General features: G+C 71.3%; 105 protein-coding genes. 54 read left to right on the top strand and 51 right to left on the bottom strand.

Annotation, left to right across the window (positions count from 1 at the left end):
• Window positions 1–151: 151 nt before the first annotated feature.
• The 7 genes from ACSC1Q_RS22140 to ACSC1Q_RS22170 are packed head-to-tail and all read right to left on the bottom strand — an operon-like array spanning window position 152 to window position 5629.
• A complete protein-coding gene (locus ACSC1Q_RS22140) occupies window positions 152–829 on the bottom strand; it encodes a polysaccharide deacetylase family protein (RefSeq protein ID WP_350974641.1) in 678 nt (225 codons plus the stop codon).
• Window positions 826–1110 (bottom strand): hypothetical protein, encoded by a 285-nt coding sequence (locus ACSC1Q_RS22145; RefSeq protein WP_436760612.1) that lies wholly within the window; start codon window positions 1108–1110, stop codon window positions 826–828. The genes ACSC1Q_RS22140 and ACSC1Q_RS22145 overlap by 4 nt, the downstream gene beginning before the upstream one ends.
• A complete protein-coding gene (locus ACSC1Q_RS22150; protein ID WP_436760613.1) occupies window positions 1107–1961 on the bottom strand; it encodes a class II fructose-bisphosphate aldolase in 855 nt (284 codons plus the stop codon). Before ACSC1Q_RS22150 ends, ACSC1Q_RS22145 begins: the two co-directional genes overlap by 4 nt.
• Window positions 1952–3208, bottom strand: coding sequence for a 1-phosphofructokinase family hexose kinase (locus ACSC1Q_RS22155; RefSeq protein WP_436760614.1), 1257 nt, complete (start codon window positions 3206–3208; stop codon window positions 1952–1954). The genes ACSC1Q_RS22150 and ACSC1Q_RS22155 overlap by 10 nt, the downstream gene beginning before the upstream one ends.
• A complete protein-coding gene (locus ACSC1Q_RS22160) occupies window positions 3205–3588 on the bottom strand; it encodes a hypothetical protein (RefSeq protein ID WP_436760615.1) in 384 nt (127 codons plus the stop codon). The genes ACSC1Q_RS22155 and ACSC1Q_RS22160 overlap by 4 nt, the downstream gene beginning before the upstream one ends.
• A 44-nt stretch (window positions 3589–3632) precedes the next feature.
• Window positions 3633–4538 carry an SIS domain-containing protein gene (locus ACSC1Q_RS22165; protein ID WP_436760616.1) on the bottom strand — a complete coding sequence of 302 codons (906 nt, stop codon included), beginning with the start codon at window positions 4536–4538 and terminating at the stop codon, window positions 3633–3635.
• Window positions 4535–5629 (bottom strand): carbohydrate kinase family protein, encoded by a 1095-nt coding sequence (locus ACSC1Q_RS22170; protein ID WP_436760617.1) that lies wholly within the window; start codon window positions 5627–5629, stop codon window positions 4535–4537. Before ACSC1Q_RS22170 ends, ACSC1Q_RS22165 begins: the two co-directional genes overlap by 4 nt.
• On the opposite strand from ACSC1Q_RS22170, the gene ACSC1Q_RS22175 reads away from it, so the two are divergent.
• The 12 genes from ACSC1Q_RS22175 (at window position 5628) to ACSC1Q_RS22230 (ending at window position 19238) form a co-directional block, all read left to right on the top strand.
• Window positions 5628–6548 carry a Rossmann-fold NAD(P)-binding domain-containing protein gene (locus ACSC1Q_RS22175; RefSeq protein WP_436760618.1) on the top strand — a complete coding sequence of 307 codons (921 nt, stop codon included), beginning with the start codon at window positions 5628–5630 and terminating at the stop codon, window positions 6546–6548. The genes ACSC1Q_RS22170 and ACSC1Q_RS22175 overlap by 2 nt on opposite strands.
• A gap of 250 nt (window positions 6549–6798) precedes the next feature.
• Window positions 6799–8124, top strand: a complete 1326-nt coding sequence (locus ACSC1Q_RS22180) for an ABC transporter substrate-binding protein (RefSeq protein ID WP_436760619.1) — start codon at window positions 6799–6801, stop codon at window positions 8122–8124.
• A gap of 67 nt (window positions 8125–8191) precedes the next feature.
• Entirely contained in the window at window positions 8192–9157 is a 966-nt protein-coding gene (locus ACSC1Q_RS22185; RefSeq protein ID WP_436760620.1) for a carbohydrate ABC transporter permease, read from the top strand.
• A gap of 10 nt (window positions 9158–9167) precedes the next feature.
• A complete protein-coding gene (locus tag ACSC1Q_RS22190; RefSeq protein WP_436760621.1) occupies window positions 9168–10115 on the top strand; it encodes a carbohydrate ABC transporter permease in 948 nt (315 codons plus the stop codon).
• 5 nt (window positions 10116–10120) lie between these two features.
• Window positions 10121–11122, top strand: a complete 1002-nt coding sequence (locus tag ACSC1Q_RS22195) for a D-2-hydroxyacid dehydrogenase (RefSeq protein WP_436760622.1) — start codon at window positions 10121–10123, stop codon at window positions 11120–11122.
• Complete coding sequence (locus ACSC1Q_RS22200; RefSeq protein ID WP_436760623.1) at window positions 11122–11886, top strand: DeoR/GlpR family DNA-binding transcription regulator; 765 nt, start codon at window positions 11122–11124, stop codon at window positions 11884–11886. The genes ACSC1Q_RS22195 and ACSC1Q_RS22200 overlap by 1 nt, the downstream gene beginning before the upstream one ends.
• 28 nt (window positions 11887–11914) lie before the next feature.
• Window positions 11915–13276 (top strand): family 4 glycosyl hydrolase, encoded by a 1362-nt coding sequence (locus ACSC1Q_RS22205; RefSeq protein ID WP_436760624.1) that lies wholly within the window; start codon window positions 11915–11917, stop codon window positions 13274–13276.
• 82 nt (window positions 13277–13358) lie between these two features.
• Window positions 13359–14207, top strand: coding sequence for a fumarylacetoacetate hydrolase family protein (locus ACSC1Q_RS22210; protein ID WP_436760625.1), 849 nt, complete (start codon window positions 13359–13361; stop codon window positions 14205–14207).
• Window positions 14204–15196 carry an amidohydrolase family protein gene (locus ACSC1Q_RS22215; RefSeq protein WP_436760626.1) on the top strand — a complete coding sequence of 331 codons (993 nt, stop codon included), beginning with the start codon at window positions 14204–14206 and terminating at the stop codon, window positions 15194–15196. The genes ACSC1Q_RS22210 and ACSC1Q_RS22215 overlap by 4 nt, the downstream gene beginning before the upstream one ends.
• The gene (gene ilvD, locus ACSC1Q_RS22220; protein ID WP_436760627.1) at window positions 15193–17079 is read left to right on the top strand and encodes a dihydroxy-acid dehydratase; all 1887 of its coding nucleotides are present in this window, start codon (window positions 15193–15195) and stop codon (window positions 17077–17079) included. Before ACSC1Q_RS22215 ends, ilvD begins: the two co-directional genes overlap by 4 nt.
• A 40-nt stretch (window positions 17080–17119) precedes the next feature.
• The gene (locus ACSC1Q_RS22225) at window positions 17120–17365 is read left to right on the top strand and encodes a DUF2630 family protein (RefSeq protein ID WP_436760628.1); all 246 of its coding nucleotides are present in this window, start codon (window positions 17120–17122) and stop codon (window positions 17363–17365) included.
• A 457-nt stretch (window positions 17366–17822) separates the two neighbouring features.
• Window positions 17823–19238, top strand: coding sequence for a pyridoxal phosphate-dependent decarboxylase family protein (locus tag ACSC1Q_RS22230; protein WP_436760629.1), 1416 nt, complete (start codon window positions 17823–17825; stop codon window positions 19236–19238).
• Between the two features lie 111 nt (window positions 19239–19349).
• On the opposite strand, the gene ACSC1Q_RS22235 is transcribed toward ACSC1Q_RS22230, so the two are convergent.
• From ACSC1Q_RS22235 to urtA, 7 genes are all read right to left on the bottom strand, one after another.
• On the bottom strand, window positions 19350–20507 hold the full coding sequence (locus ACSC1Q_RS22235; protein ID WP_436760630.1) for a hypothetical protein: 1158 nt from the start codon (window positions 20505–20507) through the stop codon (window positions 19350–19352).
• On the bottom strand, window positions 20504–22111 hold the full coding sequence (locus tag ACSC1Q_RS22240; protein ID WP_436760631.1) for a transporter substrate-binding domain-containing protein: 1608 nt from the start codon (window positions 22109–22111) through the stop codon (window positions 20504–20506). Before ACSC1Q_RS22240 ends, ACSC1Q_RS22235 begins: the two co-directional genes overlap by 4 nt.
• Before the next feature lie 201 nt (window positions 22112–22312).
• Window positions 22313–23002 carry an urea ABC transporter ATP-binding subunit UrtE gene (urtE, locus tag ACSC1Q_RS22245; RefSeq protein ID WP_436760632.1) on the bottom strand — a complete coding sequence of 230 codons (690 nt, stop codon included), beginning with the start codon at window positions 23000–23002 and terminating at the stop codon, window positions 22313–22315.
• Window positions 22980–23738 (bottom strand): urea ABC transporter ATP-binding protein UrtD, encoded by a 759-nt coding sequence (urtD, locus tag ACSC1Q_RS22250; RefSeq protein WP_436760633.1) that lies wholly within the window; start codon window positions 23736–23738, stop codon window positions 22980–22982. Before urtD ends, urtE begins: the two co-directional genes overlap by 23 nt.
• Window positions 23735–24841 (bottom strand): urea ABC transporter permease subunit UrtC, encoded by a 1107-nt coding sequence (gene urtC, locus ACSC1Q_RS22255; protein ID WP_436760634.1) that lies wholly within the window; start codon window positions 24839–24841, stop codon window positions 23735–23737. Before urtC ends, urtD begins: the two co-directional genes overlap by 4 nt.
• Window positions 24838–25704, bottom strand: a complete 867-nt coding sequence (gene urtB / locus ACSC1Q_RS22260) for an urea ABC transporter permease subunit UrtB (RefSeq protein ID WP_436760635.1) — start codon at window positions 25702–25704, stop codon at window positions 24838–24840. Before urtB ends, urtC begins: the two co-directional genes overlap by 4 nt.
• 118 nt (window positions 25705–25822) lie before the next feature.
• The gene (urtA, locus tag ACSC1Q_RS22265; protein WP_436760636.1) at window positions 25823–27058 is read right to left on the bottom strand and encodes an urea ABC transporter substrate-binding protein; all 1236 of its coding nucleotides are present in this window, start codon (window positions 27056–27058) and stop codon (window positions 25823–25825) included.
• A gap of 331 nt (window positions 27059–27389) precedes the next feature.
• Between urtA and ACSC1Q_RS22270 the strand changes: the two genes are divergently transcribed.
• The 6 genes from ACSC1Q_RS22270 to ACSC1Q_RS22295 all read left to right on the top strand — a co-directional run bounded on the left by ACSC1Q_RS22270 (window position 27390) and on the right by ACSC1Q_RS22295 (window position 32269).
• Window positions 27390–27692 (top strand): urease subunit gamma, encoded by a 303-nt coding sequence (locus ACSC1Q_RS22270; RefSeq protein ID WP_329092030.1) that lies wholly within the window; start codon window positions 27390–27392, stop codon window positions 27690–27692.
• Window positions 27693–27770: 78 nt separating this feature from the next.
• Complete coding sequence (locus ACSC1Q_RS22275) at window positions 27771–28097, top strand: urease subunit beta (RefSeq protein ID WP_350974601.1); 327 nt, start codon at window positions 27771–27773, stop codon at window positions 28095–28097.
• Window positions 28087–29802: an urease subunit alpha gene (locus ACSC1Q_RS22280; RefSeq protein WP_436760637.1), complete on the top strand. Its 1716-nt coding sequence runs from the start codon at window positions 28087–28089 to the stop codon at window positions 29800–29802. The genes ACSC1Q_RS22275 and ACSC1Q_RS22280 overlap by 11 nt, the downstream gene beginning before the upstream one ends.
• A gap of 86 nt (window positions 29803–29888) precedes the next feature.
• Window positions 29889–30731 carry an urease accessory protein UreF gene (locus ACSC1Q_RS22285; protein ID WP_436760638.1) on the top strand — a complete coding sequence of 281 codons (843 nt, stop codon included), beginning with the start codon at window positions 29889–29891 and terminating at the stop codon, window positions 30729–30731.
• Between the two features lie 28 nt (window positions 30732–30759).
• Entirely contained in the window at window positions 30760–31428 is a 669-nt protein-coding gene (gene ureG, locus ACSC1Q_RS22290) for an urease accessory protein UreG (protein WP_436760639.1), read from the top strand.
• A 4-nt stretch (window positions 31429–31432) separates the two neighbouring features.
• Window positions 31433–32269 (top strand): urease accessory protein UreD, encoded by an 837-nt coding sequence (locus ACSC1Q_RS22295; protein WP_436760640.1) that lies wholly within the window; start codon window positions 31433–31435, stop codon window positions 32267–32269.
• A 102-nt stretch (window positions 32270–32371) separates the two neighbouring features.
• Here ACSC1Q_RS22295 and era read toward each other — a convergent pair whose 3' ends face one another.
• The 7 genes from era to ACSC1Q_RS22330 all read right to left on the bottom strand — a co-directional run bounded on the left by era (window position 32372) and on the right by ACSC1Q_RS22330 (window position 38274).
• Window positions 32372–33292, bottom strand: coding sequence for a GTPase Era (era, locus tag ACSC1Q_RS22300; RefSeq protein WP_436760641.1), 921 nt, complete (start codon window positions 33290–33292; stop codon window positions 32372–32374).
• A 17-nt stretch (window positions 33293–33309) separates the two neighbouring features.
• Window positions 33310–33642: a cytidine deaminase-like protein gene (locus tag ACSC1Q_RS22305; RefSeq protein ID WP_436760642.1), complete on the bottom strand. Its 333-nt coding sequence runs from the start codon at window positions 33640–33642 to the stop codon at window positions 33310–33312.
• A gap of 26 nt (window positions 33643–33668) precedes the next feature.
• The gene (locus ACSC1Q_RS22310; protein WP_436760643.1) at window positions 33669–34292 is read right to left on the bottom strand and encodes a hypothetical protein; all 624 of its coding nucleotides are present in this window, start codon (window positions 34290–34292) and stop codon (window positions 33669–33671) included.
• 558 nt (window positions 34293–34850) lie between these two features.
• Entirely contained in the window at window positions 34851–36152 is a 1302-nt protein-coding gene (locus ACSC1Q_RS22315) for a hemolysin family protein (RefSeq protein WP_436760644.1), read from the bottom strand.
• Window positions 36149–36631 (bottom strand): rRNA maturation RNase YbeY, encoded by a 483-nt coding sequence (gene ybeY / locus ACSC1Q_RS22320; protein WP_344742683.1) that lies wholly within the window; start codon window positions 36629–36631, stop codon window positions 36149–36151. Before ybeY ends, ACSC1Q_RS22315 begins: the two co-directional genes overlap by 4 nt.
• A 132-nt stretch (window positions 36632–36763) precedes the next feature.
• Complete coding sequence (locus tag ACSC1Q_RS22325) at window positions 36764–37831, bottom strand: PhoH family protein (protein ID WP_350974585.1); 1068 nt, start codon at window positions 37829–37831, stop codon at window positions 36764–36766.
• Window positions 37832–37923: 92 nt separating this feature from the next.
• The gene (locus ACSC1Q_RS22330; RefSeq protein WP_436760854.1) at window positions 37924–38274 is read right to left on the bottom strand and encodes a histidine triad nucleotide-binding protein; all 351 of its coding nucleotides are present in this window, start codon (window positions 38272–38274) and stop codon (window positions 37924–37926) included.
• A gap of 283 nt (window positions 38275–38557) precedes the next feature.
• On the opposite strand from ACSC1Q_RS22330, the gene ACSC1Q_RS22335 reads away from it, so the two are divergent.
• The gene (locus tag ACSC1Q_RS22335) at window positions 38558–39037 is read left to right on the top strand and encodes a SigE family RNA polymerase sigma factor (RefSeq protein WP_043655278.1); all 480 of its coding nucleotides are present in this window, start codon (window positions 38558–38560) and stop codon (window positions 39035–39037) included.
• Window positions 39038–39263: 226 nt separating this feature from the next.
• Here ACSC1Q_RS22335 and ACSC1Q_RS22340 read toward each other — a convergent pair whose 3' ends face one another.
• The 4 genes from ACSC1Q_RS22340 to hrcA all read right to left on the bottom strand — a co-directional run bounded on the left by ACSC1Q_RS22340 (window position 39264) and on the right by hrcA (window position 43038).
• Window positions 39264–39716 carry a hypothetical protein gene (locus tag ACSC1Q_RS22340; RefSeq protein WP_436760645.1) on the bottom strand — a complete coding sequence of 151 codons (453 nt, stop codon included), beginning with the start codon at window positions 39714–39716 and terminating at the stop codon, window positions 39264–39266.
• A gap of 203 nt (window positions 39717–39919) precedes the next feature.
• The gene (locus ACSC1Q_RS22345; protein WP_436760646.1) at window positions 39920–40651 is read right to left on the bottom strand and encodes a 16S rRNA (uracil(1498)-N(3))-methyltransferase; all 732 of its coding nucleotides are present in this window, start codon (window positions 40649–40651) and stop codon (window positions 39920–39922) included.
• A gap of 216 nt (window positions 40652–40867) precedes the next feature.
• Window positions 40868–42010 (bottom strand): molecular chaperone DnaJ, encoded by a 1143-nt coding sequence (gene dnaJ, locus ACSC1Q_RS22350; protein WP_329092004.1) that lies wholly within the window; start codon window positions 42008–42010, stop codon window positions 40868–40870.
• A 14-nt stretch (window positions 42011–42024) separates the two neighbouring features.
• Window positions 42025–43038, bottom strand: coding sequence for a heat-inducible transcriptional repressor HrcA (hrcA, locus tag ACSC1Q_RS22355; protein ID WP_350974576.1), 1014 nt, complete (start codon window positions 43036–43038; stop codon window positions 42025–42027).
• Between the two features lie 182 nt (window positions 43039–43220).
• Here hrcA and ACSC1Q_RS22360 point away from each other — a divergent pair, with 182 nt between their 5' ends.
• The 3 genes from ACSC1Q_RS22360 to ACSC1Q_RS22370 are packed head-to-tail and all read left to right on the top strand — an operon-like array spanning window position 43221 to window position 45634.
• Complete coding sequence (locus ACSC1Q_RS22360) at window positions 43221–43985, top strand: hypothetical protein (protein ID WP_436760647.1); 765 nt, start codon at window positions 43221–43223, stop codon at window positions 43983–43985.
• A 58-nt stretch (window positions 43986–44043) separates the two neighbouring features.
• Window positions 44044–44859: a DUF3097 domain-containing protein gene (locus ACSC1Q_RS22365; protein WP_436760648.1), complete on the top strand. Its 816-nt coding sequence runs from the start codon at window positions 44044–44046 to the stop codon at window positions 44857–44859.
• 40 nt (window positions 44860–44899) lie between these two features.
• Window positions 44900–45634, top strand: a complete 735-nt coding sequence (locus ACSC1Q_RS22370; protein ID WP_436760649.1) for a DUF4870 domain-containing protein — start codon at window positions 44900–44902, stop codon at window positions 45632–45634.
• Window positions 45635–45707: 73 nt separating this feature from the next.
• Here ACSC1Q_RS22370 and hemW read toward each other — a convergent pair whose 3' ends face one another.
• Both hemW and ACSC1Q_RS22380 read right to left on the bottom strand, forming a co-directional pair.
• Complete coding sequence (hemW, locus tag ACSC1Q_RS22375; RefSeq protein WP_436760650.1) at window positions 45708–46919, bottom strand: radical SAM family heme chaperone HemW; 1212 nt, start codon at window positions 46917–46919, stop codon at window positions 45708–45710.
• Window positions 46920–47016: 97 nt separating this feature from the next.
• Window positions 47017–47655 (bottom strand): hypothetical protein, encoded by a 639-nt coding sequence (locus ACSC1Q_RS22380; RefSeq protein ID WP_436760651.1) that lies wholly within the window; start codon window positions 47653–47655, stop codon window positions 47017–47019.
• A 475-nt stretch (window positions 47656–48130) separates the two neighbouring features.
• Here ACSC1Q_RS22380 and ACSC1Q_RS22385 point away from each other — a divergent pair, with 475 nt between their 5' ends.
• Complete coding sequence (locus ACSC1Q_RS22385; RefSeq protein WP_436760652.1) at window positions 48131–49408, top strand: glycoside hydrolase family 18 protein; 1278 nt, start codon at window positions 48131–48133, stop codon at window positions 49406–49408.
• 81 nt (window positions 49409–49489) lie between these two features.
• On the opposite strand, the gene lepA is transcribed toward ACSC1Q_RS22385, so the two are convergent.
• A complete protein-coding gene (gene lepA, locus ACSC1Q_RS22390) occupies window positions 49490–51328 on the bottom strand; it encodes a translation elongation factor 4 (RefSeq protein WP_436760653.1) in 1839 nt (612 codons plus the stop codon).
• Window positions 51329–51447: 119 nt separating this feature from the next.
• Between lepA and ACSC1Q_RS22395 the strand changes: the two genes are divergently transcribed.
• The gene (locus tag ACSC1Q_RS22395; protein ID WP_436760654.1) at window positions 51448–52404 is read left to right on the top strand and encodes a glycoside hydrolase family 18 protein; all 957 of its coding nucleotides are present in this window, start codon (window positions 51448–51450) and stop codon (window positions 52402–52404) included.
• A gap of 168 nt (window positions 52405–52572) precedes the next feature.
• On the top strand, window positions 52573–52845 hold the full coding sequence (gene rpsT / locus ACSC1Q_RS22400; protein WP_436760655.1) for a 30S ribosomal protein S20: 273 nt from the start codon (window positions 52573–52575) through the stop codon (window positions 52843–52845).
• Between the two features lie 392 nt (window positions 52846–53237).
• Here rpsT and holA read toward each other — a convergent pair whose 3' ends face one another.
• From holA to hutI, 5 genes are all read right to left on the bottom strand, one after another.
• Window positions 53238–54209, bottom strand: a complete 972-nt coding sequence (gene holA / locus ACSC1Q_RS22405; protein ID WP_436760656.1) for a DNA polymerase III subunit delta — start codon at window positions 54207–54209, stop codon at window positions 53238–53240.
• Between the two features lie 177 nt (window positions 54210–54386).
• Window positions 54387–56945: a ComEC/Rec2 family competence protein gene (locus ACSC1Q_RS22410; protein ID WP_436760657.1), complete on the bottom strand. Its 2559-nt coding sequence runs from the start codon at window positions 56943–56945 to the stop codon at window positions 54387–54389.
• Window positions 56946–57108: 163 nt separating this feature from the next.
• Window positions 57109–57984, bottom strand: a complete 876-nt coding sequence (locus ACSC1Q_RS22415; RefSeq protein WP_436760658.1) for a ComEA family DNA-binding protein — start codon at window positions 57982–57984, stop codon at window positions 57109–57111.
• Window positions 57985–58217: 233 nt separating this feature from the next.
• Complete coding sequence (locus ACSC1Q_RS22420; RefSeq protein ID WP_436760659.1) at window positions 58218–59093, bottom strand: DegV family protein; 876 nt, start codon at window positions 59091–59093, stop codon at window positions 58218–58220.
• 260 nt (window positions 59094–59353) lie between these two features.
• On the bottom strand, window positions 59354–60562 hold the full coding sequence (gene hutI, locus ACSC1Q_RS22425; RefSeq protein ID WP_350974555.1) for an imidazolonepropionase: 1209 nt from the start codon (window positions 60560–60562) through the stop codon (window positions 59354–59356).
• A gap of 837 nt (window positions 60563–61399) precedes the next feature.
• On the opposite strand from hutI, the gene ACSC1Q_RS22430 reads away from it, so the two are divergent.
• The 6 genes from ACSC1Q_RS22430 to ACSC1Q_RS22455 are packed head-to-tail and all read left to right on the top strand — an operon-like array spanning window position 61400 to window position 67318.
• Entirely contained in the window at window positions 61400–62284 is an 885-nt protein-coding gene (locus tag ACSC1Q_RS22430; protein ID WP_436760660.1) for an STAS domain-containing protein, read from the top strand.
• Window positions 62284–62664 (top strand): STAS domain-containing protein, encoded by a 381-nt coding sequence (locus ACSC1Q_RS22435; protein ID WP_436760661.1) that lies wholly within the window; start codon window positions 62284–62286, stop codon window positions 62662–62664. The genes ACSC1Q_RS22430 and ACSC1Q_RS22435 overlap by 1 nt, the downstream gene beginning before the upstream one ends.
• On the top strand, window positions 62661–63062 hold the full coding sequence (locus ACSC1Q_RS22440) for an anti-sigma regulatory factor (protein ID WP_436760662.1): 402 nt from the start codon (window positions 62661–62663) through the stop codon (window positions 63060–63062). Before ACSC1Q_RS22435 ends, ACSC1Q_RS22440 begins: the two co-directional genes overlap by 4 nt.
• A complete protein-coding gene (locus tag ACSC1Q_RS22445; protein ID WP_436760663.1) occupies window positions 63050–64060 on the top strand; it encodes an ATP-binding protein in 1011 nt (336 codons plus the stop codon). Before ACSC1Q_RS22440 ends, ACSC1Q_RS22445 begins: the two co-directional genes overlap by 13 nt.
• A complete protein-coding gene (locus ACSC1Q_RS22450; protein WP_436760664.1) occupies window positions 64057–65739 on the top strand; it encodes an ATP-binding response regulator in 1683 nt (560 codons plus the stop codon). Before ACSC1Q_RS22445 ends, ACSC1Q_RS22450 begins: the two co-directional genes overlap by 4 nt.
• Window positions 65732–67318 carry a SpoIIE family protein phosphatase gene (locus tag ACSC1Q_RS22455; protein ID WP_436760665.1) on the top strand — a complete coding sequence of 529 codons (1587 nt, stop codon included), beginning with the start codon at window positions 65732–65734 and terminating at the stop codon, window positions 67316–67318. Before ACSC1Q_RS22450 ends, ACSC1Q_RS22455 begins: the two co-directional genes overlap by 8 nt.
• A gap of 82 nt (window positions 67319–67400) precedes the next feature.
• Here the strand turns inward: ACSC1Q_RS22455 and hflX are convergent, their stop codons facing one another.
• Together hflX and ACSC1Q_RS22465 are read right to left on the bottom strand one after the other, a co-directional pair.
• Complete coding sequence (hflX, locus tag ACSC1Q_RS22460) at window positions 67401–68876, bottom strand: GTPase HflX (RefSeq protein ID WP_436760666.1); 1476 nt, start codon at window positions 68874–68876, stop codon at window positions 67401–67403.
• Window positions 68877–69169: 293 nt separating this feature from the next.
• Window positions 69170–69853 carry a DUF4097 family beta strand repeat-containing protein gene (locus ACSC1Q_RS22465; RefSeq protein ID WP_436760667.1) on the bottom strand — a complete coding sequence of 228 codons (684 nt, stop codon included), beginning with the start codon at window positions 69851–69853 and terminating at the stop codon, window positions 69170–69172.
• A 243-nt stretch (window positions 69854–70096) separates the two neighbouring features.
• On the opposite strand from ACSC1Q_RS22465, the gene aceB reads away from it, so the two are divergent.
• The 6 genes from aceB (at window position 70097) to ACSC1Q_RS22495 (ending at window position 77470) form a co-directional block, all read left to right on the top strand.
• A complete protein-coding gene (gene aceB, locus ACSC1Q_RS22470; protein ID WP_436760668.1) occupies window positions 70097–71713 on the top strand; it encodes a malate synthase A in 1617 nt (538 codons plus the stop codon).
• A gap of 109 nt (window positions 71714–71822) precedes the next feature.
• Window positions 71823–72470, top strand: coding sequence for a DUF1016 N-terminal domain-containing protein (locus ACSC1Q_RS22475; RefSeq protein WP_436760669.1), 648 nt, complete (start codon window positions 71823–71825; stop codon window positions 72468–72470).
• Window positions 72471–72651: 181 nt separating this feature from the next.
• Window positions 72652–74109: an FAD-binding oxidoreductase gene (locus ACSC1Q_RS22480; RefSeq protein ID WP_436760670.1), complete on the top strand. Its 1458-nt coding sequence runs from the start codon at window positions 72652–72654 to the stop codon at window positions 74107–74109.
• Between the two features lie 11 nt (window positions 74110–74120).
• Window positions 74121–75368: an FAD-binding oxidoreductase gene (locus tag ACSC1Q_RS22485; protein WP_436760671.1), complete on the top strand. Its 1248-nt coding sequence runs from the start codon at window positions 74121–74123 to the stop codon at window positions 75366–75368.
• A gap of 1 nt (window position 75369) precedes the next feature.
• Window positions 75370–76617, top strand: a complete 1248-nt coding sequence (locus ACSC1Q_RS22490; RefSeq protein ID WP_436760672.1) for a (Fe-S)-binding protein — start codon at window positions 75370–75372, stop codon at window positions 76615–76617.
• A gap of 82 nt (window positions 76618–76699) precedes the next feature.
• Window positions 76700–77470, top strand: coding sequence for an IclR family transcriptional regulator (locus ACSC1Q_RS22495; RefSeq protein ID WP_436760673.1), 771 nt, complete (start codon window positions 76700–76702; stop codon window positions 77468–77470).
• Window positions 77471–77699: 229 nt separating this feature from the next.
• Here the strand turns inward: ACSC1Q_RS22495 and ACSC1Q_RS22500 are convergent, their stop codons facing one another.
• Window positions 77700–78629: an SPFH domain-containing protein gene (locus ACSC1Q_RS22500; protein WP_436760674.1), complete on the bottom strand. Its 930-nt coding sequence runs from the start codon at window positions 78627–78629 to the stop codon at window positions 77700–77702.
• Between the two features lie 202 nt (window positions 78630–78831).
• Here ACSC1Q_RS22500 and ACSC1Q_RS22505 point away from each other — a divergent pair, with 202 nt between their 5' ends.
• Both ACSC1Q_RS22505 and ACSC1Q_RS22510 read left to right on the top strand, forming a co-directional pair.
• Complete coding sequence (locus ACSC1Q_RS22505; protein ID WP_436760675.1) at window positions 78832–79494, top strand: RNA polymerase sigma factor; 663 nt, start codon at window positions 78832–78834, stop codon at window positions 79492–79494.
• Window positions 79491–80576, top strand: coding sequence for a CU044_5270 family protein (locus ACSC1Q_RS22510; RefSeq protein ID WP_436760676.1), 1086 nt, complete (start codon window positions 79491–79493; stop codon window positions 80574–80576). Before ACSC1Q_RS22505 ends, ACSC1Q_RS22510 begins: the two co-directional genes overlap by 4 nt.
• A 151-nt stretch (window positions 80577–80727) precedes the next feature.
• On the opposite strand, the gene ACSC1Q_RS22515 is transcribed toward ACSC1Q_RS22510, so the two are convergent.
• Complete coding sequence (locus ACSC1Q_RS22515) at window positions 80728–81255, bottom strand: hypothetical protein (protein ID WP_436760677.1); 528 nt, start codon at window positions 81253–81255, stop codon at window positions 80728–80730.
• A gap of 93 nt (window positions 81256–81348) precedes the next feature.
• On the opposite strand from ACSC1Q_RS22515, the gene ACSC1Q_RS22520 reads away from it, so the two are divergent.
• The 4 genes from ACSC1Q_RS22520 (at window position 81349) to ACSC1Q_RS22535 (ending at window position 85865) form a co-directional block, all read left to right on the top strand.
• On the top strand, window positions 81349–82032 hold the full coding sequence (locus ACSC1Q_RS22520; RefSeq protein ID WP_344748003.1) for a response regulator transcription factor: 684 nt from the start codon (window positions 81349–81351) through the stop codon (window positions 82030–82032).
• Window positions 82029–83288 (top strand): HAMP domain-containing sensor histidine kinase, encoded by a 1260-nt coding sequence (locus ACSC1Q_RS22525; protein WP_436760678.1) that lies wholly within the window; start codon window positions 82029–82031, stop codon window positions 83286–83288. The genes ACSC1Q_RS22520 and ACSC1Q_RS22525 overlap by 4 nt, the downstream gene beginning before the upstream one ends.
• A 288-nt stretch (window positions 83289–83576) precedes the next feature.
• Window positions 83577–84191 (top strand): acyl-CoA-like ligand-binding transcription factor, encoded by a 615-nt coding sequence (locus ACSC1Q_RS22530; protein ID WP_436760679.1) that lies wholly within the window; start codon window positions 83577–83579, stop codon window positions 84189–84191.
• 96 nt (window positions 84192–84287) lie between these two features.
• Complete coding sequence (locus tag ACSC1Q_RS22535; RefSeq protein WP_436760680.1) at window positions 84288–85865, top strand: MDR family MFS transporter; 1578 nt, start codon at window positions 84288–84290, stop codon at window positions 85863–85865.
• Window positions 85866–85918: 53 nt separating this feature from the next.
• On the opposite strand, the gene ACSC1Q_RS22540 is transcribed toward ACSC1Q_RS22535, so the two are convergent.
• Complete coding sequence (locus ACSC1Q_RS22540) at window positions 85919–87787, bottom strand: CheR family methyltransferase (RefSeq protein ID WP_436760681.1); 1869 nt, start codon at window positions 87785–87787, stop codon at window positions 85919–85921.
• A 31-nt stretch (window positions 87788–87818) separates the two neighbouring features.
• Window positions 87819–88814 (bottom strand): chemotaxis protein CheB, encoded by a 996-nt coding sequence (locus ACSC1Q_RS22545; RefSeq protein ID WP_436760682.1) that lies wholly within the window; start codon window positions 88812–88814, stop codon window positions 87819–87821.
• Window positions 88815–88913: 99 nt separating this feature from the next.
• Here ACSC1Q_RS22545 and ACSC1Q_RS22550 point away from each other — a divergent pair, with 99 nt between their 5' ends.
• From ACSC1Q_RS22550 to ACSC1Q_RS22560, 3 genes are all read left to right on the top strand, one after another.
• Window positions 88914–89858, top strand: a complete 945-nt coding sequence (locus ACSC1Q_RS22550; protein ID WP_436760683.1) for an STAS domain-containing protein — start codon at window positions 88914–88916, stop codon at window positions 89856–89858.
• Between the two features lie 153 nt (window positions 89859–90011).
• Window positions 90012–90530 carry a hypothetical protein gene (locus tag ACSC1Q_RS22555; RefSeq protein ID WP_436760684.1) on the top strand — a complete coding sequence of 173 codons (519 nt, stop codon included), beginning with the start codon at window positions 90012–90014 and terminating at the stop codon, window positions 90528–90530.
• A 117-nt stretch (window positions 90531–90647) separates the two neighbouring features.
• Window positions 90648–91031, top strand: coding sequence for a PepSY domain-containing protein (locus ACSC1Q_RS22560; protein WP_436760685.1), 384 nt, complete (start codon window positions 90648–90650; stop codon window positions 91029–91031).
• On the opposite strand, the gene ACSC1Q_RS22565 is transcribed toward ACSC1Q_RS22560, so the two are convergent.
• Window positions 91032–91685, bottom strand: coding sequence for an HNH endonuclease family protein (locus ACSC1Q_RS22565; RefSeq protein WP_436760686.1), 654 nt, complete (start codon window positions 91683–91685; stop codon window positions 91032–91034).
• Between the two features lie 383 nt (window positions 91686–92068).
• Here ACSC1Q_RS22565 and ACSC1Q_RS22570 point away from each other — a divergent pair, with 383 nt between their 5' ends.
• Window positions 92069–92494: a peptidase inhibitor family I36 protein gene (locus ACSC1Q_RS22570; protein WP_436760687.1), complete on the top strand. Its 426-nt coding sequence runs from the start codon at window positions 92069–92071 to the stop codon at window positions 92492–92494.
• 108 nt (window positions 92495–92602) lie between these two features.
• Here the strand turns inward: ACSC1Q_RS22570 and ACSC1Q_RS22575 are convergent, their stop codons facing one another.
• The 4 genes from ACSC1Q_RS22575 to miaA all read right to left on the bottom strand — a co-directional run bounded on the left by ACSC1Q_RS22575 (window position 92603) and on the right by miaA (window position 98260).
• Entirely contained in the window at window positions 92603–93361 is a 759-nt protein-coding gene (locus ACSC1Q_RS22575; protein ID WP_436760688.1) for an SDR family NAD(P)-dependent oxidoreductase, read from the bottom strand.
• Between the two features lie 339 nt (window positions 93362–93700).
• Window positions 93701–95977 (bottom strand): tetratricopeptide repeat protein, encoded by a 2277-nt coding sequence (locus ACSC1Q_RS22580; RefSeq protein WP_436760689.1) that lies wholly within the window; start codon window positions 95975–95977, stop codon window positions 93701–93703.
• A gap of 427 nt (window positions 95978–96404) precedes the next feature.
• Window positions 96405–97211, bottom strand: coding sequence for a diaminopimelate epimerase (gene dapF / locus ACSC1Q_RS22585; RefSeq protein ID WP_436760690.1), 807 nt, complete (start codon window positions 97209–97211; stop codon window positions 96405–96407).
• 143 nt (window positions 97212–97354) lie between these two features.
• Complete coding sequence (miaA, locus tag ACSC1Q_RS22590; protein ID WP_436760691.1) at window positions 97355–98260, bottom strand: tRNA (adenosine(37)-N6)-dimethylallyltransferase MiaA; 906 nt, start codon at window positions 98258–98260, stop codon at window positions 97355–97357.
• Window positions 98261–98333: 73 nt separating this feature from the next.
• Between miaA and ACSC1Q_RS22595 the strand changes: the two genes are divergently transcribed.
• Window positions 98334–98633, top strand: a complete 300-nt coding sequence (locus ACSC1Q_RS22595) for an antitoxin (RefSeq protein ID WP_436760692.1) — start codon at window positions 98334–98336, stop codon at window positions 98631–98633.
• A gap of 53 nt (window positions 98634–98686) precedes the next feature.
• Here the strand turns inward: ACSC1Q_RS22595 and ACSC1Q_RS22600 are convergent, their stop codons facing one another.
• From ACSC1Q_RS22600 to miaB, 4 genes are all read right to left on the bottom strand, one after another.
• Window positions 98687–99214: a methylated-DNA--[protein]-cysteine S-methyltransferase gene (locus tag ACSC1Q_RS22600; RefSeq protein WP_436760693.1), complete on the bottom strand. Its 528-nt coding sequence runs from the start codon at window positions 99212–99214 to the stop codon at window positions 98687–98689.
• 144 nt (window positions 99215–99358) lie between these two features.
• On the bottom strand, window positions 99359–100042 hold the full coding sequence (locus tag ACSC1Q_RS22605) for a class III extradiol dioxygenase subunit B-like domain-containing protein (RefSeq protein ID WP_436760694.1): 684 nt from the start codon (window positions 100040–100042) through the stop codon (window positions 99359–99361).
• Window positions 100043–100358: 316 nt separating this feature from the next.
• Window positions 100359–100904: a flagellar basal body-associated FliL family protein gene (locus ACSC1Q_RS22610; protein ID WP_436760695.1), complete on the bottom strand. Its 546-nt coding sequence runs from the start codon at window positions 100902–100904 to the stop codon at window positions 100359–100361.
• Window positions 100905–101296: 392 nt separating this feature from the next.
• Window positions 101297–102790 (bottom strand): tRNA (N6-isopentenyl adenosine(37)-C2)-methylthiotransferase MiaB, encoded by a 1494-nt coding sequence (gene miaB, locus ACSC1Q_RS22615; protein WP_436760696.1) that lies wholly within the window; start codon window positions 102788–102790, stop codon window positions 101297–101299.
• A gap of 123 nt (window positions 102791–102913) precedes the next feature.
• Here miaB and ACSC1Q_RS22620 point away from each other — a divergent pair, with 123 nt between their 5' ends.
• From ACSC1Q_RS22620 to ACSC1Q_RS22645, 6 genes are all read left to right on the top strand, one after another.
• Window positions 102914–103393, top strand: coding sequence for a Uma2 family endonuclease (locus ACSC1Q_RS22620; RefSeq protein WP_436760697.1), 480 nt, complete (start codon window positions 102914–102916; stop codon window positions 103391–103393).
• An 83-nt stretch (window positions 103394–103476) separates the two neighbouring features.
• A complete protein-coding gene (locus tag ACSC1Q_RS22625) occupies window positions 103477–104232 on the top strand; it encodes an amino acid ABC transporter ATP-binding protein (RefSeq protein WP_436760698.1) in 756 nt (251 codons plus the stop codon).
• Between the two features lie 50 nt (window positions 104233–104282).
• Entirely contained in the window at window positions 104283–105104 is an 822-nt protein-coding gene (locus tag ACSC1Q_RS22630) for a glutamate ABC transporter substrate-binding protein (RefSeq protein ID WP_436760699.1), read from the top strand.
• Between the two features lie 60 nt (window positions 105105–105164).
• Window positions 105165–105833: an amino acid ABC transporter permease gene (locus tag ACSC1Q_RS22635; protein ID WP_436760700.1), complete on the top strand. Its 669-nt coding sequence runs from the start codon at window positions 105165–105167 to the stop codon at window positions 105831–105833.
• Complete coding sequence (locus ACSC1Q_RS22640) at window positions 105830–106780, top strand: amino acid ABC transporter permease (RefSeq protein ID WP_436760701.1); 951 nt, start codon at window positions 105830–105832, stop codon at window positions 106778–106780. Before ACSC1Q_RS22635 ends, ACSC1Q_RS22640 begins: the two co-directional genes overlap by 4 nt.
• A gap of 243 nt (window positions 106781–107023) precedes the next feature.
• Complete coding sequence (locus tag ACSC1Q_RS22645; RefSeq protein WP_436760702.1) at window positions 107024–108910, top strand: S9 family peptidase; 1887 nt, start codon at window positions 107024–107026, stop codon at window positions 108908–108910.
• Between the two features lie 253 nt (window positions 108911–109163).
• On the opposite strand, the gene rny is transcribed toward ACSC1Q_RS22645, so the two are convergent.
• From rny to recA, 3 genes are all read right to left on the bottom strand, one after another.
• On the bottom strand, window positions 109164–110777 hold the full coding sequence (gene rny / locus ACSC1Q_RS22650; RefSeq protein WP_436760703.1) for a ribonuclease Y: 1614 nt from the start codon (window positions 110775–110777) through the stop codon (window positions 109164–109166).
• A 285-nt stretch (window positions 110778–111062) separates the two neighbouring features.
• The gene (gene recX, locus ACSC1Q_RS22655) at window positions 111063–112049 is read right to left on the bottom strand and encodes a recombination regulator RecX (protein WP_436760704.1); all 987 of its coding nucleotides are present in this window, start codon (window positions 112047–112049) and stop codon (window positions 111063–111065) included.
• 14 nt (window positions 112050–112063) lie between these two features.
• The gene (gene recA, locus ACSC1Q_RS22660) at window positions 112064–113200 is read right to left on the bottom strand and encodes a recombinase RecA (protein WP_436760705.1); all 1137 of its coding nucleotides are present in this window, start codon (window positions 113198–113200) and stop codon (window positions 112064–112066) included.
• Window positions 113201–113260: the final 60 nt, after the last annotated feature.

The following is a 113260-nucleotide window of genomic DNA, read 5'->3' on the forward strand; positions in this document are numbered from 1 at the left end:
CTACAGGCCCTCGTCGCGGCAGCTAAGAAGCAGGCCGCGCAGCATGCCTAGCACGTTAGCAGACGTCTCAGGATGCCCGGGCCTCGGTCTCACATGGCGGGACCCGAAGATCCACCGCCTCCCGCCCGCGAGAGACCGGGCCACCGGGTGGTCAGGCGATGCGCTGGATCATCGTGTTGCTGATCTGGTAGCGATAACCCGCGTCGAGCACCGCCCGGTCCTGCTCGGGGCCGGTGCCGAACGGCGAGCCGTACAGCCACACGAACCCCGGGGCCTCGCGGCCGGTGACCTTCTCGACGGCCCGGCGCGGTGCGAAGATCTCTCGTTCGATGTCGGCCGGGGTGACGACCTTGGAGATCTGCTCGTGGGAGCCGGTGTGCGGGATCACCAGGTGCCGCTCCGCGATCCGGGCGACCTGGTCCCAGGTCATCGCCAGCCGCTCGGCGCCCAGCTCCTCCTCCACCAGGTCGATGTCGTGCGCGTCGGCGAAGGCGCGCTGCTCGGGGACCGGGCAGTCGATGAAACGGGTGATCACCGGGAACCACGCGACGATGCCCAGCTCGTCGCAGATCGGCGCCGCGACGGTGGCGTTGTTGAGGTATCCCTCGTAGAAGACGGGGATGAAACCCGGCCGGTCGAGCCCCCACTCGCCGGTGGCGTAGAACCGGTCGAGATCCTCCAGCGTGACGCAGGCGAACGAGGCCGCGTAGGCGGCGAGCTCCTCGCGGAGCCGGTCGGCCGTCGATTCCGGGGTGTTGTGGTAGTTGACGACGCGCAGGTAGCGGCCCTCGTCCATCGCCGTGCGGTAGCCCGCGAACCCGCCGCTCATGCCCGGCCCTCCTCGTCGAAATGGAGACGCGCCACCACGGTGAGCACCGAGGCGAGCGCCGCGAGATCGCCGTCGGCGGCGCCGGGGCGCAGCCGCTCGGCGTAGTCGCCGGTGATCCGGCCGAGCTCCGGGCCGTCCGCGCGGTCGCGCGCTCCGGGGAACCGGCCGGTCAGGTCCTCCAGGGCGAGGAACATCGGGATGCCCTCGCGCTCCAGTGCCCGCTGCTCGCAGTCGGCCAGGACCCCCTCGGGGTCGGGGTGCGGGACGTATCGGCCGCTCATGTGTCATCTCCTTGGTGTGCCGGGTTCAGGACGCGCAGCAGGTGGGCGACCTGGGCCGTGACCGCGTCGCGGGCCGCGCCGAGGTAGCCGCGCGGGTCGACCTTCCCCGGCCGGTCCGCCAGGCCGCCGCGGACGGCGGTGGTGAACGCCTTGTTGAGGTGGGTGGCGATGTTGATCTTCGTCATGCCGTGCCGTACGGCCCGCGCGAGACCGTCGTCGGACACTCCCGAAGAGCCGTGCAGCACGAGCGGGACGGGAACGGCGTCGCGGAGGGCGGCGATTAGGTCGAAGTCGAGCACGGCGTCGCGGGTGAGCATCGCGTGCGAGGAGCCGACGGCCACCGCGAGCGCGTCGACCCCGGTGGCCTCGACGTAGGCGGACGCCTCGCCCGGCTCGGTGCGGGCGCCCGGCGCGTGCACGCCGTCCTTGCCGCCGATCTCGCCGAGCTCCGCCTCGACGAGGACCCCGCGCCGCCGCGCCCGCCTCACCACGTCCGCGGTGGCCGCCACGTTTGCGGCGTACGGGAGCGCCGAGGCGTCGAACATGACCGAGCCGAAGCCCAGCTCGACGGCCTCGTCGACCAGGCCGGGACGGGTGGCGTGGTCGAGGTGGACCGCGACCGGCACGCTGGCGGCCCGCGCGATGGCCAGGCAGGCCGCGCCGATCGGGGCCAGCGCCCCGTGGTAGGCGACGGTGTTCTCGCTGAGCTGGAGGATCACCGGCAGCCCGGCCTCCTGGGCGCCCGAGACGATGCCCTCGGCGTGCTCGATCTGGATGACGTTGAAGGCGCCCGCCCCGCGCCCGGACCTCCGGGCCTCGGTGACGATCTCTCCGGTCGGGGTCAACGGCACGATGTGCCCTCGCTTTCTTCGTGGGCGTCTTCGGGTCGGGCACGGTCGGAGCGGGCACGGTCGGAGCGGACACGGTCGAGGCGGACACGGTCGACGTGGCCGAGGTAGGGCTCGGGGTCGATCCGCCCCGCGACGGGGTGACCGACCGCGGCCGCCGACAGGGCGGCGGCCTCGACGAGGGCGCACGGCCAGTCCCAGCCGCTCACCAGGCCGAGTGCCAGCGCGGCCACGGCCGCGTCGCCCGCGCCGGTGGGGTTGCCGCCCACCACCTCGGGAGGCACGGCCCTCCACCGTCCGTCGGGAGTGTCGGCGTACAGCCCGCGCGGGCCGTCGGAGACCACCACCGCGCGAGCCCCTTCCCCGCGCATCCAGGCGGCTCCCCCCGCCAACCCCGCCAAGCCGGACGGAACGGCGGGATCACGGGGACCGTCGGAATCACCGGGGTCGGCGCCGGGGGGACGCCCGGTCGCGGCGGCATGTCCCGTAGCGGAACCGGCAGCGGAACCAGCAGCGAAACCGGCCGCAGGACCCGACGCGGAACTCGACGCGGGACTCGTCACAAACCACGGCGGCGCCGGATCCGCGGCGGAGGCGGACAGCGCTCCGGCCAGCTCGGCGGCGTTCGGCTTCACGATCTCGGGACCCGCCGGGAGCGCGAGCCGGAGCGCCGTCCCGCTCGTGTCGAGGACGGCGGGCACGCCGTGCCCGGTGGCCAGCCGGACGAGGGTCGCGTAGGCGTCCGGAGGAAGCCCTGGAGGCAGGCTGCCGGAGAGGACCACGGCCGAGGCCTCGGGCAGCAGGCCCTCCAGCCGGTCGCGCAGGGTCTCCCACTCCCCCGGCGTGACGACCGGCCCCGGCTCGTTGAGCATGGTGACCGTCCCGGCCCCGCCGTCGACGACGGCGACCGTACGGCGGGTCTCTCCGGCGCAGGCCACGAACGCGTGGCCGACGCCCGCCCTGTCGAGATCGGCCAGGAGCTCCCCGCCGGTCGCCCCACCTGCGAAGCCGAGTGCCACGATCTCCACACCCCTCGCCGCCTCCCCCAGCCTCCCGAACCCGCCGGAACCGGAGGAACCGGAGGAGGTCGCCCCGGCCGCGCCGAGGAGCCGGAGAAGCCGTGCGACGTTGACGCCCTTGCCCCCGGCGTGGGCGGACATCCCCGCGACGCGGTTGGTGGCGTCGACGACCAGCGCGTCGACGTCGTAGGTGACGTCGAGCGCGGGGTTGAGGGTGACGGTGACGATCACGACAGGACACCCCTGCCGGTGGCGACGACACCGGGGTCCGGCCAGCTCACCAGCACCAGGTCGGGATCCAGGCCGAGTCCCTCCGCGAGCAGCGTGCCCGCCTTCGCCACGGCCTCTCGCATCGCCGCCGCCTCGCGCGGCCGCCCGCGGACCACGATCACCGCTCCCGCGTCGACGACGGATCCCTGGACCGCCTCGGCGGGCGTCGCGGCTCCGCCGGGAACGACCGCCCCACCGGGACCGGGACCGGGACCGGAGGCGACCCGCTGGACGATCACCGCTCCAGGCGGGAGGCCGAGCGCCCGGCCGAAGGCCGCGGCCAGGCTTTCCGCGAGCGGCACGGGAACCGGATGTGCGGTGACGAGCTGGAGGAAGGGCATGACGGCTCACTCGGCGATGGGAAACGGGCGGGCGGGCACGGGGGCTACTCGACGATGACCGAGCGGGACAGGTGTTCCGGGGTGTCGCACTCCAGGCCGCGGGCACGGGCGTAGGCGATCGCGAGGCGGTGGACCCGTACCAGCTCGGCCTGGGGGTCGGCGTCGGCCACGCGGAGGGTGGCACCGGTGGCGGCGACGGCGTCGGAGACGTCGGCGGGCAGCGGGGTGAGCGACCACACGAGGGTGCGCGGCCCGGCGCAGGCGATGGGGCCGTGCCGGTATTCGAGCGTGGCGTACGACTCCGTCCACAGCCGGGCGGCCTCGCGGCACTTGAGCGCGGCCTCCTCGGCGAGCCCGCGGGTCCAGCCGGTGCCGAGGAAGACCAGGTGGTCGTAGTCTGCGGGATCGGCGGCCGGCGGCTCGGCGAGGGCCGCCGCGGCCCCGGCGGGCAGCCCCGTGACGTCGTCGCCGACGGAGGCGCGCAGGAGGGTGAGCGCGGAGGTGGCGAACCGGGTCTGCACCACGGAACGCTCGTCGGCGAGGTCGAGCAGCACCTGCCGGTGGGTAACCTCGGTGATCGGGGAGCCGGGGGTGCCGGTCACGGCGATCGTGGTCATCCGCTCCGACAGCTCGCGTGCCAGCCGTACGAGATCGCTGGTCGTGCCGGAGCGGGAGAGCAGGACGGCCACGTCGTAGGGGTCGGCGTCGTCCAGCTCGGTGGCGATCGCGGCGCGGGTGCGGCCCTGCCCGAGACGCTGCCGCAGGCGGGCGTAGGAGTCGAGGATGTAGTAGGAGGTGCCGCAGCCTACGGCGAGCACGTTGGCGCCCGGCTCCGGCAGGTCACCGCGCAGGCTCGGGGCGACGTCGAGGACCCGCTGCCAGATCTCCGGCTGGCTCTCGACCTCGGCCTGCGTCTGGCGGGCGAGGAGAGGCTCGGTCGTGGTCGTCACTGCTGGTTCTCCTGTGGGTGGGTGACGGTCGAGTCGGTGGACGGATGGGAGCGCGGGCCCGAGGCGACGTCGTCGGGACCGGCCCCGGCGGGGCGGGTGCCGGCCGCGCCGCCGTCCGTGTCCGAGGCGGCCTCGGTCAGGTCGACGACGGTCAGGGTCGCGGCGAGCGCGTCCGCCTGGGCCGCGTCGGGCTGGGCGGCGGTGCCGCCCGCCCCCTGGGTGGACAGGGCGCCGCACGCGGAGGCCGTACGGAGGGCGGCCGGGAGGTCCTTGCCCGCGAGCAGCGCGGTGAGCAGGCCCGCGTCGAAGGAGTCTCCGGCGCCGGTGGTCTCCAGCGGGGTGATCTCGGGTGCGGTGACCCTCAGCCTGGTGCCGTCGGGCCGGTGCAGCAGGGCCCCCTCGGCCCCGCACTTGACCACCGCGCCGGTGCCGAGCGAGGCGAGCACCGCCGCGGCCTCACGCACCGACCTCAGGCCGGGGTGCCCGGAGGCGGCGGCGATGTGGAGGGCCTCGGCCTCGTTGGGCAGCAGGTAGTCGACGAGCGGGAGCAGGGCGGGCAGGCCCTGGTCGAAGGAGCGGCCGGGGTCCCAGTTGGGGTCGATCGACGTGGTGAGACCGCGCTCCCTGGCGGCGCGCAGCAGGCCCGGCAGCCCAGGCCACAGGTCCCGCTGCAGGAAGTAGGAGCTGACGTGGAGGTGCCTGGCGGCGGCGAGGGCCTCGGCGGGCACGTCGGAGGCGGCGAGGCGCCCGATCTCCCCGGGGAAGGTGAGGATCGACCGGTCACCCCGGGCGCCCAGGACGACGCTCATGCCGGTGCGACGACCAGGTCTGCGCAGACAGTAGCTTGTGTCCACCCCCCGCTCGCGCAGCCGGTCGAGGACGAACTCGCCGAGCCAGTCGTCGCCGACCACCCCGGCCATGGCGACGCGGGCGCCGAGGCGGGCCGCGCCACAGGCGGTGATCGCCCCGGAGCTGCCGAGGACGATCGTGGCGTCCTCCACGATCTCCTCGACCTGCCCGAACGCCGGTCGGACGTCGCCGCACTCCACGATGACGTCGGCGTTGAGCTCTCCGACAACGAGGAGATCCATGTCAGTCATGCCGCCTCACGTGCTGGTCATCGGGGGGACGGGAATCCTGTCCCCGGCGGTGCGGGTGCTTGTGGACAGAGGGTCGCGCGTCTCGGTGGTGTCGCGGTCGGGGCACGGCGTGCCCGCCGGGGCGGACGCCGTGGTCGCGGACGTGACGGAGGTCGCGGCCCTCGCCGCCGCGCTCGACCTCGCGATCGGGGAGCGCGGGCCGCTGGGCCTCGCCCTGGCCTACCAGCCCTTCGCCCCCGCCGGGGCGTGGACGGTACTCGCCTCGCGGGTCTGCGGGCCGCTGGTGGCCCTGCTGACCAGCGGCCACGCCGCGCCCCGGGACGCGCCCGCGCCACCCCTGCCCGAGGGGATCGCGCAAGGCGCCGAGGTGTGGCACCTGCTGCTCGGCTGGTGCCCGCCGGAAGCGGGCCTGCCCGCGCGCTGGCACACCCCGCGGGAGATCTCCGCTGCCGCGCTCGACGTCGCCGGAACGGCGCTCTCGACCGCCTCGCCCGAAGCCGCTGCCGAAGTCACCACCCCGCCCGAAACCACTGCCGCGGCCGAAGTCACCACCTCGTCCGAGGCCGCCCCCGCGCCCGAGGCCGCCTTCGAGGCCGAGGTCAACGCCTCGCCCGAAGCCGCCTTCACGGCCGAGGCCACCGACGCGGCCGAAGTCACGTCCGCGATCGAGGTCGCCGGCGCGGCGGGCGAGAACGCGGGCGGTCCCGCCAGCGGGATGCGCGCACCGGAGGGGCCTGTGGGACCTGTGGGACCTGCGGAATCCGCGGGACTCGTGCGCCCCGTGGTGCCGGGCGTGGCAAGGAAGCCCGTGGTGCAGAACGTGGCAAGAAGACCCGCGGTGCCGGGCATGCCGGGGAAGCCCGCGGTGCTGGGCGTCGTGCGGCCCTGGGACGAGCGCCCAGGGGGGTGACGCGTCGTGGCGGGTGCCCACATGCCCTCCCCATGATCGCGGCGGTCAATTTACTTCAAAAACTCTCAGAGCCTTCGCTGCGAAACCGTACGCACCCCTCACACGGCCTGTCAACACACCGAAAGATCGACGAAGGAAACCCGGTCGCGGCGGCAAAACTCCACGTCACAGGATAGCTGAGAGCTATTGACGCTTTCTGGCTGAAGTTGATAGGAACAGCGATACCGACCGGACCCCCCGAGGAGAGCCCATGCAACTCAACCGTCGCCAGCTCCTGCGCGCGGCAGGCACCACGGTGGTCGGCGCGGCCGCCACCGGCGCACTCGCGGCCTGCGGCGCCTCTTCTTCCCCCTCCCCCGCGTCGGGCGGCGCCGGCGCCCCGGCGACCGGCACCCTCACCTTCTCGGTCTGGGGATCGGACGCCGAGATGGGCGCCTTCAACTCCATCGCCCGCGCCTTCGAGAAGCAGAACACCGGGACGAAGATCAAGGTCGAGCAGCTGCCGTACGAGCAGATGCGTCCCACCCTCGACGCGAGGCTGCAGTCGGGCCAGGGGCCCGACCTGTTCCGCGTCACCTACAACGACATCGGCATCTACAGCTCCCAGGGGGTGCTGCAGGATCTGAGCGCCACGGTCGGGGGTGACGGCGCGCAGTTCATCGACGCGCTGTGGGCCGGCGTCCAGTACGAGGGCAAGCCGTACGGGGTGCCGCACCACACCGACACCTCGGCGGTCCTCTACAACAAGGCCCACTTCGCCAAGGCCGGCATCAAGGAGGTGCCCGCCACGCTCGACACCGCGTGGACCTGGGAGGAGTTCATCGAGGTCGCGGAGAAACTCAAGGCCGCGGGCCTGGGCGGCGCCCCCTTCGGCGTCAACTGGCAGCAGTACGGCGCCTACCGCTGGTTCAACTGGCTCTGGCAGTCGGGCGGCAGGGCGCTGGCGGCCGACGGCAAGAGCGTCGTCCTCGACTCCCCGCAGGCGCGCGAGACGCTCGCCTTCACCAAGTCGTTCTACGACAGGGCGCTGATGCCGAAGAACATGATGGTCAAGACCTCCAACAGCCCCGACCTGGTGTTCCCTTCGGGGAAGATCTCGATGGCGTTCGTCGGCGACTTCCTGCTGCCCGACATCGGCACCAGGGCCAAGGGCATCGAGTTCGGCGCGACCTTCCTGCCCCGCGGGGCCGGTGGGGCGGCGGCCGACCTGGGCGGCAACGCCGTCGTGGTGACCACGCAGAGCAAGAGCCCCGACGCGGCCGCCGCGTTCGCCAAGTTCCTGGTCACCCCCGAGAACATGAAGCTGTTCTGCGAGCAGACCACGGTGCTGCCCTCGCGCAAGGACCTGGCCTCGGCCACGCTCGACTACTCCGTCTCCGCGGACCTGATGCCGGTCTTCCAGCAGCAGGCGACGACCATGCCGGCCGACCTGGTGAAGCTGGTGACCCTCTCCGGTTTCGCGGCCGTCAACGACTCGCTGGTCCAGCACCTGGAGGCGCACTTCACCGGCGGCCAGTCGGCCGACGACACGCTGAGCGCGCTTTCCCAGTCGATCCAGAAGGCGATCTCCGCCTGATCCGGCGTTCGACCCGGTTCGGTACTCATCCCGATCCGGTGTGACCGGCTGAGGAGGCCCAAGGCAGATGGCATCGGTGAGCAGCCCGGCGAGGCCGGGACCGGCCGCTGGGCCCGGGACGGGGAAGACCCCCCGCCCCGGCGGCGGCCACGGATTCCTGCGGACCAAGAGGGTTCGCGAGGCGATCACGGGACTGGCCTTCGCGGGCCCCGCCCTGGTGGTCTTCGCGGTGTTCATGTTCTGGCCGCTGGTCAGGATCTTCTGGATCAGCCTCCAGAAGACCAGCGGCTTCGGCATCGCGAAGTTCATCGGCCTGGAGAACTACCGGGACATCCTGGCGGATTCGATCTTCTGGGAGGCGCTGGCCAACACGGCCCTCTACACGGCGCTCTCGGTCCCGCTCTGCCTGGTGGCGGGGCTGGGCGCGGCGCTGCTGCTCAACCGGAGCATGCCGGCGCGGGGGCTGGTCCGGGCGATCTACTACATGCCCGCGGTCATCTCGGGCGTGAGCAGCGCCCTCATCGCCGCCTGGATGTTCAACGAGGACCTGGGGATCGTGAACGAGCTGCTGGGCGCGGTGGGCCTCGGCCCGGTGCCCTGGCAGTCGGAGGGCCTGCCCGCGATGATCTCGCTGGTGCTGGTCAGCCTCTGGATCGGGCTGGGCTTCAACATGGTCGTCTACCTCGCGGCGCTGCAGGGCATCCCCCGGGAGGTCTACGAGGCGGCGCGCTGCGACGGCGCCTCCTGGTGGCAGACCCTGCGGTCGATCACGATCCCGTCGCTGGCGCCCACGACCTTCTTCCTGGTGGTGATCGGGATCATCAACTCCTTCCAGGTCTTCGACATCGTCTACGTGATGACCGGAGGCGGCCCGGGAAACTCCACCACGATGCTCGTCACCTACGCCTACTCCACCGGCTTCGAGCAGCGCCAGCAGGGTTACGCCTCGGCGATCGGCGTGCTGCTCTACCTGATCGTGCTGATGATGACCATCGTCCAGTGGCGGGTCAACCGCCGCAGGGACATCGCGTGAGGAGATCATCATGGCGGCACTGAACGTCCACGGCGGTCGCGCGGAGGACCTCACGGCGGAGCGGGGACGGTCCTCCGGGCGTCGCCTCCCCGGCCCCGGTGCGGGGAAGGCGGGGAAGGACCGCGACCCGATGGTCACGGCGAGGGAGCGCCGGGCCGCGCGGCTGCGCCTCGCCTTCGCGGTGACCGGCGCGATCGCGATGCTCTTCCCGGTCTACTGGATGGTCGTCACCGCGCTCTCCACCCCCGACGAGCTGCGGGGCTCGGAGCTGCATCTCTGGCCGACCTCCCTCAACTGGGCCAACTTCACCGGCCCGTGGGGCAAGTTCCCCTACCCCACCTGGATCGTCAACTCGCTCACGATCGCGGTGGGCGCGGTGGTGCTCACCGTGGTGATCAACCTGATGGCCGGGTACGCCTTCGCGAAGCTCCGCTTTCCCGGCCGCAACGTGCTCTTCCTGCTCGTCATCAGCACGCTGATGGTGCCGGTGCAGGTGGTGATGGTGCCGCAGTTCCAGCTGGTGGTCGACTTCGGGCTGATCGGCTCCGACTGGGGGGTGATCCTGCCACGGCTGGCCGAGGCGTTCGGGCTGTTCATGGCCCGCCAGTTCATGATGGCCATCCCGGACGAGCTGATCGAGGCGGCCGAGGTAGACGGCGCGGGGCAGATGCGGATCTTCCGCCAGATCGTGCTGCCGCTCTGCCGGCCGCTGATCGCGGTGCTGGTGATCTTCACCTTCATGTGGCGCTGGAACGAGTTCGCCTGGCCGCTCATCGTGCTCAAGGACCCGGAGAGCTACACCCTCCAGGTCGGCCTGCTGTTCCTGAAGAACCAGTACGGCCAGGACTACGGCGCGCTGATGGCCATGTCGCTGGTGTCGATGATCCCCATGCTCGTGGTCTTCGCGCTCTTCCAGCGCCACTTCGTCGAGGGCATGGCCCGCTCGGGCATCAGGTGACGGGAATGAAAATGATCAATGTGTGCGTGACGCTCGACTTCGACGACGCCTGGCTCGCCGAGGTGGCCGCCGTCTCTCCCGGCGTCACCGTCTACAAGCACCTGGCCGCCTCGGCCGGGGAGATCCCCGCCGAGCTGCTGGCCCGCACCGACGTCCTCTACACCAACACCGCGTTCCCCACCGGCGCGCAGGCGCCGCGGCTCTCCTGGGTGCAGCTCGACACCTCCGGGTGCGACCACGTGAAGGACACCGAGCTGTGGGCCTCCGACGTCCCGATCACCACGATCGGCGGCGTGTCGCCCAAGCCCCTCGCCGAGTACGTGCTGATGATGATCCTGGCGCACGCCCACCACCTGCCGGAGATCATCGGCCTGCAGGGCCGCTCGCACTGGCCCGACCTCGACCACCGCTGGAACCGCCTGATGCCCCGGCCGATCCCCGGCTCCACGGTGGGCGTGGTCGGCTACGGCCGGATCGGCAAGGAGATCGGCAGGCTCGCCCACGCCTTCGGGATGAAGGTGATCGGCATGCGGCGCGGCCTGCCCCGCGAGGGCGAGCGTTTCAGCGACTCCGCCGGGGAGACCCCCGCCGAGGTGACGGGCCCGGAGGGGCTGCACTCGCTGCTGGCCCGCTCCGACTACGTCGTGCTGACCGTCCCGCACACCGACGAGACCCACCACCTGCTCGACGCCGAGGCGTTCGACCGGCTCAAACCGGGGGCCGTGCTGATCAACGCGGCCCGGGGCGGGGTCGTCGACGAGGTGGCGATGCTGGCCGCGCTGCGGTCCGGCCGGCTCGGTCACGCCGTCCTCGACGTCTTCGCCGAGGAGCCGCTTCCGGAGAGTAGCCCGTTCTGGCGCGAAAGTGATGTTCTGATCACCCCGCACGTGGCAGGATTCGCGCCCGGCTACCACGATCAGGTCCGCGCGCTCTTCACCGAGAACCTGCGCCGTCTGATCGCCGGGGAGCCTCTCCTGAACCTGGTGGACAGAAAGGCCGGTTACTGATGCTGAGCGAGAAGCGCAGAAGCAAGCTCCTGCACTACGTGCGCGACAACGGGTCGGTCAGCGTCGACGACCTGGCGGAGCTGCTGAGCGTCAGCGTCTCGACGGTCCGGCGCGATCTCGACGAGATGGACGAGCGCGGCCTGCTGCGCCGCGTGCACGGCGGCGCGATCGCCGTCGGCGCCGAGTCGGCGGAGACCTCGATCATGGAGCGTGCCGTCCGCCACCTGGAGGAGAAGCACCGCATCGCCCAGGAGGCGGTCGGGCTCATCGAGCCGGGCAGCACGATCCTGCTCACCGGCGGTTCCACCACCGCCCAGATGGTCCCCTACCTCGCCTCGGTGCCCGACATCACCGTGGTCACCAACTCGATCGCCATCGCCCACGGGATCGGCACCACCACCGAGGACGTCCAGGTCCTCGTGCTGGGCGGGCTGCTGCGCAACGTCGAGCTCTCCCTGCTCGGCCACCTGACCACCCAGGCCCTCGCCGACATCCACATCGACCGGGCCTTCTTCAGCGCCTACGGGCTCGATCCCGGCTACGGCATGCTCGGCGCCCACCTCGCCGAGGCAGAGACCGACCGCAACATGATCGCGGCCGCCCGGCACCTCGTCGTCCTCGCCGACCACAGCAAGTTCGACCAGCGCAGCGCGGTGCGGATCGCGCCGGTGTCGCGCATCGGCACCGTGGTCACCGACGCCCACGCGCCCGCGGAGGCGGTCGCGGCGCTGCGAGCCCGCGACATCGTCGTCATCCAGGCCTAGCCAGGCCCAGATCGGAGTTCTCCACCCCATGACCCATCCCCGCGTTCTGGTGCTGATCGGAGCGGGCAGCGCGGTGTTCACCCGCGGCCTGCTCGCCGACCTCATCTCGGCCGACGATCTCGGCGCCTGGGAGATCCGCCTCGTCGACGTCGACGAGGAGGCGCTCTCCGTCGCGGCCAGGCTCGCCGAGCTGATGGTCGAGGCGCGCGGCGCCCAGGCCAGGATCACCGTGCGTTCCTCGACCGACCGGCGAGACCTGCTGCCGGGCGCCGACTACGTGGTGACCTGCGTCGGCGTGGGCGGCCGCCCGGCCTGGCAGGCAGACCACGAGATCTGCGTGGAGCACGGCGTCTTCCAGCCGGTCGGCGACTCGGTCATGCCCGGTGGCATCTCCCGGCTGCTGCGCACGGTGCCGGTGATGGTGGAGATCGCCCGCGACATCCGGGCGCTGGCACCGCGGGCGCACTTCTTCAACTACAGCAACCCGATGACGGCCAATGTCATGGCCATGACGAAGTACGCCGGTGTCGAGGTCGTGGGCCTGTGTCACGGCATGCACCACGTGCAGCGGGAGCTCGCGGCGTTCGCCGGGCTGCCGTTCGAGGAGACCTCGACGCTGTACGCGGGGATCAACCACCTCACGTTCATCTACGACTTCCGGCACGCCGGCGCCGACGCCTGGCCCGGTGTGCGCGAGCGCGTCGACCGGGAGCTGGCGGTGCCCGCCGAGCCGGGAGACATCGGCTCGATCTGGGAGAACGGGAAGGCGTGGCACAACCCGTTCTCGTGGGAGATCTTCCGCCGTTACGGCGCCTATCCGGCCGCCAACGACCGGCACGTGCTGGAGTTCTTCCCCGAGCGCTGGGCCGGAGGCGACTACTACGGCAAGAAGCTCGGCGTGGACGCCTTCTCGGTTCCGGAGATCCTGGAGTGGGGCGAGCGACGCTACCTGTCGATGCGCGCCCAGGCCATGGGCGAGGTGCCGCTCGACGAGACGATCTTCGAGCGGTCCACCGGCGAGCAGGAGCAGCTCATCGCGATCATCCGCTCCATCGTCCTCGACCGGCGCGAGATGTTCTCGGTGAACGTCCCCAACCGGGGCTCGCTGCCCGGCCTGCCCGATGACGCCGCCCTGGAGATCCCGGGGGTGGCCACCGCCCGCGGCCTGCGCCCGGTCTCGGTCCCCGACCTGCCGGCCCCGCTCACCGCGATCCTCGCCCGGCGGCTGTCCTCGGTCTACCTCGCCGTCGAGGCGGCGATGACCGGCGACCGCGGCCTCGCGGTGGAGGCCGTGATCGCCGACGGCGCGGTGACCGACCCCCGCGCGGCCGCCGAACTCACCGACGCCCTCCTCACCGCCCAGAAACGCTTCCTGCCCGCCTTCGCCTGACGCTCGCCGGGAACCGGAAACCGGGACTCCGGCGATCACGCCCGGAGCCCGAGCCCACCATGCCGAAAATTAGGAGAATCACGTGCGTATCGCCCGCATCCAACGCGCCGACGGTGCCGTGTTCGCCGCGCGGATCGACGGCGACCTGGCCGTGCCCGTGGCGGCCGAGGCGCCCCGGTTCATGGCCGACGCGGTGCGCGACCTCATCGCCGACGGCGCCGACCCGGCCGTCCTGGCCCCGGTCGCCGACCCGCTGCCCCTGCCGGAGGTCACGCTGCTCAGCCCGGTCGCGGCCCCGCAGAAGATCGTCTGTATCGGCCTCAACTACGCCGACCACATCCGCGAGACCGGTCTCGACACCCCCGAGCGCGTGCTCTCCTTCGTGAAGACCGCGCACACCCTGGCGGGGCCGTACGAGGACGTGGTGGTCCCCGAGGGGGCGACCGCGCAGCTCGACTGGGAGGCCGAGCTGGCCGTGGTGATCGGCACGGTCGCGCGGGACGTCGGCCCCGCCGAGGCCATGGCCCACGTCTTCGGATACACCGTCGTCAACGACGTGTCGGCCCGCGACGCGCAGTTCGCCGACGGCCAGTGGTTCCGGGGCAAGAACTTCGACGGCTTCTGCCCGATCGGGCCGTGGATCGTCACCCCGGGCGAGATCGCCGACCCGCACGCGCTCGCGATCTCCGCGCGGGTCAACGGCGAGACCGTGCAGGACAGCTCGACCAAAGAGATGATCTTCAAGATCCCCGAGATCATCTCCTACCTGTCGCGCTACATGACGCTCCACCCGGGCGACGTCATCGCCACCGGCACCCCGTACGGCGTGGGCATGGGCCGCACCCCGCGACTGTGGCTCGGAGACGGCGACGTGGTCGAGGTCGAGGTCGAGGGCCTCGGCACGCTGCGCAACACGGTGAGGTTCGCGTGAGCGAGGTGCGCGGCAGCCGGTGGGGCCTTCCGGCGATCGACTTCCACTGCCACTTCCCCGGGGAGGAGCCCGTCCAGGACCGCCTCGACGCCGCGTACGAGCACGCCTGCGGCCCGGCCAAGCTCTCGCTCCTGCGGAAGAACGCCGCCGGTTACCACGAGCGGGTCCGCCGCGCCCGCACCCTCCCTCCCCCCGGCCCCGAGACCCGCACCGTCGAGGAGGTCGCCGCCGCCTGGCGGGCGGAGGCCGACGCGGCGGGCCTGGAACGGGTGGTGTTCATGAGCGGCGGGGGCAACGACCGCCTGGCCGGGGTCGTCGCCGCCCATCCCGGCCGCTTCCTCGGCTTCGCCAACCACCAGCCCTGCTCGCCCGGCGCCGCCGACGAGCTGCGCCGCGCGGCGACGGAGCTGGGGCTGTCGGGCTACAAGGTCATCGCGCCGTGGGTGACCGTCCCGCTCGCCGACCGGTCGCTCTGGCCGGTGTGGGAGGTCTGCGAGGAGTACAGCCTGCCCGTGGTGACGCACTTCGGGCCGGTCAACGGCGGCGGCGGGATGGGGTACGCCCCCAACATGGATCCGGCCGCGCTGCACGACGTGGCCAAGGCCTTCCCCTCGGTCGGCTTCGTGGTCGCCCACTTCGGCTGCGGCTACCCGGGGGAGCTGCTCCGCCTGGGCTGGGCCAACGCCAACGTGCACGTCGACACGTCCGGCAACCAGGAGTGGACCCGCTGGATGCCGTACGAGCTGACGGTCAAGGACCTGTTCCGGCGCTTCCACGAGACGTTCGGCCCCGAGCGGATCGTCTTCGGCACCGACTCGTGCGACTTCCCGTGGGGATACATCACGCAGTACGCCGACGAGCAGGTACGCGTGATGGACGAGCTGAACCTCTCGCCCGGCGACCGGCGGCTGATCATGGCGGGCAACGCCGCCCGGCTCCTCGGCCTCGACCTGCCAGGCGTGGCCACCGGCAGAAAGGACGCGGCATGAACACCGGCACAGGCAGTGGCATGAGCGGCGGTACGGGCAGTGGCACAGGGAGCGGCGCAGGCGGCGGCACGCACACCGCCGCGAACGCGGACGGGGACATCCCCGCGAACACCACCACGAGCATCGCCGCGAACACGGACGCGAACACGGACGGGGACACCCTGACAACCACCGGCACGGACATCCCCGCGAACACCGGCACGGGCGCGGGCACCGGCACCGGCGCGGGCACCGGCATCGGCATCGCCGACGACCCCGATCGGGCGCCCGCGCGCTCCCACCTGTACGCCATGGGCCTGTCCGACGAGGAGATGCGCCGCCCGGTCGTGGGCATCGCCTCCACCTGGACCGGCACCATGCCGTGCAACCTCACCCACCGCGAGCTGGCCGCGCACGTCGCCGAGGGGGTGCGGCGGGCCGGGGGCACCCCGATGGAGTTCAACACGATCGCGGTCTCCGACAACCTCACCATGGGCACGCCGGGCATGCGGGCCTCGCTGGTGAGCCGGGAGGTGATCGCCGACTCGATCGAGCTGATGGGACGCGCCCACGGGTTCGACGCGCTGGTCTGCGTCGTGGGCTGCGACAAGACGGTACCCGCGGCGATCATGGCGATCGCCCGGCTGGACGTGCCGTCCGTGGTCCTCTACAGCGGCAGCATGATGCCCGGCCGCTGGCGCGACCGGGACGTCACCATCCAGGACATGTGGGAGGCGCTCGGCGAGCGGGCGGTGGGCCGCATGTCCGCCGAGGACGTCGACGACCTCGCGCGGCACGCGTGCCCCGGCCCCGGCACCTGCGCCGCCCAGTACACGGCGAACACCATGGCGGGCATCGCCGACTTCCTCGGCCTGGCGCCGTTCGGCGTCGGCGACATCCCCGCCGTCGCCGAGGAGAAGAACGAGGCGGCCAGGCGCGCCGGGGAGATCGCCATGGACGCGCTGGCCCGCGACGCCCGGCCGTCCACGGTGCTGTCGGAGGGCGCGCTGCACAACGCGCTCGTGGCGGTCGCCGCGATGGGCGGCTCGACGAACGCGGTGCTGCACCTGCTCGCGATCGCCCGCGAGGCGGGGCTGCCGCTGCGGATCGACGACATCGGGGAGGTCTGCCGCCGGGTGCCGATCGTGGCCGGTCTCAAGCCCAGCGGCCGGCACACCGCCGCCGACCTGTGGCGCGCGGGCGGCACCGCGCTGGTGGCGCGGCGGCTGCGCGAGGCCGGGCTGCTGCGCGAGGACGTCACCCTGGTCGACGGCCGCACCCTGGCCCAGGTCGCGGAGGACGCCGTCGAGACGCCGGGCCAGCGGGTGGTCGCCACCGTGGCCGAGCCGGTCAAGGGCCCGGGAGCGCTGGCGATCCTGCGCGGCTCGCTCGCCCCCGAGGGCTGCGTCCTCAAGCTCGGCGGCCGGCCCGACTTCCGCCGGGAGGGCCCGGCCCGGGTGTTCGACTCCGAGGAGGAGTGCTTCGCCGCGATCCAGCGGGGCGTGATCGTCCCCGGCGACGTGGTGATCGTCCGCTACGAGGGACCGGCGGGCGGTCCCGGGATGCGGGAGATGCTCTCGATCACCGGGGCGCTCGTCGGGCAGGGCCTGGGCGACTCGGTCGCCCTGGTCACCGACGGCCGTTTCAGCGGCGTCTCCCACGGCCTGGTCATCGGGCACGTCGCCCCGGAGGCGCACCACGGCGGGCCGATCGCCCTGGTCCGCGACGGGGACACCGTCGTCGTCGACTCCGCCGCGAACCGGCTCGACCTGGAGGTCGACGACGAGGAGCTGGCCCGCAGGCGGGCCGCCTGGCGCCGCCCGGACCGGGTCGTGGAGCGCGGGGTGCTGGCCAAGTACGCCGCCGTCGTCGGGTCGGCCTCCGACGGTGCGGTGACCTGCTGATCGGATACAGTCCAGAAGAACTCTGACAGGGGGAACGGACATGAGGGACGGCGACATCCTCGCCCACATCACCGAGCTGATCACCGAGGAGCGGGAGCTCCGGGCGAAGCTGGGCTCGCACTCGATCTCCTCCCACGAGGAGAACAACCGGATCAAGCACCTGGAGGAGGCTCTCGACCAGGCGTGGGACCTGCTCAGGCAGCGCCGGGCGCGCCGCGAGTTCGGTGAGGACCCCGACTCGGCGGCTCCCCGTCCGATCGACGAGGTCGAGGACTACCGCCAGTGACCTCCCGTCCCTGAAGACCCTTCCGGGAGGTCGTCACACGTCCCGGAGGAGCCTTCCGTGAGGTCGTCGGCCCCTCGGAGCTGACCGCGCCGCTCCCGGTCGGCCCCCTCGGAGTTGAACGTGCCGCTCCCGGTCGGCCCCGCACCGTTCCCGCGCACTCCCACACGCCCCCGCCGTCCTCCCGCACGCTCCGACCGCCCCTCCGGGCTGACCACGCCACTCCCGGTCGGCCCCGCACCGTTCTCGCACACCCGGCCGCCCTGCGGACTCCCGGCCGCCCCGGCCGCCCCGAACCATTGGCCCGTCGCGCCCACCCCTGTCCCCCCTCGCCCCCTGCCAGCCCGTCGCCCTGACGTCGGATCGGGTGCGCGGCCGTACCGGAAGAGGTGGCCCGGGGGCGGGACACGGGGTGGCGAGTCGCGGGCGAACGTGCTCATCCTTGGGTATGAGTGATCCTTTGCATGAGCGTGACCAGACCGCGGCCGCGCTGGAAGAGGTGGCCAGGGCCGCCGGCCCCTATCTCGACTCGCTCGGCGACCGTCCCGTCCATGACCACGGGGCCGACGGGCTCATCGACCTTCTCGACCATCCGCTCCCCGAACGGGGCGAGGGCACCCTCGACACCGTACGGCGGCTGCTGCGCGCCGGCACCGGCGCGGCGACGCACTCCTCGGGGCCGCGGTTCTTCCACTTCGTCGTCGGCGGCTCGACCCCGGCGGCCCAGGCCGGCGACTGGGTGACCTCGCTGCTCGACCAGGCGGGCGGCCTCTGGCTGACCTCGCCGTTCGCCACCCGGGCGGAGACCGTCGCGCTGCGCTGGCTGAAGGACCTGTTCGGGCTGCCGGAGTCCTACGGCGGGGTGCTGACCCCGAGCGCCACGTTCGCCAACCTCACCGGCCTGGCGTGCGCCCGGCAGTGGTGGGGCGAGCGGCACGGGGCCGACGTGGGTGCGGACGGGCTCGCGGGGCTGCCGCCGATGCCCGTGCTGGCCGGGGGCTACCTCCACCCGAGCAGCCGCAAGGCGCTGCAAATACTCGGCTGCGGCCGCGACAGCGCGCGGATCCTCGCCGCGGACGAGACCGGACGGGTCGATCTGGCGGCCATGGACCGGGCGCTCGACGAGATCGACGGCCCCGCGGTGATCATCGGGAACGCGGGAGAGGTGAACACCGGCGACTTCGACCCGATCGGCGAGCTGGCCGACCTCGCCGAGCGGCACGGTGCCTGGCTGCACGTGGACGGGGCCTTCGGGCTGTTCGCGGCGGCCTCTCCGCGACTGTCGCACCTGGTCGAGGGGGTGGAGCGGGCGCACTCGGTGACCTCCGACGGGCACAAGTGGCTGAACGTGCCCTACGAGAGCGGGTTCGCGTTCGTCCGCGAGCCGGAGCTCATGGTCAGGTCGTTCGGCGCGTGGGGCGCCGCGTACCTGCCGCCCGGCGACGACCCGCACGTCAACTACAACGTCCTGGGCCCCGAGTCCTCCCGGCGGGCGCGGGCGCTGCCCGTCTGGGCGACCCTGCGGGCGTACGGCAGGCGGGGGTACCGGGAGATGGTCGAGCGTCACCACGACCTGGCCCTGCGGCTCGGCGCGATCGTCGAGGAGGCCGCCGACCTGGAGCTCCTGGCTCCGGTACGGCTGTGCGTGGTCTGCTTCCGCTACCGGCCCCCCGGCGTTCCCCCGGAGGAGCTGGACGCGCTGAACGCGTGGCTCGGCGCGGAACTGCTCGCCGACGGCCGCGTCTACGCCGGGACCACGACCTACCGGGGGATGACCGCGCTGCGACCGGCCATCCTGAACTGGCGTACCACCGAGGCCGACGTCGACCTGCTGGCCTCGGTCGTACGGGAGATCATCGACCGCCGCGCGTCCTGAACGGTCCACCGCGACTCACCGTGCCCTACCCGCCCCTCCGCACGGGAGGGACCGCCGCACGTCCTGACCGACCCGCCGCGACCCACCGGCCCCCACGAGGCGGGGCCGGTGTCAGCGCGGGCCCTCGACCGCGCTCGGGGACTCGGCCGCACTCGGAGACCCGGCCGGGCTCGGAACCACGGCGGGCCCCGGAGACCCGGAAGAACTCGGGGACGGATCCGGGGACGGGCCGGGGGACGAGGCCGGGCCGGTCTCCTCGGCCGGGCGGCCCTCGCAGCGCGAGTCGGCCGGAGTCCGCTGCGAGACCGGGGCGAGCCAGGAGATCACGCTGTGCTCGACGTACCAGCCGTGCAGGTTCACCCACGTCCTGGGCACCTCACCTGGGTCGGGGCAGAGCACCTTCGACTGCAGCCGGTCGTTCCGGATGAACTCCACGACACCGTCACGCTTGAGGACGGTGGTCATCTGGTCGTCGCTGGCGACCATGTAGCCCACGACCACCTCCGCGGGCCTCTCCTCGGTCGGCTTCTCCAGGGTGATCTGCATGGCCACCAGCGGCAGGATCGGCGCCCTCATCACCACCACGCCGACCAGGAACGGCGTGAACACCGCCATCCCTATCGCGATGCCGTGGGTCAGCACCCTGGCCGGCGCCTCGGGCACCGGGCCGGTCAGCAGCGCCGCGAACACCGGGGGAAGCGTCAGGAGGATCGCGGTCGCCACGTCCCGCGCGGCGAACGCGGAGACGACGGCCGGCCACAGCAGGACGTACGACAGCACGGCGGCGATCACCGGCAGCGCGTAGCAGAACGTGGTCCGCAGCTCCTCGTGGTCGGGGAACCGTTCGCGCACGGTGAGCCCGAGCAGGGCCAGTGACAGCATCGCCAGCGTCGGCAGGAAGCGCAGCTGCCAGGTGCACACGCCCATCGCGACGGCGAGGACCACCACCCAGCCGGGCAGCCGCTGGGCGCTGTGCACCAGCCACGAGGAGCGGCCCGTGCTGATCCAGTAAAGGGTGCCGAGGAGCCTGCCGCCGACCACGACGACGGGCAGCACCCACACCGTGGTCAGCAGGACCGCGCTCAGCAGGCCCAGCGGGCTGATGGTCTGCACGAGCAGGAGCAGCGTCTGGGTGTCCTGCTTGCTGGCGTACCACAGCCGCATCACCAGCAGGACGATCGGGAACACCGGCAGCAGCGTGAGGAACCACTCCTGGTTCCTCGGCGCGTCCCTCACCCGCGCGGTGGGCTTCAGGGGGTTGGGCTTCAAGGGGCGGAGGGGCAATCCTGCACGGGGAGGGTCCGCTCCCAAGGCCAGCGGCGCACGTCAGGGGGGAGCGCGCACGGCTGCCGCGCCTGCGCCACGTCCACCCCCGGGTTGGCCGCCAGCAACGGCCTGATGTGCTTCTCGTACGCCTCCTCCCACCGCTTGTTGTCCGGATCGGCGTAGGAGCGGTAGAGGGCGAGGTCGACCAGGGTGCGGAGCGCGCCGTTGGAACCCGCGTTGACCGCCCACATCTCCGTCTTCTCCAGCGCGATGTCGTGGTGGCGCAGCTTCCTCTCCGGCTCCGCGACGAACCCGGCCAGCAGGGCCGCGTCGGTGGTCACCGCGTCGGCCGCCCTGTTGGCCGCGAGGCCGTCCGCGAGACGGTCGACGCACTTGCTGATCAGGAGCTCGGCGATGGGATCGGTCTTGATCGCCTTCTTCAGCTCGGCCAGGGAGGTCGAGGTGCCGAGCGAGCAGACCCTCTTGCCTTCGAGCTGCCCCAGGGAGGCGACGTTGTCGTCGGGGTAGTCGGACCTGGTCACCACCGACTGCTCGGTGTAGAGGTAGGGCGTGGAGAAGCCGACGGAGGGATCGGCCCTGCGCTCGGGCGTCACGCTGAAGGTCGCCACCACGAGGTCGACCTTGACGAACGCGCCGTCCGTGTCGCGGGCCTGCATGCGCGCCCTGTCCTCGGTCTCGATGGAGAGGAAGTCGACCTGGTCGGGCCGGAAGCCCAGATCTCCCGCGATCATGTAGGCGATGTCGATGTCGAAACCGGCGAAACCGGTCTCCCCCGGCTTTCGCAGGGCGATGCCCGGGGTGTCCTCCTTCACGCCGATGAGGAGCCTGTCCTTGTTGAGGAGCCCCGCCTTCTCCCGCAGCTCGGCCTCGGTGGGAGGCCCGCTCACCCACGCGATGGACACCCCGACCACGACCGCGGCGAGGACCAGCGCGATCCAGGCGGCGAGCCGGAAGCGGCGGAACCTGCGGCGGCGGGGCGGTCCTGACGGTCCTGGCGGGCCGGGCGGCGCGATCGGCGGCCCGTAGTGGGCGCCCTCGACGTCCGCGCCCTCGGACCGCGGATCGCGGTAGTACCGGTCGTCGTCCCGCCGGTCACGGTCGTACCGGTCATCGGACCGCCGGGCGGGCTCGTACCGGTCGTCGTCCCAGCGGTCACGCTCGTACGTCTCGCGGGACGGCCTCCCACGCCCGCGCCGGTCGTCGTCCCGGAGGTCGTCGTCCCGGAGGTCGCGCTCGTACCGGTCGCGCTCGTACCGGTCGTCGGACCGCCGGTAGGGCGCGTCGTCCGGCCGGCGGTCGGGCTCGGCGGCGGTCTCCCCGCCGGTCCGCCGGCCGGGAGCGTCACCGGCCGCACGGCCGGGCCGTACCTCGCGATCGTCACCGGCCGGGCCGCGAGAGGAGCCGACCGCCCCGCGAGAGGAGCGGGTCTCCCCGCGGGCGGGTCCGGTCTCACCGCGGGAAGACCGGACCCGCCTCCCGGGAGCCTCGGAAAACCCAGAAGCCTCGGAAAACCCGGAGGACTCAGAAGACTCGGAGGACTCAGAAGCCTTGGAGGGTTCAGAAGCCTTTGAAGCCTCGGAAGACACGAAAGGTTCGGGAGACTCGGGAGAGGAGGAGGCCCCCTCCGATCGCTTTTCCCCGTCCGCAGGTTCTTTCGCCATGACACCCCCGGACTCCGCTTTTCTGGGCAGGCTATGTCGTCATCACCCACGGCGGGAGCCTCTTCATCAAGAAGTGATCAAACACGACCTTCTTAATGCGGAAAGTCCGATTCAGAGCTTTAGGGGTCAGACGGCGAGAAGACGGTGGATTCCCTCCCCGCGCAGTTCCTCGGCCGCCCCCGAGTGGACGACGTGCCCGGCGTCGAGAATGAGGAAGCGGTCGGCGAGCCGGAGCGCCAGGTCCAGATACTGCTCGACCAGCAGGAGCGACAGGCCCGTGGCGTGCAGCCGCTCGATCGCCTCCTCGATCTCGATGATGATCGACGGCTGGATGCCCTCGGTGGGCTCGTCGAGGATGAGCAGCTTGGGACGGGTGACGAGCGCGCGGGCGATGGCGAGCTGCTGTTGCTGCCCGCCGGACAGGAACCCGGCGCGCCGCTTGAGCAGCGGCTTCAGCCTCGGGAAGGTCTCCAGGGCCTCCTCCAGCGCCTCCTGCGGCCCCTTGGACGCCTCCAGCGTCACCTGCAGGTTGCCGAGCACGCTGAGCTGCGGGAACGTCTCGTGCCCCTGGGGGACGTACGCCATGCCGAGCTTGACCCGCTCGTGAGGAGGCAGGCGCGTCACGTCGCGCCCCTCGAAGGTGACCGACCCCGCGGTGGCGGGAAGCACGCCCATCACGGTGTTGAGCAGGGTGGTCTTGCCCACCCCGTTGCGGCCCATCACGCACATCAGCTGCCCGGGCTCCACCTCCAGGGAGACCCCGAACAGCACCCGGGCCCTGCCGTACCCGGCGTCAAGTTCCTGTACCGACAGCATCGCTGCGCTTCCTTCCGAGATAGACCTCCTGCACGCGCGGGTCGTCACGGACCTGGTCGACCGATCCCTCGATCAGCACCTTGCCCTCGTGCAGGACGGTGACCTGCGAGGCGTACCTGCGCAGGAACTCCATGTCATGTTCGATCACGATCACCGTATGGTCGTTCGCCACGGACGTCAGCAGCTCGCCGGTGCGCTCCCGCTCGTCCTTGGACATACCGGCCACCGGCTCGTCCAGCAGGAGCAGCTTGGGGCTCTGGGTGAGCAGCATACCGATCTCCAGCCACTGCCGCTGGCCGTGGGAGAGCACCCCCGCGGGCCGGTCGGCCAGTTCCTTCAGGCCGGTGGTCTCCAGGGCCTCGGCGACGGCGTCGGAGATGCCGCGCCTGCGCCGGGCGAGCGACCAGAGCGGGCGGCGGAAGGAGGCCGCCAGGTCGAGGTTCTCCAGGACGCTGAGCTCCTCGAAGACCACCGACGTCTGGAAGGTCCGCCCGACGCCGAGCCGGACGATCTTGTGTTCGCGCCGGCCGACCAGGCTGCGGCCGTCGAAGACGACCTCGCCGGTGGTCGGCCGGGTGAGGCCGGTGATGACGTCGATGAGCGTGGTCTTCCCGGCCCCGTTGGGACCGATCAGGAAGCGCAGCTCCCCCTTCTCGACCGTCAGGTCGATGCCGTCGATGGCGCGGAAGCCGTCGAAGACCACCGACAGCCCGCGTACCTCGATCATCGGGCTCATCCGACCTCCTCCATCACTCTCGTGCCGGGAGCCTCCGCGGGCGGTGGTTCGGGGTCCGTACGGCGCCTCGACCTGCGCGCCCAGGCGTCGCGCGCCGACGCCGCCACGCCGAGGATCCCCTTGGGGGCCAGGGTCATGACGAGGATGAACAGCGCGCCCTGCAGGTAGAGCCAGCCGTCGGCGAACTGCTCGCTGAACGACGTCTTGGCGTACCCCATGACGACCGCGCCGAGGATCGCCCCGGCCAGCGCGAACCTGCCGCCCACCGCGACCGCGACGACGAGTTCGAGGGAGGGCACCACGCCCAGCAGCGCGGGCGAGATGATGCCGACCACGGGCACGAACATCGCCCCCGCGAGCCCGGCCATGCCCGCCGACAGCGCGAAGGTGACGGTCTTGACCCTGGCCGGGTCGTAGCCGAGGAACCTGACGCGGTCCTCGCCGTCCCTGATGGCGACGAGCAGCCGCCCGAAGCGGCTGTTGACCAGCTGGCGGGCACCGAGGTAGAGCAGCCCGGTGACGATCGCGACCGTGAAGTAGAGCCCGCGCTGGGTCGAGTCGGCCGCCAGGTCCTGGCCGAACAGGTCGTAGAAGTTGGTGAGGCCGTTGGTGCCGCCGGTCAGGCCCTGCTGGCCGACGAGCAGGATGACGAACGCGGCGGCGAGCGCCTGGGTGAGGATCGCGAAGTACGCGCCGCGCACCCGCTGCCTGAACACCAGCAGGCCCAGCACCGTCGCGATCAGCATCGGCCCGGCGACGACCATGACCAGCGCGAACACCGGGTTGGCGAACGGTTTCCACAGGGCGGGCAGCTGCTCGACCCCGCTCCACACCATGAAGTCGGGCAGGTCGCCCTGGGCGTCCACCAGTTTCAGGTGCATGGCCATGGCGTAGCCGCCGAGCCCGAAGAACACGCCCTGGCCCAGGACGAGCATGCCGCCCTGCCCCCAGGCCAGGCCGATGCCGAGGGCGACGATCGCGAAACAGAGGTACTTGGCCAGCAGGCCGAGGCGGAAGGGCTCCAGCAGGAGCGGTGCGACCACCAGGGCCAGCACCGCCACCACCGCGAAGACTCCCGGCCCCCTGAGGCGTACGAGGTTCATGTCAGTGCCCTCGATCGGAGTACGAACAGGCCCTGCGGCCGGAACTGGAGGAAGGCGATGATCGCGGCGAACACGATGACCTTCGCCAGGCTGGCGTCGCTCCAGAACTCGGCGTACGAGTTGAGCAGGCCGAGTCCCGCGGCGGCGATGACGGCGCCGCGCAGCTGGCCGAGCCCTCCGGCGACGACCACCAGGAAGGCGTCGACGATGTAGTAGGTGCCGAGGGCGGGTCCGACGGGGCCGATGAGGGTGAGGGCGACCCCGGCGACCCCGGCCAGGCCGGAGCCGATGAAGAAGGTGCGCTGGTCCACGTGGGCGGTGTTGATGCCGCTCACCGCGGCCAGCTGCCGGTTCTGCATCACCGCCTGCATCCGGCGCCCCTGGCCGGTGCGGTTCATGTACGCCCAGATGCCGACGACGGTCGCGACGGCGAGGGCGAAGATGAACAGCCGGTTGTACGGCAGGGAGGCGATGCCGCCCTGCAGCCAGGTGGGCGCCTGGACCTGCACGTTGGGTGCCCCGAACAGGTCGCGGGCGAGCTGCTGCAGCACGAGGCTGACGCCCCAGGTGAGCAGCAGGGTGTCGAGCGGGCGGCCGTAGAAGTGCCGGATCGCGGTCCGTTCCAGGATGAGTCCCATCAGCCCGGCGACCAGGAAGGCGACGGGCAGGGCGACGATCACGGCCATCCGGCCGGTGAGGTCCTGGAGCAGGTAGGCGGTGTACGCGCCCGCCATGATGAACTCGCCGTGGGCCATGTTGATCACGCCCATCTGGCCGAACGTGAACGTCAGGCCGAGGGCGATGAGAAGCAGTACGGCGCCGATGGACAGGCCGATCGGGAGCTGGTTGAGAAACGCCTCCACCGAAGGTCCCCTTCCTACGAGTGTTTGGCTCCGGAGCGGGCCGTGCCGCATTGTGGGTGCGTCACGGTGCTGCCCGTGATCGGGTCACGGCCCGGTCCGGAGCCGGTCTGAGAGGGGATCAGCCGTTGGCCAGGCCGCTCGCCCAGGGGTAGCCCTTGAGGTAGGGGTCGGGCTTGATCGGCTCGCCGGAGTTCCAGACCTCCTTGATGAGGCCGTCCGGCTGGATCACGCCGATCCTGGCCGTCTTGTACATGTGCTGGTTCTCGCCGTCGATGGTGACCAGGCCCTCGGGACGCTCCAGGGCGATGCCCCCGGCGGCCTTCTTCACGGCCTCGACCTCGACGGACCCGGCCTTCTTGACGGCCTCGGCCCAGAGGTAGACGGCGTTGTACCCGGCCTCCATCGGGTCGGAGGTCACCTTGTCGGCGCCGTACTTGGCCTTGAACGCGGCGACGAACTTCTCGTTGGCCGGGTTCTCGGTGGTCTGGTAGTAGTTCCAGGCGACGGGGTGTCCGGCGATGTTGTCGACGCCGATGCCCTTGACCTCCTCCTCGGCGACGCTCACCGACAGGACGGGCATCTGCTCGGCGGTGACCCCGGCGCTGTTGAGCTGCTTGAAGAAGGCGACGTTGCTGTCACCGTTGAGGGTGTTGAAGACGGCGTCCGGCTTGGCCTGGACGACCTTGTTGGTCAGCGTGCTGTACTCGGTGTGGCCGAGCGGGGTGTACTCCTCGCCGAGGATCTCCATCCCGTTCGCCGCCGCGTACGCCTTGATGATCTTGTTGGCGGTACGCGGGAAGACGTAGTCGCTGCCGACCAGGAAGATCTTCTTCTTGCCCTGTTCCTTGAGGTAGTCGAGGCCGGGGATGATCTGCTGGTTGGTGGTCGCGCCGGTGTAGAAGATGTACGGCGAGCTCTCCAGGCCCTCGTACTGGACCGGGTACCACAGCAGGGCCTTGCTCCGCTCGAACACCGGCAGCATCGCCTTGCGGCTGGCGGAGGTCCACCCGCCGAAGGTGGTGGCGACCTTGTCCTGGCGGATGAGCTTGGTGGCCTTCTCCGCGAAGGTGGGCCAGTCGGACGCGCCGTCCTCCACCACGGGGATCAGCTTCTTGCCGAGCACGCCTCCGGCGGCGTTGATCTCCTCGATGGCGAGCAGCTCCGAGTCCCTGACGGTCACCTCGCTGATGGCCATCGTGCCGCTGAGCGAGTGCAGGATGCCGACCTTGATGCCGTCCTCACCGCCGCCGGCGGAGGCCGCGTCCGTGCCCGAGGGGGCTTCGCCTCCGCAGGCCGCCAGCGCCGTGGCCAGCGCCGCGACGACGAACCCGGAGCGCCACACTGTGTTCCTCAATGACTTTCCTCCTTGCCGGTACGGCCCCCGCACCGATCTATCTGCCGTCAAGGTGACTGAGTGAGGTTTCCCTCCTAGTTCGCATTTGTTAATTGCGGCTTACCGGAGTCTCACCGCCGTGACAGGACGTGGCGGCGCGGACACCCCGCCGTTTTTTATCCCGAAAAATCGCCAAATTTCGTGATATCTACTTCGGAACGCGGCGGCGTACCCGCAGGAAAGAGCGCTCCGACGAGCACTTTTTCCCCGTTCGCACCACTCGCGGCACCTGGAAACCGGCACGACATCGACGTGCAACATCATGGAAACCGCTGGTTCCTATGGTCCGGGAATGCGGCTCACACCACACGAGCAGGAACGCCTGCTCATCCACGTCGCCGCCGGTGTCGCCCGCGACCGCAGGTCACGGGGCCTCCGGCTCAACCACCCCGAGGCCACCGCGATCATCGCGTCCTTCCTCATGGAGGGCGCCAGGGACGGGCGCACCGTCGCCGAGCTGATGGACGCGGGCCGCAAGGTGCTGTCCCGCGACGACGTCATGGACGGGGTGCCGGAGATGCTGTCGTCGGTCCAGATCGAGGCCACCTTCCCCGACGGCACCAAGCTCGTCACCGTCCATCACCCCATCCCGTGAGCCCCGGCCACCCCGCGCCCGCGGACGTTCCGCGACGCCCCGCCGCACCCCGTCGCACCCCAGGAACGGTGAACGCCGATGACACCCGGTGAGATCCTGTACGGCGACGCGCCCATCCCGCTCAACCCGGGCCGCGAGCGCGTCACCGTCCGCGTCGTCAACACCGCCGACCGCCCGATCCAGGTCGGCTCGCACTACCACTTCGCCGCGTGCAACCCCGGCCTGGAGTTCGACCGCCAGGCGGCCTGGGGCACCCGGCTCGACGTCCCGGCCGGCACGGCGGTGCGCTTCGAGCCCGGCGTGGAGCGCGACGTGACCCTCGTGCCGATCGGCGGGCTGCGGATCGTCCCCGGTCTCCGCCCGGAGTGGGCCGGACCTCTCGACGGGAGCCCCAGTGTTCATTGAACGATCCCGCTACGCCGCCCTCTACGGCCCCACCACCGGCGACCGGATCAGGCTCGCCGACACCGACCTGCTCGTCGAGGTCACCGAGGACCTGTCGATGGGCTCCTCGGGGGCGGGCGACGAGGCCGTCTTCGGCGGCGGCAAGGTCATCAGGGAGTCGATGGGCCAGGCCAGGACCACCAGAGCCGAGGGCTCGCCCGATCTGGTGATCACCGGCGCGGTGATCCTCGACCACTGGGGAGTGGTCAAGGCCGACATCGGGATCAGGGAAGGCCGCATCGTCGCGATCGGCAAGGCCGGGAACCCCGACACCATGGACGGCGTCCACCCCGACCTGGTCATCGGCCCCTCGACCGAGATCCTCGCGGGCAACGGGAAGATCCTGACCGCCGGGGCGATCGACTCCCACGTCCACCTGATCTGCCCGCAGATCCTGGACGAGGCCCTCGCCGCCGGGGTGACCACCATCGTGGGCGGCGGCACCGGGCCCGCCGAGGGCACCAAGGCCACCACCGTCACCGGCACCTGGTACCTCGCCCGGATGCTGGAGTCACTCGACTCCTACCCGATCAACGTCGCGCTCCTCGGCAAGGGCAACACGGTCAGCCGCGACGGCCTGCTCGAACAGCTCCGCGCCGGGGCCTCGGGATTCAAGCTGCACGAGGACTGGGGCACCACGCCCGCCGCCATCGACGCCTGCCTCTCGGTCGCCGACGCCACCGGCACCCAGGTCACGATCCACACCGACACCCTCAACGAGGCCGGGTTCGTGGAGTCGACGCTGGCGGCGATCGGTGACCGGATGATCCACGCGTACCACACCGAGGGAGCGGGCGGCGGTCACGCGCCGGACATCATCCGGGTCGCCTCCTACGGCAACATCCTGCCGTCCTCGACCAACCCGACCCGCCCGCACACCGTCAACACGCTCGACGAGCACCTCGACATGCTGATGGTCTGCCACCACCTCAACCCGTCCATCCCCGAGGACCTGGCGTTCGCCGAGTCCCGGATCCGGCCGTCCACGATGGCGGCCGAGGACATCCTGCACGACATGGGCGCGATCTCGATGATCGGCTCGGACTCCCAGGCGATGGGCCGGGTGGGCGAGACGATCATCCGCACCTGGCAGACCGCGCACGTGATGAAGCGCCGCCGGGGCGCGCTGCCCGGCGACGGCCCGGCCGACAACCTCCGGGCCCGGCGCTACGTCGCCAAGTACACGATCTGCCCGGCCGTCGCCCACGGCCTGGACGGCGAGGTCGGCTCGGTGGAGACCGGCAAGCTGGCCGACCTGGTCCTGTGGGACCCGGCCTTCTTCGGCATCAAGCCGGACCTGGTGGTCAAGGGTGGTGTCATCGCGTACGCCCAGATGGGTGACGCCAACGCCTCCATCCCGACCCCGCAGCCGGTGATGCCGCGCCCGATGTTCGGCGCCGCCCCGGTCACCGCCGCCGCCACGTCGGTGCACTTCGTCGCCCCCCTCGCGATCGAGGACGGCCTCGCCGACCGCCTCGCCGTACGCAGGCGCCTGATGCCGGTGGCCGACGTCCGGCGCAGGGGCAAGGAGAGCATGCCGCTCAACGACGCCATGCCCAGGATCGACGTCCACCCCGACACCTTCGCCGTCAGCGTCGACGGCGAGGTCATCGAACCCGCACCCGCCGAGACCCTGCCCATGACCCAGCGCTACTTCCTGTTCTGACCGGCTCCCGACCGACCGCCACGCCGTCTCGTCCGGCCGATCCCGTCCCACCGGTCCCGTCCAGCCGAAAGGAGACCCCGTAGCGCATGAACGCCGCGTTGCTGCTCCTGGCCGACTCCCGGCTGCCCGCCGGGGGCCACGGCCATTCCGGGGGCGCCGAGGAGGCGGTCAGGATCGGCGCGATCCACGACCTCTCCGGCCTCGCCGCCTTCCTGCGGGGCCGCCTGGCCACCGCGGGCCTGGTGACGGCCGCCCTCGCCGCCGCGGCCTGCGAGCTCGGCGCGGCCCACCTCTCCGCGAGCCTCCCGCCCCCGGCGGACGGCCCACCGGCGGAGGTTCCCACCCGGAACGGCGCCGCCCCCTCTCTCACTCCCACGAAGGACCCCGCCCTCACTCCCGCGCACAGCCCCGCTCCCGCTCCCGCGAACGGCTCGTCCCCCCACCAGGAGACGAGCCGTTCCGAATGGGTACGGCTTGACGCGGAGGCCGACGCCAGGATCTCCTCGCCCGCCCAGCGGGAGGCGAGCCGCACGCAGGGCAGGCTGCTGCTGCGGACCTCGCGGAGGATCTGGCCCTCCCCGGTGCTCGACACCCTGGCCGGTGCCGTGTCCCAGGGCGTCCACCACCCGCTCGCGCTCGGCGCGGTGGCGGCCGTGGCGGGGTGCTCCCCCGCCGAGGCCGCCCTCGCGGCGGCCTACACCTCCGTCACCGGACCCGCCACGGCGGCGGTACGGCTGCTGGGCCTCGACCCGGTCGCCGTCCACCGCCTGCTCGCCGACCTCGCCCCGGCCCTGGAAAGGGTCGCGGCCACCGTTCCCACCGGGGGGTCACGCGGATCGTGGGAGTCGCTTCCCGCGCACGCCGCCCCCGCGCTCGACCTGCTCGCCGAACAGCACATCCGCGCAGATCTGAGGCTCTTCGTCTCCTGACGACCACCTGGAAGGACGGTGACCCCACATGGGCGCCAACCACGACGACCACCACCACGCCGCCGACCCTCACGGACGAGCACTGCGTCTTGGCATCGGAGGGCCCGTCGGCAGCGGCAAGACCGCGCTGACCGCGGCCCTGTGCCGGACGCTCGGCCCATCGATGCGCCTGGGCGTGGTGACCAACGACATCTACACCACCGAGGACGCCGACTTCCTGCGCAGGGCGGGCGTGCTCGACCCGGAGCGGATCGTCGCCGTGCAGACCGGGTGCTGCCCGCACACCGCCATCCGCGACGACATCGCGGCCAACCTCGACGCGGTGGAGACCCTGGAGGAACGGTTCGGCCCGCTCGACCTGGTGATCGTGGAGAGCGGCGGGGACAACCTCACCGCGACCTTCAGCAGGGGCCTGGCCGACCGGCAGATCTTCGTGCTGGACGTGTCGGGCGGCGACAAGGTCCCGCGCAAGGGCGGCCCCGGCGTGACGACGGCCGACCTGCTCGTGGTCAACAAGACCGACCTCGCCCAGATGGTCGGCGCGGACCTCACGGTCATGTCGCGCGACGCGGCGGCCGTACGAGAGGGCAGGCCCGTGCTGTTCACCTCGATCAGGGAGGATCCGAGCGCGCACGCGGTCTCCGAATGGGTCACCGGCCTGGTCGAGTCCTGGGCCCACGAGCACTCCAACGCCTGATCCTATGACCGTCACCGACCCGGCCCCAGCCCCCGCCCCCGTCCACGACGACGCCCCCGCGCCCGCCCGGTCCGTACTGCCGGAACCAGGGCCGGCCGGGCGGCGGTCGATGAGGGCGCGGGCGGCGATCGTCACCCGCCTGGACCCCGGCGGCCGGACCGTCCTCGCCACGATGCGTTCGGGGCCGCCGCTCACGGTGCGGGCGACCGCGCCGGGCCGGGTGCACCTGGTGTCCACCGCAGCGGGCCCGCTGGGCGGCGACGACCTCGGCCTCGACATCGAGGTGGCGCCCGGCACCGCGCTGGAGGTGCGGTCGGTCGCGAGCACCCTGGTGCTGCCCGGCTTCATCGAGGCCGAGTCGGTGATGACGATCACGGCCAGGGTCGGCGCGGGCGCCTCGCTGCGGTTCGCGCCGGAACCCACGGTGCTCGCGGCGGGCTGCCTGCACCGCACGGTCGTCCGGCTGGACCTGGCCGAGGACGCGCGGGTGCTCTGGCGCGAGGAGATCGTCTTCGGCCGGTACGGCGAGCGGCCGGGCCGTTGCCACTCGCGCTTCGACGCCGTCCTCGGCGGGGTGCCGCTGCTCCGCCAGGAGTTCGTGGTGGGCGACCCGGAGATCGACGGCAGCCCCGCCGTCTACGGTGACGCCCGCTGCGTGGGCAGCACCCTGATCACCGGACGGGCACCGGAGACGGTGGTCGGGGACGGCTGGGCGGTCCTCCCCCTGTCCGGCCCCGGCACCCTGGTCTCCGCGCTCGGCCGGGACGCCGTCGAACTGCGGCGACGTCTCCGGCACGGCGAGGAGGCGACCACCCTCGAAGGGACGGGCCCTCAGCCGTAGAACCACCTTTCGAGGGGCAGGCGCTCAGCCCTGGAACACCCCTGGGAGGAGCGGCCGGGCCGTCAGCCGTGGAACCCGCCCGTGAGAGGAGCGGCCGGGTCGTCAGTCGTAGAAGCCGAGGCGGCGGAGCTGCTTGGGGTCGCGCTGCCAGTCCTTGGCGACGCTGATGCGCAGGTCGAGGTAGACGCGGGTGCCGAGGAGCGCCTCGATCTGCTGGCGGGCGCGGCTGCCGACGTCCTTGAGCCGGGAACCCTTGTGCCCGATCACGATGGCCTTCTGGGACGGGCGCTCGACGAACATGTGCGCGTAGATGTCGAGGAGGTCGTCGCGGCCCTCCCTGGGCAGCATCTCGTCGACGACGACCGCGATCGAGTGCGGCAGCTCGTCGCGTACGCCCTCCAGGGCCGCCTCGCGGATCAGCTCGCCCACCAGCACCTGCTCGGGCTCGTCGGTGAGCTGGCCGCCCTCGTACAGCGGCGGGCTCTCCGGGAGGCGCCGGACCAGCACGTCGGCCAGCACGTCGAGCTGCTCGCCCGACTGCGCGGAGACCGGGACGATGTCGTCGAAGTCGGCGAGCTGGGAGATCGCGAGCAGCTGCGCGGCGATCTGCTCGCGGCTCGCCAGGTCGCACTTGGTCACCACGGCGACCACCGGGGTCTTCTTGACGCCCGCGAGCTTCTCCGCGATGAACTTGTCGCCCTTGCCGATGGGGTCGTTGGCGGGCACGCAGAAGCCGATCACGTCGACCTCGGTGAGGGTGGAGAGCACCAGGCTGTCGAGCCGCTCGCCCAGGAGCGTGCGCGGCCGGTGCAGACCCGGCGTGTCGACGATGACGAGCTGGGAGTCGGGGCGGTGCACGATGCCACGGATGGCCCGGCGGGTCGTCTGGGGCTTGGAAGAGGTGATCGCCACCTTCGTGCCGACCAACGCGTTCATCAGCGTGGACTTGCCGACGTTGGGCCGGCCGACGAAGCAGGCGAAACCGGCATGGAAATCAGCAGCTGAGGAACTCACGTCAACCATTGTCGCCGATGCCGGGCTCAGCTCTGACGCGGCGTCCCGTCGGGACCGGCCACGAGCACGGCCTCGCCGCCCAGATCGCGGACCGCCCGCGTGTCGGCGTCGGAGGGCCCGTCACCCGCCGTGACCAGCGCGGCGGCCTCCAGCGACTCCGCTCCGCTGGACACGGCCATCGCCACGGCGACCTGGAGCGCCGACAGGGTCAGCGACGGCAGCGCCACGTTGGTCGCCGAGTAGGTCCGGCCGGTCTCGTCCCGAACGGCGGCACCCTCGGCGGCACCGTTGCGGGCACGAGCGGAACGGGCCAGCACGATGATCTTCTTGTCCTCGGGGTCGAGGATCGCGTCACTCACGGCACAAGGGTATTCAGCTCCCGCCCTCACGGCGACCCGGCCTCGTCGACCCGGTCGACCAGCAGGCGGGCGAGCTGTCCGGTACGCGTGGCGTCGACGTCCCTGACACCGGCGTGCACCAGCGAGATCAGGGTGTGGCCGCTGAGGGCGAACACCAGGTGGATCTCGTACGGGTACCCGTTCAGCCTGCCGTTCAGCCGCCTGGCCTGCACCCCGTCACCGATCCAGCCAAGGTCCAGGTCGGAGACCCTGAGGGCGGTGCCGCGCCCCGCGACGGGGGCCCGCACGACCGGGCAGCCGCCCAGCGCCTCGGTGAGCTCGCCGAAGTGGAGCGCCGCGTCGTCACCACCGTAGGAGGCGAGGCCGAACCCGGCCAGTTCCCCGACCCCGTCGCCCTGGTAGGTCACGGCGGCCCGCGCTCCCAGCGCCCGTTTCGGCGGCCTGCCTCCGGCGGTGTCGAGGACGAGCCGGCAGTCCTCGTCGACGGCCTGGAAGGGGACGCGCCAGCCGTCGCGCGGGCGGGCCGAGAACCCGTCCGGCAGGTCCCGCGCCTCGCCGAGCACCCCGCGCAGCCGGTTCAGCTCCGCCGCGCGGTCCGTGGCGTCACCGGACCTCCCGTCACCGCCACATCCCGTCAAAACGCTCGACATAAGCCCACATAACACTGCAAAAACGACAAAACTCGTTCCCCGTGCCATGAACATTCCCCCGATGTCATGGGCGAGGCGTCCCGTCCCCACCGACCCGCTTTCTTCCCCGTCGGCAAAAGCGGCAATCATTCAATAAACGCCTAAGGGTGCCCTCAACCGCATTTCACGGTCGAGAACACCCTTGAGCGAGCGACGCAGAACAGCCTCGGAGCCCTGCGTGACTCTGTCTCCCCCTGAAGACGGCCCCTCGCACCGCGAACCCCTCCGGGCGCCGGGACCTTCCTCACCGGCTCCCGCGCGACCAGGTGCCGTGAGAGAAGCATCGCGCGCCCCGCTTGCAGGAGGCTTGCGGACGGCTTGGGAACGGATCGCCCACCCGGAACCGCCCGGCGGGACCGCCCACCCTGAGCCGCCCACTTGAACTCGCCCCACAGGGATCACCCACGCGGAACCGTCCGGCGGAATCGCCCATCCGGATCCACCCGCCCCGAACGGTCCCCGGGCGATCCCCGGACCGCCACGGCGGCCCGGGGCCCTGACCGGCCGGTTACCGGCCGGTCACTGGTCGGCGGAGGCGGAGACCGAGTCGGGCTCGACGGGAATCGCCCTGGTGACGAGGACCGTGCCGATCCGGTTGCGGCGCCCGGCGAGGCTCTCGGCCGTCAGGCTGAGCCCCTCCACCACCGCCTGGGAACCGGCGATCGGCACCCGGCCCAGCGCGTGCGCCAGCAGCCCGCCGACGGTCTCGACGTCGTCGACCTCCAGCTCGATGCCGAACAGGTCCTCCAGGTCACCCACCGGGAGCCTCGCGGTCACCCGGACCGCGCCGCCCTCCAGCGGCTCCACCCTGGGCGCCTCCTGGTCGTACTCGTCGGCGATCTCACCGACGATCTCCTCCAGGATGTCCTCGATGGTGACCAGGCCGGCCGTGCCGCCGTACTCGTCGATGACGATGGCCTGGTGGATCTGGCGGGCCTGCATCTCGCGGAGAAGCTGGTCGATCGGCTTGCTCTCCGGCACGTAGGTGGCCGGGCGCATGAGGGACTCCACCGGCTCGGCGCGCCCGTCGTCACCGGTGTCCTGCACCCGGCGCGCGATGTCCTTGAGATAGGCGATGCCGATGACGTCGTCCTCGTTCTCGCCGACCACGGGGATCCGCGAGAAACCGCTGCGCAGGGCGAGCGAGAGGGCCTGGTTCAGGGTCTTGCCGCGCTCGATGAACACCATGTCGGTGCGGGGCACCATGACCTCGCGGACCAGGGTGTCGCCGAGCTCGAAGACCGAGTGGATCATCTCCCGCTCGTCGGGCTCGATCACCCTGCGCTCCTCGGCCAGGTCGACCAGGTCGCGCAGCTCGGCCTCGGAGGTGAAGGGCCCCTCGCGGAAGCCCTTGCCGGGCGTCACGGCGTTGCCGAGCAGGATGAGCAGCTTGGGCAGCGGACCGAAGATCCGGGTCAGGCCGTAGACCAGGGGCGCGCTGGCGAGCGCGATCGGCTCCGCGTGCTGGCGGCCCAGCGTGCGCGGGGAGACCCCGACGATCACGTAACTGACGACGATCATGACGGCCGCCGCGGCGGTGTAGGCCCAGCCCTGGTCACCGAGCCAGTCGATGAAGAGCAGCGTGGCGATCACCGTGGCGACCAGCTCGCAGCTCAGCCGGAGCAGGAGCAGCAGGTTCAGGTAGCGCGGCGGGTCGGCGACGATGGCCTGCAGGCGCTCCGCGCCCCGGCGTCCGTCGCGGACGAACTCCTCCGCGCGAACCCTTGAGATGCGGGTCAGGGCCGTCTCCGCGCTGGCGATCAGCCCGCCGACCACGACGAGGACGACGGCCGAGAACAACCACCCGTTGGCGAAGTTCACCGCTGGGGGCGCACCTCCCGCCACGACTCCAGAAGCTCGCCCTGCAGGCCGAACATCTCCTTGTGCTCCTCGGGCTCGGCGTGGTCGTAGCCGAGCAGGTGGAGGATGCCGTGCGTGCACAGCAGCTCCAGCTCGGCCTCGGTGCCGTGCCCGGCCTCGGCCCCCTGCTTGGCGGCCACCTGCGGGCAGAGCACCACGTCGCCGAGGAGCGCCGGGTCGGTGGGCGCGTCGCCCTCCTGCCTGGCACCCGCGCCGGGACCGGGGCGCAGCTCGTCCATCGGGAAGGCGAGCACGTCCGTGGGACCCGGCTCGCCCATCCACTGCTCGTGCAGCACCGACATGGCCTCTTCGTCGACGACCAGGATCGACAGCTCGGCGAGCGGGTTGATGCCCATCCGCTCCAGCACGTGCCCCGCCAGCGAGACGATGAGCCCCTCGTCGATCTCGACTCCGGACTCGTTGTTGACCTCGACGCTCATCGGTCGTTCCTCGCTCCCCGCTCGCCGCGCGACCGGTTCGTGCCACGCGGCCCGGTCCGCTTCCCGCGCCGGAGCCGCTCCGTGCTCATCGCTCGCTCACCACTTCTCGACCGGCCCTCGGCCCGTCCGCTCTCATGATCTCCCCCGGGGGCGCTGCTTGACCACGCCCTTGATCTGCTCCACCGCGCTGCTCTGGCGCTGCGTCTCGTCGTAGCGCCCGTACGCGTCCACGATGTCTCCCACCAGCTTATGCCGCACCACGTCGGCACTGGTCAGGCGACTGAAGTGGATGTCGGAGATGCCGTCGAGGATGTCCTGGACGACCCTGAGGCCGCTCTGGGTGCCGTTCGGCAGGTCGACCTGGGTGACGTCACCGGTGACGACGATCTTCGAGTTGAAGCCCAGCCGCGTCAGGAACATCTTCATCTGCTCCGGCGAGGTGTTCTGCGCCTCGTCGAGGATGATGTAGGCGTCGTTGAGCGTACGGCCGCGCATGTAGGCCAGCGGGGCGACCTCGATCGTGCCCGCGGCCATCAGCCTGGGGATCGAGTCGGGGTCGAGCATGTCGTGCAGCGCGTCGTAGAGCGGGCGCAGGTAGGGGTCGATCTTCTCGTAGAGCGTGCCCGGCAGGAAGCCCAGCCGCTCGCCCGCCTCGACCGCGGGGCGGGTGAGGATGATCCGGTTGACCTTCTTCTCCTGGAGGGCCTTCACCGCCTTCGCCATGGCGAGGTAGGTCTTGCCCGTGCCGGCCGGTCCGATGCCGAAGACGATGGTGAACCTGTCGATCGCGTCGACGTAACGCTTCTGGTTCACGGTCTTCGGGCGGATGGTCCGGCCCCTGGAGGAGATGATGTCCAGGGAGAGAACCTCCGCGGGCCGGTCGGAGGTCATCCGCAGCATCGCGATGCTGCGCTCGACCGCGTCGGGCGTGAGCTGCGCTCCCGCGCGGACGAGCTCGGACATCTCCTCGAAGAGCCGCACCACGGTGCTGCTCTCCTCGGGGCTGCCGGTGACGGTGATCTCGTTGCCCCGGACGTGGATGTCGGCGCGGAAGGCGCCCTCGATGACGCGCAACAGCTCGTCGCGCGAGCCCAGCAGGCTGACCATCGACTGATCGTCCGGAATAACCACCTTCGCCTGGGTCCGGCTGGCACCCCGGGACCTCGGCGGCGTTCTGCTGGAATCGTTTGTCTCGGACATGAGCGGGCCTCGCGGCCTGTTCGCCTCCAGATATAGGCGCGGAACTTCACCGCCATGCTAGCCGCGATCGCCGGGATCGCGCCTACCGGTTTTCAGCCGGGCGGCCACCGCAGGTCGCGCCCGCCGACCACGTGTCCGTGCACGTGGAAGACGGTCTGCCCGGCCGCGGGCCCGGTGTTGAACACCAGCCGGTAGCCGGTCTCGGCGACCCCCTCCTGCTGGGCGACCGCGTGCGCGGCCTTGATCACCTCGTCGGCCAGGCCGTGGTCGGCGGCGGCCAGGGCCGCCGCGTCCCGGTAGTGGTCCTTGGGGATCACCAGCACGTGGGTCGGCGCCTGGGGGTTGACATCGCGGAAGGCCAGCGCGCGATCGGTCTCGTAGACGATCTCCGCGGGAATCTCCTTGGCCACGATCCTGCAGAACAGGCAGTCGGCTTCGCTCACCATGCAGGCACCATACCGCTGAGGACGTTGCGAATCGGTGATGGTTCCCGTCCGCAAACAAAGATCCGCCCGGATATGGTGGGTGTGCAAAACTTCAACCACGACAGCCCTTTGCGCGCAGCAATATATGGCCGCCTGGCGAGGACACGACTGGGTCATGCCCCCTAATGAACCGGAAGAGCGTAAACCCTCTGGGAAGGCCAAGCGTCCCACTGATGTGACCACCGAGACCCTCGTGGCCGACAGGTCGCTCGGGGCGGTGCCCGTCGGATGGGATGCCGACATGGCCGTTACCGCGCTCTACAGCGCGCACTATCGGTCTCTTGTCCGTCTCGCCGTCTTACTCGTCCGCGATATGGCAACCGCGGAGGAGGTCGTGCAGGACGCGTTCGTCGCCATCCATGGCGCCTGGCGTCGACTGCGCGACACCGACAAGGCACTGGCCTACCTGCGACAGTCGGTCGTCAACCGATCACGTTCGGTGCTCCGGCACCGGGCGGTCGTCGAGAAGTACGCGCCCAAGGGCATGCCCGACGCGCCGAGCGCCGAGAACGGCGCGATCGGCGAGTTCGAGCGCTCCGCCGTCATCGAGGCGCTCCGCGGGCTGCCCGCACGCCAGCGGGAGGCCCTGGTGCTGCGCTACTACGGAGACCTTTCCGAGGCGCAGATCGCCCACGCGATGGGCATCAGCAAAGGCGCGGTCAAGAGCCACACGGCTCGCGGCATGGCCGCCCTACGAACCTCACTGGAGCAACTGTCATGACCGACTCCCCGGATGAGTACGGCGAGCTGCTTCGCCGCGCGCTCAGCGCGGAGGCGAACTCGGTCGTTCCCTCCCCGGACGGGCTGGAGGTGATCCGCGGCCGCATCGAGCGGCGCGGGCTCCGCCGGCTGGTCTGGTGGCGCGCCGGAGCCTCCGTCGCGGGCGCGGTCCTCGTCGCGGCGACCGTCGTCATGGTGGTTCCCCAGTTCCGCGAGGAGGTGGGCCGTCAGGTGCGGACCGAGTGGGTCAACTTCACCGAGTCGACCCCTCCCGTCGACGGGTCCGCCACCTCACGTCCCCCGGCCCCCGACCCGCGGCCGCCGTCCGACCACGCCCCGCTCCCGGCCGTCAGCAGGTCGGGTCCCGGCGCGACCATGCTGCCGCCGACGCCCACCACGGCGCCCAGGAGCGCGAGGCCCAGCGCGAGGCCGACCTCCAGGACGAACCCGGCGACGACGGCTCCCCGGCCGGCGCCGACGCCGACCCCCACCTGCCCCACCCCCCTCGACAGCAGCCCCACCATCGAGCCCAGCGGGGGCTCCAGGAAGTGCGAGGAGATCGAGGTGACGCCGACGCCGACGAGGACGAGGCCGCCGACCCCCTCGGAGAGCCCGTGCTCGCCCGACGGGTGCGCGCCCTCGGACGACGCGTCGCCCCCCATGCCCACGGAGACGGGCACCCCGATTCCGATCCCCACCCAGAGTTAGCGCGATGACCGGTCACGGTGACCCCTGACCGGTTCTCTTCCCTTCGGCCCCATTCGCGGAACGGGTTCCCGGGGGCCTCACGACGCCGCTCCGGGGCCTGACGGCGCGGATCCGCCGGGAGGGCCCGCCGGAAGGTGACCGGCCTGAGAGTGACCGGCCGCGCCTCAGCGGGACGTCACCAGCGGCCGCTGCGCGTCTGGAGCACCGCCGCCGCGACGACCCCGGCCGTCGAGGTGCGCAGCACCGTCGGCCCGAGCAGCGCCGGCACCGCCTTCGCCTCACGGAACGCCGCGATCTCCTCCCCGGACACCCCGCCCTCGGGGCCGACCACCACGACGATGTCGCCGCCGGCCGGAAGGGGCAGGCCGGACAGCGGGACGGCGGCCTCCTCGTGCAGCACCACTCCCAGCGCCGCCGCCGACAGCAGGGCGGCGACCTTCGCGGTGGACGCGAGCTCCGTCACCTCGGGCAGGTGGAAACGGCGCGACTGCTTGCCCGCCTCGCGCGCCGTGGACCTCCAGCGGGCCAGCGCCTTGGCCGCCCGCTCGCCCTTCCACTGGGTGACGCACCTGGCCGCGGCCCAGGGGACGATCACGTCGACCCCCGCCTCGGTCATCATCTCCACGGCCAGCTCGCCCCGGTCGCCCTTGGGCAGGCCCTGGACCACGACCAGGCGCGGTGACGGCACGGGCACGTCGTGGCGGCGCAGCACCTCGACCCTGAGCGAGTCCTTACCCGCCTCGGTCACCACGCACTCGGCGACGCGGCCGGCCCCGTTGGTGAGGTCGAGCCGCTCCCCGGCCCGCAGCCGCCGTACGGCCGCCGCGTGGCGTCCCTCGGGGCCGCCGAAGACGAACTCCGGCCTGGCCAGGTCGGCGGGTTCGGCCAGGAAGACCGGGACGGTCATGGGCCGTCGGAGCCGGCATGGCCGTCGAAGCTGGCACGGCCCAGGTGACACGCCCCGGGGCGGACCCTGGCGGGAAACCCCTGCTGGAGGCGAGCCGGGCCGCGCCCGCGCGACCGGGCCTGCGAACGGACCTGGTCGGCGGCCGTCAAAGGCATCCCGCGGTCAACGGCCGTCGAAGGCGCCCTGCGATGAACGGCCGCTGAAGGCGCCCCGTGGTCAGCGGCCATTGAAAGCGTCCCGCAGGCGGGAGAAGAAGCTCTGCTGCCCGGGGGCGAACTTGCCCGGCGGGCGCTCCTCGCCACGGAGCCTGGCGAGCTCCTTCAGCAGCCCCTCCTGCTCGGCGTCGAGGCGGGAGGGGGTCTCCACGTTCACGTGGATCAGCAGGTCGCCGCGCCCCGTTTCGTTCAGGCGCTGCACGCCCCGCCCGTAGAGCGGGATCGTCTGGCCCGACTGCGTGCCGGGCCGGATGTCGAGCTCCTCGGCGCCGTCGAGCGTCTCCATGGTCAGGATGGTGCCGAGCGCGGCCGCGGTCATCGGGATCTGCACGGTGCAGTGCAGGTCGTCGCCGCGCCTCTCGAAGATCTCGTGAGGACGCTCGACGATCTCCAGGAACAGGTCGCCGGGAGGGCCTCCGCCCGGGCCGATCTCGCCCTCGCCGGCGAGCTGGATGTGGGTGCCGTCCTCGACCCCGGCCGGGATGCGGACCTTGATGGTCCGCCGGGTGCGGACCCGGCCGTCGCCGGAGCACTCCTGGCAGGGGTTACGGATGATCGACCCGAAGCCGCCGCACTGGGGGCAGGGGCGGGAGGTCATGACCTGGCCGAGGAAGGACCGGGTGACCTGGGACACCTCGCCCCGGCCATGACACATGTCACAGGTGTCGGGGTGGGTGCCCGCGGCGGCGCCGGAGCCCGTGCAGACCTCGCAGACCACGGCGGTGTCGACGACCAGCTCGCGGGTCGTGCCGAAGCCCGACTCGCGCAGGTCGAGCTCGACCCGGATGGTGGCGTTGCGCCCGCGCCGGGCACGGGAGCGGGGACCGCGGCCACCGCCGCCACCGGCCGCGCCGAAGAAGGCGTCCATGATGTCGCTGAACGGGAAGCCGGCGCCGAAGCCCCCGGCCCCCGCGCCGCCACCCGAGGCGAACGGGTCGGCACCCATGTCGTACATCTGCCGCTTGCTGGAGTCGGACAGGACCTCGTAGGCCTGGGTGATCTCCTTGAAGCGTTCCTGGGTCTCGGGGTCGGGGTTGACGTCGGGATGCAGCTCGCGCGCCAGGCGGCGGTAGGCCTTCTTGATCTCTTCCGCACTGGCGTCACGGCGCACCCCGAGGGTGCCGTAGTAGTCGCTCTTAGCCACTTTTCGTTGACCTCTTATGATGCAGCCAGGATCTGGCTGACGTAGCGTGCCACCGCGCGCACCGCGCCCATCGTGACCGGGTAGTCCATTCGCGTCGGGCCCAGCACACCGAGCCGGGCCAATTGCTTGTCCCCAGAACCGTATCCGGCGGCGACGATGGACGTGCCCTGGAGTCCGGTGTAGGGGTTCTCCGAGCCGATCCGCACGGTCAGCGCCGAAAGGTCGGAGGTCTCACCGAGCAGTCGCATGAGCACGACCTGCTCTTCCAGAGCCTCCAGCACGTCACGGAGCCCGACGGTGAAGTCGGCCCCCGCGAGGTTGGCGGCTCCGGCAAAAACGATCTTCTCATCGTGCCGGTCCACCAGGGACTCCAGCAGCACTGACAGGATAGTGGCAGCGAGCGGCCGGTCCTCCGTGGGCAGCAGCTCCGGCAGGTCCGCGACCTTGTCGGGGACGCTGGTGAGCCCGCACCCGTCGAGGGAGGCGTTGAGCATCGCGCGCAGGTGGGCCACGCGCTGCTCGTCGACGACGTTGGGCAGCTCGACCACGCGCTGCTCGACCCTGCCGGTGTTGGTGATGAGCACGAACATCAGCCGGCGCTCGCTCAGCGGCACCAGCTCGACGTGCCTGACCGTCGAGTGGGTCAGCGTGGGGTACTGGACCACGGCGACCTGCCGGGTGAGCTGGGCGAGCAGCCGCACCGTCCGCATGACGACGTCGTCGATGTCGACCGCGCCGGCGAGGAAGCTCTCGATGGCCTTGCGCTCCGCGCTCGACAGGGGTTTCACCTGCGAGAGCCGGTCGACGAAGAGCCGGTAGCCCTTGTCGGTGGGCACCCGGCCGGCGCTGGTGTGGGGCTGGGCGATGTATCCCTGCTCCTCCAGCACCGCCATGTCGTTGCGGATCGTCGCCGGGGACACCCCCAGGTTGTGCCGGTCCGCGAGGGCCTTCGAGCCCACCGGCTCGTTGGTGGACACGTAGTCCTCGACGATGGCGCGAAGCACGGCGAGCTTTCGGTCGTCGACCAACGTGGTCACCTCCCTGCCTGCGTTCAGAGGGAAACACGAGGTTTGGCACTCTGTGTTCCCGAGTGCCAAGTGTACGGCCCCGGTGCGGAAGGCGCGATAAGCAAGAGCTGCGGATGATGACGGCAAGCCGTTGTCAAGTCAACTGCTATCGCGATCCAAGCGGTAGCCACCACAATTTGGTCATGTCCCAAGATTTCGGTTCTTATCCGGGCGACGCCTCTCGCGGCCCCGGTCACGGCGGCCCCCAGCAGCCGTATGGCCAGCAGCAGTACGGCCAGCAACCGTACGGCCAGCAGCCCCCCTCGTACGGCTACGCCCCTCCCGGCTACGGCGCCCCGCAGGGACCGCCGCCCCCCACCGGGAAGATCAAGCCTGGTATCGGGTGGATCGTCGGGGTGTGGCTGCTCGCCCTGGTCAGCATCATCGTCGGCATCGGCGGCTTCGCCGGCGGCATCTTCAACGCGGTCACCGACGCGGCCCCCACGAAGACCTTCGCCCCGGGCGAGGCCGCGACGGTCGCGATCGACCCGGCGGACAAGCCCGCGATCTACGTCGCCACGGGCGGGCCCACCAAGTTCGAGTGCACGCTGAAGGGCGGCACGGGCACGCCCAGCCTGCAGAAGCCCGACGTCCAGCAGACCGTCGCGGGTTCCGACGGCATCACCTGGGAGATGGGCCTGCGGGTCGGCGTGGACCAGGCGGGCGACTACCAGATCCAGTGCTCCGCCGACCCCGCGGAGGGCACGACCTTCGGCGTGGGCAAGGAACTGGCCGCCGACTCGCTGGTGGGCGGGGTGCTCGCCCTGTTCGTGATCCCCGGCGTCGGGATCCTGCTCGCCATCGTCGTGACGATCGTCGTACTGGTGAAGCGGAGCAACGCCCGCAAGCGCCGCGCCTCCGCGGTGCCGGTGGGGCAGTGGGGACAGCCGGGACCCTACGGCAGGTGACGGTGGTGTTTGCTAGCGTCCCACCTGATCCCCGGCGAGAGAGGGTGGGCTGTCGGTGATGTACGAGCGTGACGTTCTGGCGGGAGACTGGCGGCGCCCGCGCAGGGGGACGATCCCCCGGGTGCCCGCGGAGCTCGACCTGGTCGTCGAGGACGCCGACGGCGGCTTCTGCGGCGCCGTGGTGGCCTGCGACAAGGAGGCCGTCACCCTGGAGGACCGCTTCGGGCGCCGGCGGGTGTTCCCGCTGGAGCCGGCCGCGTTCCTGCTGGAGGGCGAGGTGGTGACGCTCGTGCGGCCCGCCGCCGCGCCGCGCGGCCCCAGGCGGAGCGCGTCGGGCTCCATCGCGGTGGAGGGCCTGCGGGCCCAGGTCGCCAGGGAGAGCCGGATCTACGTGGAGGGCGTGCACGACGCCGCGCTCGTGGAGAAGGTGTGGGGGCACGACCTGCGGGTCGAGGGGGTGGTCGTGGAATACCTGGAGGGGGTCGACCACCTGCCCTCGATCGTCGAGGAGTTCGGCCCGGGGCCGGAGCGGCGGCTGGGCGTGCTCGTCGACCACCTCGTCCCCGGTTCCAAGGAGAGCCGGATCGCCGCGCGGATCTCCTCACCGCACGTGCTGATCGTCGGGCACCCGTTCGTGGACGTCTGGCAGGCGGTCAGGCCGCAGGTGCTCAAGATCCTTTCCTGGCCGTCGGTGCCGCGCGGCGTGCCCTGGAAGGAGGGCGTCGTCGCCGCGCTGGGCTGGAACGTGGAGCCCGCCGCGGCATGGCGCCGCATTCTCGGATCGGTCACGACATATGCCGATCTGGAGCCTGAGCTCCTCGGCCCCGTCGAGGAGCTGATCGACTTCGTGACGGTTCCCGGCGAGGATGGCTAGGCCGTCACCCATCTAGGCCGTCACCCCATCAGGAGGGGACATGAGCGAGAACCCCGAGGACCCACCGGGCGGCGACCGGACCCGGCGCATCGGCGACCCCCCGCCCGGCCACACGTGGCCGGGTCAGAGCACCCCGCCCCCCGGCGGGGGATACGGGCAGCCGAGCCGGGAGAACGGCGCCCCCGGCCAGGGCTACGGCGCGCCCGGCCCGGGATACGGGCAGCCCGGCCAGGAGTACGGATCGCCCGGCCAGGGCTATGGTCAGCCCGGTCAGGGATACGGACAGCCGGACCCCAGGTACGGGGGCTACCCGCCACCCGCCTCCCCGTACGACGCGGGCGGCTACCAGAACGACCACAGGGGTGCCCAGCAGCCCGGATACCACCAGTACGGCGCCTACGGCTCCCCGCCGGGATACGGCTACCAGGCCCCGCCGGGCACGTACGGCGCGCGGCCCGGCAGCGACGACACCACCATGGCGATGCTCGCCCACCTGCTGGGCCTGCTCACCTCCTTCGTCGGGCCGCTGGTGCTCTATCTGGCGAAGAAGGACGAGTCGCCCTACGTGCGCGACCAGGCCGCCGAGGCGCTCAACTTCCAGCTCACGGTGCTGGTCGCCTACTTCGTCTCCTGGGTCCTGGCGTTCGTGCTCATCGGTTTCGTGCTGATGTTCTTCCTCTGGATCGGATCGATCGTCATGGCGATCGTCGCCGCGGTGGCGGCCAACCGGGGAGAGAGATACCGCTATCCGATGAACATCCGTTTCGTCAGCTGACCCGACCTGCGGCCGGGACCGGGCCTCAGGCAAGGTCCCGGGAGGAGCCTCGGACGAGGTCCCGGGTGGAGCCTCAGGTGAGGTCGCGGACCAGGGCGTCGGCCAGCAGGCGGCCACGCAGGGTGAGCACCGCGCGGCCCGCCTTGAACGGCTCCACCTCCAGCAGGCCGTCGGCGAGCGCGCGGGCGACCACCGGAGGGCGTTCCAGCTCCGCGAGCGGGAAGCCCCCGACGAGCCGCAGCTCAAGCATCAGCCGTTCCACCGCCCTGTCCTGGGGGCCCAGCACCTCGCGCGCGTGCGCGGGCGAGGTGCCCGCGGCCAGACGCTGGGCGTAGGCGGCGGGGTGCTTGACGTTCCACCAGCGGGTACCGCCGACGTGGCTGTGCGCCCCGGGGCCGACGCCCCACCAGTCGCCGCCGGTCCAGTAGAGCAGGTTGTGCCGGCAGCGCCCGGCCTCCGAGGTCGCCCAGTTGGACACCTCGTACCACTCGAACCCCGCCTCGGCCAGCATGGCATCGGCGATCAGGTAACGGTCGGCGGCCACGTCGTCGTCGGGCATCGGGAGCTCGCCGCGCCTGATCCTGGCGGCCAGCTTCGTCCCGTCCTCGACGATCAGCGAGTACGCGGAGACGTGGTCGGGTCCCGCCTCGATCGCCGCGGCCAGCGACGCGCGCCAGTCGTCGTCGCTCTCCCCCGGCGTGCTGTAGATCAGGTCGAGGTTGACGTGGTCGAACCCCGCCTCCCTCGCCTCCCGTACGGCACTCGCGGGGCGGCCGGGGGTGTGGCGGCGGTCCAGCACCTGGAGCACGTGCTCGCGGGCGCTCTGCATCCCGAAGCTCATCCGGTTGAACCCGCCCGCGCGCAACTCCGCCAGGTAGGCGGGGTCCACCGACTCGGGGTTGGCCTCGGTGCTCACCTCGGCACCGGAGGCGAGCCCGAACTCCTCCTCGATCGCCCGCAGGATCCGTACGAGGTCCCCGGCGGGGAGCAGGGTGGGGGTGCCCCCGCCGAAGAAGACGGTCTCGACGGGGAGGCGCGCGGCGCCGAGATTGGCCCGCGCCCGCCGCACCTCGTCGATGGCGGTGTCCGCGTAGTCCCTCTGCGACGCGCCTGGGCCGAGCTCGGAGGCCGTGTAGGTGTTGAAGTCGCAGTAACCGCACCGGGTCACGCAGAAGGGGACGTGGACGTAGAAGCCGAAGGGCCGCTCGCCGAGTCCGGCGAGCGCGCTCTCCGGTAGCTCACCCGAGGCGGGCGCGGGATCCCCGTCGGGAAGTATGGATGGCACGCCCCAAGTCTGCCGCTTCCCCGGCGATGCACGGTACGGCCGTGACGGCCCTCATCGCCCCGCTCTCCCCATGACCGGCCCGGCCGGCTCCCGGGCGTCAGATCTCGTGCTCGTCCCGCACCGGCAGGCCGTACCGCCGGGCGAGGGGGTTCCACAGCTTCAGGAAGCCCCGCTTGGCCGTGGTCGCCTCGCCGGAGAAGGCGAGGCCCCGCCGGTAGTCCTCGTCGCCGCTCCAGGCACGGTCGCAGTCGGCCTCCTGGCGGGTCGCCCAGGCGAGGAACGCGTCGTCGGCGTCGAAGGAGGCGGTCAGGGCCCTGGTGAGGCGCGCCTTGACCGCGTCGCCGTCGTCGAGCCGGCCGGTGTCCAGCGCGTTGACCTGGACCACCTGCTCGCGGCGGGCCGCGGTGATCCGCTGGAGGGTGGCGAGCCCGGTGGCGGTGCCCTCGCAGGAACGCAGCTGGCCGAGGGCCGAGCCGAGGCCCGACCTGGAACCGCCGCTGTCGGCGAGCAGGGCGTCGAGGACCCTGGCCTGGCTCTCGGCGTCCTGGGGCCCCTGAGGCCCCTGGGGCCCCTGGGGAGAACGTCCCGCGGCGGGGGTCCCGGTCTCGGCCTCCGCCCGGTCGCCGGTCGTCGCCGCCCCGATGCCGCCCGCCACGGACGTACCGCCGTCTCGCGGGATGAGCCAGAAGGCCCCCGCGGTGATCAGCGCAATCGCGAGGACCGTGGTCGTCGCCACCAGCGGCCAGACCTTGCGATCCCCGCGGGGCGGCCGGTCCCGGCCCCGGTCCGGCGGCGGCGCCGGAGGCGGGTCCCCCGCCGGGGGGCGCCACGGCCGCTCGTCCGGAGGGAGGTGCTGCTGCCAGTCGGCGGGATCCTGCCGCCACTCCTCCGGCGGGACGCGGGGCCCGCCGGGAGGAACGCCCGGCTGGGGCCGAACCGGCGGGAACCGGGCCGGTGAGGACTGATCCGACGGAGGCCGACCCCCCGTCGACGCCCCGCACCTGGGGCATCGCGACAACCCGCTCACAGGGGTGCCACATCGGTTGCAGAACGCCTGCTGCTCCATGCCTTACCAAGTTAGTCGAAGCATCCCGCCGTCCACCGGTCAAAACGCCGTTGGCCGTTGACGGCCAGATCACGCAGGTCTACGATCCGGGGAAACTTAAAGGAAAGTTTCCTATAAGTTACTATTCCAAGCAGTGGAGAAGCCCGTGCAGAGACTCCTCCGTAAAGTGATCGCGGCAGCCCTCGCCGCGGGTCTCGCGGCGGTGGCCCTACCGGCCCCGGCCCAGGCCCAGACACCCCAGGGACACGGCGACCGCTACAAGCGGGTCGCCTACTTCATCCAGTGGGGCGTCTACGGTCGTAACTACCACGTCAAGGACATGGAGACCAGCGGCGCCGCCGCCAAGCTGACCCACATCAACTACGCCTTCGGCTTCGTCAACGCCGAGGGCTCCTGCTACTCCCCCGACCCGTGGGCCGACTGGCAGCGCCCGGTGCCCGCCGAGCAGAGCGTGGACGGCGTCGCCGACGAGGCGGGCCAGGCGCTGAACGGCAACCTGAACCAGCTGAAGAAGCTCAAGGCCAAGCACCCCGGCCTCAAGGCGCTGATCTCCCTCGGCGGCTGGACCGGTTCGAAGTACTTCTCCGACGCGGTGCTGACCGCCGAGGGCCGCGCCAAGCTGGCCTCCTCCTGCATCGACGTGTGGCTCAAGGGCAACCTGCCCGGCACCGCCCCCGGCACCGGCGCGGGCGTGTTCGACGGCATCGACCTCGACTGGGAGTGGCCCGGTTCCTCCGGCGAGGTCGGCAACGTCATCCGTCCCGAGGACAAGCGGAACTTCACCCTCTTCGTCACCGAGATCCGCCGCCAGATGAACGAGTTCGACCGGCGCACCGAGCTCACCGCCTTCCTGCCCGCCGCCGCCGCGAAGATCGACGCGGGCTTCGAGGTCCGCGACGTCTTCAAGCAGCTCACCTTCGCCACCGTCCAGGGCTACGACCTGCACGGCCCGTGGGAGAGCGTCACCGGCCACAACGGCAACCTGTTCAACGACCGGCGCGACCCCAACCCGGTGAAGTACAGCGTGGACCAGACCGTCCGCGACTACCTCACGCGCGGCGCCCCCGCCAAGAAGATCGTGGTGGGCGTGCCGTCGTACGGCCAGGGCTGGACCGGCGTCACCGGCGGCAGGAACGGCCTGTACGGCACCTCCACCGGCCCCGCTCCCGGCACCTTCGCCGCAGGGACCGAGGACTACAAGGTCCTCGTGAACAAGCCGGGCAAGCGCTACCGCGACCTGCTCACCGGGTCCGTGTGGCTCTACGACGGCAACGAGTTCTGGTCCTACGACGACCCGGCCTCGCTGCTCCAGAAGGCGGCCTACATCCGCCTGAAGGGCCTCGGCGGCTCGATGATGTGGTCCATCGACCAGGACGACAACAAGGCGACGCTCACCTCGGCGCTCTACAGCGTCCTGCGCTGATCGTCCCTCTCATACCGGGCGAGGCCGCGTGATCTGGGTCATCAGCGGCCTCGCCCGCACGTTTTCGTCCTCGGGGACCGGCTACTTCTTGGCCTTGTCCGTGGAGGACTCGGTGGAGAGCGCGGCGACGAACGCCTCCTGGGGCACCTCGACGCGGCCGACCATCTTCATCCGCTTCTTGCCCTCCTTCTGCTTCTCCAGCAGCTTGCGCTTGCGGGAGATGTCGCCGCCGTAGCACTTGGCGAGGACGTCCTTGCGGATGGCGCGGATGTTCTCACGCGCGATGACCCGGGCGCCGATGGCCGCCTGGATCGGCACCTCGAACTGCTGCCTGGGGATGAGCTCGCGCAGCTTCTTCGCCATCTCGACCCCGTAGGCGTACGACTTCTCCCGGTGGACGATGGCGCTGAAGGCGTCCACGGCCTCGCCCTGGAGCAGGATGTCGACCTTGACCAGGTCCGACTCCTGCTCGCCCGAGGGCTCGTAGTCCAGCGAGGCGTAGCCGCGCGTACGGGACTTGAGCTGGTCGAAGAAGTCGAAGATGATCTCACCGAGCGGCATGGTGTAGCGGATCTCGACGCGGTCCTCGGACAGGTAGTCCATGCCCTGCAGGTTGCCCCGGCGGTTCTGGCAGAGCTCCATGATGGCGCCGATGAACTCCGAGGGGACGAGCACGGTCGTCTTGACCATCGGCTCGAAGACCTTCTCCACCTTGCCGGTGGGGAACTCCGAGGGGTTGGTGACGACGACCTCCTTGCCGTCCTCCATGATCACCCGGTACACGACGTTGGGCGCGGTGGAGATGAGCGAGAGGTTGAACTCGCGCTCCAGCCGCTCGCGGACGATCTCCATGTGGAGCAGGCCGAGGAAGCCGCAGCGGAACCCGAAGCCCAGGGCCGCGGAGGTCTCCGGCTCGTAGTCGAGGGCCGCGTCGTTGAGCTGGAGCTTGTCCAGGGCCTCGCGAAGGTCGGGGTAGTCGTCCCCGTCGATCGGATACAGGCCGGAGAAGACCATGGGCTTGGGGTGCTCGTACCCGCTGAGCGCCTTGACGGCCGGACGCGTCACGGAGGTCACCGTGTCGCCGACCCGCGACTGGCGGACGTCCTTCACACCGGTGATCAGGTAACCGACCTCGCCGACGCCGAGCCCCTGGTCCGCGATCTTCGGCTCGGGCGAGATGACGCCGATCTCCAGCGTCTCGTGGGCCGCGGTGGTGGACATCATCAGGATGCGCTCGCGCTTGCCCAGGTGACCGTCCATGACCCGGACGTACGTGATCACGCCGCGGTAGGTGTCGTACACCGAGTCGAAGATCAGCGCGCGGGCGGGCGCGTCGGCGTCGCCGACCGGGGCCGGGACGTTCGCCACCACGTGGTCCAGCAGCTCGCGGACGCCGATGCCGGTCTTGCCGGAGACCTTCAGCACGTCCTCCGGCTCGCAGCCGATGAGGTGGGCGATCTCCGCGGCGTACTTCTCCGGCTGGGCGGCCGGAAGGTCGATCTTGTTGAGCACCGGGATGATCGTCATGTCGTTGTTCATGGCCAGGTAGAGGTTGGCCAGCGTCTGCGCCTCGATGCCCTGCGCGGCGTCGACCAGCAGGATCGCGCCCTCACACGCCTGGAGCGACCGGGAGACCTCGTAGGTGAAGTCGACGTGCCCGGGGGTGTCGATCATGTTGAGGACGTAGTCGGTGTCGCCGACCTTCCACGGCAGCCGGACCGCCTGCGACTTGATCGTGATGCCGCGCTCGCGCTCGATATCCATCCGGTCGAGATACTGGGCGCGCATGGAACGGTCGTCGACCACTCCGGTGATCTGCAGCATGCGGTCGGCGAGCGTCGACTTGCCATGGTCGATATGCGCGATGATGCAGAAGTTGCGGAGCACAGCGGGGTCGGTCTGGCCAGGCTGAATGCGCACCGGGGTCCGTTTCAACAGATTGATGACGATCACACGGCTGGCATGCCAGCCGTCTTCCATGGTGACATGTCCGGGTGATTGCCCGGACCAGAGCACGGCGCGGCCTGCGGTTCCTCGCTATGGTGGCTGCCCTGCTCCTCGCGCTTCCAGGGGTGGCCGTGGCCACCCTCACCCTGCAGTTTACCGGGACACCCGCCCCATGGGCGAAGACGACCGGCCACGACGCCCTGTGGCTGGGCCACGCGTGGGTCGACGGCCGCAAGACGGCCGACGACGTGCGTACCCTCGCCGCCCGGCTGCGGAAGACCGGGATCAAGGACGTGTACGTCCATTCTGGCCCGTTCGACCCCGACGGGACACTGCCCGCCGGCAAATACCCGAAGGCGGCCGACTTCCTGAAGTGGTGGCGCGAGGAACTCCCCAAGGTCAGGGTGTCGGCCTGGCTCGGCCAGAAGGTCGGCGGCGTCCTGGACCTCGACGACGCGGCCTCCAGGCAGCGCGTCCTGGACGGCGCCCGCGCGATCACGACGCTCGGCTTCGACGGCGTCCACTACAACTTCGAGCCGATCGGCGACGGCGACACCGACTTCCTCGACCTGCTGACCCAGACCCGCGCGATCGTGGGCGACGGCCTGCTCTCCACCTCGACCCCGCAGATCGAGCCGTTCCCGCTCGTCCGCCCGGCCGCGCGCGCCGCCACCGGCCGCGACAAGTACTGGTCACCCGACTACTTCCGCCAGGTGGCGAGGCTCACCGACCAGGTGGCGATCATGACCTACGACTCCTATCTCCCCTTCCCCTCCGTCTACGGCGGCTACGTCGTACGGCAGAGTTCGCTGGCACTGGACCTCGTCCCCGAGGAGAAGACGGTGCTGATCGGCGCCCCGGCCTATCACGATCACGGCGTCCCCTGGGCCGACGAGGCCGAGAGCGTCGAGAAGGCGGCCAGGGGCGCCCGGCTGGCCCTGACCTCGTACGGCAAACCGCGCGAGCGGTTCGGTCTGGCGCTCTACGTCGACTTCGCCGCCACCAAGGAGGACTGGGCGGAGTACGAGAAGTTCTGGTTCAAACCGTGAGCGTTCCGGTCCGAGCCCTCATGACCACACGCTAAACTGATCAGGCATCCTTCTGCCTGGCCTGTCGATTTGAGTGTCGGCCACGGCAGTTGGTAGCCTAGTCAACTGCGTGTGGCGCGCCCTCTCTGCCCGCGCGCCCCATCCAACGACATTCACCGAGGCTTCTTCGTGGCGAACATCAAGTCCCAGATCAAGCGCAACCGGCAGAACGAGAAGGCCCGGCTGCGTAACAAGGCTGTCAAGTCTTCCCTGAAGACGGCCATCCGCAAGTTCCGCGAGGCCGCCGACCAGGGTAACGTCGAAGAGGCCGCCGTGCTGCAGCGCGCCGCCTCCCGTCAGCTGGACAAGGCCGCCAGCAAGGGCGTGATTCACAAGAACCAGGCCGCCAACCGCAAGTCGGCGATCGCCCAGCGCGTCTCCGCCCTGTCGGCCGCCAAGTAGCTCCAGCAGCTCCAGGTTTCGCGAACGCCGCACCCCTCGGGGATGCGGCGTTCTTGCGTCTCCGGCCGTCTTCCCCGGTGCGCCCGAAGCCCCGTCTTCTCTCCCCGGCCCCGCTTTGTCTCCCCGGTGGGCTCAAGCCCCGTCTCGGGTCTTGAGCCCCGTCTCGGGTCTTGACCAGGCTCTCCCCGGTGCACCTGACGCCTCTTCGCGTCTCAGGTCGACCCTCGGTGCACCTGATAACCCATTTCGTGTCTCCGGCGGGCTCCCGGTGCGCCTGATGCCCCATCGCGGACTCCCGGTGCGCTGATGCCCCGTCTCGCGTCTCAGGCGGGCTCTCCCACCGCGCGTCCGACACCTGTCTCGCGCCGCGGGTGGGCTCGCCCTCGGTGCGCCTAGCGCCCCGTGCGGCTGGCGACCACGGTCTGGACCATGTGCTCCAGCGCGTACGCGGGGTCGGCGCCGCCGCCCTTCACCTGCGCGTCGGCGGTGGCGGCGGCCTGGATCGCACGGGCGAGACCCTCGGGCCCCCAGCCGTTCAGCTGCCGCTGAACTCGGTCGATCTTCCAGGGCGGCATGCCGAGATGGCTGGCGAGCTGGCCGCCCCTGAGGTTGCGGGGCGCGCCTCCCACCTTGGCCAGCGAGCGCAGCCCCCCGGCGAGCGCGCTCACCAGCAGGACCGGTGCCGTACCGGTCGAGAGCGCCCAGCGCAGCTGCTCCAGGGCATCGCCCAGCCGCCCCTCGACGGCCGAGTCGGCCACGGTGAACCCGCTCACCTCGGCCCTGCCCCGGTGGTAACGAGCGACGGCGGCCTCGTCGATCGTCTTGCCGGGAGTGTCGAAGGCGAGCTGGCCGCACGCGGCGGCCAGCTCGCGCAGGTCGTTGCCCACGGCGTCGAGGAGCGCGGTGGCGGCGTCGGCCCCGATGGTGCGCCCGGCCCGCTTCAGCTCCGCCTTGACGAACGCCAGGCGCTCGGCCGGTTTGGTCACCTTGGTGACGGAGACCACCTGGGCTCCGGCCTTCTTGACCCCGTCGACCAGGGCCTTCCCCTTGACGCCTCCCGGGTGGACGAGGACCAGCACGGTCTCGTCCGCCGGGTGGGCCGCGTAGGAGACGACCTCGGCGATGACGTCCTTGCCGAGGTCCTGGGCCGAGCGGACGACCACCACGGACCTGTCGCCGAACAGCGAGGGCGACGTCATGCGGGTGAGCTCTCCGAGCTCCATCTTCGAGCCGGGGAGGTCGTGCACCTCGGCGGTCGGGTCGGCGGCCTTGGCCGCCGAGGTCACCTCGCTCACCGCGCGGTCGGCAAGGAGCTCCTCGTCGCCGAGGATCAGGATCACGGGTGCCGGATCGGTTGCCGCCATGCCGAGCAGCATGCCACGTCCCGGTGACCGGATGGGTCGCGGGCAAGTCGTTCGCAATCGAAATGCAGGTGCCGCGAGACACCATGGGAACAACACAAGAGGTGAGAACCATGACAAACTCCACTATTCGCCGCCACGCCTGCCCCCACTGCGGGACGTCCCTCGACGAGGGGCCGATCATGTACCGTTGCGCGCGCTGCAGCCGGTCGGTCTACGCCGCCGATGTGGACACCGAGTTCCGCCGCCCGGCCAGAACCGGGACCTGACCCGCGCCGACGTGGCCGGAATCGGGAACCGTCCCACCCCTGCCGGCTCATCCCCCCACCGTCTCATCCCCTCCCTGCTCAGCTCTGCCACCCAGTCCGCGCCGAGGTCCGCGGCGAGCGCGAACGCCTCATCCCCTCCCGGCTCAGCCCTGCCACCCCGGACCGGATGCCTCGCGCCGCCCGCCGACGGGGGTGCGCGCCCCCGGGCGACGACCGCCAGAGCGCCCTCACGGACCACCACCGCGAGGTCTCCCGACAGATCCGTCCGGTAGGCGCGCATGCCGAGCCGGTGCAGCGCCGCCAGGGTCGACGGGGCGGGGTGACCGTAGCCGTTGTCCGCCCCCACACTGATCAGAGCGGCACGGGCACCGGAGGCGGCGAGGAAGGCGGGGTCGTGCCTGCCCGATCCGTGGTGCGGAACCTTGAGGATCTCGGCGGGCGGCAGGCCACGCCGGAGCAGCTCGGCCTGAGCCTCGGTCTCGATGTCCCCGCTGAGCAGAGCCGCCCCCGCGGCCCAGCGGACGTGCACCACGACGCTGGCGTTGTTGACGGCCGCCCCCTCCCCCGCACCGGACGGGGAGTCCTCGTCCGCCGGGCCGACGACGGTGAGCTCCGAGGGTCCGAACCGCCAGCTCGCGCCGGGCCTCGCCGCCCACTCGACCACGTGGCGGCGGGCGAGATCGGCGCTCAGCCTCACCCCCTCACGCTCCCCGGCACCGTGCGGGGTCACCATCACCGCTCCCACGGCGCGTCCGCGAAAGACGCCGTCGAGGCCTCCCACATGGTCGAGGTGCGGATGGGTGAGAATGACCAGCGGCACCTCCCCGACCCCCATGGAGCGCAGGCAGCGGTCCACCGGCACCGGGTCCGGACCCGCGTCCACCACCACGGCCCGCCCGGGCCCCGCGGCGACGAGCAGGGCGTCTCCCTGGCCGACGTCGCAGACCACGAGCAACCATCCACGAGGCGGCCAGCGTGCCACGATCGGCGCGGCCACCGTCACGGCGAGAACCAGGCCGGTGAGGGCCGCCAGGACGATCAGGCGTGGCCGCCGGTGCCGCAGCACCAGCACGGCGAGTGGCACGGCACCGGCCAGCAGGAGCAGCCCGGTGACGCCGCCGGGCCACGAGATCACGCCCAGCGGGAGCGCCGCGGTGTGCTCGGCCACCTCGACGATCCATCCGGTGGCCAGCCCCGCCGGCCGGACCAGCAGCTGGGCGAGCCCCATGTGCAGGGGTGCGATCAGCGCCACCGCGAAGCCGAGCAGGGTCGCGGGGGCCACGGCCGGGCCCGCGAGCAGGTTGGCCGGGATCGCCACCGGTGCGAGCTGACCCGACATCAGGACCAGGACGGGGGTGACGGCGACCTGGGCCGCGGCGGCCACGGCGGTCGCCTCGGCGAGCCACCGGGGCATGCGGGCCGAGAGCCTGTCGCGCCAGCCCGGGGCGAGGACCAGGATGCCCGCGGTGGCCGAGACCGACAGGGCGAAACCGTAGGAGCGGGCGAGGTCGGGGACGAAGAAGACCAGCCCCAGGACCGTCACCGACAGGGCCGCGACACCGTCGCGCGAGCGGCCCGTACCGAGGGCGAGAGCGGCGACCCCTCCCATCAGGAGGGCTCTGAGCACGCTGGGCGAGGGCCGGGCGACGACCGCGAAGGCGACCATGGCCGCCATCGCCAGCACCGCCCGCGCCGCGAGCGGCAGCCCGGCCGTCCTGGCCAGCGCGACCGCCGCCCCCGCCACGACGGCGAGGTTCGCGCCGGAGACCGCGAGAAGATGGCTGAGGCCCGCCGCCTTGAAGTCGGCTTCGACCTGCTCGTCCATCCGGGACACGTCGCCGACCACCAGGCCGGGCAACAACCCGCGCTGCGACGGCGGCAACACGTCGGCCGCCTCCCGCAGCCCCGACCTGAGTGCCCCGGCCGCGCGCTGCTCCCAGGAGGGCTCGCTCAGGACCCGCGGTGCTCCCCTGACCAGCACCACCGCCGCGAGCGGCTCTCCGGGGTCGGCCCGGCCGAAACGCCCGCTGACCTCCACCCGCTGGCTGGGCAGCAGGGAGCGCCACTCGGCGCCCGAGACGAACAGCACCACCGGAGCCCGCAGCGTCACCCTGCCCGCTCCCGTCCTGACCGCCTCGACCCGGGCGGGCACCACGAAGCTCTCTCGCGGGAAAGGCCCTCCTTTCCGGCTCGTCTCCCGGGGGTCGTCGGTCACCACCACCTCGGCCGTCGCCGAGGCGTTCCTGCCCGCGAGCTCGGCGACCGGCCCCGTACCGACCGCGTGCACCCGGAAGGCCACCGACCCCGCCACCGCGGCGGCGCATCCCAGGACCGCGATCGCCGCGTTTCGCCGGCCCGTCGCTCCCCGCGCCGGGGTCAGGACGGCCACGGCCAGGGCGCCCGCGGCCATGAGACCGGCCGTCACCGCACCGGTCGCGGCTGAGCAGCCCAGCAGGACGAGGGCGGTCACCCATGAGACCGCCGCCGGAAGGACCAGATGCGTGCCATGCGCACGCCGCCCCTCTCCCTTTCCGGACCCGTCCGGGTTTCCCGACCTCCCGGATCCTCCTGACGACCCCCCGGAGCCGCCGACTGTGGCGAATCGCGTCATGACCGCCCTCGCGACCGGGGCGTCACACACGGGCCTTGTCCCGCATCTCCGCGTACTTGCGGTCACCTATCCCGTTCACGTCGCGGAGCTGTTCGACGGAACGGAAGCCGCCGTGTGCGTCGCGGTATTCGACGATGCGCCGGGCGAGCACCTCGCCCACGCCCGGTAGCTGCTCAAGCTGCTCGGGGGTGGCGGTGTTGAGGTCGATGACGGCGGTGGCGGGATCCACGGGATTCACCGGGGCGGGCGCCGCGACGGCGGCCGTGCCGGAGAGGCCGACGACGATCTGCTCGCCGTCGACGAGCTTGCGCGCGAGGTTGAGGGATCCGGTGGCGGCTGCTCCACGGACGCCCCCGGCCTCCTGGACCGCGTCGGCGACCCGCGAACCACCGGGCAACGTGATCACCCCGGGCCGGCGGACCTTACCCGTCACGTGAACGGTCAGCTCGGCGACCGGTGTGGGCCGCTGCCGCGAAGCGCTGACGGGCGCCGACAGCGGTGACCCGGCGATCGGCATCGGCGGGGCCAAGGGCTCGGGCTCCGGCTGGGACCGCCAGGCGTACACACCGCCCGCGACGGTCGCCACCAGGGCGACGAGCAGCAGGAGGCGCAAACTCGGGCGGTCAGGACCGAGTGCGACCTTCTGGGTGGCCACGACCTTGCGAAGCGCCTCGAAGGACGGAGGGATCGGTGCCGAACGCGTGCGCGCGGCGGGACCATCGTGGACGACGATGTCCTCCGGCTCGCTCCGACCGCCGGACCGTGCGTGCCTGCCCGGGCGCGGCATGCCGGCCGGACGGCGCGGCGGGGGCGCCGGGTTGAGTGATCCGCTCCCGGTCAGAGTCCGCAGCCGTGACTCGGCTTGGAAGTGCTCGGTGTTCTGGCCTGTGGTCCGCACCCGCAGGACGTTACGGAGGCGGCAGCGAGCACACTTTCACCGAATCCTGTTCTGGGGATAAGTGGACAAGGGGATGACCAGCCTGATGGTGGCGAAGCAAGCGGCGAAGAGGAACGAGGGGAACGAAGGGGAATGGTGCCGGGGGTCAGGGACGATCAGCGGACCTTACGGATCGGCGGACCGCGCGGATCAGTGGACTTCGCAGATCAGTGAACCTCGTGAACCGGTGGACCTCACAGATCCGTGGACACCAGAGGCTCTCCGGCGGAGACGGTGATGCCGAGCATGCCGGGGCCGACGTGCGCGCCGATCACCGGGCCGACCTCGACGACGATGAGCTTGGCGAGGGCGGGAATGCGCCGGTGCAGCCGCGCGGCCAGGGTGTCGGCGCGGGACCGGGCGGCGAGATGCTGGACGGCGACCTCCACCGGGCCCGCGCCCGTGCCCACGGCCTCGACCGCGAGGTCTTCGAGGCGGGCGATGGCACGGCTCGCCGTGCGGACCTTCTCCAGGGGAACGATCGCCCCGCCGGAGATGTGCAGAATCGGCTTGATCATCAGTGCCGAGCCGAGGAGGGTCTCCGCCGCGCCGATCCGGCCTCCCCTGCGGAGATACTCCAGGGTGTCGACGTAGAAGAAGCTACGGACCGACTCCGCGCGGCGGCGGGCCGCGTCCGCCACCTCGGTCCGTGTCGCGCCCCGCGCGGCGGCGCTCGCGGCGGCGAGGACGGGAAACCCGAGGCCCATCGCGATGGACCTGCTGTCGACGACGTCGACCGGAACGGGGGAATGCTCGGCCCCCGCGCGGGCGGCCTCGACCGTACCGGACATCTCAGCGGACAGGTGGATGGAGACGATGCCGGTCGCGCCCCGGGCCGCCGCTTCGGCGTAGGCGTCCGTGAAACGGCGCGGGGCGGGCATGGAGGTCGTCACCTGACCCCGTTCGCGCAGTGCGTCGCCCACGCTCGTACCCTCGATCCACGCCGTGTCGTCGAGCGGCCGGCCTCCCACGATCATCTGGAGCGGCACCACGACGATTCCCCGGCGGGAGATCTCCTCAGGCGGGAGGTAGGCGGTGGAGTCCGTGACGACGGCGACCGGTGGAGACATGTCCAGAGGTTACGTGGCGGAGATCACGCGAAGGAGACGGGATCGGCTCCCGCTCCCCTGAACAACGAGGAACCGCTCGTGGGCAGGCCCGAGCCGGCTGTGAACGAACCCGAGCCGCCCGTGAGCGGCGAAAAGGCACACCGGCATGGGAACCGCCGCCCGAGGGGAGGGACTCCCGGCAGGAGAAGGAGAAGGTCACCGGGAAAGGGGATCCGGCGGGTGAGGGTTCCGGTGCGGAACCTCCGGAAGGGGAGGGAGGTCTACTGAACGGGGGTGCCGCCGCGCCAGACCCGGCGGGGCTTGAGGCCGAAGGCCCAGGCGAAGGCGCCCTCGTGGTCGGCGTCCCACTGGACGATGTCGGCCAGGCGGCCGGGGGCGAGAACGCCGCGATCGGGGGCGCCGAGGACCGTGGCACCACCGAGGGTGGCGGCCCGGAGGGCGTCGCCGACGCTCATGCCGAAGGCCGCGACGGCGAGGCTGATGACCAGGGACATCGAGGTGATGCCGCAGTGTCCCGGGTTGTGGTCGCTGCCGAGGGCCACCGTGACCCCCTGGGCGAGCATCCGGCGGACCGGAGGCAGGCTGCCACGCTGGAGGGCGGTCCCCGGGCAGACCACGGCGGGGACGCCGTAGCGGGCCAGGATCGCGATGTCCTCGTCGGTGGTGTGGTGGAGCAGGTCGGCGGAGGCGCAGCCGAGTTCGGCGGCGAGCTGGACGGCGCCGCGCCGGGTGTAGGCACCGGCGTGCAGGCGGGGCAGCAGGCCGACGTTGCGTCCGGAGGCCAGGACCCAGCGGGCCTCCTCCGCGGTGAAGTGGCCCTCGTCGCAGTAGACGTCGACACCGTCGGCTCCCGCCGCGGCGGCGTCGGCGCACCAGGCGCCCACGGCCTCGACGTAGTCGCGCTGGCGGCCGAAGTATTCGGGCGGGACGACGTGCGCGGCCATGAAGGTCACGTGCACCCGCGGCATCATCGGCTCTTTCTCCAGCTCGCGCAGGAGTCGTACGTCGGCCAGCTCGCCGTCACGGGTGAGGTGGTAGCCGGTCTTGGCCTCGATGGTGGTGGTGCCGCTGAGCAGCCAGTCGCGGAGCCGCTCGCGGACGCCGTTGCAGAGCGTCCAGGGGTCGGTGCCGCGGGTGACCGTCACGGTGGAGCCGATGCCGCCGCCCGCCGCGGTGATCGCGGAGGGGGTGGAGCCGCTGGAGCGCATCGCCATCTCGGCGTAGCGGTTTCCCGCGTACACCGGATGGGTGTGCGCGTCGATCAGGCCGGGGGTGACCAACGCGCCGCCCAGGTTCTCGACGTGGTCGACGTCGACGATGTCGTCGACGACGCCGGGCACGCTCTGCGGGAGATCCGCGGCGCGGCCGACCCAGGCGATCCGGTCGTTGTGGACGAGGATCGCCGCATTGCTGAACACGTCGTTTCCGGTCCAGAGCCGGCCGATGTTGGTCAGGAGGCGGACCGTCATCGCATCACCGCCTTGTGTTCAGGGGAAGACACCTGGAGGAGGACCGCACCCGGACGGGGCGAGCCGCCCCGGACGTCGCCGGGCACCGTGCCCTTCAAGCCCGCTGTGAGTCCGGACGGCATCGGGGGTCTCCTGCTCTCATCCGCTTATCTGCTGTGCGGCGACAGTATCGCCGAGATCATGATCGGGCGATTTCAGTTCAGTTACGTTATTTCACAAGTCGGCCCGCTGTACAGGCTAATTGGGAAGAACGCCGCCCCTCCGCGACCGCACCTCACCCATCGGCTCGACGATCACGCGTGGCGTTGAGCAACTTTCCACAGCTCAGACTACTTCTTCATCGCTCGTAACAGTAGTCACCAGAGCAACTTGCGTCATAACATCTCGCTAGATTTGCCTTATGGTAGCAATCCAAACCTTGGGCGACCACTGTCACTTTTGAGGCTTTTGTGCGTTTTCGCGCTCTTGTAGTGCAGCCCCCTCGGGCCCCTCGGCGCAAGTTCCGCCATTGAAACGCCGTCCGCCACCACTCTAGGCTGGCATCCGGAGAGCTCGTGCCCCTCGGCATCCGAAGGGCTCGCGCCTTCCCGGCGTCCGGAAGGCTCGGCCCCCTCGGCACTCCTCCCCCGCCCCCCGTCGCTCCCCCGCGGCCTTCCATGACTTCGAGGGACGCGCATCCCGTGAAGCCGTGACGTGATACGGCCGCGCCGACCGCCCTGCCTGGCCGCTCCGCCCTCCTGAAGCTCTGACCACTGGCGGCCCACTGAACCCCCAAAAAGGGTCGTAAGCAGGACGTTCCATGTAGCCTTTCGTGCGAGTTGTCTCCAGGTCGTACGCATGGGAGTTGCCTTGTCCGTCCACGCGGACGCCGGTCGGCGTCGCATCGAAGAACTTTTCCAGGAGCACGAGGCGCGTCTCCTCAAGCGCTGGCTTGAGATCGCCCGCTCGCCCACCGGTGGCACCGGCAATCAGGCGGATCGCGGGGGGCTGGCCGACCAGTTGCGCGAGCTCTACCAGGCGCTGCGCCAGTCGTTCGGCGACTCCGGCGACCTCAGCGACCTGCGCGGCCTGCTCGCCGAGCTCTCCAGGGACCGTGCTCGTCAGGGTTTCACCCCGACCGAGACCGCGATCGTGGTTTTCGGCCTGAAGGAGGCGCTCTATGAGATCGTCGAGGAGGACGGCTCTCCCGAGGCCCTGCGGGGTTTCATCTGGTTCTCCCGGGTAATCGACGACCTCGGGCTCTTCACCATCGAGAGCTACGCGGCGGCCAGGGAGAAGGTCATCATCGATCAGGCGGAGCAGCTGCTTGAGCTGTCCACCCCGGTGGTCAAGCTCTGGGACGGCATCGTCGCGGTGCCGCTGGTCGGCACGCTCGACTCGGCCAGGACCCAGGTCGTCATGGAGAAGCTGCTGCAGACGCTCGTCGACACCGGCTCCGAGCACGCGGTCATCGACATCACGGGCGTGCCCGCCGTCGACACCGAGGTCGCCCAGCACCTGCTCAAGACCGTTGTGGCGGCCCGGCTGATGGGCGCCGAGTGCGTGATCTCCGGCATCCGCCCGCAGATCGCCCACACCATCGTCACCCTCGGCATCGAGTTCGGCGACATCGTGACCAAGGCCACCCTCGCCGACGCGCTGGCCCACACGCTGCGGGCGAGCGGCGTCAAATTCGTCAGGGGCGGGGATTCCCGCATAGCGGTACGGACGGTGGAGGGCTGATGGACCGCGTCCCCATCCTCAAACTCGGCGACATCCTGATCGTCTCCATCCAGATCGACCTCCAGGACATGAGCGTGCTCGCGCTCCAGGAGGACCTGTCGGAGAAGGTCGTCGAGACCGGCGCGCGGGGAGTGATCATCGACATCACCGCCGTGGAGATCGTCGACTCCTTCATCGGCCGGATGCTGGCCACCATCGCGGCGATCTCCCGCATGCTCGACGCCGAGACGATCGTCGTCGGCATGCGACCGGCGGTGGCGATCACCCTCGTCGAGCTCGGCCTCTCCCTCGGCGGCGTGCGCACGGCGCTCAACCTTGAGAAGGGCGTCACGCTGCTGAACCAGATCGAAAACTCCGAGCGCTCCACGGCCGCCCGGTGACGATCGCGGAGGAATTGCCCATCAACGTCAGCGGCGACGTCGTGCTGGTCCGCCAGCGCGTCAGGACCGTCGCCGTGAACGTGGGCCTGTCTCTGGTCGACCAGACCAAGGTGGTGACCGCGGCCAGCGAGCTGGCTCGCAACGCCCTGGTCTACGCGGGAGGCGGGCAGGTGAGGGTCGAGGTCGTCCACAAGGGCGTGCGGAAGGGCCTGCGGATGGTCTTCAGCGACAACGGGCCCGGCATCCCGGACATCGAGCAGGCACTGACCGACGGATGGACCAGCGGCGGAGGCCTCGGCCTCGGCCTCAGCGGCTCCCGCCGCCTGGTCGACGAGTTCGACCTGGAATCGACTCCCGGTGAGGGCACGTTGATCACGGTGACGAAATGGGCGCGCTGATCCACTCCCAGCGCGACACCTGGGTACACGCGGAGGACGCCAGCGCGATCGGCGCCCTCCGCCGTAGCGCCGTGACGCTCGCGGAGGTCCGCGGGTTCAGCGAGGAGGACACCGGACGGGTCGCCGTCGCGGTGAGCGAGGCCGCGTCGAACCTGGTCAAGCACGCGACCGAGGGGGTCATGCTGATCCGCCCTCATCCGGAGCTGGACTCGGCCGTGGAGGTCCTCGCGATCGACCGGGGGCCGGGGATGCGGGACGTCTCGCGCGCCCTGCGCGACGGCTACTCCACCGCCGGCACGCTCGGCATCGGCCTGGGCGGCATCGCCCGGATGGCCAGTGGGTACGAGGTCCACTCCATCCCCAGCCGGGGCACCGTGCTCGGCATGTACTTTGTCGCGCAGGGCGCCCCGCGCCCCCCGTCCCGGGTGAGCGGCCTGACCCGCCCGATCGGCGACGAGACCGTCTGCGGCGACGCGTTCGTGATCACCGAGGAGGGCGCCACGACGACCGTGATGCTCTGCGACGGCCTGGGCCACGGCCCCGCGGCCGCGCAGGCCTCCCAGGAGGCGGTACGGCTGTTCCTGCGGCACGCGGACCTCGCCCCGGTCACCGTCCTGGAGCGCATCCACGCCGGCCTCGGCCACACCAGGGGCGGCGCGGTCGCCGTGGCCCGCGTCGACGGCGCCGCGGGGACGGTGAGCTTCGCCGGCCTCGGCAACGTCTCCGCCTGGATCGCCCACAACGACGGCCGCCAGGGGATGATCTCCGTCCCGGGCATCGCCGGGCACAAGGCCAGAACCCTGCGCCAGTACGAGTACGTCCTGCCGCGGCACGGTGTCGTCCTGCTCCACTCCGACGGCCTGACCGATCGCTGGGACATCACCTCCTACCCCGGGCTCGTCACGCGCCTCCCCTCCGTCGTCGCCGGCACGCTGCTGCGTGACGCCGGGACCCGCAGGGACGACGCCTGCGTGGTCGCCGTGAGGCCGGGCGCATGACCGGGGACGAGCTGGTCAGGATCCACGTCCAGGACGACCAGGACGTCTTCGCCATGCGCAAGCTGGGCCGCGAGGTGGCGGAGAGCGTGGGGCTGGAGGCCCAGGACCAGATCCGGGTGGCCACCGCGCTGAGCGAGATCGGCAGGGAGTTCGTCGAGGCCGGCACCGACATCTCCGTCTCCTTCCGGCTGGAGGGTGACGCCCTGTGCATCGCCGTCGACTTCTCGGCGAAGGCCGGCTTCCGTTCGTCGGACGGCGTGGCGCTGGCGGGGCGTCTCGTCGACCGCATCAAGGTCGATCCCGCCGAGGGAAGAATAAGCATGGTCAAACGGCTCCCGCAGGGCCGCAAGCCGACACTCTCGGCAGAGGAGATCCGCGCCAGGATCGCCGGCTCGGCGCCCACCACCGCCCTCGACGAGCTGCGCAGGCAGAACCGCGAGCTCGCCGAGACCCTGGAGGAGGTCCTGCAGCTCAACACCGAGCTGCAGGAGACCAACCAGGGAGTGCTGGCGCTCTACAACCAGCTGTCCGAGGAACTGGAGGAGACCAACCGCGGCGTCGTGGCGCTCTACGCGGAGCTGGACGAGAAGTCCGCGCAGCTCCGGGCGGCGAGCGACGCGAAGAACAGGTTCTGGGCCACCGTCAGCCACGAGCTGCGCACCCCCCTCAACTCGATCATCGGCCTGGTCCGGCTGCTGGTGGGACCAGGCGGGGATCCGCTGGTCGCCGAGCAGCTCCACCAGCTCAACCTCATCGGCTCCTCGGCGGAGACGCTCCTGTCGCTGGTGAGCGAACTGCTCGACATGGCGAAGGCCGAGGCGGGCAAACTCGACCCCCAGCCCTCCCTGGTCGACCTGGTCGCCCTGGCCGAACGGCTGCGCCTGACGCTGCACCCCACCACCGGCAACGACGATGTGACGCTCACGGTGGAGGTCTCGCAGGCGCCGCGGGAGATGCTGGTGGACGAGATGATGCTCACCCGGATCCTGCGCAACCTGCTCTCCAACGGGCTGAAGTTCACCGAGCGCGGCGAGGTCAGGCTGGAGGCGAACCTCGACGCGGCCACCCACGACCTGGTCTTCACCGTGACCGACACGGGGATAGGCGTGCCCGAGGAGCACCTGGAACGCGTCTTCGAGGAGTTCTTCCAGGTCCCCGGGCCGATCCAGGTGCGGAGCAAGGGGACCGGGCTCGGCCTGCCGTACGCCCGGCGACTGGCGGAGGCGCTGGGCGGCGCGCTGCACCTGACCAGCGTCGCCGGGTCGGGCACCACGGCCACCCTGAGGCTGCCCTACCGCTACGACGGGACTCCCGCGGTCGGCCGGGTGCTCGTCGTGGACGACGACGAGGAGTTCCGCGCCGGCGTACGCCGGATGCTCACCGGGTTCGCCGCGCACGTCGACGAGGCGTCCGACGGCCTGATGGCGCTGGAGATGATGACGGCCACCCCGCCCGACCTCGCGCTGGTGGACCTGCTGATGCCCCGCCTCGACGGCACCGCGCTGATGCTGCGGATGTCGGACGACGAACGGCTGCGCGACGTCCCGGTGATCATCGTGACCGTCGCCACGTCGCGCCAGGTCCCCGAGAGGGCACACATGATGATCTCCAAGCAGGAGCTCCGCCGCGACACCCTGCTGGAGGCGATCGGAAGCGCCCTCGGACCCGTCGATGAGTGACAACGAGGCGACGGTGCTGGTCGTGGACGACACCCCGACCAAGCTGTACATCCTGTCCAGCTGGCTGCGGCGCTCGGGGCACCAGGTCGTGCAGGCCACCGGCGGCATGGAGGCGCTCGTCAAGGTCAGGGAGCTCCGGCCGGACCTCGTCGTCCTGGACGTACGGCTGCCCGACATCAGCGGCTACGAGGTCTGCGAGCAGATCAAGGCGGACCCGGCGACGTCCTCCATCCCGGTCATCCAGATCTCCGGGGCGGCGATCACCCCGGCCGACCGGGCGCACGGCCTCGAACGCGGGGCCGACGCCTACCTGGCCGAACCGGTCGAGCCGGACGAGTTCGCGGCGACGGTCGAGGCCACGCTGCGCTACTACCGTGCCCGGAAGCGGGCCGAGCTGATGGCCAGGCGGCTCGCCGCCCTCACCGAGGTCACGCTCTCGATGAACTCCGCCGAGACGTTCGACGAGCTCCTCGCCACGGCCGTCGAGGGAACCTCGCGAATCCTGGGCAGGCAGGCGGGCACGCTCGCCCTGCCCCCCGACGGCCGGACCCGCAGGTTCTCCGCGTTCCCCCACGAGGACGCCGTCGCCAAGATCGCGGCGCCGGACACGCTGCCCCGGCTGAGCGCGATGTCCCTGGGGGCCGCCGCGGGCACCCAGGTCTTCACCGTGCCGGCCGCCGAGTGGCTGGAGCTGATGCCCGACGCGACGCTCAGCGGCGACGTCTCGGCCGTGCTCTGCCGTACCAAGCTGGGCAGGCCCCCCGTCTACCTCGGGGTGGAGGGGGCGCAGCCGCTCGACGCCGACGAGGCCAACGTGCTGCGCCAGCTCGGCCAGGCCCTCGCCCTCGCCGTGGACGCGCTGCGGGCGTACGCCGAGGAGCACGCGATCGCCCTCACCCTGCAGCGCAGCCTGCTGCCGGCGCGGATCCCCGAGACCCTCGGGCTCGCGATCAGCTGGCGCTACCAGCCGGCGGTCGACAACGTCGAGGTCGGCGGCGACTTCTACGAGGTCCTGCGGCTGGGCCACCGGGTGCTCATCGCCATCGGCGACGTGCAGGGACACTCGCTGCTGGCCGCCACCGTCATGGCGGAGCTGCGCCACGCGCTGCGCGCCTCCGTCATCGGCACCTCGGACCTCGGCGCGTCGATGGCGCTGCTCAACGAGGTGCTGCGCCGCTATCACCCCGGCATGACCGCCACCGTGTGCCTGCTCCTGCTCGACCCGGCGACCGGGGAGATGGAGATCGCGAACGCGGGGCACATCCCGGCCCTCTTCATCGCGGACGGCCAGGCCCGCTACCACCGCCTGGGCAACCTCCTGCTGGGAGTGGCCGAGGAGACCTATCGGGTCGACCGGGTCAGCGTCCCCGAGGGAAGCTCGGTGCTGATGTTCACCGACGGGCTGATCGAGGACCGCGACAAGCTCCTCGACGAGAGCCTGGAGATCGTACGGCACCTGGCGGAGCAGGTGAAGGAGGACCTGGAGGTCTTCTGCGACCGGCTGATCGAGCGGTTCGGCGCGAGGGAGGACGACGTGGCGCTGGTGATGTTCCGCCGCGAGCACGAGACGCGTCGCTGAGGCCCTTCGCGGCACCGCGTCGCGTACCGAAACGCCGCACCGCCCCGGAGGGGGTGGTACGGCGCGTCGTCGGAAGGGCGGGTCAGACCGCCGTCTCGACCGGCTTCGCGGTCCTCTCCAGCTCGGCGAAGAGGCCGGGCAGGACCCTGGCGTGCAGGACGGTGCCGTCGCCGGTGTGCTCGACCCCGAGGACCTCGCCTTCCTTGTGCGCCCGGGAGATCAGGTCGCCGCGCTCGTACGGCACGAGAAGCCTGACCTCCTGGTCGAAGCGGGGCAGCTCCCGCTCGATCACGGCCCTCAGCTCGTCGAGCCCGGCGCCGGTGCGGGCCGAGACCACGACGGTATGGTTCTCCTTCGCGGTCAGCTGGGCCAGCACCACCGGGTCGGCGGCGTCGGCCTTGTTGATGACCACGATCTCGGGGATGTCGCGGGTGCCCTCGATGTCGCCGATCACCTCGCGCACCGCCGTGAGCTGCGACTCGGGGTCGGGGTGCGAGCCGTCGACCACGTGCAGGATCAGGTCGGCGTCGCCGACCTCCTCCAGCGTGGAGCGGAACGCCTCGACGAGCTGGTGCGGCAGGTGCCGGACGAACCCGACGGTGTCGGCCAGCGTGAACAGGCGGCCGTCGGGCGTGTGCGCCCTGCGGACCGTCGGGTCGAGCGTGGCGAACAGGGAGTCCTCGACCAGCACTCCCGCGCCGGTCAGCCGGTTCAGCAGCGAGGACTTGCCCGCGTTGGTGTATCCGGCGATGGCCACGGCGGGGACCTCGCGCTGCGTGCGCCGCGAGCGCTTGGTCTCGCGGGCGGTGGTCATGCCGCCGATCTGGCGGCGCAGCTTGGCCATCCGCTCGCGGATCCGGCGGCGGTCCAGCTCGATCTTGGTCTCACCGGGACCGCGGCCGCCCATGCCGACGCCGCCCGCGGCGCGGCCGCCGACCTGGCGCGACAGGTTGCCACCCCAGCCTCGAAGGCGCGGAAGCAGGTAGTTGAGCTGCGCGAGCTCGACCTGCGCCTTGCCCTCGCGGCTCTTGGCGTGCTGGGCGAAGATGTCGAGGATCAGCATGGTCCGGTCGATGACCTTGACCTTGACGATCTCCTCAAGCTGGCGGAGCTGGCCGGGGCTCAGCTCTCCGTCGCACACCACGGTGTCGGCACCGGTGGCGGAGACGATGTCGGCGAGCTCCTGCGCCTTGCCCGAACCGATGTAGGTCGCGGTGTCGGGCTTCTGCCGGCGCTGGATCAGCCCCTCCAGCACTTCCGAACCCGCGGTCTCGGCGAGGAGCTTCAGCTCCAGGAGGGAGTTTTCGGCGTCGGTCGCCGTTCCGGAGGTCCAGACGCCGACCAGGACGACCCGCTCAAGCCGCAGCTGGCGGTATTCGACCTCGGTGACGTCTTCCAGCTCCGTGGAGAGGCCCGCCACCCGGCGGAGTGCCTGGCGCTCGGCCAGGTCCATCTCGCCGTTGTCGAGCAGGTCGTCGAATCGGTCGATGTCCAGCGGCTCACGAGTGTCTATGTCGTCGCTCCATTCAGATGGTTGGTGCCCACATGTTCTTCTCATATGAGTGAACGCCCGAACACCCCGGGTCTCTTCCCCTCGATGGTGCCACGGGAACCCCTACGTCATCACCTGGTTATCACCACTTCGTCCCCACGGGGCGCGGACACGCCCTGATCGGGGCGCCGGAAGCGTCCCGGGAGCGTCCCGAGGCGTTCGGGAGGCGTTCAGGAGGCACGGCGCCGGGCGGGCGCCGGCCCGCGCGACCAGCACGGGCGTGGCACCGGGGCGGCGGGACCCGCGCCTCCCCGCGAGCCGGGCGACGTCACCCCGTACGGTCCACACCGGGCGCGTCGTCAGGGCAGCAGGACCTGGGCGTCGCCGGAACCGGTCCGCAGCGTGACCTTGCGGGACGAGGCGGGGTCCTTGGTCACCTCCACGGTCTCGTCGCCGGAGCCGGTCTCGGCGGTGACGTCGTACCCTCCCCGGGGAAGGTACGCGACGACGTCGCCGCTCCCGGTCTCGATCTCCACCCCCTCTGGCGCGGCGGAGAACCTTGCCTCGATGTCGCCCGAGCCGGTCTCGGCGGTGAACCGCTTGGCGGTGAGACCGCCGGCCTCGATCTCGCCGGAGCCGCTCACGGCGTTCACCTCCCCGGTCAGCCCGCGCATCGTGATGGTGCCCGAGCCGGTGTCGAGCTTGGTCTTGAGGCCCCGCGGGATCTCGACCTTGTAGTCGACCGAGCAGTTGCCCCGGCACTCGTCGCGCAAGGTGAGCGTGCCGCCGTCCACCGAGTGGCTGGGCGTGGGCCTGTCGCCGCGCCAGTGGATGGTCTCGGTCACGTGGACGGCGGGCCGGTCCGACTCGGTGACCACGAGATCGCCGGAACCGGCGGCGACGTCCAGGGCCGTCAGCTTGTCCGTGACGTCGTAGGAGACGACCTCCTGCTGCCGCTCACGGAAGTCGAGACCGAGGTCACAGCCCGAGAGCAGGAACACCGACCCCACGACCGCCCCGGCGACGAGCATGTTCTTCCTCATGCGCTCAATCCTCGATTTTCCGGGAAGTCTTCGCTTCCCATGTGCGACCGGTCCGTTCTCCCCCTCTGCCGGGGGCGCTGACCTCACTCTGTCCGAGTCCGCCTCCCAGATCATCGGGGAACTCCCCGAGCGACCCCTGAGGGGGACCCTGCCTTTGACCCGTGACCGGCCCTCAAGTAGCGTCGATTCCACAATTCAGAATTACTTTTCCACCATGCGGAAAGCTTTAGGGAAAGAGGACCCATGGACGGTGTGGAGACCGGCGGCGTGGAGACCGGCGGCGTGGGGATCGGCGGCCCCATCCGGGACCGCTTCGACGAGATCCTCACGCCGGAGGCGCTGGCCTTCGTGGCCACCCTCCAGCGTGAGTTCGACGGCCGGCGCCTGGAGCTGCTGGAGGCCCGCCGGGCCCGCCAGGCGGAGCTGTCCGCGGGCGGCACCCTCGACTTCCTGCCCGAGACCAGGCAGGTGCGCGAGTCCGAGTGGCGCGTCGCCCCGCCCGCCCCCGGGCTGGTGGACCGCCGCGTGGAGATCACCGGCCCCGTCGACCGGAAGATGACGATCAACGCGCTGAACTCGGGCGCCAAGGTCTGGCTGGCGGACTTCGAGGACGCCAACGCCCCGACCTGGGAGAACACCATCGGCGGCCAGCTCAACCTGCGCGACGCGCTCGACCGGACCCTCGACTTCTCCGCCGGGGAGAAGAGCTACGCCCTCAAGCCGGACAGCGAGCTGGCCACCGTCGTGGTCCGGCCCCGCGGCTGGCACCTGGACGAGAAGCACCTCACCCTCGACGGCAGGCCGTTCTCGGCCTCCCTCGTCGACTTCGGCCTCTACTTCTTCCACTCGGCGCAACGGCAGATGGCCAAGGGCAAGGGCCCGTACTTCTACCTGCCGAAGATCGAGTCGCACCTGGAGGCCCGCCTCTGGAACGACGTCTTCGTCAGGGCCCAGGAGCTGCTCGAAATCCCCCGGGGGACGATCCGGGCGACCGTGCTCATCGAGACCTACCCGGCCGCGTTCGAGATGGAGGAGATCCTCTACGAGCTGCGCGACCACTCCGCGGGCCTCAACGCGGGCCGCTGGGACTACCTCTTCAGCGTGATCAAGAAGTTCCGCACCCGCGGCCGCGAGTTCCTGCTGCCCGAGCGCAACGCCGTGACGATGACCGCCCCGTTCATGCGCGCCTACACCGAGCTGCTGGTCAGCACCTGCCACCGGCGCGGGGCCCACGCCATCGGCGGGATGGCCGCGTTCATCCCCTCCCGTCGCGACCCCGAGGTCAACAAGGTCGCCCTGGAGAAGGTCACCGCCGACAAGACCCGCGAGTCCGGCGACGGTTTCGACGGCTCGTGGGTGGCGCACCCCGACCTCGTGCCGATCTGCCGCGACGTCTTCGACGCCGTCCTCGACGACCGGCCGAACCAGCTGCACCGCCTGCGCGAGGACGTCTCCGTCTCCGCCGCCGACCTGCTCGCGGTCTCCAAGACCCCCGGCGACATCACCGAGGCGGGACTGCGCAACAACGTGGACGTGGCGCTGCGCTACCTCGCCGCCTGGATGGGCGGCCTGGGCGCGGTGGCGATCCACAACCTGATGGAGGACGCGGCGACCGCCGAGATCTCCCGTTCCCAGATCTGGCAGTGGATCCACAACGGCATCGAGCTCGCCGACACCGGCGCCGTGGTGACCGGGGAGCTGGTCGAGAAGATCATCGACGAGGAGCTCGCCAAGATCAAGGCGGAGCCCGGTTACGACGAGGCCCTCTACGGTCAGGCCACCGCGCTGTTCAAGGAGGTCGCCCTGGACGACGACTTCGCGGAGTTCCTTACTCTCCCGGCGTATGCGCGTATGCCGTGACATGACCATTCCGACGGTGCGGAATCCTCATCCCCTGGCGGGGATTCCTCACTCCGGGCGGTCACCTAGGGCGGATGCGGGCGCCGGGCCGAGTGGATACTTTGCGTGCATGAGCGATGACAGGAACGGCGGAGGAGCCGACCAGAGCGAGTACGCAGCGCTGCTCGACGCCGTCAAGCGCGAGATCATCGGCAGCAGGGGGCGGGTGGCACTGCTCACCACCGACACCGAGCTGATCCGGCAGTACTGGCGGATCGGCCGCCACATCCTCGACCGGCAGCCGGACGAGGAGTGGGGCAGGAAGGCGGTGCCCCGGCTCTCGGCCGACCTGCGCGGCGCGTTCCCCGAGGCGATGGGCTACTCGCGGACCAACCTCCTCTACATGAGGGCCTTCGCGGCGGCCTGGCCCGACTCCGTCCCGCAGACTGCGCGGCCGATTCCCTGGGGCCACCACATCGTCCTGCTGGATATGCTGGACAACGGGGCGACCAGGGAGTTCTACGCGCGCAAGACCGCGGACGAGGGCTGGGCCAGAGGCGTCCTGATCACGATGATCAAGGGCCGGCTCCACCTGCGCATCCGCCACTCCCCGCCGGGCCCCGTCCGCACGCCGCCCTCCCCCGACCTCCGGACCGACTGCCGGGCGTCGCAGCGGGCGGCCGGTGAGCCCCGCTTCGCCGGTCTCGTGGACGACGGCCCCAGGCACGGCAGGAACGCCGGCGCCGCCGCGCTGAGCGAGAATTCGAGACGCGGATGACGCGGATGACGCGGATGACGCGGATGACGCGGATGACGCGGATGACGCGGATGACGCGGATGACGCGGATGACGAGAGTGACGAGGATGACGAAGACGACGTCCTCGGTCGGCCGATGGAGGCCGGCGGGCACCGGCGGCGCCGGACCGCCGGGCACACCGGGCACGCCGGAGGAGGAACGATGTCGACGAAGACCCTGGACGAGCCGGCCCGCAGGTTCGAGGAACTCCTCGGCCCCGGGTCGGTCATCACCGATCCCGTACGGCTGCGCACCTACGAGTGCGACGGCCTGACCCACCACCGGGTAACCCCCGGCGTCGTGGTGCTGCCGGAAAGCGCCGAGCAGGTCGCGGCCGTGGTGCGGATCTGCGACGAGTACGGCCTGCCGTTCGTGGCCAGGGGCGCCGGGACGGGGCTGTCGGGCGGCGCCCTGCCCCGGTCCGACGGGGTGCTGGTGGTGACCTCGAAGATGCGGCGGATCCTCTCCGTCGACCTCCCGAACCGGCGGGCCGTCGTCGAGCCGGGGGTCACCAACCTGGCGATCACCGAGGCCGTCCGCGACCTGGGCTACTACTACGCGCCCGACCCCTCCAGCCAGCAGGTCTGCACGATCGGCGGCAACGTGGCGGAGAACTCCGGCGGCGCGCACTGCCTGAAGTACGGCTTCACCGTCAACCACGTGGTCGGCCTGGAGATCGTCACCCCGGACGGCGACATCGTCGAGCTCTCCGACACCGATCCCGGCTACGACCTGCTGGGCGCGTTCGTCGGCTCGGAGGGCACCCTCGGCATCGCGACCAAGGTCGTCGTACGGCTGAGCAGGCTGCCCGAGTCCGTCACGACGCTGCTCGCGGCGTTCGAGGACATCGAGCGGGGCGGGCAGGCGGTGTCGGCGATCATCGGCGGCGGCATCGTGCCCGCCGCGATCGAGATGATGGACGCCCTCGCCGTCGAGGCGGCCGAGGCGGCGGTGGCGTGCGCCTACCCCGAGGGCGCGGGGGCGGTGCTCGTCGTGGAGCTGGACGGCCCGGCCGAGGAGGTCGCGCACCAGTTCGGCGAGGTGACGCGGCTCTGCCGGGAGAGCGGCGCGTTCGAGATCCGGGTCGCCGACGACCCCGCGGAGCGGGCCGCGATCTGGCGGGGCCGCAAGTCGGCGTTCGCCGCGGTGGGCCGGATCAGCCCCGCCTACATCGTCCAGGACGGTGTCGTCCCCCGGACCGCGCTGCCCGGGGTGCTGGCGAGCATCGACGCCCTCTCCCGCGAGTACGGCATCAGGGTGGCGAACGTCTTCCACGCCGGTGACGGCAACCTGCACCCGCTGGTGCTGTTCGACGACGCGGAGCCGGGCGCGGGCGAGCGGGCGGAGATCGTCTCGGGGAAGATCCTGGACCTGTGCATCGAGCACGGCGGCTCCATCACCGGCGAGCACGGCGTCGGCGTGGACAAGTCCCGATATATGCCGAAAATGTTCTCGGAGGACGATCTCAACACCATGCAGCTGGTGCGCTGCGCCTTCGACCCCCGCGGCCTGTCGAACCCGGGCAAGATCTTCCCGACCCCCCGGCTGTGCGGCGAGGTCCCCGGGGTCCGCAAGGGCGCGCACCCGCTGGTCGAGTCGGGGCAGGCGGAGCACTTCTGATGGGAGCACTCTTGGAAGCGCCTCTGGAAGCGCTGCGCGAGACCGGCGTGACGATCAGGGAGGCGACCGCCGACGACGCGGTGGGCGGGGTCCCGCCGCGCTGGGTGGCCCTGCCGGAGAACACCGGGGAGGTCGCCGCGCTGATGCACGTCTCGGCCGCGCACGACCTGGCCGTGGTCCCGGTGGGAGACGGCACCAAACTCGACTGGGGCAATCCCCCCGAACGGTGTGACCTGCTGATCGACACCTGCTGCCTGCTCCTCGGCGACGGGTCGGCGGTCGAGCACTCCGCGGGCGACCTCGTGGCACGGGTCGGCGCGGGACTCCCCCTCGGCGTCCTCGGCTCCATGCTCGCGCGGTCGCGGCAGGAGCTGGTCCTGGACACCCCCGGGGGTGCCGGCACGGTCGGCGGCACGCTCGCCACCGCGGTCGCCGGCCCCCGCAGGTTCCGCTACGGCACCGCCCGCGACCTGCTGATCGGCATCACGGTCGTGCTGGCCGACGGCACGGTCGCCACCTCGGGCGGCAACGTCGTCAAGAACGTCGCGGGCTACGACCTGGGCAAGCTCTTCACCGGCTCGTACGGCACGCTCGGCGTCATCACCGAGGCCACCTTCCGACTCCACCCGGTCCCCGCCGACCGCCGCTGGGTCACCGTGGACCTGCCCGGCTCCGGGACGGAGGACGCGTCGGCCGCGCTGGTCGCCGAGCTCGCGGCCTCGCAGGCCGAGCCGAGCGCCGTCGAGCTGGACCGGCCGGACCTCATCGGCGGGTCCGCCGTGTCCGCGCTCGTCGAGGGGGTGGCGGCCGGCGCGCGGGCCGAGGCCGTACGCGAGCGGATGGACGAGTACGGGAGCGCGCGGATCACCGCCGAGGCGCCCGCCTGGTGGGCGGTGCCGCCCGGCGAGGAGGTGCTGCTGGAGCTGCGGGTCCCGCCCGCCGCCGCGTACCCGGCGCTGCACGCGGTCGCCGCGCGCGGGCTGCCCGCGCGCGTGCGCGGGTCGGTCGCCTCCGCGGTCCTGCTGGTCGCGCTGCCTACGGGCGTCGGCGCGGCGGAGTTCGCCGGGTTCGTGACCGGCGTGCGCGACGACCTGCGGCGGCTCGGCGGCGCGCTGACCGTGCTCGCCGCGCCCCCGGCCCTCGCCGGCGGGGTCGACCGCTGGGGCCCGTCGGGGGCGCTGCCGCTGATGCGGCGGGTCAAGGAACGGTTCGACCCCGGCCGGAGGATGTCCCCCGGCCGGTTCGCGGGAGGGATCTGACGTGGACCCAGAGCTGATCAACGACTGCGTGCACTGCGGGTTCTGCCTGCCCTCGTGCCCGACGTACGTTCTGTGGGGCGAGGAGATGGACTCCCCGCGCGGCCGGATCCACCTGATGAGACAGCACGTCGAGGGCACCCCGCTGACACCGGAGATGGCCGGCCACTTCGACGCGTGCCTGGGGTGCATGGCCTGCGTGACCGCCTGCCCGTCCGGGGTGAGGTACGACCGGCTGATCGAGCAGACCCGGGCCGAGGTGGAGCGGGTGCACGTGCGGGAGCCGGACGACAGGGCGCTGCGGGCGCTGGTCTTCCAGCTGTTCCCCTATCCCCGGCGGCTGCGGGCGATGCGGCTGCCGCTGCGGCTCAGCGCCGGGCTGCGGCGGGCGGTCGCGCCGAGGCTGGAGCGGATCAACCCGTCCCTGGCGGCGATGGCCGACCTCGCTCCCCCGGCCGCCGCCAGGCTGCGGCTGCCGCGCGGGATCGCGGCGCGGGGGGCGCGCAGGGCCACGGTCGGGATGCTCACCGGCTGCGTGCAGGGGGAGTTCTTCCCGCAGGTCAACGAGGCCACGGCCCGGGTGCTCGCGATGGAGGGCTGCGACGTGGTGATCCCGCCGTCGCAGGGCTGCTGCGGGGCGCTGTCGCTGCACTCCGGCCAGGAGAGGCAGGCCCTGAGGTTCGCGAAGCGGACGATCGCCACCTTCGAGCGGGCGGGCGTCGACACGATCGTGGTCAACGCCGCCGGCTGCGGGTCGACGATGAAGGACTACGCGGAGATCCTGGAGGGCGAGGGCGCCGAGTGGGTCGAGAGGGCCCGGGCGATCAGGACCGTCGACTTGGCGGAGTATCTCGTCGCGCTCGGCCCGGCGGCCGAGCGGCACCCGCTGCCGCTCACCGTGGCCTACCACGACGCCTGCCACCTGGCCCACGCCCAGGGGATACGGTCGGAGCCCCGCGAGCTCCTGGACGGCGTGCCCGGCCTGGAGGTGCGGGAGATCGCCGAGTCGGCGATCTGCTGCGGCTCCGCGGGGACCTACAACCTGTTCCAGCCGGAGACCGCGAGGGACCTCGGCGACCGCAAGGCGGAGCGGGTGCTCGACACCGGCGCCGACCTGCTGGTCTCGGCCAACCCCGGGTGCACCATGCAGATCGCCGCGGCGATCCGCCGCCGGGGCGCCGAGCCCGTCCCGGTGGCGCACACCGCCCAGGTCCTCGACGCCTCGCTGCGTGGCCTGACGAGGGTGCCGTGAGCGGGGGGTCCGTGAACAAGGGTTCCGTGGGCAGGGGTTCCGTGGGCGGCCCGCCCGGCCGGTGCGGGATCGAGGGGGGCGCATGAGCGCGGTGCAGTCGGTCGACCGGGCACTGGACGTGCTGGAGGCGCTCGCCGAGCGGGGTGGCGAGGCCGGGCTCTCGGAGATCGCGGCCAGGACCGGGCTGCCGTACGGGACGATCCACCGGCTGCTGCGCACGCTGCTCGCGCGGGGCTACGTACGCCAGGAGTCCGACCGCCGCTACGCCCTGGGCGGTGCGCTGGTGCGGCTAGGCGGGGTGGCCGAGCGCATGGTCGGCGTGTGGGCGCAGCCGTACCTGACGAGGCTGGTCGAGCTGTCGGGCGAGACGGCCAACCTGGCGGTGCTGGAGGGCGACTTCGTGGTCTACGTCGCCCAGGTACCCTCGCCGAGGCGGCTGCGGATGTTCGCGGAGGTCGGCAGGCGGGTGCTGCCGCACAGCACGGCCGTGGGGAAGGTCCTGATGGCCGGCCGGGCCGACACCGAGGTGGCGTCGCTGGTCGAGCGGACCGGCATGCCGCGCAGGACCGCCAACACGATCACCGACCTGCCCGGGATGCTCGCCGAGCTGGAGCGGGTGCGGGAGCACGGGTACGCCATGGACCTGGGCGAGGAGGAGCTGGGCGTGCACTGCCTGGCGGTGGGCGTACGGGACGGGGCTCGGACGATCGCCGCGCTGTCGGTGTCCGGACCGGCCGAGCGCGTCACCGCGCTCGACCGGCGGGACCTCGCCGAGGGCATGCGCAGGATCGCCCACGACCTCGGCGCCGAGCTGGGCCCGGTGATGCCCGCCAGGGCGGACCGCACGTCGTGAACCGGTCGCCCGTCCCGGCGGGTACGGCGTGAGGCGACCGCGGGACCACCTCGCGGCCGCCCGGCGGGGGTCCCGGGGTCCGGGGCGCCTTCCGGCCGGATTCCCCGATCACCGGCTTCCGGTGACGGCCACCGGACGAGAGTTCCGGGGACCGGCTCGCTTTCCGACCGGACTCCCCGGTCGTCCGCTTCCGGCGACGATCGCCGGACGAGGGTCCCGGGTGTGGAGGTCAGCGGCCCGGAGGGGTGATGTTGAGGTTGCTGCCCTGCGGCACCGGGACCACGCTGACCTGCCCCTTCTGGATGGCCTGCCAGAGCACGGCGCCCTGCGGACCGAGAACCCTGACCAGGTCCTTGATCGACTCGATCTCGGTGCGGACCTTGGCGTTGCGCTGGGTCTGCGCGACGTTCTCCGCCTTGGCCGCCTGCTCCGAGGCGAGCGCGGCGACCAGGGCCTCCGGCGGCTCGGGCTTCTGGATGGTGAGGGAGATGTCGCCGCACTGCCCGCTGCCCCCGTAGTTCTGGTTGCAGAAGTAGTCGCCCCCGGCCGTCGCCTTGATGAACTCCCTGGCGAGCTGGCCGACCCGCGCCTCCCACGCCTGCTTCACCTTCGGGTCGTTGAACAGCCCGCGCCACTCGAACTCCTGCGAGGCGGCGTCCATCGCGCGGTCCAGCGGCACCCGCATGTAGATGTTGAGCATCCGCCGCCAGCCGTCGGACGACTCGCCCTCCTCGTAGTAGGCGCGGAACTTCAGCCCGATCTTCTCGTGGAACTGCTGGAGCGTCCTGCAGTCGGTGTTCAGCGTGAACGTCGCCACCCCGGACACGGTCATCTCCACGTTGTCCTTGGAGACGACCGACAGCGGCTTGGACTCGGCGTCGTCCGCCCCGGAGAAGTCGAAGGTCCGCTGGCCGAACGGGTAGGAGTACCCGTTGTCGCCGGGGCCGAGGAGCGTGGCACCGCTGGAGGGGTTGATGCACTTCTCGAACTTGATGGCCTCCAGGACGCCGCCCGCGTAGTGCAGGACCACCTCGTCGGGCTGGGTGCTCACCCGCGAGCACGCGCTGAGGGCGAACCCGGAGACCACCAGCAGGGCGACCGCGAGGAGGAACCCCTTCAGCAGCAGCCGCCTGCCGCCCCCGGCCTTCTGAGCGCTCATCATCTCTCCCTTTCGCACCCGTTTCGTGAAGGCGGAGCCTAACGGCGGCCGATCACAGCCGGTGGAGCCTCGGGCGACTCGACGCCCAAGGGAGACATATCCGTCTATGGAACCCGATACCAACGAGCGGCGGAGTAGGAGGTGAGAGCGCGAACGCGCTCCGGTAAGGATGCACCGTGACAACGACTGGACGAAGCGGGTGGTGACACTGGGTCTCCCCCGACGGACCGGGTCCCTCCCGCCGCCCACGCCCACCGGCGAGACGACCGGCGCGACCGGCGCGCCCGGCGCCACCGAGACGACCGGTGTGACCGACGCGACCTGCGCCACCGACGCGGCGCTGATCGGCGAGTCCCTGACGGACCCCGACAGGTTCGCCGGGCTCTTCGACCGCCACGCCGACGAGATCCACCGGTACGTGGCGCGGCGGCTGGACGACGTGACCACGGCCGACGACGTGACGGCCGAGACGTTCCTCGTGGCCTTCCGCAAACGGGCCCGATACGACCTCGGCCGCGCCGACGCCAGACCCTGGCTGTACGGGATCGCCTCGAACCTGATCTCCGGCCACCGCAGGTCGGAGACCCGCAGGTTGAAGGCACTCGCCCGGCAGGCTCCCGAGCGCGCGGCCGAGTTCGAGGACCGCAGCGCCGAGCGCGTCACCGCCGACCGGCTCAGGCCCGCCCTCGCCGCCGCGCTGGCCGGGCTCGGCTCCGCGGAGCGGGACCTGCTCCTGCTGGTGGCCTGGGCCGACCTGTCCTACGAGGAGGCCGCGCAGGCGCTCGGCATCCCGATCGGGACCGTCAGGTCCCGCCTCTCCCGTACCCGGACCAAGATCCGCCGCTCCCTGGAGTCGCACAGATGAACGATGACGAGATCCAGCTGGTGGCCGCCATCCGGCCCGAGGCGCCCGCGTACGACGAGAGGGCGAGGCAGGCGGCCCGGCGGGGGCTGGCCGCGGCGGCCGCGCCGCGGGCACGGGGGTGGACACCGCGGTGGCGCGGGCCGTACGCGATGGCGGTGGCCGGGGCGCTCGCGGTGGCGGTGGGGGCGACCGCGATCACCCTGGCGGGTTCCCAGGGCGGCTCCCGGGGAGCAGCGGAGGAGGTCGTGGTGACGATGCCCGAGATCGCCGCCGTCTCGGCGAGCGAGGTGCTCGACAAGGCGGCGCGGGCGGCCGTGCGGACGGACCTGGCGCCGCGCGACGACCAGTTCGTCAAGGTCGAGTCGGAGACGATGTACGGCTCCTTCAGCGGCACGGGGACGAACGCGGAGACGGGTGAGACCGAAGGGGAGACCCGCTACCTCTACCGGACCAAGCGGGTCATCTGGCTGTCCGCCGACGGGACGAGGAACGGCTCGGTGCGGATCGAGTACCTGACGCCCAGGGCCTACCCCGGCTGGCCGATCCCCGAGATGGCGTACGAGAGGACCGGGACCGAGACGCTCCCGCTGGTGAACTGCGGGAAGACCCCCGAGTACATGCGCACCGACCACGCGGCGCTCAAGAGGCTCCCCACGGACGCCGACGGGATGCGCGCCCACCTCTACACCGGCGACCGGGGCGGTGCCTCCAAGGACGAGGCGGCCTTCACCGCGGCGGGCGACATGCTCAGGGAGACCTACATGCCCCCGGCGCAGCGGGCGGCGCTGTTCAAGGCGGTCGGCACCATCCCCGGGGTCGACGTCACCAAGCGGGCCGAGGACGCGGCGGGACGCGAGGGGATCGGCGTCGGCAGGGTCGGCCTCGACGGCGTCAGGCAGGATCTGATCTTCGACGCGAAGACGTACGAGCTGCTCGGCGAGCGCGGCATCGTGGTCGACGAGCGGGCCGCCAGGTCGCCCGAGGGCAGCCTGGTCGCCTCGACCGCCCAGCTCTCGGTCACGGTGGCCGACGAGGCTCCCGGCGCGAACCCGGAGGACGAAAAGGCGAACGGCTGCGGCTGACAGCCGCAGCCGTCGAGGCCCCGCGTTCCCCGGCCCGTCGGTCAGGTCGGCCACAGGGGACGCGCCCCGGCGGCCGTACGGGATCAGGCGCGGCTCCGGGGCTCCCGGCCCATCGGCCGCGGTGCCCGGTCAGGTCTGGATCAGGTCTGGATCAGGTCTGAATGCGGTGGACGGGTGAGCCGTCGGCCGCGCAGTGGACCTCGACCTTCACCTCGTCCTCCTCGGTCTCGAACTCGACGCGGGCCCGCTCCGCGGGTCCGCGCTCGACGTCGTCGGCCTGGAATCCCTGGGCGGGGCTCCAGGACCGGAGGGTGACCAGGCCGTTCTCGCACCTGGCGATGACCTTGCCGCCCACGGTGGTGATCAACCGGCTCTTGCCGGGCTCCGCTGTGGGCGTGGCGGTGGTGGTGACGGTGACGGTCGGCGCGGGGGTGCCCTCGGCCGGAGAGGCGAACGGAGAAGCGGACGGGGGAACGGAGGGCGGCACGGACGGGGGAAGGGCGTTGGGCAGCGACGAGGCGAGGGCGAGCGCCTCGTCGACCTCGGCGGCGGAGAGCGGCCGGAGCCCGGTGTCAGTCAGCGGCTCGCTGAGCCGGTCGATCACCGCCACCCCGGCTCCGATCGCGAGGAGCCCGGTGATCAGCCATCCGGCCACGACCAGGGAGAAACGCTTGCGCATGCCCTCACTGTGCCACCGAAAGCGATAAGACAACGCTAAGGAGCCGCTAACCCGCTTTTGACGCGGTACGGGAGGGGGCTAACGTGGCGGCAAATGTCGAATGTGCTGCTCATCGAGGACGACGCCGCGATCCGCACCTCCCTCACCCGGGGCCTGCGCGACCGCGGCCACGCCGTGTCGTCCGCCCCCGCCGCTCTCGAAGGCCTGCGGCTGGCCGTCGAGGAACGCCCCGACCTGGTCGTCCTCGACCTCGGCCTGCCCGACATGGACGGCCTGGACCTGCTGCGGATGCTCCGCGCGGTGAGCCGGATCCCGGTGATCGTGGCGACCGCGCGGGACGGCGACGCGGAGATGGTCAGGCTGCTGGACGCGGGCGCCGACGACTACGTGGTCAAGCCGTTCAGCGCGGCCCAGCTCGACGCCCGGATCCGGGCGGTGCTCCGGCGGATGGCCGGTGAGAGCCGCGCCGACAGCGCGGTCACCGTCGGGGGCCTGCGGATCGACCCGCGCACCCGGGAGGCGACCCTGGACGGGACGCCGCTGGATCTGAGCCCCCGGGAGTTCGACCTGCTCCACTATCTGGCGGCCAGGCCCGGCGAGGTGGTCACCAAGCGGGAGCTGCTCACCCACGTCTGGCAGATCCCCTACGGCGGGGCCGACAAGACGGTGGACGTCCACCTCTCCTGGCTCCGCCGCAAGCTGGGCGAGACCTCCCAGGAACCGCGTTACCTGCAGACCGTCAGGGGTGTCGGCGTGCGACTGGCCGCCCCGGCATGAGGCGCTGGCTCACCCTGCTGGTCGCGGCGACCACCTCCCTCGTACTGATCGCGCTGCTGGTCCCGCTCGCCCTGCTGGTCCGCACGGTGGCGGTGAGCGGGGCGGTCAGCGAGGCCGAGAGCGAGGCCGAGTCGGTGGCGGTCGTGGTCGGCGCGGTGGACACCGAGACCCTGCGGCTCACCGCGGAGCAGGCCGAGCACCCGGTCACGGTCTTCCTCCCCGGCGGCGAGGCGGTCGGCGATCCCGCCCCGCGCTCCACCGCCGTGGAACTCGCCTCGCGGGGCCGCAGCGTCACCGCCGCCGCCCCCGGCGGGCGGGAGATCCTCGTCGCGGTCCAGGGGGCGCCCGGGGGTACGGCGGTGGTCCGGGTGTTCCTGGACGACGGCCGCCTGACCAGGGGCGTGCCCCAGGTCTGGGCCGGGCTGGCGGCGCTCGGCCTGGCCCTGGTCGGGCTGGGCGTGCTGGTCGGCGACCGGCTGGCCCGCATGGTGATCAGGCCGATCACCGCGCTGGCGGGGGTGTCGCACCGGCTCGCGGCGGGCGACCTGTCCGCCAGGACGGTGCCCGACGGCCCTCCCGAGGTGCACGCGGTCGGCGTCGCCCTCAACCACCTGGCCGAGCGCATCACCGGCCTGCTCGCGGAGGAGCGGGAGAGCGCCGCCGACCTGTCCCACCGGCTGCGCACCCCGCTGACCGGGCTGAGGCTGGAGGCGGAGTCGCTGGCCGACCCCGAGGAGTCGGCCAGGATCGAGGCGCGGGTGGACGCCCTGGAACGCGCCGTCACCTCGGTGATCACCGAGGCCAGGCGGCGGGTGCGCGAGCGGGCCGAGTGCGACGCGGCGGAGGTGACCGGGGCGCGGGTCGCGTTCTGGTCGGTGCTCGCCGAGGACCAGTCGCGGCACTTCACCCTCGACCTGGCCCCCGGCCCGCTGCCGGTCGGGGTCGCCGCGGACGACCTCGCCGCCTGCGTGGACGCCCTGCTCGGCAACGTGTTCGCGCACACGCCGGAGGGGGTCTCGTTCTCCGTAAGGCTGGAGGCGACCGGTGGAGGCGCGCTGCTGACCGTCGCCGACGCCGGTCCCGGCTTCGCCACGCCCGACCCGTCGCAGCGCGGCGAGAGCGGCGCCGGGTCGACCGGTCTCGGCCTCGACATCGCCCGCCGTACGGCGGAGTCGGCGGGTGGCTCGCTGTCGCTGCGGACCTCCCCCGAGGGCGGGGCGAGCGTGACCCTGTTCCTGCCCGCCGTCACGCCCTGACGCCGAGGCCCTCACCTTCACGCCCTGACCCCGAGGCTCTCGACTCCGAGGCCTCGCCGTCACGCCCTGACCCCGAGGCCCTTGCTCCCGAGACCCTCACCCACCGGCACCGGGCCTTCGCGGACCGGCGAAACGCCGGGTGGTACCCGGGGTACCCCATCGGCCGGTCGTGGTCCGCGCGGCCCGGGGAGCGACCGTGCGCCCGGCTTTCCGTCTCACGTGTGATCTACCGCACTTCAGATGATGAAATATTGCAGAATATGAAATTTCCTCTCTACAGTTGACAGTGTGACCAGCGTAGAGAGCGCGTACGAGCTCGGCCGGAGAGACCGGAAGAAGCTCGAAACCCGGGCGGCACTGGAGCACGCCGCGCTGACGCTGGTGGCCGAGCGCGGTCTGGCGGGTGTCACGGTGGAGGACATCGCCACGGCGGTGGACCTCTCCTCCCGCACGTTCTTCAACTACTTCCCCTCCAAGGAGGACGCGCTCGTCGGAGCGAGCCCGGCGTCCGCCGCCGAGCTGCGCGAGAGGCTGGAGGCCGTGCCCGCGGAGGTGCCGGTCCTGGAGGCGCTGCGCCTGGTGTCACGGGCCGAGGCCGAGCAGGTCCAGCGACGGCGTGAGCAGTGGCTGTTGCGGCTGAAGGTGTTCGAGCAGAACCCGTCACTCCTGCCGAGACTGGTCGCCGGCGGCACCGAGACCGAGCTCGCCATGTCGGCCGCCGTCGCGCGCAGATCCGGCGTCGAACTGGGCACGAGCGGCTACCCCGAGCTGGCCACCGCGGTGGCCATGGCGGCCTTCCGGGCGGCGATGATGCGCTGGAGCGCCGCGGGCGGCCGCCCGGCGCTGGCCGACCTGGTCGACGAGGCCTTCTCCCAGATCGCCGCGGGCCTGCCCGATCCGTGACCGCCGGCCCATGACCACCCCCTGAACGTCTCCGCTCAACCGGCGTCCGTGGAAGTCCCGCGGAGCGCCGGTACCCGCCCGAGAAACCGAGGAAAGATGACATCCACCAGCGTGCAGCCCGAGTCCGTGGCCGCGGCGCCCGCCTCCAGGAGAAAGGTCCTGCAGGCGCTGTCGGGGCTGATGGTGGGCATGTTCGTGTCCATCCTGGCCTCGACCGTCGTGGCCAACGCCCTGCCCCGCATCATCACCGACCTGCAGGGCACGCAGACCATTTACACCTGGATCGTCACCTCGGAGCTGCTGGCCATGACGGCCACGGTGCCGCTCTGGGGCAAGATGGCCGACCTCTACAACAAGAAGCTGCTGATCCAGCTCTCGCTGGGCCTGTTCGTGGTGGGCTCGCTGATCGCGGGTCTCACGCCGAACGTGGAGATCCTCATCGTCAGCCGCGTCGTACAGGGCGTCGGCGCGGGCGGCATGACCGCGCTCGCGATGATCGTGATGGCGGCCATGATCCCGCCGCGTGAGCTCGGCCGCTACGCCGGCATCTTCGGCGCCGTGTTCGGCGTCGGCACCGTGGCGGGCCCGCTCATCGGCGGCCTGCTCGTGGACACCTCCTGGCTCGGCTGGCGCTGGTGCTTCCTCATCGGCGTGCCGTTCACGATCCTCGCCATCGTCCTGCTGCAGCGCACGCTCGACCTGCCGGTGGTGCGCAGGGAAGTGAAGATCGACTATCTGGGCGCCCTGCTGATCACGACGGGCGTGTCCACGCTGCTGATCTGGTCGTCACTGGCGGGCAACCAGTTCGAGTGGGGCTCCTGGTGGACCGCCGCCCTCGTCGGCGGCGGCGTGCTCATCCTCGCGCTGGCCGTCTGGGTGGAGTCGCGGGCGGCCGAGCCGATCATCCCCCTCGCCATTTTCAGGAACCGCACCGTAGCCCTCGCCACCGTGGCGAGCGTCCTGGTCGGCGTGGCCATGTTCGGCGGGACGGTCTTCCTGTCGCAGTACTTCCAGGTGGCGCTCGGCAAGTCGCCGACGGTCGCCGGCCTGATGAGCCTGCCGATGGTGTTCGGCCTGCTGATCTCCTCCACCGTGGCCGGGCAGCTCATCACCAAGTGGGGCCGCTGGAAGGGCTTCCTGGTGGCCGGCGGCGTCGTCATGCTCGCCGGGATGGGCCTGCTCAGCACCATCGACGGCCAGACCGGCACGGTGCTGCTCGGGATCTACATGGCGGTGCTCGGCGTCGGCGTCGGCATGCTCATGCAGAACCTGGTCCTCGCCGCCCAGAACGACGTACCCGCCCACGACCTGGGCGTCACCACCTCGGTGCTGACCTTCTTCCGCAGCATGGGCGGCGCCGTCGGCGTCAGCGCCCTGGGCGCGGTGCTGGCCGGCCGGATCACCACGCTCATGACGGAGAGGCTCGGCCCGCTGGCCGCCGGTGGCGCGGGCGGCGAGAGCGACGCCGTGCCCGACATCTCCAAGCTGCCCGCTCCCGTCGTCCGCGTCGTCCAGGATGTGTACGCGACGGCCACCGCCGAGCTGTTCCTCATCGGCGTGCCGCTCACCGCGCTCGCGCTGGTGGCGGTCCTGTTCATCAAGGAGAAGCCGCTCAACACGCTGTCGGGCGAGGAGCGGCTGGTCAGGGAGCGCGCCACGGCCGCCGGTCACTGAGCGGCTCCCGGCCGGGTCGCGCCCGTCCCGCCGCACGCCGTGGCCTCGCGGTGCTAGTCCTGCTCCTGCTGGAGAAGGTTCATCACCATGATCACTCCGTGGGGTGACATGTCCTCGGCGTGCAGATGGGAGAACTCGACGCTGAGCCGGGCGGGGCGTCCCCTCCGGTTCACGCCGTCCAGGGTGACGCCGTCGCCGCGGCCGTTTCCCGGCTCGGCCCCCGGCTCCAGCATCCGCTGCGCCCTGGACAGGAGCTCCCCGACGGGAAGGCCGATGTCGAGGGAGGCCAGCCGGTGGCCGATCGCCTCGTCGGCGCGCAGCCCCCACAGCTCCTCGGCCCCCGGGCTCCAGACCAGCACCCGCAGGTCGCTGTCGACCACGGCCACGGCGTCGCCGAGGCTGCGCACCACCGAGGAGACGAGGAGGGTGGCCCGCTTGAGCTCGTCGCTGCGGGAGTTGAGGGTGTCGTTGATCTGCTGGAGCTCGTCGTTGGTCGACTGCAGCTCCTCGTTCATCGTCTCCAGCTCCTCGTTCGTGGACTGGAGCTCCTCGTTGGTGGTCTCCAGCTCCTCGTTCGTGGACTGCAGTTCCTCGTTGGTGGTCTCCAGCTCCTCGTTGGTCGACTGCAGCTCCTCGTAGGCGTGCTCCAGCTCCCGGTTCGTCTGCTCCAGCCGGTCGCGGAGCTGGCGGTAGCGCGTCACGTCGTGGAAGTTGACGCCGACGCCGACCAGCTCGCCGCCCGGTTCGAGGAGCGGGACGACGGCGATGTCGAAGACGCTCGGCTCCGGCGTGTTCGGCCGGTGCCAGGTGACGTCCTGCAGCTCGGCGACGCGCAGGTCCAGCTCCACCTGATCGATCACCGAACGGAGCTCGACCGGCCGGTAGGAGACCTCCAGGTCCTGGAACGGCCGCCCGATGTCGCGGGGGTTGAGGTTGAAGAGCAGCTCGGCGCGCGAGTTCGCCAGGGCGAGGTTCCTGGAGCGGTCGAGCGCGATCTGCGCGACCGGGCCGGTGGCGAGCGCCGCCGCCTGCAGCACCGTGTGCCGCACGTACGGGCGGGTCTGCGACACGCCCGCGCCGGGGGACCAGGTGGCGCGGCTGCCCGGCGGCGGCGACCCGATCTTCTTGAACAACCTCATCCGGAGGTTCACCGGCTCGAACCGGTCACCGTGGTTCAGCAGCATCTCCGCCTTGCCCAGGAAGAGATAGCCGGGGTCGGAGAGCGCGAAGTGGAACCGGCGCACGATGCTGAGCTGGGTCTCGCTGTTGAAGTACATCAGCGTGTTGCGGGCCAGCAGGAGATCCACCCGGGAGATCGGCGCGTCACGAGTGAGGTCGTTGCGGCCGAAGATCAGCTGGCGCCGCAGGTCGCGCCGGAACCCGAAACCGGCCTCCACCGGCTCGAAGTAGGTCTGGCGCAGCTCCTCCGGCATGTCGGCGAGGTGTCGCTCGCCGTAAACAGCCGCCCGCGCCGTCTGGAGGGCCTTCTGGTCGAGGTCGGTGGCGTATATCTTCACCCGCTCGCGGAACTCGTCCATGCCGAGCTGCTCGGCCAGCACCATCGCGAGGCTGTAGGCCTCCTCGCCCGTCGCGCAGCCCGCGCTCCAGACCCTGATCACCTTGCCGGGCCCCTTGGTCGCGAGCAGGCTGGGGATCACGGTCTCGCGGAGCGTCTGCCACGCGGCCGGATCGCGGAAGAAGGCGGTGACATTGATCAGCAGGCTGTCGAAAAGCCGGTTGAACTCCTCGGGTTCCAGCTCCAGATAGTCCCTGTATTCACCGTAGTCGCGGAGCTTGAGCGCCTCCAGACGCCTGCTGATGCGGCGTATGAGGGTGGTGCGCTTATAACCCGTGAAGTCGAAACCGCGCGTCTCCTTCAACATGAGCAGGAGATCGTCGAATTCACGTTCGTCGCCGAGCATCACAGTGCCAGCCTAGGCCCGTCACCGACCGCTACGTGAGAGCAAGGCTGTCACTGGTGCCGTCGATGCGGCTTTGTAGCATTCTCATGGTCTCCAGCGCCTGCCTGGTCTGGCCGGCGTCCTCCAGCAGGCGCCGCGACGAGTGCTTCCTTCCCTGCGCCTCCGCGCGCTCCAGCATCCGCAACCACTCCTCCAGCCGCAGGGTCGCCGTCCACAGCGCCCGCTCCACGGCCTCGGCCTGGCTCGCGGCCATGCCCTGCGGGGACCAGCCGTGGCCCACCCCGCAGCCGTAGTGGGCCTCGCCCCCGCTTTTCGCCTCGTATACGGGCCCGCCGCACTCCGAGCAGCTCAGTCCGGTGAGATCGCCCCCGTACGGGCCGATCTCACCGGATAAAAGATAGAGGGCGACCTCCTTCTCGACGCCCGGATCCTTCACGACCTCGTCCTCGACGGTCGTGCGGCTCTGCCGCACGACCCACTCGGCGATCTCCTCCACGGAGAGCGCCTCCGCGCCCCGTGCCGCGGCCAGGGCGGCGCGGGGCATCCCGTCGAACGCGCTCGCCCGGGGATCCTGGACGGCGACCGCGCCGAGATGGCGCTCCACCACGGCGGCCCCCCTCGCCCCGTCGTCGAGCGTGCCGCTCAGCACGACGGCGAGCGTACGGGGACCCGCGTCCAGGGCGGCGCTGAGGAACAGCGGGTCGGCGGCCGGCCGGTGACTGTTGTAGCGGGGGCCGCGCGAGAGCCTGATCTCGCCGTCCTGGACCATCAGGTGGCGGTCCGGGGGCGCCACGTAGACGCGGCCGTGCCGCAGGGACTCGCCGTCTCTAGCGGTGGCGGCCTCCAGCGGCCCGGCCCGGTCGAGGATTCTCGCGAGGGAGCTCTCCACCCGGGGGGGCAGGTGCAGCACCACCAGGACGGAGGCGGCGAGATCGCCGGGCAGCCGCGCGAGCAGAGCGCGCAGAGCCTCCACGCCACCGGCCGAAGCCGCGACGACCACCACATCGCGCCCGCTGGAACCTGCCACATTTAGCTTCTATCCCGTCGGGACCCATTCATACTGGGGAACCGTAGGATTGTCGGCGGGGCCTCTGAAAGACCCTTGAAGGGTATGGCCAATATGGATATGTCGGTGTATGTCATTCACCAATACGGTGATACGGCCTTGGTGGCCGTGATGGGCGAGATAGACGCCTTCAACTACCGGCTGCTGGAGTCGGAGCTGGAGTCACTCATGCTCGGAGGCACGCGGCACATCCTCGTCGACGCCGGCGAGCTTCTCTTCTGCGACGTCAGCGGGGCCCGGGCGCTGGAGCGGGTTCACGAGAGCCTCCGCGCGGCCGGAGGAGAGCTGTTCGTCGTCCCCTCCCCGACCGTGGTCCGGCTGTTCACCGTGCTCTGGGGAACACAGGAGCCCGAGCACCCCGGGCTGGTAGATACCTTCGGCATGTACGACCTCCCCGAGGTTCCCCCGCTCCCCCGGCGGCACGCCCCGGTCCTGCGGCGCATCGGCGGCGGGCGCCGCACCCACCGGGACGCCGCCCGCCGCGCCGGTGTCCTCGGTTCCGAGAAGTCCTCCTCACGGGCCACCCCGCCGGAGATCATCGTCCCCCTCCCGGAAAGCACCATGTCCTCGGAGCGCACCGTCCCCCTCTCAGAGAGCACGGCCCCCCTCCCGGAGAGCACGACGCCCCGGGAGCGTCTGGTCTCCCTCCCGGAGAGCAGGACATCCTGGGAGCGCATCGTCTTCCTCCCGGAGAGCACGGCGCCCCGGGCCGCGCGGGACGCGGGACACCAGCCCGCCGAGCGCGCGGCGCACCCGGCGCTGGAGCGGGCCGCGCACCTGAGGCGGGAGGCGGCGGCACACCTGGAGATGCTCCATCTCCAGACGCGGACGACCTGCGCGGCGCTGGCCGAGATCCACGACCGGATGGCCGCCCTCCAGGCCGGGCTGGACGTCCACATCGCGATGCGGGCCGCGGTGAGGCAGGCCTGCGCCGACCACTTCAACCGGGCGAAGGCGGATCGGGCGCGCGAGCTCACCGCCTCGTTCCCCGCCGGGTCCGGCTGAGTCGCACCGCGGCCGGATCGCCGGACGGATGATCAGACGCCCTCGTGATTACCCGTGACCGTGGCGGAAAGCATGCTGTCATGACTTTTCCGTTCCGCGGCGGGAGCGGAATTCCGCCGAGCCGCCTCGGCGGCTCCACGAAGGGCAGGCCACATGGTCGGCGATCCCGAGACCCATGACAGCCCGGACGCTCACGACGAGCCACTGGACCAGCGCCAGGAGGTCCGGAGGAAACGTACTCGCGAGCGGATCGCCCGGGCCGGCGAGCGAGCCGGGCAGGCCGCCGAGCGCCGTCACGAACTCGCCCACGGCGAGAGCCCGCCGGCGTCACCCGAGTCCCCCTCTCCCCCGGCACCGCTCCTGTCGCGCGCCGAGCGGGCGGACCGGGCCGACGCCCACCTGGGCAAGGCGCGCCTGCGGGCCGACGAGGCCAGGGAGCGCGCGGTGGCCGGATACCGGTCGGCGGCCCAGGCGCACCGGAACGCGGCCGCGAGCCACGACCGGGCCGCGGCGGCGGGAAGCGGGGACGCGGAGACCCACCGGCTCCAGGCGCTGACGCATCGCCACCAGGCCGCCGCCGACGAGCACCGGGCGTCCATGGCCGAGCGGGCGGGCCCCGATCCCCGGAAAAACGACCCCGAACAAACCGCCCTCGAACAAACCGGTCCCTGATGCGGCCCGCCGGAAACAACGGCCGGGAACACGCCGGAATCCGGCGATGAGCCGCGCTCTCCCTTGGTTAACGATCCCTTAGCGTGCCCCTAGCAAAGTCTCCGCAAATCTTGGGACATGACACGAATTACCAGGATTACCGTCGGAACCCTCGCGACCGCCGCCCTCCTGATCGGTGGAGGCGGCATCGCCCTCGCCGCACAGCCGGACAGCACGGCGATCACCGCCACCGCTGCCGGCACCACCGGTACGACCGTGACCGGCACCACCCGCACCGCCGCCGCACCGGCCACCACCTCGGCGGGCGTCTCCTCCCGCGAGGCCGTGCGGATCGCCAAGAAGCGCGTCCCCGGCGCTCGTGTGAGCAAGGTCGAGCGCGAGTGGGAGCACGGTCAGCGAGCCTGGAAGGTCGAGCTGCACAAGGGCGCCCGGGAGTACGACGTCTACGTGTCGGCGAGGACCGGGAAGATCATCAAGCTGAAGCGCGACTACGACGACTGATCAGCAGGACTTGAGGACGGCCTCCATGGCGTCCTTCTCACCGGACGTCACCCACAGGTCGTACTTGACCTTCACCTTGATCTGACGCTCGACATAGGGGCACCGGTAGGCGCGGCGCGGCGGCAGCCAGGTCGCCGCGTCTCCGGCGCCCTTCTGGCTGTTCAGCGGCCCGTCCACGGCCAGCAGGTTCAGCGGGTCGTTGGCGAGCTCCTTCCGCTTCGCCGCGGACCACTGCTGGGCGCCCTTCTGCCAGGCGTCGGCGAGCGCGATCACGTGGTCGATCTGCACCGCCATGCTGGTCCGCGTCCCGCGCTCGAACTTGATGGTCTTGCCGCTGTACGGGTCCTCGAGAATTCCGGACTGCACGATACAGCCGTCCTCGCCCTTCTTGAAGACCTCTTCCTTCAGGTCGCGAATGAGAATGTCGTTGCGGGTGTCACAACCGTTCTTGTCGACGTCCGACCACGCGGCACCGAATTCTTCGCGGTCGAACCCGGTCATCGAGGCGCGCCCCTTGACCTCGAGTTTCCCCAGATCCTTGAGCGCCTCGGACGCGGACTGCCCTCCACCGGAGGACTGCGTCCCGTCGTCCACACTCCCGCCGGGCACCGGGCCGCAGCCCGCCACCGTGAACGCGATCGTCGCGACGACCACACCTCGTACCAGCGCAGCCCGCACCATGCCACCTCTCACGCGCGTCACTCTCTGAAGCGGCAAATTACCCCAGATACCGTCCTCAATCTTAAAAGCCTCAAGCAGTCTTTGGGGGAACGCGAGAATTTCTGGCGCATCAATCCACGCCTTAACGACATCTCTCATGTGACCTGCGCAAAGGCCATCACAGGCGTACCACCCGGAGACTAAGGACACGGCTCCCCAGAAAAGCGTGCCCTCGAATATTCACGCAACGCGACTATCGACTACGCAAAGTGGTGGTGTTCTAATGACCAGGAGCGCTCACGCCTGGTGAGCGTTTCGCTACGGAGAGGATTCACATGAGGCGGATCTCATCGCGTCGTCCCCACCTCACACGGACAGTGACCGGGCTGGCCGGCGCCGCGGCCACCCTGCTCCTCGCCTCCGGATCCGGGTCCGCCGCGGCCTCCGCCGCCCCGGCGGCCGAGCTGCGGGCCCCCGCCCCGCCCTCGCGGGTGGTCCAGCTCGAAGCAGACGCCGAATGCACCTTCAACAGTCTCTGCCTCTACCGCGACTACGGCTTCAACGGGCCGGGATACAGCATCCCCGCCGGCTATCCGACCGATCTGAACGACGTGCCGATGCCCGGCGGCGTGGGCGGCTCCTCCGTCGCCGCGAACAACGTCTCGTCGTGGATCAACAACACCGGCTACTCCGTCCTGCTGGTCGACTACGCGGGCACGGAGCGCACGCTGCCCCCCTACCACTCGCTGGAGGAGTCGCTGGAGACCAACGACAGCGTCGACGCCATCGACTGGCTCCCCTGACGTCGCAGGCCCTTCCCGCCTTCTCGCCTTCTCCCCGCGCGGCCGCTCGTCAGGACCCCGGGGAGCAGGCCCCCACGACCGCCCGGCCAGGTGATCGGCCCCTCGGGGTCAGGTGATCAGGATCCCGCCGTCGACCGGGATCACCGCGCCGGTGACGTACGAGGCCGCGTCCGAGGCGAGGAAGATCGCGGTGGCGACGAGCTCGGCCGGGTCCCCGGGGCGCTTCATCAGCACCCGGTGCTCAAGGTGCCAGGCCAGATAGCCCTCCGCGTACTGGCCGGTCATCTCCGAGGCGAAGAAACCCGGCTCGACGCAGTTGACCCGGATGCCGCGCCGCCCCGTCCACTGCTGGGCGAGATCGCGCGTGAGGCCGACGACCCCCGCCTTGGAAGCGCTGTAGGCGGCCTGCGGCAGCCCGGCGGTCGTCTCGCCCAGGATGCTCCCGACGTTGACGATCGAGGAACCCGGCCTCATGAGCCTGGCGCAGGCCTGCGCCATCCAGTAGGTGCCGTGCAGGTTGATGTCCACGACCTGCCGGAACTGCTCGGGCGTCTCCTTGAGCGCCGGGACCGCCGAGCCCACACCCGCGTTGTTGATCAGGATGTCCACCGCGCCCAGCTCGGCCACCGCCGCCTCGGCCAGCGCCTGGCAGTCCTCCGGCCTGGTCACGTCGGTGACGAGGGCCACGCATCGCCTGCCGGTCTCCTCGACCAGGGCGCGGGTCTCCTCCAGGCGGTCCTTCCTGCGGGCACCGATCACGATGTCCGCGCCCGCCTCGGCGAGGCCCCTCGCGAACGCGACCCCCAGCCCCGAGGACGCGCCGGTGACGATCGCGACCTTGCCGTCCAGCCGGAATCGTTCCAGCATCCGGATCCTCCTTCGTCCGCCCAGCGCGCCGAATGAGATTCTAGTGACCGTGACGAGAATCGCCCGCGAGGGGTCTCCTCACGGGCGGTACAAGGTCCTGTGCCTGACGGTCCGGGCCTCTCGCGCCGGGGAGTTCAGGGAGGTCCGGCCTCCCCTCCGAAGACCGGACGACACCCGAACCCTCCGAAGACCGGATGACACCCGAAGCCGAACGCCTCCCGAGCCCGGAGGCCGGATGACGCTCAAGGGCCGGACAACGCCACGGGCCGCCGGGCGCGGCCGTGGCGAAATTCGCGGCGAGTCCGCGGCGGATCCGTGGCGAGTCCGTCCTCCGGGAACCTACAGGCCGTACTCCTTGGTGATCCTCTCGTGCCGCTCCACCTCGACGTCGACGGTCTTGGCCAGGTCGAGCCAGGCCAGCGGGTGCACCCAGCGCTCGGTGGCGTCGTCCAGAAGCGCGTCGAGCTCGACCGGGCTGACGTCCGGCGGGACCGCGATCCAGCCGAACACGCCGGGCAGCGGCTCACCCGACGTCGGGTGGTTCACGGTGTAGTTGTCGTCGCTGTAGACCCACATCGGCCAGCCGCGCTCGGCCATGACGTCGTTGAACTCCGTCCAGTCGGCCTGGCTGGGAGCGGCGCCGTCGAAGAACCAGCTGGTGTAACCACCCGGACGGAGCATGCTGACCGCGGCGAAGGGCGGTACGAAGTTCTCCTGCTCCTCGGCGCTCTCCGGGATCGGCTCAAGCAGCTGCGGCTCGAAGACGACCAGGTCGCCCGCGTTGTACTCCATGCCGGGGGGCTGGGGGATGGCCAGGCGCGCCGTCGCGGGGCCGGTGCGCACGCTCAGGACCTGGCGCTGGCTGCCGTCGGGGGCGGGAAGGATGATGCGCACCAGGCCCATCTCCTCCTCGATCGGCCCCTCGCTCGACTGCAGCGGCATCCCGATCTTGGCGGCGCCCAGGCGGACGGTCTCCCAGTCCTCGGCGGCCGTCGCCATGACGACCATCCGCCAGACGTCCTGCTGCTCGATCTCCCCGGAGTCGAGGAGGTCGCGCAGGATGCCCGCGCCCTTGGCGTTGTCGCCGAGCTGCTGCACCGCGGCCGACCACAGGCGGGACGCCTCGACGCCGGCGCCCGCGGCGGCCGCCGCCTCGCCCTCGGCCGCCGCCTGCTCCCAGCGCTCCCGCGAGGTGTACAGGCGGCCCAGGGCGAGGTGGCGCTGCGCGGCGGGCAGCCGCTCGGCCACCTGCTCCAGGCGCTCGTCCTGGCGGGCCTCGATCAGCAGGCCCCCGAGGTACGACGCGTCCTGCGGGTCGGCGTTCTCGATGTCGCCGGACTCGACCAGCATGGTCCAGTAGATGTCGGCACCCTTGGCCGGGTAACCCAGGAAGCCCAGCGTGGTGGTGTGGCGCCGGGTGGCCTCCACGTCACGGCCGGACAGCGGGGCCAGCCAGCCCACCCAGCGCTCCGGGTCGGCGTTGAAGCCGTCGGCGGCGTCGAAGGCGCCGACCAGATCGTCCTCGGAGCCCGGAGCCGGAAGCGCGGTGGCCTCGTCGGCGGCGGTGCGCAGCTCGGCGATCCGCTCGGCGACGTCACCGGGGTTCCTGAGCTCACCGGCCGCCGACTCCGCCAGGTCGGCCAGGAGACGCGCCTGCCAGAGCCCCTGGCGCGCGACCGCCAGGTGCCCGGCGACGAGCGCCAGCTCGACCCTGGCGCGGTAGCCGCCCATCATGGCGAAGTAGTCGATCCACTGCTTGAGCACCCGGCCCAGCTGCCAGGTGTTGGTGATCTGCGCCGCTCCGGCGAGCGCGCGGATGGCGTACGACCACTCCACCCAGACGCGGGGGTGGTCGCCCACCACGTCGAGGTCGGGCAGGGCGTCGACGGACTCCTGCACCCGGTCGAGGGTGGCGAGCACGAGCGCGCGGAGCACTCCCTCGCGGTGCTCCTTGGCCACCGGGTCGTCGGGCTTGAAACCGGTCGCGGCGTCGAGCGCGGTGAGCGCGTCCACGGCGCGGCCGGCGGCCAGCAGCGCGCGGGCCGAGGCGGCCCCCAGCTCCCAGCTCGCCTCGCGGCCCGCGCCGCCCAGCGCGGCCACCGCGGTCTCGGCGTGCGAGACGGCCTCGTCGACGCGGCCGGCGTCGACCAGCGCCGCGACGTAGTGCTCTGCGACGGAGGCGAAGGCGAGCGAGTCGGGCTCGACGTCAAGCGCCGAGAGCGCGGCCAGCCGCTCGGCGGCGTAACCGGGACCGTCGGCGTTCGCCTGCGCGATGGCGAGCGCCACGACGGCACCGGGCACGGCCGGGCACTCCCGCACGTCCTCCCGCTTGGTGAACTCCACCAGTGTCTCGGCGTCGGCGATCGCGACCGTCCCCTGCGCACGGTCGCCGACGCGGCCGATCAGGTGCCAGTAGCGGGCGTAGAACTCCAGCCAGGGCAGCCGCAGGTTCTCCGCCTGCTGCGCGATGGCGGGCGCGAGCACGTCGAGCTGCGCGTATCGGCCTTCCAGCGCCTGCGCGGGCACGTCTCCGATCGCCATAGCCAGACCGGTGTTACCTGCTTCATGCAGTTGCCGCTGGGTGTCGCCCACCCAGGCCCAGATGTCCACGTCCATGAGACGTCAGTCTGCCAGGTCGGCGAGCATGCCCCAAACGGCTTGACGATCCCGTGCAACCCCGAGGCCTCACGGTATGGCCCCGCGCACGTGCGGATGAGCTCGATCCCACCGCGCGCGAGACTCCCGGCGACACCGCGGGGGTCATGGAAGATTCACCCGTACGCCCCGGAGCGTGACCTCGGCGGACACGACCCGGCGAACATGCCCCGGTGGACATGACATGCCCGAGACGACACCGCGCGGGTCACCGTGGATCCCGCGCACGGTTCGGAGCGCGATCCCACCGGACGCGACCAAGGTTCCGCGTACGCCCCAGAGCGTGACCGCACCGGACGCGGCGGGAAGAAAGCGCAGGTCCCGCGCACGACCCGGAACGTGATCCCACCGGACGCGACCGGGAAGGGACCGAGGTCCCGCGTACGCCTCAGAGCGTGAGCTCACCGGACGCGACCAGGACGGCGGGGCCCGCCAGGTAGCTGGTGTGCTCGTCGAGGGTGACGGTGACGGTGCCGCCGAGCACCTCCACCGCCCAGGTGCCGCTGGTCTCACCGGCCAGCCGCGCGGCCGCCACGGCCGAGGCGACCGCGCCGGTGCCGCAGGACCTGGTCTCGCCCGAGCCGCGCTCGAAGACCCGCATGACGACCCGGCGCGGGCCCACCGGGTTGAGCAGCTCGATGTTGACCCCGGCCGGGAACACCTCGGGGTCGAACGCGGGCTGGTGGCTCAGGTCGAGCTGGGCCACCGGGTCGCCGATGACGCAGGCCAGGTGGGGGTTTCCCACGTTGACGTGGAGACCTTCGTACTCGTGGCCCGCGACGGTCGTGACGCTCTCCCCCAGCACCCGGGGCGGGCCCATGTCGACGGTCACGTCACCCGTCTCCGCGAGCCGCACCCGCTTGACGCCCCCCCTGGTCGCGACGCCGAACTCCCCCGGCGCGGCGAGACCCGTGTCGACCAGGTAGCGGGCGAAGAGCCGTACCCCGTTGCCGCACATCTCGGCGATGCCGCCGTCGGCGTTGCGGTAGTCCATGAACCACTCGGCCTCGCCGGCCTGGCCGGACACCTCCGGGCTGAGCTTCGTCCGCGTCACGCGCAGCACGCCGTCCGCGCCGATCCCCGCACGGCGGTCGCACACCGCCGCCACGAGCGTCGCGGGCAACTCCAGCTCACCGTCCGGGTCGGGGAGGATGACGAAGTCGTTCTCGGTGCTGTGTCCCTTCGCGAATCGCATGCGACCAACTCTATCCAGGCACGCGCCCACCCCCGCCGCCCCGCCCCCGCCCTGCCCACGGTCCGGCGGCGGTCCCTGGCGGTCGGCGGTGGTCCGTGGCGGTCCGGCGGTCCGGTGGCGGTTCGGTGGCGGTTCGGTGGCGGTCAACCGCGGATCGCGGCGAGCGCGCGGCCCAGGAGGTCCGGTTCGCGCTGGGGGAGCCAGATCACCCGGGGGTCGCGGCGGAACCACGACTCCTGACGGCGGACGAACCTGCGCGTCGCCCGTACCGTCTCCTGCTTCGCCTCCTCCTCCGTGCGCTCACCGCCGAGGAAGCTCAGCACCTGCGCGTACCCGAGGGCGCGGCTGGCCGTACGGCCTCCGGCGAGCCCGCGCGCGGCCAGCTCCCTGACCTCGTCCACCAGCCCGGCCCGCCACATGTGCTCGACCCGGGCCTCGACCCGGGCGTCCAGCACGTCCCTGGGCACCTCCACCCCCAGCTGGACGCTGTCGTAGACGGCGTCGTACGACGGCATCGTGGCCGAGAACGGCCGCCCGGAGATCTCGATGACCTCCAGGGCCCGGACGATCCTGCGCCCGTTGCTCGGGAGGATGGTCCCGGCGGCCTTCGGGTCGCGCTCGCGGAGCCGCTCGTACAGCGGGCCGGGGCCGCCCAGGTCGAGCTCGGCCTCCAGCCGGGCGCGGACCCCGGGGTCGGTGCCGGGGAACTCCAGGTCGTCCAGGGCGGCCCGCACGTACAGCCCCGATCCGCCCACCAGGATCGGCACGATCCCCTTGGCCCGCAGGCCGTCGATGATCGGCCGGACCAGCGACTGGTACTCGGCCACGCTGGCGGCCCTGGTCACGTCCCAGATGTCCAGCAGGTGGTGAGGTACCCCCCTGCGCTCCGCCACGGAGAGTTTCGCCGTCCCGATGTCCATTCCTTGGTAAAGCTGCATGGAGTCGGTGTTGATCACCTCGCCCCCCAGTTCGAGGGCGAGATCCACGGCCAGGTCGGACTTTCCGGCCGCGGTCGGGCCGACGACGGCGATGACGGGTAGCTGAGGCACGGGGTAAGTCTGCCAACTCCCCGGGTATGGATGAGAGGCGATGCGTCCTCGCATCGGAATTGGGGGATTCACCATGTCGATCCTCGACAAGGTCAAGCAGATGCTGGGCGGCAACGCCAAGACCGAAGAACTCGCCAGGCAGGGCATCGACAAGGCGGAACAGATCGCCAAGGAGAGGCTGGGCGGAAAGCACGCCCGGCACATCGACACCGCGGCGCAGAAGGCCAGGGAGATGGCCGACAAGATCGACGAGCCGGACACCACGCCCCCGGGCACGACACCCGCGCCCGGCCGCGCCACGCCTCCCGGGCGGGGCGGCACCACACCCGGTCCCGGCCAGCCCGGCACCACGCCGCCGCCCTACGGACCGTAGACGGCCGGCGGGGCCGGTTCAGGTCTCCGGCCCGATCCCGGCCCCGGTCCCCGTCAGTCCCAGTCGAGCATCGGCTGCAGGTAGCCCTCCAGGGTGAGCAGCCAGCGCTTCGACTCCACGCCGTCGCCGCCGCTGAACCCGCCGAGCCCGTTCCCGGCGACCACCCGGTGGCACGGCACGATGACGGGGACCGGGTTGGCTCCCATGATCGATCCGATGGCCCGTGCCGGAACACCCGTCCCGCTGCGGGCCGCCAGCTCCCCGTAGGTCACCACTTTGCCGTACGGGACCGTCTCGTAGAGGGTGCCGAGCACCTTGCGCTGCACCGGTGAGGTCAGCCGCCAGTCGACCGGGACCTCGAAGACCTTCAGCCTGCCCTCGTAGTAGTCGCCCAGCTCGCCGAGCACGGCCGCCGTCATGCCTGGGTCGTCCGTCTCCTCCAGCCCCAGCCGTTCGAGCAGGCGGGCCCTGAACCGGGACGGGTCGCCCCAGCCCACACTCGCCACACCGTCCTCGGTCACGGCGACGACCATGTCCCCCAGCCGCGTCGGAACGCTCCCGAACGCCACGCTCTCCGCCATCGGCCTCGTACCTCCCTCGCGAACCCACCGAACCCACCGAACGCCCCGGCCCCCGAACACCGTCCTCACCCGCCACCGTAACCATTCCGGGCGAGGATCACGCCGGGCGGGGATCACTCTGGACGAGGGTCACCCCCGGCTGGATCACCCTTGGCGGGATCGCTCCGTCCAGCGGGCGGCGAAATAGCCGACCCCGTAGGGCGCGTCGTCGTAGAGGATCTCACCGCGCAGGGCGCTCCCGCACCCGCCGAGGACCTGCAGGGCCGCGCGGCCCGCGACCCACAGCTCGGCGGCCTCTCCGGGGTCGAGCGCCGGAACCTCGGCACGGGCGAGCGCCTCGACGATCGCCCTGTCGTACGGTTCCGCGCGCGGGTCCAGGTATCCGGGGGACTTCTCGGTGAGACAGGCCGAGCCGTCGGCCATGACGAGCATCGCCACGCGACCGGCCGTGGCCGCCAGACGCCCGCCCAGGCCCGCGCACTCCCCCGGAGTCGCGCCGAAGGAGATCGCGTGGAATCCCGACGCGGTCAGGCGTTCTCTCTCAAGGAGCCAGCGGCCGACCGTCAGGGACAGCGGCAGGACGGGCTCCCCCTCGCCGCTCCGGACGTCGACGCCCCAGGGCGCGAGGCTCCCGGCGGCGTCCGCGTCGTACGCCACGGTCCGGTCAGCGCCTCCCACCACGACGATCGCGTCGGCTCCGGCGTCGCGCAACGCCCCTACCGCGGCCGCGCAGGCCGTCCTGAGGTCGTCGAGCTCCGAGGCCGCGCTCCCGGCCAGCTCGGGGACGAGCAGCGGGGGATGCGGGCACACGGCCGCGGCGACAAGCACTCCGCCAGACTAACGGAGCCCCGCTGACGGAACCCTTGCCGACAGAACCTCGCCAGCGGAGCCCCGCTGACGAAGCTCTGCTGACGGAGCCCTCCCCGGGAGCCGCTTCGCCGCCTCGCGGCCCCTCTCACGGTACGAACGGCCGTACGGAAACGGAGCCCTCCCCGGGAACCGTCCCGCCGTCTCGCGAACCCTCTTACAGCGGGAACGGTTGTACGGGGTGACGAAAAGCGGCGGGGCACGGTGACGCTCTCACCGTGCCCCGCGTGCCGATCATGTCCGGCGGGCCGCGGTCGTGCGGCTCTCCGGGATCGGGTCAGTAGCCGCCGATGGGCCCCTGGGGGTGCACGTAACCGGCGGGGTCGTCGTCGGTGCCGGAGTCCTGCGGCCGCTGATCACTCTGCGGCTGCTTCGACGGCTTGTTCTTCGAGGGCTTTCCGGCGGCCGACTCGGCCCCGGGCTCGCTCCCGTCCGCTCCGCCGGTGCCGCCGCCGGTACCGGAGTCGGTGCCGGTGTCACCGCCTCCAGCGGGCGTGTCATCGGCCCCGGAGGCGGCGTCCGCCTCCTTCTCCGGCTTCTGCTTCCCGGCCTGCGCCGGGCTCTGGTCCGGCGCGGGCTCCTGGGACGCCTCCTGGGCACTGTCCGGTGCCGGTGGCACCAGGGGGCCGCCGCCCCCGGCGTTCATGAAGGCGAAGACGGCACCTCCGCCCACGAGGGCGGCGGCGAGGACGGAGAAGACGGCTATGGCCAGGCCGTTCATCCGCTGGGGCTTGCGCTTGCGAGGCTTCTTGGGCTCATCGGCGGGGCCGGTGAGGATCTCTGGTTCTCCGGGGCTGCCCGGAGATGGCGGAGGGACATGCATGAGGAAAAACTCCCTGCGGCTCTCGGGGGGAAACCTCCACGGCTTCCGAGGGTGCCGAACCACAGTAGCCACAGCAGGGAAATGCTCGCACATCAATCACAGGCGAATCACGAAATATCCTCTTTTGGGGAACCTGCGGTGACGCCGTACGCATACCCCCTGGCAGGGGCGGTGGTGTGCCGGAATCGCCGTCGCCATCGGGGATCCCGGCGATTCGATCATGGGCTTCTCGCCGCCCGGAGGAACGCCTTCGAAAAAGACGCCGGAAGATCTCACCCGAAGAGGAAAACCCGGGTGAGATCTTCCGGCGGGGCGCCCTTCAGGAACGAGGCGCCCTTCAGAAGCGGGACGCCTCTCAGAAGCGGGACGCCTCTCGGGAGCGGGGGCGCCCTTCAGGAGACGGAGCAGCCCGAGGTCTCGGGGAGCGGGGCGGGACGGCCGATCGAGGGCATGCCGAGCATGACCCCGGGACCGGCCCCGGCCGGGGCGCCCTGGCGGGCCTCCCAGGCGTCGCCCGCGCGGGTGCGGCGGAGCCTCAGCGCGGGACCGTCGGCGACCAGGTGGTGCGGTGCGGCGTACGTGACCTCGGCGCTCACCACGTCACCCGGGCGCGGGGTCTCGGCGCCGGGGGCGAAGTGCACCAGGCGGTTGTCGGGGGCCCGCCCGGACATGCGGTGGGTCGCCTCGTCCTTGCGCCCCTCGCCCTCGGCGACCAGCACGTCGAGCGTCCGGCCGACCTGCCGCCTGTTCTCCGCCCAGGAGATCTCGGTCTGCAGGGCGACGAGCCGCTCGTAGCGCTCCTGCACGACCTCCTTGGGAATCTGGTCGTCCATGGTGGCGGCGGGGGTGCCGGGCCGGATGGAGTACTGGAACGTGAAGGCGTTGGCGAACCGCGACTCGCGCACCACGTCGAGGGTGCCCTGGAAGTCCTCCTCGGTCTCGCCGGGGAAGCCCACGATGATGTCGGTGGAGATCGCCGCGTCGGGCATCGCCGCGCGGACCCGCTCGATGATGCCCAGGTAGCGCTCGGCCCGGTAGGAACGGCGCATCGCCTTGAGGACCCGGTCGGAGCCCGACTGCAGCGGCATGTGGAGCTGGTGCATCACGTTAGGTGTCTCGGCCATGGCCGCGATGACGTCGTCGGTGAACGCCGCCGGGTGCGGGCTGGTGAAGCGGACCCGCTCCAGGCCCTCGACGTCGCCACAGGCCCGCAGCAGCTTGCCGAAGGCGAGCCGGTCACCGAACTCCACGCCGTACGTGTTGACGTTCTGGCCGAGGAGGGTGATCTCCAGCACTCCCTGGCCGACCAGGGTGCGCACCTCGTTGAGGACGTCGCCGGGGCGGCGGTCCCTCTCCTTGCCGCGCAGGGCGGGCACGATGCAGAACGTGCAGGTGTTGTTGCACCCCACGGAGACCGACACCCACGCGGCGTAGGCGGACTCGCGCTTGGTCGGCAGCGTGCTCGGGAAGGTCTCCAGGGATTCCTTGATCTCGACCTGGGCCTCCCGCTGGACGCGCGCCCGCTCCAGCAGCACCGGCAGCGAGCCGATGTTGTGGGTGCCGAACACCACGTCCACCCAGGGCGCCCTGCGGACGATCTCCCCCTGGTCCTTCTGCGCCAGGCAGCCGCCCACGGCGATCTGCATGCCGGGGTTGCCCACCTTCGAGGGGCGCAGGTGGCCGAGGTTGCCGTAGAGCTTGTTGTCGGCGTTCTCCCGTACGGCACAGGTGTTGAACACGACCACGTCGGCCGTCTCCCCCTGGGCGGCCGGGACGTATCCGGCGTTCTCCAGGAGGCCCGACAGGCGCTCGGAGTCGTGCACGTTCATCTGGCACCCATAGGTACGGACCTCGTACGTGCGGGCGCTCTCCACGGTGGCAGTCATCTCACGACAAGGGTAGGCGCTCCGCCGAACCTTCAGGTACGCCCTCGGCCCGCCGGACTTTGGGTAATCGAACGGTCACTCAACGTCAATTGCCTTGCTGAGCTGGGGCTCCAAAGCCTCATCGTGTCTCCTGCCCCATCCGCCCAGCATCAGTGGATCGGCGACCGGCTCCGCCGGTTCCCGGAAGACGCCGCCCCCGAGGAGTTGATGGTCGTCACCGGCACCGGACTCCTCCTGGACTCCCGGCCGGGTGTCATCCCGGACGTCATGGTGGTCGAACGGAAACCGATCCGCGACGGCGCCCGGGTCGTCGACCCCGAATGGGCTCACCTCGTCGTGGAGATCGTCCCCAGGTCCACCACGGCCATGGACCGGGTCGTCAAGCCGGTGAAGTACGCGGAGGCCGGGACACCCCACTTCCGGCGCGTCGAGACGAAGCCGTTCCGCGGACAGGGCGCCGACGAACTCCCGGTGATCTTCACGTACACCCTCGACGAGAACGACGACTACCAGCTCGTCCACCGTGTCGCCACCGGAACGACCGTGGACCTGACGCAACCGTTCGCGTTCAGGGTTGACCCCGAGGCTCTGAGCGGGATTTGATGATCAAGGCGTGAGCAGGCCGTGATCCGATCGGTACCGCAGGGTTAGCCCCAGGTGCCCTTTACAGAATTACGTTGTCCACCATGACGGAGAACGGGGACAAGACTCCTCTGGTCGTGCTTGAAGGCGTCAACAAGCACTTCGGCAGCCTGCACGTCCTGCGGGACATCAATCTGACGATCTCCCGCGGTGAGGTCCTCGTCGTCATCGGCCCGTCGGGCGGCGGCAAGTCGACCCTCTGCCGGACGATCAACCGGCTGGAGGCGATCGACGAGGGAGCCATCACCTTCGACGGGCAGCCGCTCGCGGTGGAGGGCAAGACCCTGGCCAAGCTCAGGTCCGAGGTCGGGATGGTGTTCCAGTCCTTCAACCTGTTCGCCCACAAGACGATCCTGGAGAACGTCACCCTCGGGCCGATCAAGGTCCGCGGCATCGCGAAGGGCGACGCGGAGCGGCGGGGGATGGAGCTGCTGGAGCGGGTCGGCATCGGCGCCCAGGCGTCGAAGTACCCCGCGCAGCTCTCGGGAGGCCAGCAGCAGCGCGTGGCGATCGCCCGCGCCCTGGCCATGGACCCCAAGATGATCCTGTTCGACGAGCCGACCTCGGCGCTCGACCCCGAGATGGTCCAGGAGGTGCTCGACGTCATGATCGGCCTCGCCCAGGAGGGCATGACGATGATGGTCGTCACCCACGAGATGGGCTTCGCCCGCCGCGCGGCGAACCGCGTGGTGTTCATGGCCGAGGGCCAGATCGTGGAGGAGAACACCCCCGAGGAGTTCTTCACCAACGCCAGGACCGGCCGGGCCAAGGACTTCCTCTCCAAGATCCTCACTCACTGACGGCTCTGCTCATCCCTGATATGTCCCTGACGAAAGACGAGGTAGCAAGAATGCGTGTACGTCGTATTGGAGCCGTGGTGATCGCGGCCGCGGCGGCGATGGCCGGTCTGACCGCGTGCGGTGACGACGCCGGAGGCGGAAGCGACAAGTTCGTCGTGGGCATCAAGGTCGACCAGCCCGGTCTCGGGCAGAAGCAGCCCGACGGCACCTTCAAGGGGTTCGACGTCGACGTGGCCAAGTATGTCGCCAAGGAGCTCGGCTACACGGACGACAAGATTGAGTTCAAGGAGGCCATCTCGGCCAACCGCGAGTCTTTCATCCAGCAGGGCCAGGTCAACGCGGTGATCGCGACCTACTCGATCACCGACGACCGCAAGAAGAAGGTCTCCTTCGCCGGCCCGTACCTGGTCACCGGCCAGGACATCCTGACCCGGGCGGACGACACCACGATCAACAGCGTCGAGGACCTCAAGACCAAGAAGGTCTGTGGCGCCCAGGGCTCCTCCTCGCCCGCCCGCCTGGTCGAGAAGTTCGGCGACGAGTGGAAGAGCGGCTTCCTCACCGAGCAGCAGGGCTACGGCGCCTGCCTGCCGCTGCTGGAGAACAAGCAGGTCGACGCGATCTCCACCGACGCGACGATCCTGGCCGGCTTCGCCACCCAGTCCCCCGGCAAGTTCCGCCTCGTCGGCCAGCCCTTCTCCGAGGAGAAGTACGGCATCGGCCTGAAGCTGGACGACAAGGCGACCCGCGACAAGGTCAACGCCGCCGTCGAGAAGATGTTCACGGACGGCAGCTGGAAGAAGGCCATCGACGCCAACTTCGGCGAGTTCGGGAAGTTCTTCACCACCCCGCCGACCGTCGAGCGCTACTGACCGGTCACATCTCGGCCGGGGCGTGCGAACGCCCCGGCTCTGTGACCTCTGGAGGGTTGAGTGCAGGCACTCTTCGATGAATTCCCGGTCATTCTGGGCGCTTTCTGGTTGACCATCCGGCTCACCCTCGCAAGCGGGTTGGTGGCGCTCGTGCTCGGGACGATCCTCGCGGGCATGCGGGTGAGCCCGCTGCCGGTCCTGCGCGGGATCGGCACGACGTACGTGAACGTCCTGCGGAACACCCCCCTCACCCTAGTGATCGTGTTCTGCGGGCTGGGCCTCGGCCTCGTCCTGGACGTCTCGTTCTCCGAGAGCCTGTCCACCAACTACCTGTGGCTCTCCATCATCGGCCTGTCCGCCTACACGGCGGCGTTCGTCTGCGAGGCGATCCGGGCCGGGATCAACACGGTCCCGGTCGGCCAGGCGGAGGCGGCGCGCGCCATCGGGCTCACGTTCGGCCAGAACCTGAGGCTGATCGTGCTGCCCCAGGCGTTCCGCGCGGTGATCGCCCCGCTGGGCAGCATCCTGATCGCGTTGACCAAGAACACCACGATCGCCGCGGCCATCGGGGTGGGTGAGGCGTCCCTGACCATGAAGACGCTGTTCGAGGCGCACGGCGACGCGGTCATCCAGATCTTCGCCGGGTTCGCGCTGGGCTTCCTGATCCTCACCCTGCCGACCGGGCTGCTGTTCGGCTGGCTCGCCAAGCGCCTGGCGGTGGTCCGATGACCGCGGTGACCACCGAGCGGCCCCCGGCGCGCAAGCGCCGCGTCGAGAGCTCGGAACGCGTCAGCGTCCTGTACGACATCCCCGGCCCCAAGGCCCGGATGCGCAACACCGTGCTCACCGTGCTGGTCGTCCTCGCCGTGCTGTTCGCGGCGTACGTGATGGTGACCAAGCTCGACGAGAAGAACCAGCTCAGCGCCGAGTTGTGGACGCCGTTCCTGCGCGGCGACGTGTGGGTCAACCTGATCCTGCCCGGCCTGGTGAACACGCTGAGCGCGGCCGCGGTCGCCGCCGTGATCGCGGTGCCGTTCGGGTTCGTCTTCGGCATCGGCCGGCTCTCGGCGAACGCCTGGATCCGCCGCGCCTCGGGGACGGTCGTCGAGTTCTTCCGGGCGATCCCGCTGCTGATCATGATCTTCGCGGTGATGTTCGGCGGGAGCGCGGTCTTCGGGCTCACCGTGACGCCGTTCTGGGCGGTGGTGACCGGCCTCGTCCTGTACAACGGCTCGGTGCTGGCGGAGATCGTACGGGCGGGCATCCTGTCCATCCCCCGGGGGCAGAGCGAGGCCGCGCTCGCGGTCGGCATGCGTCCCGGCCAGGTGATGCGGATGATCCTGCTGCCGCAGGCGGTCACGGTGATGATGCCGGCGATCGTGGCGCAGCTGGTGGTGCTCCTGAAGGACACCGCCCTGGGCTTCATCGTGTCGTTCGAGGACCTGCTGAACGCGGGGGCGCGCGTGCTGCCCTCCAACTTCAACAACATCATTCCCGCTGTGATCGTCATCGCGATCATCTACATCATCATCAACGTGATGGTGGGCGCCGTCGCGACCTGGCTGGAGCGGCGGAGCCGTCGCAGCAGGAAGACCTCGGCCAAGCCGATCGCCCGGCCCGACTCGCCGACGGCGGTCGAGGGCGGCATCGGGACCCCCACCGCCCCCGCACCGTAGGAACACCGTAGTCAGCCGGAAGGGCGGTCACCGGACCCGGTGGCCGCCCTTCCGCATACCCGGCCCTGCGCGCCGGGTGGGTGAAAACATCCGCAGGTCGGCTTACGGAAGAGACCGGACCAACGGCCCTCATCTCATCATTCCCTCCGATCTCACGGCTCGCGCGGTTCACTCGCGGCATATCTCGGATGACGCGAGCGTGATACCGGCGACACGCGGCGGGTTATCGGGCAGGATTGCGCCATGTCCCCCGAGCAGGTCGTCCTGCCGTACGCCACCTGGCCGTCGCCGGTCTCCACCTCCGACGTCGCCCGTTCCGGGCTGCGCCTCGGATACCCGACGGTGCTCGGCGAGGAGGTCTGGTGGACCGAGGACCGTCCCGCCGAGGGCGGCCGGACCACCATCGTGCACCGCGGCGCCGACGGCGCCCAGCGCGAGCTGCTGGGCGCGCCGTGGAGCGCCAGGACCAGGGTCCACGAGTACGGCGGGCGGTCGTACGCGGTGGTGCCCGGCGAGGGCGTGGTGTTCGCCAACTTCGTCGACCAGCGGCTCTACCTGCTGCCCACCGGCGGCGAGCCCAGGCCGATCACGCCGGAGCCCGAGGAGCCGGCGTCCCTGCGCTACGCGGACCTGGTCGTCCACGACGGGCAGATCTGGTGCGTCAGGGAGCGCCACCACGACGACGGCCGGGTGAGCCGGTCGATCGTGTCCATCCCGCTGTCCGGCGAGGGCGAGGGCGAGCCGCGCGAGCGGGCCGGTGGGCACGACTTCTACGCCGCCCCCGCCGTCTCCCCCGACGGCGAGCACCTGGCCTTCATCTGCTGGGACCACCCCAGGATGCCGTGGAACGGCACCGAGCTGTGGATCTCCCGGCTGGACGACGGCAGCTCCTGGAAGGTCGGGGGCGGCACCTCCGAGTCGGTGCTCGCCCCGCAGTGGCGTGACGAGGGGCACCTCTACCTGGTCTCCGACCGGTCGGGCTGGTGGAACCTCTACCTGGTCGGGATTCACGGCGACTCACCGAGGGCGCTCCACCCGGCGGAGCAGGAGTTCGCGGGGCCGCTGTGGCAGCTCGGCGCGGTGCCGTACGCGCCGATGGACGACGGGAGCCTCGCGGTCCTGCACGGGCGGGGCGACCTGCGGCTGGGGGTCCTCGACCCGGACAGTGGCGCGCTGAGGGACCTGGACGTGCCCTACGAGGGCTGGGAGGTGGTGCTCGCCAACGACGGGCACACCGTGGTCGGGATCGGGTACGGTCCCGCGCTGCCCCGGTCGATCGTCCGGATCGACACCGTGACCGGGCGGGCGGAGGAGCTCCGCCGGGACGTCAACGAGCTGCCCGCGCCCGGTTACCTGCCGCTCGCCAGGCCCGTGGAGTTCGAGGGCCGGTTCGGGCGCGAGGTGCACGCGTTCCTCTATCCCCCGTCCAACCCCGTGGCGCGCGGCGAGGGCCCCGCGCCGTACGTCGTCTTCGTGCACGGCGGGCCGACCGGGAACAGTGTCGGCGCGCTCGACCTGGAGAAGACGTTCTTCACCAGCAGGGGCATCGGCGTGCTCGACGTCAACTACGGCGGCTCCACCGGCTACGGCCGCGCCTACCGCGAGAGGCTGCGCGGTGAGTGGGGCGTGGTCGACGTCGAGGACGCGATCGCCTCGGCCGAGTGGCTGGCGGCGGAGGGGCTGGGCGACCCGGCGCGCATCGCGATCCGGGGCGGTAGCGCGGGCGGCTGGACGGTCATGGCGGCCTGCTGCGCGTCCGACGCGTTCGCCGGAGGCGTCTCCTACTACGGCGTGAGCGGGCTCGCCAACTTCAGCGCGACCACCCACGACTTCGAGTCACGCTACGTCGAGTGGCTGATCGGCCCGGAGGACGCCGCCCTGTACGCCTCCCGCGAGCCCGTCGGCCGGGTGGCGGGGGTGAGCTGCCCCATGCTGCTCCTCCAGGGCCTGTCCGACCCGGTGGTCCCCCCGGCGCAGTCGCAGGCCTTCGCCGACGCTCTCGCCGAACGCGGCGTTCCCTGCACCTACCTCACGTTCGAGGGGGAGGCCCACGGCTTCCGCCGCGCCGAGACCCGTAGCGCGGCCCTGGCCACCGAGCTCGCCTTCTACCAGCAGATCTTCCATTCCTGAGCGAGGGGCCGGGGGCCCGGCGGCCCGGACGGACCGGGGAACCGGGCAGATCGATGTGCTCCCCGGCCGGGCGGGCTCGGTGCGCTCGGCGGGTTGGGCAGGCCGGGCGCGCACGGCGGGCTCGGCAGGGTCGGCAAGCTGGTCGGGATCGGCGCGCACGGTGGGCTCGGTGGGGGGCGACGCGTTCGGCGGGTTCCAGGGCGGACGGATTCCAGATTGGACAGGTGCGGCGGGGTCAGCCGGGTTAACGGGGTCAGCGGGCGAACTCGGTGGACCGCGATTCGCGGACGACCGTGATGCGGATCTGGCCGGGGTAGGTGAGCTCCTCCTCGACCTGCTTGGCGACGTCGCGGGCGATCACCTGGGCCTGGATGTCGTCGACCGCGTCGGGCTTCACCATGACCCTGATCTCCCGCCCCGCCTGCATGGCGAAGACCTTCTCGACGCCCTCGTAGGAGGTGGCGATCTCCTCAAGGCGCTCCAGCCGCTTGACGTAGGCCTCCAGCGACTCGCGGCGGGCACCGGGACGGCTGCCGCTGATCGCGTCGGCGGCCTGGGTGAGAACGGCCTCGACGGTCTTGACCTCGACCTCGTTGTGATGGGCCTCGATGGCGTGGACGACGTCCTCGTGCTCGCCGTATCGTCTGGCGATCTCGGCGCCGATGAGCGCGTGGCTGCCCTCGACCTCGTGGGTGAGGGCCTTGCCGATGTCGTGCAGGAGCGTGCAGCGCTTGAGCAGCGTCGTGTCGAGCCGCAGCTCGGCCGCCATGATGCCGGCGATGTGGGCCGACTCGATGAGGTGGCCGAGCACGTTCTGGCCGTAGGAGGTGCGGTAGCGGAGCTGGCCGAGGAGGGTGACGAGCTCGGGGTGCATGTCGGTGATGCCGAGCTCCACCAGGGCGTCCTCGCCCGCGCGCACGCACAGCTCCTGGACCTCGGCCTTGCTGCGCTCGTGGGCCTCCTCGATGCGCTGCGGATGGATCCGGCCGTCGAGGACGAGCTTCTCCAGGGTGAGCCGCGCGGTCTCGCGGCGGACCGGGTCGAAGCACGACAGCAGCACGGCTTCCGGCGTGTCGTCGATGATCAGGTTGACGCCGGTGGTCGACTCGAAGGCCCGGATGTTGCGGCCCTCACGGCCGATGATGCGCCCCTTCATCTCGTCACCGGGCAGGTGCAGGACGCTCACCACGGACTCGGCGGTCTGCTCGGTGGCCACCCGCTGGACCGCCAGGGTGACGATCTTGGTGGCGCGCTTCTCGCCCTCCTTGCGCGCCTCTCCCTCGATCTCCCTGATGATCAGCGCGGCCTCGCGCTTGGCCTGGTTCTCGATCTCCCTGACCAGCTCGGCCCTGGCCTGGTCGCTGGTGAACCCGGACACCCGCTCCAGGATGGTCTTGCGCTCCTCGGCGACCCGTTCGAGATCCTCGCGACGGCCGGCCAGCTCGGTCTCCGTCTCGGCGAGCTTGCGGGCCCGGTCGGCCTGGCGCCTGGCCTCCTCGTCGAGACGCTGCTCGCGCTCCGCCAGCCGGTTCTCCCTGCGTTCGAGGTCGGACCGGAGCTCCTTGAGCTCGTACTTCAGGATCTTGCCCTCGGCCTCGGCCTCCTTGCGCATCTCGGCCGCCGCCTCGATCGCCGTCTCCGACTTGCGCAGCAGCTCTCCGGCATCGTCCTGGGCCTTCGCCCGGATGTCGGCGGCCTCGCGCCTGGCCTCCTCCAGGTGGGCCTGGACCTCGGCCTCCTGCTCGGGCGTGGGGCCCTTCGAGGCCCCGGCTCCACCGATACGACGCAGCAACACGACCAGCACGGCTGTCATCACGGCGAGAGCCACAACCGTCACTGTCAACATGACGACCACGACCGGATCCATGCGCGCCTCACCTTCCTCGCGTCGCAAATATCAGGCACACGAGGGGTCACACGCACGGCACGGAAAGCTCAAGAGGCGCACCATCGGGACAGGAGTGAACCCAGAGGGGATCGCCTACCGGCTGTTCCCGCCGGTCCGTCGTCCCGTCCTCATCCGCCAAGCCTGCTTGTCCGTATTACACCGCTATGACAATCCGCGCTGCGCGGAGTAACTCCTCACTGCCGTTGAGATTAAGCGTCAGAGAGGTAACGAGCAAGCAAAGACCCGCTGTCAAGCTGCTTTGAACTAGTCGAGTGGATAGCCCTGATCCTCCGAGAATGGCGATGTTTCCGCCCCTTCGTCCTCCAGCACTTCGCGGATCACGCGAAACGCCAGGCCGGGACCGTATCCCTTGCGGGCGAGCATGCCGGCCAGCCTGCGTGTCCTGACCGCGGGCTCCAGACCCCGGGTCGAGGAGAGCTTGCGCCGCACGAGGCGACGGGCGGTCTCCGCCTCCTCCTCGGGATCGAGCCGGTCCACCGCTTCCTTCACGGTCTCCTCGTCCACCCCCCGGTGGCGGAGCTCCGAGGCGAGGGCCTTTCTGGCGAGGCCCCGCCCGGCGTGGCGCGAGCTCACCCATGCCGCGGCGAACGCCTCGTCGTCGATGAGCCCGACCTCGGAGAAGCGCTCCAGCACGGCGTCCGCCGCTTCCTGGGGCACCTCTCGCTTGCGCAGCGCCTCCGCGAGCTGGGCTCGGGTGCGCGGCGCCATGGTCAGCAGCCGCAGGCAGATGCCCCGGGCCACCGCCTGCGGATCGGTTTCGGTCTCCCGGATCGCCCGGGACCCCTCGGCCGGCCCATCGGACCTGTCACGCCCGCCGAACCCGCCACGTCCGCCGGATCTGCCGCGTCCACCCGACCTGCCACGTCCGCCGAATCCGTCAGGTCCTTCGGGTTCAGCGGATCTGTCAGATCCGTCGAACCCGTCGGGTCCATCAGGGCCGTTAGATCCGTTGGGGCCGTTGAATCCGTCAGGGCCGTCGGGGCCGTCGGGAAGAAAGCCCGGGGTAGCGCCCCCGGACCGCCGCCCACGCCGTGAGGCGCGCTTCTTCCGGCCTCGTGGCCCGTCACCCCCGGAGTCCGCGGCCTCCTCGCGGAAGCCTTCCTCCGGGACGGACGGGGCGTGGTCGCGCCCGCGCCGGCCCGGTGAGGCCGCCCGAGGCTCGTCGGGCCAGGCACCCCAGTCTCGCGGCCCGGCCTCGCAGGCCGGACCGGAGTCAGGTCCCGTGGTCATCGATCAGCCCGGATTCAGGCGTCACCCGGCTTGGGAGCCGCGGCGGCCTTGGAACCGCGGCCGGACGCCGCGGAAGCCGTGGCGGACGCGCGGCCGGACGCGGCGGCCGGGGCGGAGGCCACGGGAGCGGGCGGCGGGGTGGCCGGGCTGTCGACGCGCGGGCCGACGCCGAGCTTCTCCTTGATCTTCTTCTCGATCTCGTTCGCCATGTCCGGGTGGCTCTTGAGGAAGTTTCGCGCGTTCTCCTTGCCCTGGCCGAGCTGGTCACCCTCGTAGGTGTACCAGGCGCCGGACTTGCGGACGAAGCCGTGCTCGACACCCATGTCGATCAGGCCGCCCTCGCGGGAGATGCCGACGCCGTAGAGGATGTCGAAGTCGGCCACGCGGAAGGGCGGGGCCATCTTGTTCTTGACGACCTTCACCCGGGTGCGGTTGCCGACCGCCTCGGTGCCGTCCTTCAGCGTCTCGATGCGGCGGATGTCGAGACGGACCGAGGCGTAGAACTTCAGCGCCTTTCCACCGGTCGTGGTCTCGGGCGAGCCGAACATGACGCCGATCTTCTCGCGGAGCTGGTTGATGAAGATCGCGGTGGTGCCGGTGTTGTTGAGCGCTCCGGCGACCTTGCGCAGCGCCTGGGACATCAGACGGGCCTGGAGACCGACGTGGCTGTCGCCCATCTCGCCCTCGATCTCGGCCTTGGGCACCAGGGCCGCGACCGAGTCGATGACCAGCAGGTCGACGGCGCCGGACCGGATCAGCATGTCGGCGATCTCCAGCGCCTGCTCACCGGTGTCGGGCTGGGAGACGAGCAGCGCGTCGGTGTCGACGCCCAGCTTCTGGGCGTACTCCGGGTCGAGCGCGTGCTCGGCGTCGATGAACGCGGCGATGCCGCCGCCGCGCTGGGCGTTGGCCACCGCGTGCAGGGCGACCGTGGTCTTGCCCGAGGACTCGGGACCGTAGACCTCGACGATGCGGCCGCGCGGGAAGCCGCCGATGCCGAGGGCCACGTCGAGCGCGATGGAGCCGGTGGGGACCACCTCGATGGGCGCCCGGGTCTCGTCGCCCAGGCGCATGATCGAGCCCTTGCCGAACTGCCGCTCGATCTGAGCGAGTGCGGTCTCAAGCGCCTTCTCGCGGTCGTTAGCTGCCATGGGAGCCCCCTGAAGGGTCGCGGGTTGGATCGGTTGCCAGAAAGCTACGGGGTGCCGCCG

It is taken from the genome of Streptosporangium heterodermiicola (genome assembly GCF_051390675.1).
Classification (GTDB): domain Bacteria; phylum Actinomycetota; class Actinomycetes; order Streptosporangiales; family Streptosporangiaceae; genus Streptosporangium.

Coding starts and splice junctions, on each gene's coding strand:
- ACSC1Q_RS22595 (WP_436760692.1), top strand. CDS start 98,334: ATGTCGATCCTCGACAAGGTCAAGCAGATGCTGGGCGGCAACGCCAAG.
- aceB (WP_436760668.1), top strand. CDS start 70,097: ATGGACGGTGTGGAGACCGGCGGCGTGGAGACCGGCGGCGTGGGGATC.
- ACSC1Q_RS22630 (WP_436760699.1), top strand. CDS start 104,283: ATGCGTGTACGTCGTATTGGAGCCGTGGTGATCGCGGCCGCGGCGGCG.
- ACSC1Q_RS22610 (WP_436760695.1), bottom strand. CDS start 100,904: ATGCATGTCCCTCCGCCATCTCCGGGCAGCCCCGGAGAACCAGAGATC.
- ACSC1Q_RS22540 (WP_436760681.1), bottom strand. CDS start 87,787: ATGCTCGGCGACGAACGTGAATTCGACGATCTCCTGCTCATGTTGAAG.
- ACSC1Q_RS22160 (WP_436760615.1), bottom strand. CDS start 3,588: ATGCCCTTCCTCCAGCTCGTCACCGCACATCCGGTTCCCGTGCCGCTC.
- ureG (WP_436760639.1), top strand. CDS start 30,760: ATGGGCGCCAACCACGACGACCACCACCACGCCGCCGACCCTCACGGA.
- ACSC1Q_RS22420 (WP_436760659.1), bottom strand. CDS start 59,093: ATGTCTCCACCGGTCGCCGTCGTCACGGACTCCACCGCCTACCTCCCG.
- ACSC1Q_RS22275 (WP_350974601.1), top strand. CDS start 27,771: ATGACACCCGGTGAGATCCTGTACGGCGACGCGCCCATCCCGCTCAAC.
- ACSC1Q_RS22475 (WP_436760669.1), top strand. CDS start 71,823: ATGAGCGATGACAGGAACGGCGGAGGAGCCGACCAGAGCGAGTACGCA.
- ACSC1Q_RS22625 (WP_436760698.1), top strand. CDS start 103,477: ATGACGGAGAACGGGGACAAGACTCCTCTGGTCGTGCTTGAAGGCGTC.
- rny (WP_436760703.1), bottom strand. CDS start 110,777: ATGGATCCGGTCGTGGTCGTCATGTTGACAGTGACGGTTGTGGCTCTC.
- ACSC1Q_RS22205 (WP_436760624.1), top strand. CDS start 11,915: ATGACCCATCCCCGCGTTCTGGTGCTGATCGGAGCGGGCAGCGCGGTG.
- ACSC1Q_RS22145 (WP_436760612.1), bottom strand. CDS start 1,110: ATGAGCGGCCGATACGTCCCGCACCCCGACCCCGAGGGGGTCCTGGCC.
- era (WP_436760641.1), bottom strand. CDS start 33,292: ATGGTTGACGTGAGTTCCTCAGCTGCTGATTTCCATGCCGGTTTCGCC.
- ACSC1Q_RS22285 (WP_436760638.1), top strand. CDS start 29,889: ATGAACGCCGCGTTGCTGCTCCTGGCCGACTCCCGGCTGCCCGCCGGG.
- hutI (WP_350974555.1), bottom strand. CDS start 60,562: ATGACGGTCCGCCTCCTGACCAACATCGGCCGGCTCTGGACCGGAAAC.
- ACSC1Q_RS22600 (WP_436760693.1), bottom strand. CDS start 99,214: ATGGCGGAGAGCGTGGCGTTCGGGAGCGTTCCGACGCGGCTGGGGGAC.
- urtE (WP_436760632.1), bottom strand. CDS start 23,002: ATGCTGTCGGTACAGGAACTTGACGCCGGGTACGGCAGGGCCCGGGTG.
- ACSC1Q_RS22370 (WP_436760649.1), top strand. CDS start 44,900: ATGAGCGAGAACCCCGAGGACCCACCGGGCGGCGACCGGACCCGGCGC.
- ACSC1Q_RS22395 (WP_436760654.1), top strand. CDS start 51,448: ATGGTGGCTGCCCTGCTCCTCGCGCTTCCAGGGGTGGCCGTGGCCACC.
- recX (WP_436760704.1), bottom strand. CDS start 112,049: ATGACCACGGGACCTGACTCCGGTCCGGCCTGCGAGGCCGGGCCGCGA.
- ACSC1Q_RS22550 (WP_436760683.1), top strand. CDS start 88,914: ATGTCGGTGTATGTCATTCACCAATACGGTGATACGGCCTTGGTGGCC.
- ACSC1Q_RS22455 (WP_436760665.1), top strand. CDS start 65,732: ATGAGTGACAACGAGGCGACGGTGCTGGTCGTGGACGACACCCCGACC.
- ACSC1Q_RS22480 (WP_436760670.1), top strand. CDS start 72,652: ATGTCGACGAAGACCCTGGACGAGCCGGCCCGCAGGTTCGAGGAACTC.
- ACSC1Q_RS22345 (WP_436760646.1), bottom strand. CDS start 40,651: ATGACCGTCCCGGTCTTCCTGGCCGAACCCGCCGACCTGGCCAGGCCG.
- ACSC1Q_RS22535 (WP_436760680.1), top strand. CDS start 84,288: ATGACATCCACCAGCGTGCAGCCCGAGTCCGTGGCCGCGGCGCCCGCC.
- ACSC1Q_RS22170 (WP_436760617.1), bottom strand. CDS start 5,629: ATGGATCTCCTCGTTGTCGGAGAGCTCAACGCCGACGTCATCGTGGAG.
- ACSC1Q_RS22225 (WP_436760628.1), top strand. CDS start 17,120: ATGAGGGACGGCGACATCCTCGCCCACATCACCGAGCTGATCACCGAG.
- ACSC1Q_RS22190 (WP_436760621.1), top strand. CDS start 9,168: ATGGCGGCACTGAACGTCCACGGCGGTCGCGCGGAGGACCTCACGGCG.
- ACSC1Q_RS22495 (WP_436760673.1), top strand. CDS start 76,700: ATGAGCGCGGTGCAGTCGGTCGACCGGGCACTGGACGTGCTGGAGGCG.
- ACSC1Q_RS22185 (WP_436760620.1), top strand. CDS start 8,192: ATGGCATCGGTGAGCAGCCCGGCGAGGCCGGGACCGGCCGCTGGGCCC.
- ACSC1Q_RS22435 (WP_436760661.1), top strand. CDS start 62,284: ATGGACCGCGTCCCCATCCTCAAACTCGGCGACATCCTGATCGTCTCC.
- ACSC1Q_RS22445 (WP_436760663.1), top strand. CDS start 63,050: ATGGGCGCGCTGATCCACTCCCAGCGCGACACCTGGGTACACGCGGAG.
- ACSC1Q_RS22465 (WP_436760667.1), bottom strand. CDS start 69,853: ATGAGGAAGAACATGCTCGTCGCCGGGGCGGTCGTGGGGTCGGTGTTC.
- ACSC1Q_RS22200 (WP_436760623.1), top strand. CDS start 11,122: ATGCTGAGCGAGAAGCGCAGAAGCAAGCTCCTGCACTACGTGCGCGAC.
- ACSC1Q_RS22365 (WP_436760648.1), top strand. CDS start 44,044: ATGTACGAGCGTGACGTTCTGGCGGGAGACTGGCGGCGCCCGCGCAGG.
- ACSC1Q_RS22175 (WP_436760618.1), top strand. CDS start 5,628: ATGTCAGTCATGCCGCCTCACGTGCTGGTCATCGGGGGGACGGGAATC.
- ACSC1Q_RS22335 (WP_043655278.1), top strand. CDS start 38,558: ATGGCCGTTACCGCGCTCTACAGCGCGCACTATCGGTCTCTTGTCCGT.
- ACSC1Q_RS22560 (WP_436760685.1), top strand. CDS start 90,648: ATGACACGAATTACCAGGATTACCGTCGGAACCCTCGCGACCGCCGCC.
- ACSC1Q_RS22515 (WP_436760677.1), bottom strand. CDS start 81,255: ATGCGCAAGCGTTTCTCCCTGGTCGTGGCCGGATGGCTGATCACCGGG.
- ACSC1Q_RS22180 (WP_436760619.1), top strand. CDS start 6,799: ATGCAACTCAACCGTCGCCAGCTCCTGCGCGCGGCAGGCACCACGGTG.
- ACSC1Q_RS22450 (WP_436760664.1), top strand. CDS start 64,057: ATGACCGGGGACGAGCTGGTCAGGATCCACGTCCAGGACGACCAGGAC.
- miaB (WP_436760696.1), bottom strand. CDS start 102,790: ATGACTGCCACCGTGGAGAGCGCCCGCACGTACGAGGTCCGTACCTAT.
- ACSC1Q_RS22555 (WP_436760684.1), top strand. CDS start 90,012: ATGGTCGGCGATCCCGAGACCCATGACAGCCCGGACGCTCACGACGAG.
- ACSC1Q_RS22270 (WP_329092030.1), top strand. CDS start 27,390: ATGCGGCTCACACCACACGAGCAGGAACGCCTGCTCATCCACGTCGCC.
- urtC (WP_436760634.1), bottom strand. CDS start 24,841: ATGAACCTCGTACGCCTCAGGGGGCCGGGAGTCTTCGCGGTGGTGGCG.
- ACSC1Q_RS22360 (WP_436760647.1), top strand. CDS start 43,221: ATGTCCCAAGATTTCGGTTCTTATCCGGGCGACGCCTCTCGCGGCCCC.
- ACSC1Q_RS22510 (WP_436760676.1), top strand. CDS start 79,491: ATGAACGATGACGAGATCCAGCTGGTGGCCGCCATCCGGCCCGAGGCG.
- urtD (WP_436760633.1), bottom strand. CDS start 23,738: ATGAGCCCGATGATCGAGGTACGCGGGCTGTCGGTGGTCTTCGACGGC.
- ilvD (WP_436760627.1), top strand. CDS start 15,193: ATGAACACCGGCACAGGCAGTGGCATGAGCGGCGGTACGGGCAGTGGC.
- ACSC1Q_RS22525 (WP_436760678.1), top strand. CDS start 82,029: ATGAGGCGCTGGCTCACCCTGCTGGTCGCGGCGACCACCTCCCTCGTA.
- ACSC1Q_RS22140 (WP_350974641.1), bottom strand. CDS start 829: ATGAGCGGCGGGTTCGCGGGCTACCGCACGGCGATGGACGAGGGCCGC.
- ACSC1Q_RS22645 (WP_436760702.1), top strand. CDS start 107,024: ATGTCCCCCGAGCAGGTCGTCCTGCCGTACGCCACCTGGCCGTCGCCG.
- ACSC1Q_RS22195 (WP_436760622.1), top strand. CDS start 10,121: ATGAAAATGATCAATGTGTGCGTGACGCTCGACTTCGACGACGCCTGG.
- ACSC1Q_RS22520 (WP_344748003.1), top strand. CDS start 81,349: ATGTCGAATGTGCTGCTCATCGAGGACGACGCCGCGATCCGCACCTCC.
- holA (WP_436760656.1), bottom strand. CDS start 54,209: ATGGCGGCAACCGATCCGGCACCCGTGATCCTGATCCTCGGCGACGAG.
- recA (WP_436760705.1), bottom strand. CDS start 113,200: ATGGCAGCTAACGACCGCGAGAAGGCGCTTGAGACCGCACTCGCTCAG.
- ACSC1Q_RS22575 (WP_436760688.1), bottom strand. CDS start 93,361: ATGCTGGAACGATTCCGGCTGGACGGCAAGGTCGCGATCGTCACCGGC.
- ybeY (WP_344742683.1), bottom strand. CDS start 36,631: ATGAGCGTCGAGGTCAACAACGAGTCCGGAGTCGAGATCGACGAGGGG.
- ACSC1Q_RS22295 (WP_436760640.1), top strand. CDS start 31,433: ATGACCGTCACCGACCCGGCCCCAGCCCCCGCCCCCGTCCACGACGAC.
- hflX (WP_436760666.1), bottom strand. CDS start 68,876: ATGAGAAGAACATGTGGGCACCAACCATCTGAATGGAGCGACGACATA.
- ACSC1Q_RS22500 (WP_436760674.1), bottom strand. CDS start 78,629: ATGAGCGCTCAGAAGGCCGGGGGCGGCAGGCGGCTGCTGCTGAAGGGG.
- ACSC1Q_RS22430 (WP_436760660.1), top strand. CDS start 61,400: ATGGGAGTTGCCTTGTCCGTCCACGCGGACGCCGGTCGGCGTCGCATC.
- ACSC1Q_RS22325 (WP_350974585.1), bottom strand. CDS start 37,831: ATGTCCGAGACAAACGATTCCAGCAGAACGCCGCCGAGGTCCCGGGGT.
- dapF (WP_436760690.1), bottom strand. CDS start 97,211: ATGCGATTCGCGAAGGGACACAGCACCGAGAACGACTTCGTCATCCTC.
- ACSC1Q_RS22580 (WP_436760689.1), bottom strand. CDS start 95,977: ATGGACGTGGACATCTGGGCCTGGGTGGGCGACACCCAGCGGCAACTG.
- ACSC1Q_RS22310 (WP_436760643.1), bottom strand. CDS start 34,292: ATGTCGAGCGTTTTGACGGGATGTGGCGGTGACGGGAGGTCCGGTGAC.
- ACSC1Q_RS22640 (WP_436760701.1), top strand. CDS start 105,830: ATGACCGCGGTGACCACCGAGCGGCCCCCGGCGCGCAAGCGCCGCGTC.